Below are 108,806 nucleotides of genomic sequence, written 5' to 3' on the forward strand. Positions count from 1 at the left end.
CGGCCGCGAAGTGCCCGACGAGCTGCTTGTCGATGCCCGAGACTTCCACCGTGGTGTTGTCGGGGGTCTTCACCTCGATGCCTTCCGGCACGTCGAGGTCGACGTCGTGGCTGTAGCCAAGCTGGAGCTTGAGCTTCTTGCCCTGCGCCTGCGCACGGTAGCCGACGCCGTTGATCTCGAGGACCTTCTGGTAGCCCTCGGTGACGCCGTCGACGAGGTTCTGCACGAGGGTACGCTGCATGCCCCAGACCTGGCGGCTACGCTGCGACATGTTGTGCGGCGTGACCTTGATCTCGCCTTCCTCGATGTCGAACTTGATGAGGTCGTCCATCATCTCCATCGCAAGGGTGCCCTTGGGCCCCTTGACGGAGAGGGTCTTGCCTTCCGTGCTGGCGGTGACGCCAGCAGGCAGCGCGACCGGTTTCTTACCGATACGGCTCATTAGAACACCTCCGCCAGCACTTCGCCGCCGACATTGTTCTCGCGCGCTTCGGCGTCCGAGAGGACACCGCGCGGGGTCGACACGATGGTGATGCCAAGGCCGTTGCGCACGCGGGGCAGTTCCTGCGAACCCGAGTAGACGCGGCGGCCGGGCTTGGAGACGCGGGCCAGGTGCTTGATCGCCGGCTGGCCTTCGAAATATTTCAGTTCGATCCGCAGGCCGGCCTTGCCCGCAAGCTCTTCTTCCGAATAGCCGCGGATGAAGCCTTCACGCTGCAGCACGTCGAGAACGCGCGCACGCAGCTTGGACGCCGGCGACAGGATCGAGTCCTTGCGCGCCTGCTGGCCGTTGCGGATGCGGGTGAGCATATCACCCAGGGGGTCGGTCATCGCCATGCCAGATTCCTTACCAGCTCGACTTGGTGAAGCCCGGGATCAGGCCCTTGTTGCCCAATTCACGGATCATGATGCGCGAAAGACGGAACTTGCGGTAGTAACCGCGGCTCCGGCCGGTCAGCTCGCAGCGGTTGCGGATCCGGGTCGGATTCGCGTTGCGCGGCAGTTCGGCCATCTTCAGGCGGGCGATCAGGCGCTCGGTTTCATCGAGCGACTTGTCGTTCGCCTGTTCCTTCAACTTCGCGTACTTGGGCGCATACTGCTTGGCCAGCTTCTTGCGCTTCTCGTTCTTGTTCACGGAACTCAGTTTCGCCATGACTTAAGTTCTCTCTTTCCTGTCTGAGGGATCGAGAGACCGCGTGATTTACGCGGCCTCCTCTTCCTTCTTTTCCGCGGGGAACGGGAAGTTGAAGAGACGCAGCAGTTCGCGCGCTTCCTCGTCCGTCTTCGCGGTGGTGGTCACGATGATGTCCATGCCCCGGACCTTGTCGACATTGTCGTACGAGATTTCGGGGAAGACGATCTGTTCCTTCATGCCCATCGCATAGTTGCCGCGGCCGTCGAACGACTTGGGGTTGAGGCCCCGGAAGTCGCGCACGCGCGGCAGCGCGATGGTCACGAGACGGTCGATGAATTCGTACATGCGCTCGCGGCGGAGGGTGACCTTCGCGCCGATCGGCATGCCTTCACGCAGCTTGAACTGCGCGATCGACTTCTTCGCCTTGGTGATCACGGGCTTCTGGCCGGCGATCGCTTCCATCTCGGCAGCCGCCGTCTGGACCTTCTTCTTGTCCTGGGTGGCTTCGCCGACGCCCATGTTGATGACGACCTTCTCGAGCTTGGGAACCTCCATGTGGTTCTTGTAGCCGAACTTTTCGGTCATCGCCTTCACGATGCGCTCGTCATAGTCCTTCTTCAGGCGCGGAACGTAGTTCTCAGCCATCGATCTTCTCCCCGGAACGCGTCGCGACGCGAACCTTCTTGCCGTCGACCGTTTCGAACCGGACGCGGGTCGCCTTGCCGTCCTTGGGATCGGCGAGGGCCACCTTCGAGGCGAAAAGCGGGGCTTCGCGCTTCTCGAGACCGCCATTGGGGTCCATCTGGGTCGGCTTCTTGTGACGGGTGATGATGTTCACACCCTCGACGACGAGCTTGCCTTCCTTGGGGAGGACCTTGGTGACCGTACCGGTCTTGCCCTTGTCCTTACCCGACAGGATGACGACGCTGTCGCCCTTCTTGATCTTCGCGGCGGCCATTACAGCACCTCCGGAGCCAGGCTGATGATCTTCATGTGCTTCTTGGCGCGCAGTTCGCGCACCACCGGGCCGAAGATACGAGTGCCGATGGGCTCTTCATTCTTGTTGACGAGGACCGCGGCGTTGCCGTCGAAACGGATCACCGTCCCGTCGGGGCGGCGGATGTCCTTGGCGGTGCGGACGATGACGGCACGATGGACGTCACCCTTCTTCACCTTGCCACGGGGCGCGGCTTCCTTGACCGACACCACGATGGTGTCGCCGACGGTGGCAAACCGACGCTTGGACCCGCCCAGTACCTTAATGCACTGGACGCGCTTGGCGCCGCTGTTGTCTGCAACGTCGAGGTTCGATTGCATCTGGATCATGGTTGACCCTTCCTACCTTTCCCTAACGCTGCTCAGCCTTCGACCGGAGTGTCGAGGTCGGCCGGATTGGCCGCCGCGACGCGATCGAGAACTTTCCAGCTCTTGGTCTTCGAAATCGGCTTGCATTCCTCGATGCGCACCGTCTCGCCCATCGAGATCTCGTTGTTCTCGTCATGGGCGTGATACTTTTTCGACAGCTTGATGATCTTGCCGTACAACGGGTGCTTCACCCGACGCTCGACACGGACCACCACCGTCTTGTCTCCCTTGTCGGAGACGACCGTTCCCTGAAGGATACGTTTCGGCATTCTTCGTCTCCTACCTTACGCCTTGGCCGCTTCGGCCTGGCGCTGGTTCTGCAGCGTCATGATCTGCGCAATCGAGCGGCGCACTTCACGAACTCGGGCGGGCTTTTCCAACTGACCGGTCGCGGCCTGGAAGCGCAGGTTGAACTGCTCCTTCTTGAGCTGCGACAGCTCGTCGGCGAGCTGGTCGTCGGTCTTGGCTTTCAGATCGTCGATCTTGGCCATTACTTCTTCTCCTCGATCAGGCTCTCGCCGAGGCGGGCCACGACCTTGGTCTTGATCGGCAGCTTCTCCGCGGCACGCTCGAAAGCGGCCTTGGCGAGCGGACCCGAGACCCCGTCCAGTTCGAACAGGATGCGGCCGGGCTTGACGCGGGCGGCCCAGAATTCGGGGCTACCCTTACCTTTACCCATGCGGACTTCCGCCGGCTTCTTCGAGACCGGAAGGTCCGGGAAGATGCGGATCCACAGGCGACCCTGACGGCGCATGTGGCGGGTGATCGCACGGCGGGCGGCTTCGATCTGGCGCGCGGTGATGCGCTCCGGCTCGAGGGCCTTGAGGCCGTAAGCGCCGAAGTTCAGCTCGGTGCCACCCTTGGCGTTGCCGTGGATGCGGCCCTTGAAGGCCTTACGGAATTTGGTGCGCTTCGGTTGCAGCATCTTTTAATTCCTCTATCGACGGTCGCGCGCCGGGCGAACGCCCGAGGTCTGCGCATCCATCATCAGCTTTTCCTGCGCCAGCGGGTCGTGGCCGAGAATCTCGCCCTTGAAGACCCAGCACTTGATGCCGCACACGCCATAGGCGGTGTGGGCCTGCGCTTCGGCATAGTCGACGTTACCGCGCAGCGTATGCAGCGGGACGCGACCTTCGCGATACCATTCGGTACGGGCGATTTCGGCGCCGCCGAGACGACCCGAGCAGGTGATGCGGATGCCTTCGGCACCAAGACGCAGCGCCGACTGGACGGCACGCTTCATGGCACGACGGAACGCCACACGACGCTCGAGCTGGTCGGCCACACCCTGCGCCACGAGGCGCGCGTCGATTTCCGGCTTGCGGATCTCGACGATGTTGAGGCTGACCTCGCTGTCGGTCATCTTCTTCAGCTTCGTCTTGAGCTTCTCGATGTCCGCACCCTTCTTGCCGATGATGACACCGGGACGGGCAGCGTAGATCGAGATGCGGCACAGCTTGGCCGGACGCTCGATGACGACCTTCGAAATCGCCGCCTGCGGCAGCTCTTCCATGATGAAACGACGGATCTTGAGATCCTCGAGGAGCTGCTGGCCATAGTCCTGGCCTTCAGCGAACCAACGCGAGTCCCAGGTCCGGTTGATCTGGAGGCGCAGGCCGATGGGGGAGCTTTTGTGACCCATTAGGCTTCTTCCTGCTCGCGAACGACGACACGCAGACGGCTGAACGGCTTTTCGATACGGGTCGAACGGCCGCGCGCACGGGTCGCGAAACGCTTCATGGTGAGCGACTTGCCGACCGAGGCTTCCGCCACGATGAGGCTGTCGACGTCGAGGTTGTGGTTGTTTTCCGCATTGGCCACGGCGCTGGCGAGCACCTTGTAGGCGTCCTCGGCCATCCCCTTGTTCGAGAACTTGAGGATGTTGAGGGCTTCCTCGACCTTGCGGCCACGGATGAGGCCCGCGACGAGGTTGAGCTTGCGGCTCGACCCACGGATCATGGAGCCGACCGCGAGCGCCTCGTTATCGGCGACCTTGCGGGGGGATTTCGCTTTCGACATTAGCGCTTACCCTTCTTGTCGGCGGCGTGGCCCGGGAAGCTGCGCGTCGGCGCGAACTCGCCAAGCTTCATGCCGACCATCTCTTCCGAGACGGCGACCGGCACGAATTTCTTGCCGTTGTAGACGTTGAACGTGAGGCCCACGAACTGCGGCAGGATCGTCGAGCGGCGCGACCAGGTCTTGATCGGCTTGGCGTTCGACTGTTCCTGCGCCGCTTCCGCCTTCTTCAGAAGCGACAGTTCGACAAAGGGACCTTTCCAGATGGAACGAGCCATGTTCGTTTAGCCCTTCTTCTTGGCGTGACGCGAACGGATGATGAACTTATCCGTCTGCTTGTTCTTGCGGGTACGCGCGCCCTTGGTCGGCTTGCCCCACGGGGTGACCGGGTGACGGCCGCCCGAGGTGCGGCCTTCACCACCGCCGTGCGGGTGGTCGACCGGGTTCTTGGCGACACCGCGGGTGAGCGGACGCTTGCCCATCCAGCGGGTACGACCCGCCTTGGCCAGCGTCTGGTTCGAATTGTCCGGGTTCGAGACCGCGCCGACCGAAGCCATGCAGTCCGAGCGGATGTAACGCTGCTCGCCCGAGTTCATGCGAACGATGACCATGCCCTTGTCGCGGCCGACGACCTGGCAATAGGTGCCAGCGGCGCGCGCGATCTGACCGCCCTTGCCGGGCTTCAGCTCGATGTTGTGGACGATGGTACCGACCGGCATCTGGCCGATCTTCATCGCATTGCCCGGCTTCACGTCGACCTTCTCGCCAGCGACGACCTTGTCACCCGGCGCGAGGCGCTGCGGAGCCAGGATGTAGCTCTGCTTGCCATCGGCATAGGTGATGAGGGCGATGAACGCCGAGCGGTTGGGATCATATTCCAGACGCTCGACGGTCGCTTCGCCTTCGGTGCGACGCTTGAAGTCGATGATGCGGTACTTCTGCTTGTGACCGCCACCGATGCCGCGCGAGGTCACGTGACCCTTGTTGTTGCGACCACCGGTCTTGGTCTTGCCTTCGACCAGCGCCTTGACGGGCTTGCCCTTGTGGAGCGCCGAGCGGTCCACGAGGATGAGGCCACGGCGTGCCGGGCTCGTCGGTTTATATGCCTTGAGTGCCATTAGTCCTTACACCCCGCTCGTATAGTCGATCATCTGCCCGTCCTTGAGCGTGATGATCGCCTTCTTCTCGTCGGTGCGCTTGTAGGGCTTGCCCTTCCAGCGCTTGGTCTTGCCCTTGACGTTGATGGTGTTCACCTTGGTGACTTCCACCCCGTAAAGCGCTTCGACCGCTGCCTTGATCTGCGGCTTGGTCGCGTCGCCCGCGACCTTGAACACCACCGCATTGTGCTCGGCGGCCATGGTCGCCTTCTCGGTGATGTGCGGCGCGCGGATCACGTCATAGTGACGGTTCTCGACCGCTTTCTTTTCTGCCTTAGCCATTGAAACGGGCCTCCAGCTTTTCGATGCCGGCCTTGGTGAGGACCAGCGTGTCGTGACGCAGGATGTCGTAGACGTTGGCACCGACGGCCGGCAGCAGGTTGATGCCGGGGATGTTGGCGCTGGCGCGGGCGAAGCCCACGTTCACCGCATCGCCGTCGACAACGAGGTTGGTCTTGCCGAAGCCGAGCTTGTCGAGCTTGGCGACCAGAGCCTTGGTCTTGGCGTCACCGTTCATGTCGAGATTGTCGATCACGATCAGCTTGCCGTCCTTGGCCTTGGCCGAAAGAGCCATCTTCAGGCCGAGGGCGCGAACCTTCTTGTTGAGGCTCGAGCTGAACGTGCGGGCACGGGCACCGTGGGCCTTGCCGCCGCCGATGAAGATCGGCGCCTTGCGATCGCCGTGACGGGCGGTACCGCCGCCCTTCTGGCGACCGTACTTCTTGCCGGTGCGCGCGACATCCGAGCGCTCGCGGGTCGCACGCGCCGGGGCGCGGCGGTTGACGAGCTGCCAGGTGACGACGCGGTGCAGGATGTCTTCGCGCGGCTCGACACCGAAGATGGTGTCGTCGAGCTGCACGTCGCCGCCTGCTTTCGCATCGAGGGTCTGAACCTTGACCTTCATGGCTTAGCCTTCCTTGCTTTCGTCGGCCGCGACCGCCGCATCGGCAGTCTGGTCGGCGCCAGCTTCATTGTTCGACTTCGCGTCGCTCTTGAGCGCGGCCGGATAGGGCGCGTCCGAGTGGCGCGGAAGCTTGACCGCGTCCGAGACCATCAGCCAGCCACCCTTCGAGCCGGGCACCGAGCCCTTGACGAAGAGGAGACCGCGCTCGGCGTCGGTGCGGACGATTTCGAGATTCTGCTGCGTGCGGGTGCGGGCACCCATGTGACCGGCCATCTTCTTGTTCTTGAAGACGCGGCCCGGATCCTGGCGGTTACCCGTCGAACCGTGCGCACGGTGGCTGATCGACACACCGTGCGAGGCGCGCATACCACCGAAGCCCCAGCGCTTCATGGCGCCGGCGAAGCCCTTACCCTGGGTCACGCCCTGGATGTCGACCTTCTGGCCCGGAACGAAATGCTCGGCCGAGATCTCGGCGCCGATGTCGAGGAGCGCGTCCTCGTCGACGCGGAATTCCGCGACCTGCATCTTGGGTTCGACTTCGGCCTTGCCGAAAGCTTCGCGCTGCGGCTTGTTGACGTTCTTCGCCTTCGCCTTGCCGGCGCCGAGCGCCACAGCGGTGTAACCGTCTTTGTCTTTTTCGCGACGACCGACGACCTGGACGCCGTCGAGGTGAAGGACGGTAACCGGCACGTGCCGACCGTCCGCCTCGAACAGGCGGGTCATCCCCATCTTCTTCGCGATCACGCCAGTGCGCATGATCATATGCTCCCATCAGAGGCCCGCGCCGGTTCATTCCGACGAGGGCGTGCGACCCGTTGCTATGTGCGAAACCCCCGCTTGGGTCGTTCCTGCCGATGGGGCAGGAGGCGGGGGACGCATGACCACGGCATTGCCGTGCGGTATCCCTAGTGCCTCGAAGGCGCCGGCGGACCGGCACCTTGGAAACTCAGCAGCTTGGAGGGCTGCAAATCCTTGTTTTTGCTGGCTCCCGGCAACAACCGGGCGACTCACAAACCCTTCCCTCGGGAAGGCCTGCGCGCCCTTTAGGCCAGTTTGATCTCGACGTCCACCCCTGCGGCGAGGTCGAGCTTCATCAGCGCGTCGACCGTCTGCGGGGTCGGCTGCACGATGTCGAGGAGGCGCTTGTAGGTGCGGACCTCGAACTGCTCGCGCGACTTCTTGTCGATGTGCGGACCGCGGTTCACGGTGAACTTCTCGATGCGCGTCGGCAGCGGGATAGGACCGCGAATAAGAGCGCCCGTGCGGCGCGCCGTGTCGGCGATGTCACCAGTCGCCTGATCGAGGACCCTGTGGTCGAAGGCCTTCAGACGAATACGAATATTCTGCGTTTCCATATCCACTCACCGATGCGAAAGAGCCAGGCCCTGGTGGCAGCCGCCAGTCGGGCCAAACATTGTTCAAACCAAAAAATCGAAGACCCTGTTCTTCTAGTTGCGTTTTATAAAGCAACCAAACTGAACGGGGCCTGAAACTTGTACTCGAGCTCCGGAAAAGACCGGGGCTCAAAACAATCGCGGGGGTCGATGACGAATCACCGACCCCCGCGGCTGTGTGGGCCTATATTAGGCTTTGATCGAGCCGACAACCCCCGCGCCGACGGTACGACCGCCTTCACGGATGGCGAAGCGCAGGCCCTGGTCCATCGCGATCGGCGCGATGAGCTTGACGCCCAGCTTCACGTTGTCGCCCGGCATGACCATCTCGGTGCCTTCCGGCAGCGTGACTTCACCGGTGACGTCGGTGGTGCGGAAGTAGAACTGCGGACGGTAGTTCGCAAAGAACGGCGTGTGACGGCCGCCCTCGTCCTTCGACAGGACGTAGACTTCAGCGTCGAACTCGGTGTGCGGGGTGATCGAACCCGGCTTGGCGAGAACCTGGCCACGCTCGACTTCTTCACGACCGACACCACGGATCAGCGCGCCGATGTTGTCGCCGGCCTGGCCCTGGTCGAGCAGCTTGCGGAACATTTCGACACCGGTGACGGTGGTCTTGGTGGTGTCCTTGATGCCGACGATTTCGACTTCGTCACCAACGTTGACGATGCCGGTTTCGACACGGCCGGTCACGACGGTGCCGCGGCCCGAGATCGAGAACACGTCTTCGATCGGCATGAGGAAGTCCTTGTCGAGGGGACGTTCCGGCTCGGGGATCCACTCGTCGACGGCGGCCATGAGCTTCATGATCGCATCCTGGCCGATTTCACGGTTGCTGTCTTCGAGGGCAGCAAGCGCCGAACCGGCAATGATCGGAATGTTGTCGCCGTCGAAGTCGCGCTTCGAGAGTTCTTCGCGGATTTCGAGCTCGACGAGTTCGAGCAGCTCGGGATCGTCGACCTGGTCGACCTTGTTGAGCCACACGACCATGGTCGGAACGCCGACCTGCTTGGCGAGCAGGATGTGCTCCTTGGTCTGCGGCATGGGGCCGTCAGCGGCCGACACGACGAGGATCGCGCCGTCCATCTGGGCGGCACCGGTGATCATGTTCTTCACATAGTCGGCGTGACCCGGGCAGTCGACGTGCGCATAGTGACGGTTTTCGGTTTCATACTCGACGTGGGCGGTCGAGATGGTGATGCCGCGCTCGCGCTCTTCCGGAGCCTTGTCGATGTTCGCGAAATCGACGGCTTCCGAGGTACCCGCTTCCGCGAGCGTCTTGGTGATCGCCGCGGTGAGCGAGGTCTTGCCGTGGTCGACGTGACCGATGGTGCCGATGTTGACGTGCGGTTTGTTCCGCTCGAATTTTGCCTTCGCCATTATACGCCTCTTTTCAGTGTTCGTATGTCTTCAGATTCTGTGGGCGGGCGCCCTAAGACGCGCCGCCCATAACGACTTATTTAAGGTTACGCTAGCCCCGTTACGCGAGCTTCGCCTTGAGTTCGTCCGCGACGTTCTGCGGGACTTCGTCATAGTGCGAGAACTGCATGCTGTACTGGGCACGGCCCGAGGTGAAGCTGCGCAGCTCGTTGATGTAACCGAACATGTTGGCCAGCGGGACCATGGCTTCGACAACCTGTGCGTTGCCGCGGCTGTCGGTGCCCTGGATCTGGCCACGGCGGCTGTTCAAGTCGCCGATCACGTCGCCGAGATAGTCCTCGGGGGTGGTGACTTCAACCTTCATGACCGGTTCGAGCAGCTTGATTCCCGCCTTCTGCGCGATTTCGCGCATGGCGGCACGGCCGGCGATTTCGAACGCCAGCGCGCTCGAGTCGACGTCGTGGTACTTACCGTCGAGCAGTTCGATGTCGAAGTCGATGATCGGGAAGCCGATGAGCGAACCGGTTTCGGCGGTCTCGCGCATGCCCTTCTCGACCGAGGGGATATATTCCTTCGGAACGTTACCGCCCTTGACGTTGTCGGTGAAGGTGATGCCCGCGCCGCGCTCGCCCGGCGTGACCTGGATCTTGACCTCGGCGAACTGGCCCGAACCACCCGACTGCTTCTTATGGGTGTAGTTCAGTTCGGCCGCCTTCTTGAGCGATTCGCGATAGGCCACCTGCGGCGCACCGACGTTCGCTTCGACCTTGAACTCGCGCTTCATGCGATCGACGAGGATGTCGAGGTGAAGTTCGCCCATGCCCTTGATGATGGTCTGGCCCGATTCATGGTCGGTCGAGACGCGGAACGAGGGATCCTCGGCGGCCAGGCGGTTGAGCGCGATGCCCATCTTTTCCTGGTCGGCCTTGGTCTTGGGTTCGACCGACAGCTCGATGACGGGATCGGGGAATTCCATCCGCTCGAGGATGATCGGCGCGCGTTCGGCGCACAGCGTGTCCCCGGTGGTGGTGTCCTTGAGGCCCGCGATGGCGACGATGTCGCCGGCATAGGCCTCTTCGATGTCCTCGCGGTTGTTCGAGTGCATGAGCAGCATGCGCCCGATCTTTTCCTTCTTGTCCTTCACGGTGTTGAGCACCGAGCCCTTGGAGAGCTTGCCCGAGTAGATGCGGGCGAAGGTGAGCGAGCCGACGAACGGGTCGTTCATGATCTTGAAGGCGAGCGCGGCGAAGGGTTCTTCGTCGCTCGAGGGACGCTTGGCGGTCTCTTCGGTGTCGGGGATGACACCTTCGATGGCCGGAACGTCGATCGGGCTCGGCATATATTCGACGACGGCGTCGAGCAGGGGCTGGACGCCCTTGTTCTTGAACGCCGAGCCACACAGCACCGGCACGAAGGCGCGCGCCAGCGTGCCCTTGCGGATGAGCTGCTTGAGGGTGGCGGTATCGGGCTGTTCGCCTTCGAGATAGGCCATCATCGCATCGTCGTCCTGTTCGACGGCGAGCTCGACGAGCTTCTCGCGATACTCATTGGCCTTCTCGACCATGTCCTCGGGAATGTCGGTATATTCAAACTTGGCGCCGAGGCTTTCGTCGGCCCAGACGATACCGCGCATCTCGACGAGGTCGACGATGCCCTTGAGCTGGTCTTCCACGCCGATCGGCAGCGCGAGGACGAGCGGGGTCGCGCCGAGGCGCTCGACGATCGAGTTCACGCAATAGTAGAAGTCGGCACCGGTGCGGTCGAGCTTGTTGATGAAGCACATCCGCGGAACCTTGTACTTGTCCGCCTGGCGCCACACGGTTTCCGACTGCGGCTCGACGCCGGCAACGCCGTCGAACACGGCCACGGCACCGTCGAGCACGCGGAGCGAACGCTCGACTTCGATGGTGAAGTCGACGTGACCCGGGGTGTCGATGATGTTGATGCGGTGCTCTTCGCCGCCGTCGACCTTCCAGAAGGTGGTGGTAGCAGCCGACGTGATCGTGATCCCGCGCTCCTGCTCCTGCTCCATCCAGTCCATGGTGGCGGCGCCGTCATGGACTTCGCCGATCTTGTAGGACTTGCCGGTGTAGTAAAGGATACGCTCGGTCGTGGTCGTCTTACCGGCGTCGATGTGCGCCATGATACCGATGTTGCGGTAGCGCTCGATGGGATGGCTGCGGGCCATGGGATCAGTCTCCGAAGGTCATGGGGTGGCCGCTATCAAGCGACCCCCCGTTACAATTTAAATGCGGACTACCAGCGATAATGGCTGAAGGCGCGGTTCGCTTCCGCCATGCGGTGCGTATCCTCGCGCTTCTTGACCGCGTTACCGCGATTCTGGCTCGCGTCCATCAGCTCGCCCGACAGGCGGGCGGCCATGGTCTTCTCGGGACGCGAACGCGCGGCACCGATGAGCCAGCGGATGGCGAGCGCCTGGGCGCGGTCCGGACGGACCTCGACGGGCACCTGGTAGGTGGCACCACCGACGCGGCGCGAACGCACTTCGACGGCCGGCTTGATGTTGTTGAGGGCGTCGTGGAAGACGGCCAGCGGGTCGTTCTTCATGCGCGCTTCGACATTGTCGAGGGCACCGTAGACGATACGCTCGGCGACCGACTTCTTGCCGTCGAGCATGACCGAATTCATGAACTTCGACAGGACCAGATCACCGAACTTGGGATCGGGAAGGATGACGCGCTTCTCAGGGCGACGACGACGGGACATAGGAAATTCCTTTTCTGTTCCACCGGCCCGCGGCCCGACCCCTGTCGGACCATCGTTGCGAGCGGCGGACGATCAACCTGGTTCCGGACGGGCGATGCCGGCCGGACGCTGGAGCGCTTACTTGGGACGCTTGGCGCCGTACTTCGAACGGCTCTGACGGCGGTCCTTGACGCCCTGCGTGTCGAGCACGCCGCGCAGCACGTGGTAGCGCACGCCCGGAAGGTCGCGCACACGGCCGCCGCGGATCAGCACGACGCTGTGCTCCTGCAGGTTGTGGCCTTCACCCGGGATGTAGCTGATGACTTCGCGGCTGTTGGTCAGGCGGACCTTGGCCACTTTACGAAGCGCCGAGTTCGGCTTCTTCGGGGTCGTCGTGTAGACGCGGGTGCAGACGCCGCGCTTCTGCGGGTTCTGTTCCATCGCAGGGACCTTCGACTTGGCCTTCTGGATGGTGCGACCCTTGCGGATCAACTGGTTAATCGTGGGCATGAAGCCTTCACCTTTCAATTTGCCGGGCAGTCCCCGGCGGTTACTTTGCCCCAACAGGCATAAGCGGAGCGCCCACCCCGTCTGGCGGGGAGGCCTCCGCAACACTTGTCGAGAGCAATGTTCAGCTCTGTCCGATCGGGCCGACGACAAGAATCGCCATCCGCCCCGGACGAGCGCGCCTTTAGAGGAGCCTGTGCCCAGCGTCAATGCCGCGAGCGGTGGACCGTGTCCTCCCCGAGCGGGACCTCCGCGCCGCCTCCAAGCAGCGGGCCGGGTCCGTACGGGCGCACCGGTCCGGGTGCCAGCCCACGCCCCTTCGCGCCTCGCCCACGCCGTGCTTCGAGGTCGGCGACCAGCGCGCGCAGCCGGCGATGCACCATCTCGCCGCGACGGCCATAGCCCTCGCCCGCCGTGCGCATCAGGCCGCGGATGGCCTGCATCCGCTCGACATCCTTGGTAGAGAGCTGTCCCATCGCCTGCAGGTGGCGCATCAGGTCCAGCGCATGCTCGCACAGGGCGGCATCCGCCCTCGCGAAAACGGTCGCGATCAGCGTCTCGCGCTCGGGGTCGCCGAGAGGAGGTGACATGCCGGCAAGGTCATGGCGCGGGAACATGCCCCTTCGCTAGCATGGACGCCGGCACGCCCCGATCACTGTTCGACGAACGGGCCTATTGCTTCTGGCAGGTGGTTTCCTCGCCGCTGGTGCCGCGCCACATGGCTTCATCGCCATTGTCCCAGAAGATCTCGCCATCGGGACCGACATAGCGCGCGCCCGAGGCGGTCGCCTCGCGGGTCAACTGCTCGACTTCGGAAGTGCCGCGCCCGCGTTCCTCGACCGTCACCGAGGTGCTGCCGTCGAAATCGACGAACAGCGTCCGGCCGTTGTCGCAGATATAATAGACGCGCCCGTCGGGCGCATCGACACCGCTGTCATAGATGCCGTCGTCGCCATCGGAGGCGCAGGCGGTGATGAGGAGGGCAAGGGGAACTGCAGCCACGAACGAGATCTTCATGCATTCTCTCCCGTCAGAAATTGATGCATATCATTAGCGCCTGTTGCATCGGCGCGGCAATCGCCGCACCATCGTCAAATCGCGGTTTTCGGACGTTTCGACGCCTTTCAAGGCAGCGGCGCGGCGCGGGAACGGTGGCCAGCCGTCATGCGTCCTGCCCCGTGATGACGCTTTACCTCGTCCTCCTGCCCGACGGTGTCACGGTCGATTTCGCCGCTGATGCGCACCCGCTCGGCCCCGACATCTGGCTCGTGCGCACGGGCCGCGACCGCTCGCGCCTCTTCCACGACCTGCGCGACCAGTTCGCCCGCGGCCTCCCCCTGATGGTCGCCCCGCTAGAGGACAGCCGCGAGGGCTGGCCAAAGTTCAAGCATCTCGCCCCCGGCGCGCTGGCATGGCTGCGCGAGGAAAAGGGCTGAGCGCCCGCCTCAGTCCTTCGGCTCGAGCGCCCAGGGCACCATCCGGTCGACCGGCTCGCCGCCCTTGATGACACCCTCGACCGCCTCGAGGACGGTGACATCGACAAGCGGATCGCCCGCCACCGCAACCATGTCGGCATAGCGCCCGACGGCGATCGCGCCGACGTCATCCTCGCGCCCGAGCGCCTGTGCGGCATTCCATGTCGCCGCGCGGATCGCCTCCAGCGGGGTCATGCCATAGTCGACCATTACCGCGAACTGGCCGGGCACCCAGTTGGGCGGCATCACGCCGACATCGCTGCCGAACACCATCCCCACGCCCGCCTCGTGCGCGGCGCGGAAATTGTCGCGCTGCGCCTGCGCGATCTCGCGATCCTTGCGCAAATTCTCGGGTAGCGTGCCCGTGCTGGTGCCCATCGCCTGCGTGTAATCGGTATTGCGGATATCCATCGAGAACCAGACGGGGCGATCGCGCTCGACGGCCATGCGGATGCCCTCGGCATCGACGAGGCTGGCATGTTCGATCGTGTCGATGCCCGCCGCGATGGCGCGCTTGATGCCCTCGGCACCATGGGCGTGGGCGGCGGCCTGCAGGCCCCACTGGTGCGCCTCATCGGCGATCGCCTTGAGCTCCTCGACCGACAGCTGGGGCTGCCCCGGTTCGGTGTTGAGCGAGAAGACCCCGCCGGTGGCGCACACCTTGATGACCTCGGCGCCATATTTGCGCTGGTGCCGGACCTGGAATTTCAACTCGTCCGGCGTGTCGCCGATGCCCTCGGCCTTCTCGTCCCCGGCAAGGCTCGGCGGCAGGAAGGAGCTGTCGCAATGCCCTCCGGTGGCGCCGAGCGAATAGCCCGCGGGCACGATACGCGGGCCGATCACATAGCCATCCTCGATCGCCTGCTTGAGGCCCACCCCGATGCGGTCGCGGCTGCCGACCATGCGCACGGTGGTGAAGCCGAGCTCGAGCATCGCCTGCGCGGTCGGCACGCTGGTCACCGCCCAGAAGCTGTCGGTCTTCTGGTAGCGCCGGTAGCCGCGGATGTCGGCGGGCGCGGCGAAATGGACGTGCATGTCGATGAGGCCCGGCAGCAGCGTCTTGCCCGGATAGGTCCAGACCGTATCGCCCGCCCGCGCGGTGAGCGCCTCGCCTTCCTCGAGCCGGTCGATCGAGACGATGCGCCCGTCCTCGCCGACGCGGATCACCGGATTGTCGACATAGCGCCCCGCCTCGACATCGAGGTAGCGTTCGGCGGTGATGTAGGTGTCGGCATGAGCAGCCTGCGGCAGCACGAAGGCGGCGGCCGCGGCGAGGATGGCAAGGCGCATGGATGGTCCCCTTTCGCCACCGACCCTAGCGGCGCGCCGCGCGCCCGCAAGTCAATCCTTCAGCGGATCGTGCCCCCAGTTCATGAGGCTGTAGCGCCAGTCCGAATGCTTGACATCGCTGTCGGGCCCCTGCGCGCAGTGGCGATGCACATAGCCGATAACCTTTTCCATATGATCGTGATCGGCATCGGTGAGTTCATCGACATTCTTGCGCCTGATCTCGACAATCCGCCGCCCCGAGCGATGCCCCGTGCTCTCGCCGCTGCCATTGTCGCCGACCGATTTCGATTCCTCGGTGTCGAGCCATTCCTCGAGCTCGGACGGGCTCATGTTGACGACGTCGCGAAATTCCTTGCGGATCTCGACGCGATCCTTCTCGTCACTGTCACTCATGCACGCTCTCCTTCGCCCCTCGAACGGACGAAGGCAGGCCGGGGTTCAGGCGGACTTCCGGCCGAAGCGCATCGCCCGCTCGATCTCCGGCGCGCGCACTGCCGCGACCACCGCTGCGGGCGCCGCCACGACAGGCTCCGCCTCGCGAACGGCCTCCGCATCCTGCCGGGCCGCTGCGGCCTTTTGCCGCTCCTTCTTGTAGCGCTCGATTGCCTCGTCGGCCTCATAGTCGACGAAAGTCTTCTTCGCCTCGCCGTCGGCATCGTCGCTGAACAGCCTGGCGGTCTCGCTGCCGAGGTCGATCAGCGTCGGGAGTGCCAGCAGCAGCAGGGCGCCGCCCAACGCGGCAATGATCGCGCGCATGTTACCGACGACGCCCTCGTCGCTGCCGAGGAAGATGAGCCCGACCGCGCCAAGCATGGCGATGCCGGTCACGGTGCGAATGGGGGTAAGGCTGTTCCGGTCCATGACCCTGCGTTAAACCGCCGCCGCCCTACCGTTGGGTAACCGTGCAGCGTTAAGCGCATATTAGTCTTGTCGAGCAGCGCCCTCGTTGCCCGTGCCGGAGGCCTCCTGCGCCTCCGCCTCCGCCTTGGCCTTCGCCGCGATCGCCGCCGCCTCGGCCGCGGCCTGGCTGTTGACCGTGACGAGCTTGGGCCGCGCGCCCGTCTCGGGCACGACCAGCCACAAGGCGCCAAGGTCGAAGAAAGCGCCCTTGTCGGGGATCACCGTCATCTCCTCGAGCGCGAGGCTGCGCATCCGCTCGAGCGTGCGTTCGGTGAACACTTCCTCGAAAGCCTCCTCGAGCGCCTTTGCCTCGGTCAGTTCGCGCGTCGTGCCGTCCTCGGTGATGAACAGGAGCGGGATGCCGGCTTCGGCCAGCGTCGCCGCGCGGTCGCCGCTGGTCGCGGCATCGCGCAACGCCTTCAGCGTCTTCTCGAACTGCGAGGCGCTGGTGGCGGTGGCGCAGCTGATCGCCCCGCCCTCGGCCTCGTCATGGTCGCGATCGTAGGTGCGCTCGTCATCGCCGCCGAAATCGCCCGCCGCCTCGCGCGCTTCCCAGATGAAGAGGAGGCAGTCCTCGGCGGCCGAAGAGCCGGGGGCGACCTTCTCGCCGTCGACCTGCGCTTCATCGAGTGCCTGCATGGCGGGGCTCTCGGCCTCCTGGCAGGCGCCGAGTGACAGGAGCGCTGCGATGCACAGCCATTCAGCTCTCACGCGGATCACCATAATCGCCTTTCTCGAAAATGCGCCGCCGGCGCTCGGAGCGGTTGACCAGCCCGCCCGCCCGCTTGCCGTCGCGTGCCTTTGTATAATTCAGTTCGCGCGCCGCCGCCGCATAGTCGCGTCGCGCCAGCGCATCGTTGAGCCGCGGGCTCTTGGTCGGCGAGACATTGCCCGGCCCGACATTGTAGGTGAGGTCGACCAGCGCATCGAATTCATTCTGGCTGAGCGGGGTATCCTTCGCGATGCGCCGCACCCCCTCCTCGGCCTCCTCGAGGTCTTTCTTGAGGAAATCGCGCATCTGCGCCTCGGTGATGCGGTCACCCACCCGCAGCCCGTCCTCGGGCCGCACGAGATGCCCCGCGCCGACCGTCGGCAGGCCGGTGATGTCGCGATAGACGACCAGCACCTTGCCCTCTTCCGCCTGGATCGCGTCGATAAGCTCGTCGGACACCTCGAGTTCCTCGGCAAGGAAGCGCTCGACCTCGTCGATCACCTCCTCGATTTCCTCGTCGACATCCTCCTCCAGCTCCTGGAGATTCTCGACAGGCGTCTCGCTGGCCGCGAAGAAGGCGACGAAGGGAGCGAGCAATTGCGACCGGCCGAGAAAGGGCATGAGGTCCTGGCGTGCAGTGGGAGATGCGGGGACTACGCACCGGCGACCGCGCCCGTTCCGACCGCTACCTGGCCGTAGCGATCAGATGTGCAGCACACGCCCCTCGGCCGAGAGCACCGACTCATGCATCATCTCGCTCAGCGTCGGATGCGCGAAGACCGTATTGATGAAGTCGGTCTCCACGAGCTCAGCGGTCTTGCCGATGGTATAGCCCTGGATGAGCTCGGTCACCTCGGCGCCGATCATGTGCGCGCCGAGGAGCTCGCCCGTCTCGGCGTCGAACACGGTCTTGATGAAGCCCTGCGTCTCGCCGAGCGCGATCGCCTTGCCGTTGCCGATGAAGGGGAATTTGCCGACCTTTACCTTGTGGCCGGCTTCCTTGGCCTTGGCCTCGGTCATGCCGACGGAGGCGACCTGCGGGTGGCAATAGGTGCAGCCCGGGATGTTGCGCACGTCCATCGCATGGGGATGCACGTCCTTGTTGCCCATTTCCTTGGCGATGGCCTCGACCGCGATGATGCCCTCGTGGCTGGCCTTGTGCGCGAGCCACGGCGGCGCGGTAACGTCGCCGATCGCCCAGATGCCCTTCACGTTGGTGCGGCACATTTCGTCGGTGTCGATATGGCCCTTGGTGGTCTTCACCTTGAGCTTCTCGAGCCCGATATTCTCGGTGTTGGGGACGATGCCGATGGCGACGATGCAGTGCGAGAACTGCTTCTTCTCGGTCTTGCCCTTGTCGTCCTTGATCTCGGCGGTGACGCCATTCTTGTCGGCCTTGAGGCTGTTGACGCCCGCCTTGGGCATGATCGTCATGCCCTGCTTCTTGAGCTGCTTCAAAAGTTCGGCCGAGATATCCTCGTCCTCGACGGGCACGATGCGGTCCATCATCTCGACCACGGTCACATTGGCGCCCATGTCGTTATAGAAGCTCGCGAACTCGATGCCGATCGCGCCCGAACCGATGACCAGCAGGTCCTTGGGCATGGCGGGCGGGGTCATGGCGGTGCGATAGGTCCAGATCTTGTCGCCATCGGCGGGCGCGAAGGGCAGGTCGCGCGCGCGGGCACCGGTCGCCACGATGATATGCTTGGCGCTGAGCTGCGTCTTCTTGCCGTCCTTCTCGACGGTGAGCTTGCCGGGCGCATCGATCGAGCCATTGCCCATGTGCACGTCGATCTTGTTCTTCTTCATCAGGCCGGTGACGCCCTGGTTGAGCTGTTTGGCCACCGCGCGGCTGCGTGCCACCACCTTTTCGAGGTCCATCGAGACGCCATCGGCCTTCAGCCCGAAGCTCTCGGCATGCTTCATGTGATGGAAGATCTCTCCCGAACGCAGCAGCGCCTTCGTGGGAATGCAGCCCCAGTTCAAACAGATGCCGCCCAGATTCTCGCGCTCGACGATCGCGGTCTTGAGGCCCAGCTGCGATGCCCGGATCGCCGCGACATAGCCGCCGGGGCCGCTTCCAAGGACGATGAGGTCGTAATTGTTGGACACGGGGGCTGCTCCTTCGAAAAATGCTTGAGGTGCCGGTTAGCTGCCCAGCCGTGGAGCGACAAGTCCCCTACAGGCCAAGCACCGTCAGCCCGGCATAGAGAAGGCCGAAGAACAGGCCGGTCACGCCGAGAAAGCCGATGCTCCAGAAGAATTTGCTCCATTCGTCCATCTTCACCTTGAAGATCAGCGCCCAGATGGTCAGCAGCGCGCGCGGCACGATCAGCCAGATGGTCATGCCGACCATCCCGCCGATCGGATATTTGAGCCACGGGCTGTCGGGCAGGATGCCGGCAGCGAACCCCGTCTCGATCGGCACGAAGCCGAGCGCGAGGAAGAAGGCCATGAATGTGCCGATCATGAAGGCCCGCGCGCCATTGCCGCTGCGCCCCTGCGCCCCCAGCGCCGCGAAGGGGGTGGCCAGCAGGATCGGCTTGATGAACATGCCGATGTCGCCCGCGGGCGGGTCGGCCAGCGCGATGGCCCAGCAGGCCATGGCGGTGAGATAGCCCGACGCGCCCGTCATCATGAGCTTGGTGCAACCGTCCATCCCCCCTTCCGAATGGCGGAAGGCGAGGATCGACCAGGCGAGCCCGACCGCCGCCCCGATCGCCCAGCCCGCCAGCGGCAGCGGAATGGCCAGCAGCACCGGCAGGAAGAAGAGCGAAACGAAGGCGGCAAGCCCCGCGGGGATGCCGATAAGGATGATGGTGCCGACCAGCGCCTCGTGCACGCTGTTCATCGAGAAGGCTTTCTTCCCGACCAGCGCGCCGATCCCGTAGATGAGCATATAGGCGGCGATCACGGTTGCCAGCGCGCTGCCCGCGATCTGCGGGACGATCTCGCCCATCTCGAGGCCGCTCACGCGCGAACCAGCCCCGTCTTGCGCGCCAGCCATTCGGTACTGCGCCAGACCAGCCCCCAGATCGCGCCGAGCACGGCCCAGACGCTCATCGCCCCCCAGAACATCGAGCCATGTTGGGCAATGTTACGCGCCAGCGTCCCCAGGCTGTCGGTCCAGGCACCGATGACGAGGACGCTGATGATCGACAGGCTCGCGCCCAAAAGCGGCACGACGACATTCTTGAGCGCCGGCGCGCCCAGCCGGTCGAGCAGCATCTCGGCGGGAACGAACAGGACGAGCGCACCCACGATCGCGGGGATCGCGCCGATGAACGGAAAGATGAGGATCATCGCATCCTCGGGCGTGCTGCTGGCCGCGATATAGAGAAAGAAGGGTGCGCAGAAGATGCCGAAGCTCACCACGACCCGCGCCAGTGTCAGACCCAATACGCCACTCCCCCCATGCTCCGCCCCCCGGAGCCCCGCCATCATGGCGGGACCGGCGGGCAGGTCAAGCGCGGGGCATGCGCCTCAGCTATGCCAGGCGAACAGGCTCTTCAGCCCGAAGGCGGTGAGCGCCATCACCGGCGCGGAGAAGAGGAGGCCCGGCGAACTGGCAAGCGGCTGGATCGTGCCGATGCTCGCCACGCTTCTCATCCACACGCCCTGCGGCCCGCCGAAGAACATCGGCAGCGCGACCCCGAGGACCGCCCCGATTAAGATGCAAGTGGTTAATTTCATTACCGTCCCCTTTGTCTCCCTGCGCGGAAAAATGCGGTCGGAACGGTAAAGAAAGGATGAAGCGGGCCTCAGCCGCGCACCGGCCGCTTCCTGTTGTCGGCAGTGGTCGCGACGAAGGTGAAGGTGCCGCTGGCGACGTCGAATTCGCGCTCGCCGTCACGCTCGCGCCCCTTGGCAACGGCGCGGATGGTCATCGAGGTCGTGCCTTCCTCGAGGAGCTCGGCAAAGACCGACAGCTCGTCTCCGACCTCCATCGCCCCCGGAAAAGCGAGCTCGTTGGCGGCCACGACCACCGCCTTGCCCTTCGAATGCCGCGAGGCGAGCGAGCCCGCCGCCAGCGCCATCTGGCTCATCAGCCAGCCGCCGAAGATCCCGCCATAGGGATTGGTGTCGGCCGGCATGGCAGTGACGCGGATAAGGGGGACATCATCGGTCATTCTTCAACTTTCGATAAAAGGCATGGCGCCACATCTTCGTGCCCCAGCGCCCGGCAAGCAAGCCGAGCCAGATCGAAAAGGCGATCCGGCTCGCCGCATTCCAGTTGCCCGGGATAAGGTCGCGCGTCGGCTCCAGCCAGGGCAGCGGCATGCCGAAGGCCCAGCCTGCGGTGAGGGCGGCTGCCAGCATGCCCGACAGCCAGCCGTGCGTCCGCCTCGGCCAGCGTCGCCCCGTCCATTCGAGCAGGAGGAAGGGGATCTGGCTCAGGGGCACGATGACGAAGGCGATGCCGAACACCGCCCAGATATGGAAACCGCCGAAACCTGCCAGCGCCAAGCCCACGAAGGGCGCGATCAGCGCTTCGCGAAGATTATCGCTCAGGAGCACAAGCTCCACTATGTAGGTCGCCAGCCCCAGCACCACCCCGATGCCGAGCGACGGCAATCCGAAGGCAGTGATGAAGCGCGTGAGCCAGTTCAACGGCCCGCGCCCCTCGGCCAGCGTGTCGAGGACCCCCATCGATAAGGAGACCACACCCCGCCCTTGGGAAAGGACTTCACGATTTTATAGACCGGATCCTTGCCGACCTTGGGTACGGTGGGACGCGGCATCGGCTAACGCATCCCTGTCGGCCGATCCGCGCGGGCGGGCGCGAACTGCCGGCTCATTTCGTCACCTTGAATTCGGGCCCCTTGAGGCGCTTGCCCGTCGCTTCGCGGATATTCGCGCACAACGCATCGGCGTGCCGTCGCGTGGTCAGGTAGACGAAGTCGAAGATGCGCTCGAACGGCAACTCGACTTCGACGCGTGCGATCGTGTCGGACAGGTCCGACGGCTTTCGATAGACGAACGTGTCGAGATGGGGTTCGCCGACCACGCTGTCGCCGCGCAGGTGGAAAGAGTCGTTCCCCACGGCCGAATAGGTCCATTCAATCCAGTCGATGCCGTAGATTTCGGCACCGTCCTGCGGTGGTCCGCCTTGCTTGAACGAGCCCTTCGCCTCCTCGCCCTCCAGTCGACACTTCCCCTCGCCCGCGAGAATCGCGGCGGCAAGAAAGTCGTGCGGCAGGGCCACGCTGGTACTGCCGAAATGTACCATCTCGACGTTGCAGCCGATGCGAATATCTCGTGGGGCGGAGGCCTTGCCGTCCCTGATAGAAACTATCGTTCCAGGCACTCGATCATTGGCAATCTGGCTGAACCCGGTCGCGAGGAAGCGGAACGCTTCCCCCAGCAGCCTCGCATCGTCCCTCGCCCCCACGACATCCCCTTCATCACGCTACAAGCCGTCTCCCGCATCCTAGCCAGTCGCGGATGCGGCCGCCAGCCGCGATCAGATGCTGCCGAGGTGGGGCACGATGAAGATCACCGGGACGAGCAGGAGCAGCCCGACCGCCATTCGCCGCTTCGTCGGTCGAAACAGCAGCATGAGCCCGAGGACGACCGAGGCCACGCCGCCGCTTCCCAGCGCCCCCGTCAGCGCGAGGACGGACGGGTCCATCGCCGCGAGGTAGGACAGGAAACCGAAGGCCACGAAGCCCGCGAAATAGGCCATCGACCCGAGCAGCAGCAAAAGCCCCTGCAGCGCCCCGATCGCCCGCATGGGGCCTTACGCCACCAGCGCCATCGGATTCTCGACCAGCTTCTTGAACGCAGCCATGAACTTCGCCCCGTCCGCACCGTCGATGGCGCGGTGGTCGAAGCTGCCGGTGGCGCTCATGACGGTCGCGATCTGGACGCTGTCGTCGATGATATAGGGGCGCTTCTCGCCCGCGCCGACCGCGAGGATCATCGCCTGCGGCGGGTTGATCACCGCGTCGAACGACTTGATGCCGAACATGCCCATGTTGGAGATGGACGCCGTGCCGCCCTGATACTGGTGCGGCTGGAGCTTACCTTCCTTGGCGAGGCCCGCGAGCTCCTTCATGCCGGTCGAAATCGACGACAGCGAACGCTCGTTGGCATTCTCGATGATCGGGGTGATGAGCCCGCCGTCGATCGAAACGGCGACCGAGATGTCGGCGCGGCTGTACTTGATCAGGTTCGACCCAGCGAAGCTGACGTTGCACTCGGGCACTTCGAGCAATGCCAGCGCCTGCGCCTTGATCAGCATGTCGTTGACGCTGAGCTTGACGCCGCGATCCTCGAGGCTCTTGTTGAGCTGGCTACGCAGCTTCAGCAGCGCATCGAGCTGGATGTCGACGGTGAGGTAGATGTGCGGGATCTGCTGCTTCGCCTCGGTCAGGCGGCGCGCGATCGTCTTGCGCATGTTCGACAGCTTCTCGACCTCGTGCGGAATATCGAGCGGTTCGACCTCGGCCGGCGCGGCGGCGGGCGCGGGCGCGCTCGCGGCGGGCGCGGCGGCAGCGGCCTTGGCGCCGCCCTTGCCCGCGGCGGCATCCACGTCGGCGCGCACGATGCGGCCGTTGGGGCCCGAGCCGGTCAGCGTCGACAGATCGATGCCCTGCGCTTCGGCGAGACGACGCGCCAGCGGGCTCGCCTTGATGCGGCTGCCGTCCGACTTGGGCGCGGCAGGCGCCACGGCCTTGCTCTCGGGCGCGGGCGCGCTGTCGCGGCCATAGCCCTTGTCGGGCGTGGGCGCGGCTTCGGGGGCCGACTTGGCTTCGGGCGCAGCGCTGGAGACATCGCCCACTTCCTCGCCCTCTTCGCCGATCATCGCGATGACGGTGCCGACCGCGACCCCGTCCGTGCCTTCCTCGACGAGGATCTTGAGGAGCGTGCCTTCATCGACCGCCTCGAATTCCATCGTCGCCTTGTCGGTTTCGATCTCGGCGAGGATATCGCCCGAACTGATCGCATCACCCTCTTTCACGAGCCATTTGGCCAGCGTGCCTTCTTCCATCGTCGGCGACAGGGCGGGCATCTTCAGTTCGGTCGGCATTGGGGTCTCCTTGGGTGTTGAAGCGCTCAAAGCGAACCACCCGTTCCCCGTCAAGCCTTGCATGGCGGCTCCAATTGGGTCAGCACTCTTTTTCGGAGGGGAAAATGGACCAGCATTATCTCGTGATCGTCAACGAGAGCGACGAAGCCAAGGTCGCCCTGCGCTTTGCTGCCAAGCGTGCGCGCAACACCGATCGCGGTGTCGAGGTGCTCGCCATCGTCGAGCCGCAGGAGTTCGTCTCCTGGGGCGGCGTGCAGGCCGCGATCGAGGAAGAGGACATGCACCGCGTCGAGGCGGCCATCGCCGTCACCGTCGGCGAGATCGTCGAGGCGAGCGGCATCAAGCCCACCATCACCATCAGGCAAGGCGACCCCGTGAAGGTGATCAAGGAGATCATCGGCGAGCGCGATGACATCGCCGCGCTGGTGCTGGGTGCAGCGCCCGGCAAGAATCCCGGGCCCATCGTCAAGCATTTCACCGGCGAAGGCGCCGGCGACCTTCCCTGCCCCGTCCTCCTCGTGCCCGGCGGGATGGACGATGAACGGATCGAACTGCTCGCCTAGACGCGCCCCCCCATCCGTCATCCCAGCGAAGGCTGGGATCCATGCCAACCCGCTGCGAAAACCTGTCCTTACATGGGCCCCAGCCTTCGCTGGGGCGACGAGATGAATTGCGGTGAGGGTTAGGCGCGGATCGTGACGCTACGCCGGCTCGTTCTTCCGTCAAAGGAGAATAAGCATGACCAAGCGTACGATTCCGATGTCGCAGCTGCGCGAGCAGAAGGAACTCAACGACACCGGCGAAGGCATGCCGCTCAGCCTCGGCAGCGGCGGCTATGGCGGCACCGCCGAGACCGTCGAACCCGATGTGGAGGATGTGAACGAGGAAGAGGAGTAAGCGCCTAGAGCGCCGCTTCCAGCGCCCGCACCAGCTTCTCGCAGCCTGCCTCGTCCTCGGCGTCGAACCGCGCCGGGCTCGGGCTGTCGAGGTCGAGCACGCCGAACAGCTCGCCGTCCTTCATGATCGGCACCACCAGCTCCGAGCGGCTCGCCGCGTCGCAGGCGATATGGCCGGGAAAGGCGTGCACGTCCTCGACCCGCTGCGTCTCGCGGCTCTCGGCCGCCGCGCCGCACACGCCCTTGCCGAAGGGAATGCGGATGCAGGCCGCGCGCCCCTGGAAGGGCCCCAGCACCAGCGTGCCCTCGACGTTGCGATAGAAGCCTGCCCAATTGAGATCGCCGAGCTGCTCCATGATGAGCGCGGCGGCATTGGCCATGTTGGCGACCTGGTCGGGCTCGCCCGCGACGAGGCTTTCGAGCGCCTTGGCCAGTTCGTCATAGAAAGCGGCCTTGGTCCCCGCCTCGATCTTGAAGTCGTACATTTTCGTCCTCTTTCCCGTCATCCCGGCGGAGGCCGGGATCCATGTCCCCGAGAATCGTCTCCACGGCATGGGCCCCAGCCTGCGCTGGGGCGACGTCCTTAATAATCCACTTTCCCGCGCATCTTCTTCACCGCGCCGCGCTTGACCTTGCTGTCGGTGCGCCGCGCCTTGGCGGCGCGGCTCGGCTTGGTCTTCCTGCGCCGCTTGGGCTCGACATGGGCCTTGGCGATCATCTCGGCAAGACGGCTACGCGCCTCGCGCCGATTGTCCTCGCGGCTGCGCGAGCCCTTGGCGGTGATGACGAGGGCGGCGCGATCCTTGGTGACCTTCGATCCGGCGATGTGGCGGAGCCGGTTGAGCACCCGCCCGCTGAGGCCCAGCGCATAGAGGTCGACCCGCATCTGCACGCCCGTCTCGGTCGTATTGGCATGCTGCCCGCCGGGGCCGGAGGCGGCGAGATAGCTTTCCTCCAGCGCCTCTTCGGGGATCGATACGTCCTCGGGCTTCATCAGCTCGACACGCCCGCAAAGGCGGCCCATTCGCCGAAATGCTCGGGCAGCGGCGCTTCCAGCTTGATCGTCTTGCCCTTGGGGCGCGGCACTTCGAGGCGGTGCGCGTGGAGCAGCATCGGCCCGCCCGGGAAGCCATAGACACGGTCGCCGACGATCCCAGCGCCCAGCCCCTCGCGCGCATGCACGCGGATCTGGTGGGTGCGCCCTGTCGCGGGGACGAATTCGACCAGCGTGCGGCCGCCCTCCTCGTGCAGCTTCTTCCAGTTGGTCACCGCGGGCTTGCCCTTGGGATCGGCGACCATGCGCCAGCCCGCTTCCTCGCTCGACACTTTCGAAAGCGGCAGGTCGATGACGCCCGCATCGCCCTCGACCGGTCCGCCGAGCACGGCGACATAGCGCTTGCGCACTTCGTGGCGCTCGAAGGCGGCCTGCACCCATTTGCGCGCCGGCGGGTTGCGCGCGAGCAGCAGGCAGCCCGACGTGTCCTGGTCCAACCGGTGCATGATCGCGGGCAGGCGCTTGTAGCCCTGTTGCAGCTCGCGCAGCCGCCGCTCGACCGAATCACCCCCGCGGCGGGGGGTGTCGACGGGCAAACCGGCGGGTTTGTCGATGGCGACGACGGCAGCGTCGATAAAAATGATGCGCGATTCCAGGTCCATGGCGCCCCCGTATCGACCCGCGGCTCCCTAGGGAAGAGGCGGGCTTCCTCCATTATGAGTCTTTTTCGCCACAGGACGGATCGTAAATGGCTCGCGTTAACCTTTATGACTTTGTTAACTTTTCCGAGTCAGATACGGAATGGTTAATGGACGCTTAGACGACGTTAAGCGCCGGTTACTTTTAGGTTTGGTAAACGCCCTTAACGACGGACTAATCGGGGGAATTACTTATGCGAGTACTGCTGATCGAGGATGACGCCACCATCGCCAAGAGCATCGAGATGATGCTCTCGACGGAAGGCTTCAACACCTATGTCACCGATCTTGGCGAAGAAGGCCTCGATCTTGGCAAGCTCTATGATTACGATATCATCCTTCTCGACCTCAACCTGCCGGACATGCACGGCTATGACGTCCTGAAGAAGCTGCGCACCGCCAAGGTGCAGACCCCGGTCCTGATCCTGTCGGGCATCGGCGAGATGGACTCGAAGGTCCGTGCCCTCGGCTTCGGCGCCGACGATTATGTCACCAAGCCCTTCCACCGCGACGAGCTGGTGGCGCGCATCCACGCCATCGTCCGCCGCTCGAAGGGTCATTCGCAGTCGGTCATCCGCACCGGCAAGCTGGCGGTGAACCTCGATGCCAAGACGGTCGAAGTGGACGGCAACCGCGTCCACCTCACCGGCAAGGAATATGCGATGCTCGAGCTGCTTTCCCTCCGGAAAGGCACGACGCTCACCAAGGAAATGTTCCTCAACCACCTTTATGGCGGGATGGACGAGCCCGAGCTCAAGATCATCGACGTCTTCATCTGCAAGCTGCGCAAGAAGCTGTCGCTGGCCTGTGGCGGCGAGAATTACATCGAGACCGTCTGGGGCCGCGGCTACGTGCTGCGCGATGCCGAGGAAGACAAGGCGGCCGGCGAAGCCGCCGCGTAACAAGAGATACCATCCCGCTTTTCAGAGCGAGCGGGCAAGAGAGGGCGACGGTGCTTGGGAGGGCGCCGCCGCCCTTTTCTCGTTCCTAAAGCGTGCAGGTCATCGCGAAGCGGCGGAAGCTTTCATCGGCGATGGTCACTTCCTCCTCCGCCGTTACCGCGAACCCGCAGGCCGCAAACGCCGGCTGCGCCATCAGGCTGGCGTGCACGCTGATCTGCTCCATCCCCTGCGCGCGGCCTCTCTCGAGGATGCGCTCGAGCATCTGGCGGAACAGCCCCGTGCCCTGCGCCTTGGGGCGGATATAGGCGAAGTCGAGATAGGCGGTGTCGCGCTCGAGGCTCATGAAGCCCAGCACCTCGCCCGCCTCCTCGGCGATGACGATATCCTGCTTGGCGAGCCGTTCGCTCCATGCCGCCCCTTTGCGCGGCTCGGGCACCCAGGCGGCGCGCTGCTTTTCGGAATAGTGGCTGCGCCCGTTGCGCACCGCATCGTACATCACTTCGCCCAGCGTCTCGTCGTCTGCGGGCGTCGCCCGGCGAAAAGCGCGGCCCATGGCCCCCTCCCTCTATTGATTTCGAAAGGGCGCGCCTCTGTCCGAGCCGGTTCGACCCGTCAAGCAAGGATGCTGCGAAGCGCCTCGAAACAGTCGCCATCGACCGCCGTGCCGACCTCGCGCTCCATGATCGCCAGCGCCTCATCGGGCGCCAGCGCGGCCCGATAGGGCCGGTCGGCGGTCAACGCGTCATAGAAGTCGCAGGCCGTGATGATCCGCGTCTCCATGCCGATCTCGCTGGCACCGAGCCCGAGCGGATAGCCGCTGCCGTCGAGCCGTTCGTGATGCGCCGCGGCGATCTCCGCCATGTCGGCCATGCAGCCGACCCGCGACAGGATCGCATGGGTCTGCGCGGCATGGGCGCGCATCTCGGTCCATTCCTCCTCGCCCAGCCGGCCGGGCTTCTCCAGCACGCGGCTCGACACGCCGAGCTTGCCGACATCGTGCAAGAGCGCGGCGCGGTGCAGCCAGCGGCGCTGCGCCGGGGCCATGCCCATCGCTTCGGCCATCGTACCAGCAAAGCCCGCGACGCGCCCCGAATGGCCGCCCGTATAGGGGCTCTTGGCGTCGACCACCGCGCCGAAGGCCGCCGCGATATCGTCGAGATAATCCTCGTCGACCGCCACCGCCTCCTCGGGCGGTGCCAGTGCGGCGACCTGCACCGCGACCTGCGGGCTTTCATAATCGCGCCAGAAAGACAGTTCGCCCGCGATCATCTGGAAACAGGCGGCGAGCCGCGGGTCGAGCCAACTGCCCGCGCGCCTGGCGACTTCGGCCCGCGCTGCCTCGCGGCCGCCCCGGGCGTGGAAGACGTCGACGACCTGGCACAGGAGCGCGATCCGCGCCTCGAGCGGGATGTCGTCGCCGGAAAGCCCCTCGGGCCGCCCCGAGCCGTCCCAATGTTCATCGAGGCTGAAGATGCCCGCCGCCACGCCCTCGTCGAAGCGCAGCCGGCGCGCGATGTCGGCGCCGCGGGTGCAGCGCGTCTCGATCATCTCCTGCGCGATCGCATCGCCGTTCCTGAGGATGTTGGCGATCTTGGCGACCCGCGTGCGCAGTCCCGCTCCCGCGCCCGTCCGCGCAAAGACGAAGCGCAGCGTGGCGGGCAGCCCCTCCGGCACCGTCTTCCAGCGCGCCTTGAAGTCGCGATCGTCGGTCGCGTAGAGCTCGGCAATCCGAGCCGCATTGCTCGAACAGCCAAGATCCTTGAGCAGCACCGCATAATGGAGCCGGTGACGCTCGGCCGCCGACAGCCCCAGCGCGCGCGCTATCCACCCCGCCGCATAGGCGCAGCGCAGGCTGTGTCCCGCCGGCTGCCCCTCGGTCATGTCGAGCGCATGGCTGAACGCGCCGAGCAGCTCGGCAAGGCTGGTGGTGGCCGGCGTGCCGGCGGATAATGGGTCGTGGCGAATAGGACGCCTCCCTCGAGATCGTTACGCTGGTTAGATGATCGAGGTTAAGGTCGGCCTAACGGGCTATTTGACCGGCAGCACCTTGTCCGAGCGGTTGCGCTGCGGCAGCGGCTTGGAGCGGTCGGCATAGTCGACGGTGAGGCTTTCCTCCATCGGCCGCCAGCCATCGCGCCCCAGCCGTTCCATCGGCTTGAAGCGCGTCTTGTAGTTCATCCGGTCCGAGCCCTCGACCCAATAGCCGAGATAGACGTAGGGAAGCCCCGCCCGCTTGGCGCGGGTGATATGGTCGAGGATGATATAGGTGCCGAGCCCCTTGCGCGCCTCCGCCGAAGTATCGAAGAAGCTGTAGATCATGCTGAGGCCGTCCGACTGCTGGTCCGACAGGCAGGCACCGACAAGCTTGCCGGGGCGGCCATATTCATCGGCCGGCTCACGATATTCGATCACATAAGTGCGCACCGGCGTCTGCTCGACCATGTCGGCATAGTCCTGCTCGTCCATCTCGGCCATGCCGCCACCGGGGTGACGGTCGGCGAGATAGCGGCTGAGCAGCTCATATTGCTCGGCGGTGGTCCACGGCTTGCAGGCAGTGACGTCGAGGTCGGCATGGGCGCGCATCAGGCGGCGATGCGTCCGGCTCGGCTGGAAGTCCTCGGTGCGCACGCGCACCGACACGCAGGCCGAGCAGTCGGTGCAGCTCGGGCGATAGGCGACCGATTGCGAACGACGAAAGCCGATCCGGCCCAATGCCTCGTTCAACTCCGCGGCATTGCGGCCCGACAGTTCGGTGAACACCTTCCGCTCCACCTTGCCCGGCAGATAGGGGCAGGGCGCGGGATTGGTCACGAAAAACTTGGGAAAGCGAAATGGTGCGCTCACCCCGGGCCTCCTGTCTTTCTTCCTTACCCAAAAGCTGTGGAAGGAAGTTAACAGTTCTGCAACGAATTTGCACTCGGCTCGGTGCCCGATCCTGAGTCAATTTGTGCCGCTACGAAACGTTTCTTGGTTAACCGCCATTTTTGACGGTCCGCAACTTGGCCGCCCTAGACAATCGCCTCGCGCCGCACCTTGAACCCGCACTCGGTCAGCTTGTCGATCAGCCCGTCGATCGCGGCGGCATCGCGCGCCTCGCACTCGACCTCGATCAGCGTGTCCTTGGCGGGCAGCGCGGTGAAGACGCGGTGGTGGTTGGTCTCGATGATGTTGACCCCGCACTCGTGGAACGCCTTGGTGATCGCGGCGAGCGCGCCGGGGCGATCCTCCGCCTCGATCTTCAATCGCGCGATCCGGCCCGCGCGCACCAGCTCGCGCACCAGCACGTTGGACAGGAGATGCGGGTCGATATTGCCGCCGCACAGGACGGTGCCGACCTTCTTGCCCGCATATTTGCCGGGCTCGGCGAGGAGATGCGCGAGGCCCGCGGCGCCAGCGCCTTCCACGACCGTCTTCTCGATGCCGACGAGCAGCGCGACCGCATGTTCGATCGCCGCTTCCTCGACCAGCTCGATGCGGTCGACGAGATCGCCGATGATGGCGCGGGTAATCTTGCCCGGCTCCTTGACCGCGATGCCCTCGGCCAGCGTGTCGCCGCCCATCACGCTCTTCTTGCCCTCGATGATATTCTTCATCGCGGGGAACATGGCGGCTTCCACGCCGACGATCTCGATATCGGGATTGTGCGCCTTGGCGGCGATCGCGATGCCGCTCATCAGCCCGCCGCCGCCGATCGGCACGACCAGCACGTCGAGATCGGGCACCTTGGCGAGCATCTCGAGCCCGACCGTGCCCGCCCCCGCGATGATGTCGGCATCATCGAACGGGTGGACGAAGACATAGCCCTTCTCCTCGGCGAGCTTCTGCGCATGGGCATAGGCATCGTCGAAAACGCGCCCCTCGAGCACGACATTGGCGCCATGCCCCTCGGTATGCTCGACCTTGATGGTCGGCGTGGGTCTCGGCATCACGATGGTGACGGGAATGCCCAATCGCGCGCCATGATAGGCGACCGCCTGTGCATGGTTGCCCGCCGAGGCCGCGATCACGCCGCGCTTCTTCTCGGCGTCGTCCAGCTGGCACAGTTTGTTCAGCGCGCCGCGCTCCTTGTAGGCGGCGGTGAACTGGTAATTCTCGAACTTGAGCCAGACATCGGTCCCGATGATCTCGCTCAAGGTGCGCGACTTGGCCATCGGCGTTTTCACGACATGGCCCTCGATCCGCGCGGCAGCGGCGCGGACGTCCTCGACAGTAATTTCCCTCTCCATAGGATCGCCGCCTAGACCTTTCGCCTGCGCCAGACAATGCTATGCGGGAGGCCATGATCAACAAACGCCTTCTCGCGGCCTGCGCCGCCCTCGCCCTCGCCGCCCCCGCGGCGGCCGATACGCTCTACACCGGCATGAACGGCCTGCAGGCGAGCGAGGACGGCAGCCTCACCCGCTTCTCGGCCATGCTGGTGGGCGATGACGGCCGCATCCTGCGCATGGTCGGTGCCGACGAGATGGTCGATCTCGCGCCCGCCGCCGACAAGGTCGTCGACATGGAGGGCGCGCATGTCCTGCCCGGGCTCATCGACGGGCACGGCCATGTCATCGGCCTCGGCATGGCGGTGCTCCAGCTCGACGTCACCGGCACGGCCTCGATCGAGGAGCTGAAAGAGCGCCTCGCCACCTATGCCGCCGCCAACCCCGACCTGCCCTGGATCACCGGCCGCGGCTGGAACCAGGAGATGTTCGCCGACAAGCGCTTCCCGACCGCTGCCGATCTGGACGCGGTGGTCGCCGACCGCCCCGTCTGGCTCGGCCGCGTCGACGGCCATGCCTCGGTCGGCAACAGCGCCGCGCTCCGCATCGCCGGCATCACCGCCGCCACTGAGGCGCCCGAGGGCGGCGCGATCGAGCGCCTCGCCGACGGCAGCCCCGCAGGCGTCTTCGTCGACACGGCCGAACAGCTCGTGGCGCAGCACATCCCCGCCCCCGATGCCGCGATGCTCGACCGCGCGCTTTCCGCCGCGCAGGTCTTCATGCTGTCGAACGGCCTTACCGCGGTCGCCGACATGGGGACCAGCGGCCCCGACTGGCTCGCCATGCGCCGCGCCGGCGACAATGGCCGCCTCAACGTGCGGATCATGAGCTATTCGGGCGGCACCGAACCCGCCGCGACGATCGCGGGCACGGGTCCCACCCCGTGGCTCTACGACGACCGCCTGCGCATGGGCGGGGTGAAGCTTTATTCGGACGGCGCGCTCGGCTCGCGCGGCGCACTCCTCAAGGAGGATTATGCCGACAGCCACGGCCATCGCGGCCTGCCCGTCATGTCGGCCGCGGAGCTCCGCGAGGCCGCGCGCTGGTCCAATGACCATGGCTTCCAGCTCGCCATCCACGCCATCGGCGATGCCGCCAATGCGGAGGTCGTCTCGATCTTCGAGGAGCTCGGCAATGGCGCCGCCGCGCGCCACCGCATCGAACATGTCCAGATTCTCGATGTCGCCGACCTGCCGCGCCTTGCCGCGGGCGACATCATCGCCTCGATGCAGCCGGTGCACCAGAGCTCGGACTGGCAGATGGCCGAAAAGCGCCTCGGGCCCGGCCGCCTCGGCGGTGCCTATGCGTGGAAGAGCCTGCTCGACACCGGCACCCGCCTCGCCTTCGGCTCCGACTTTCCCGTCGAGCATCCCAACCCCTTCACGGGGCTCAAGGTCGCGGTGACGCGCGAGGACGCCAATAACGCCCCCGAGGGCGGCTGGCGCGAGGACGAAGCGCTCGAACTCGGCGAGGCGCTCGCGGGCTTCACCCGCTGGGCCGCTTATGCGGGCGAGGCCGAAGGCCGGTTCGGCGCGCTCGAGGTCGGGCAACATGCCGACTTCATCGTCGTCGACCGCGATCTCGAGCGCATCGACCCGCGCGACATCGCGGCCACGCGCATCCTCGCCACCTTCGTCGGCGGCGAGCAGGTCTGGGCGGCCGACTAGGCGGCAGGTCAGGCGACAGGCTGGGGCGCGGGATCGGGCGCGACGCCTGCCGCGCCCCCGTCCCTATTCTCCGCAAGGAAGGGCAGCGCCCGCGCGGCCTTCACCGCCAGCACGGCAAGCAGCCCGCCGACGATGCCGTCCACCGCATAATGCCAGCCCGAGGATACCGAGATCATGAAGATGATCAGCGCATAGGCCGCGGCGGCGGGCGAGCGGAACAGCATCAGCCCCCACACCACCGAGGCGATGTGCATCGAGGGCATGGCGCTGATGCCCGCGCCGAATTCCACGTCATTGGCGACATAGGCGTCCCACAGGTAATCGACGAACATCCCAGTGGTGGACGGGTCGATGCCGGCAAAGCGGTCGCCGAGCCCGAGCTTTTCATAGAAGACCGGCCCGCCCGCGGGCACGAGCCACTGCACCAGCGGCGCGAGCAGCCCCCACATGATGAACCAGCCGCCGATGAACGCGCCGTCATGGCGCGCCCGCACCAGCGCGGCGGCGATGAACAGCAGCCACGTCCAGTGGTAGATCACCGCGAGATGCGCGCCCGTCAGGAAGTCGAGATAGCGCCACGGATCGCCGAAGAAGAGGAGCGCGTCCAAGTCGGCCAGCATCTCGTCGGCACCGAAGCCGAAGCGGTTGAGCCACATCTTGACTGAGCTGTAGATCGCCATGCCGAGCCCCGCCGTCACCGCGAGGAGAAGCGTTGCGGGCACGTCCCCCAGCCCCTTGCCGCGCACCAGCTGCACCACCGCGAAGACCGCTACCGATACCCCTGCGACAATTCCCCACAGCGCCAGCGACTTGAGATGGAAATAGTCCCACCCCAGCAACAGCGAGGGCAGGAGGCAGGCCAACGCGAAGGGAAACCAGCGCGGCACCATGGCGAGGAGGCGATCCTTTTTCATCGGCTACATCGCTAGCCCAACAGGGTAAACAGCCCCTTAAGAACCTTGCGCTTCCGTCGCCGCATTCGCGCGCTGCACCAGCATCGAGGGGGTCAGGATCTGCGGCAGTTCCTCAGGGCTGCCCTCGCCCGCCGGATACCAGAGGTAGACCGGCACCGCCGCACGCCCGCGCTCCTCGAGGAAGCGGGTGATGACGTCATTGCCATCGGTCCAGTCGGCGACGAACACTGCCACGTCCGCCGCATCGAAGGCCGCGCGCACTTCCTCGCGGTCGATCGCGATCTTCTCGTTGGCCTTGCAGGTGAGGCACCAGTCGGCGGTGAAATAGACGAAGACGGGACGCCCGCCGCCCTGCGCCGCGGCGACCCGCGCGGGGCTCCAGGTCGATGCCCCCGCCACCGCTGCCTCGCGCTCGACCGGTTCGGAAGGCAGGACGGCCAGCCCCGCCACCGCCACGACCGCCGCCGTGCCGACCGCATAGCGCAACATGCCGATGCGCCGCCCGAGCAGGCCGAAGATGCCGACCAGCACGCCGACCGCGACCAACCCGCTGGTCAGCCCGATCGGCCCCGCGAGGCGCCACAGGAGCCACAGGCAGGCGACCACCGTGGCCGCCATCGGGATGGCGAGATAGCGCTTCAAGCTCTTCATCCACGGCCCCGGCCGCGGCAGCCGGTCGCGCAGCGCGGGCACGAAACCGATGGCAAGAAATGGCAGCGCCAACCCCAGCCCGAGCATCGCGAAGATGCCGAGCGCGGCGAGGCCGGGCAGGATCAGCGCGGTCCCGAGCGCGGTGCCGAGGAAGGGCCCCGCGCAGGGCGTGGCGACGAACGCGGCGAGCGCGCCCGTCGCGATCGACCCCTTGGCCTCGACCTGTCCGCCCACGACCGGCAGCTCGAACAGGCCGACGAGGTTGAGCGTGATCGCGGAGGCCAGCAGGAGGAGGAGGAAGATCGTTCGCGGGTCCTGCAGCTGGAAGGCCCAGCCGACCGCATCGCCGCCCGCGCGCAGGAGGAGGAGCGCCACCCCGAGGCTCGCCGTCCCCGCGACCGCGCCCAGCGTATACCCCAGCGCATCGCGCCGCGCCCGCGCCTCGCTCGACCCGCTATGGGCAAGGTGCAGCGCCTTCATCGTCAGCACGGGAAAGACGCAGGGCATCAGGTTGAGCAGTAGCCCGCCGACCAGCGCACCGAGCATCGCGCCGGCAATCGCCGCCATGCTGGTATCGCCGAGCGGCGTGCCCCCCGTCGGTACCGGCCCCTCGACCGCCTCGAATTCCAGCCCCTGCCCCGTGCCGAGCTTGACGATCCCGCCGATCGTGTCGGGCAGCTTCTCGGGATCGGCGCGCGGATGCAGCGCCAGTTCGGCAATCAGCTTGTCGCCCTCGCGCCGGAAGACGGGTTCGACGCTCGTGTCGATGACGCGGTTTTCGGCGATGAAGATGTCGGGCTTGCCGAGCGCGAGTCCGGCAGGCACCGGCACCGCTACCCCGAGCCGCTCGCGGCTGGCGGCATACTGCGCCTCCCCTGCCAGCGGTCGCGGCAGCGCGGCGCGCCAGCCTGCGAAATCCTCGCGCGGCGCGCCCGCCTCGTCGGCGCGGCGCACGACCGTCGCAAACTCGCCGCGCTCGGGCACGCATACCTTGTCGGTGCAGGCCAGCCAGGTCGCCGAGCCGCGAATGGTGAAGCTTTGCGGCGCGCTGTCATCGGCGCGCACCTCGGTCAGCATCGCATGCTGCCCGCGATAGACGTAACTCGTCAGCCCCGCCGCCTTGTAGCGCATCGGGGTGGGAAAGCGGATCGGCCCCATCTCGACACCGTCGGGAAGGTCCCACTCCACAGCGAGCGGCAGCCCCGCATCGCCGGGGTTTTTCCAATAGCCGTGCCAGCCGGGCTTGGCCTCGAAGACGATGGCGGCATCGATCGTGCCATCGACCACCGGCCCATCGACCTCGAGCCGCGGGGTGAGATTGGTCGTCTGCGCGCTCGCCGGAAGGGCGAGGAACAGCATGGCGAAGGCAAGGAGAAAGCGCTGGATCACGGTTCCCGCCCTAGCCTGCCGCCGCTTCCTCGTCGAGATTGGGCGACAACCGCTTTTTGGCCGTGTCCACGCCGATCCCGCAGCGGCCCGCATAATCCTCGAGCTGGTCGCGCCCCACCCGCGCCACCCCGAAATAGGCGGCATCGCGATGTCCGAAATAGAAGCCCGACACCGCGCTCGCCGGCCACATGGCATTGTTCTCCGTGAGCGTGATCCCCGCCGGATCGCCCCCGAGCAGGTCGAACAGGACCGGCTTCAACCCATGGTCGGGACAGGCGGGATAGCCGGGCGCGGGCCGGATGCCGCGATAGCGCTCGGCGATGAGGTCCTCGTTCGTGCATCGTTCGTCCGCCGCATAGCCCCATTGCCGCGTTCGCACCTGCTGGTGCAGCCGTTCGGCAAAGGCCTCGGCAAACCGGTCGGCGAGCGCCTTCAACAGGATGGCGCGATAGTCATCGCCCGCCGCCTCATAGGCCTTGGCGCGCTCCTCCGCGCCGTGGATCGCCACCGCGAAGCCGCCGACATGATCGCCGCTATCCGCGACGAAATCGGCGAGGCACATGTTGGGCCGCCCCTCGCGTTTCTTCACCTGCTGGCGCAGCATCGGCAGGCGGGTCCCGTCCGCGACGACATCATCGCCCTCGCGCCGCGCCGGCCAGACTTGCGCCACGCCCCGCGCGGTCAGCCACTTCTCCTCGACGATCTCGTCGAGCATGGCCTGCGCATCGGCGAACAGCGCGCGCGCCGCCTCGCCCACCACCTCGTCCTCGAGGATGGCGGGATAGGTGCCGTGCAATTCCCAGGCGCGGAAGAAGGGGGTCCAGTCGATCGCCTCGCGTAGGTCGGCCAAGTCCCAATCGTCCCACCGGTGCCGCTCGAGGCTGGCCGGCGGCGGCGCCACGCCATCGGGGTCGAGCACGAAGCCGTTGGCGCGTGCCTGCTCCAGTGTCGCGATGGCGCCCTTGCCCTTGCCCTCGCGCCCCGCGCGCACCTTGGCATATTCGGCAGCGACATCGGCCGCATAGCCCGCCCGCTCCTCGCCCATCAGCTTGGCCGCCACCCCGACCGCGCGGCTCGCGTCGGTGACATGGACGACCGGCCCCGAATAGGCCGGCGCGATCCTGAGCGCGCTATGCACGCGGCTCGTCGTCGCCCCGCCGATCAGCAGCGGCAGGTCCAGCCCCTCGCGCTCCATCTCGCTGGCATTGTGCACCATTTCATCGAGGCTCGGCGTGATCAGCCCCGACAGGCCGATGATGTCGACCTCGTGATGCCGTGCTGCCGCGAGGATGTCGGGCCAGCCGACCATCACGCCCAAGTCGACGATCTCGTAGCCGTTGCACTGGAGGACGACGCCGACGATATTCTTGCCGATGTCGTGGACATCGCCCTTCACCGTGGCGAGCAGGATCCGCCCCTTGGCCGCCCGCGCGCCCGCATTCTCGGCCTCGATATGGGGCAGCAGCACCGCCACCGCCTTCTTCATCACCCGTGCCGATTTCACCACCTGCGGCAGGAACATTTTGCCCGAGCCGAAGAGGTCGCCGACACGGTTCATGCCGTCCATCAGCGGGCCTTCGATGACGTCGAGGGCGCGGGGCGCCGATTGTCGCGCCTCCTCGACATCCGCCTCGATATGCGCATCGAGCCCCTTTACCAGCGCATGTTCGAGCCGCGCCTCGACGGGCAGGTCGCGCCAGCTGTCATCCTTTGCCGAGGCCTTGGCCCCCTGCCCCTGATAGCCCTGCGCGATTTCGATCAGCCGGTCGGTCGCGCCCTCGTCCCTGTCGAACAGCACGTCCTCGCACGCCTGCCGGAGTTCGGGATCGATCTCGTCATAGACATCGAGCTGCCCCGCATTGACGATCGCCATCGACAGCCCCGCGGGGATGGCGTGGTAGAGGAGGACGCTGTGCAGCGCGCGGCGCACCGGCTCGTTGCCGCGGAAGGAGAAGCTGAGGTTGGACAGTCCGCCCGACACCTGCACGCCGGGGCACCGTGCCCTGATCTCCTTGACCGCCTCGATGAAGTCGACACCATAGCGGCGATGCTCGTCGATCCCCGTCGCCACCGCGAAGATGTTGGGATCGAAGATGATGTCATGTGCAGGAAAGCCGTCGCCCACGAGCAGGTCATAGGCGCGCTTGCAGATCTCGACCTTGCGCGCCTTCGTGTCGGCCTGCCCCGTCTCGTCGAAGGCCATGACGACGACCGCCGCGCCATAGTCGCGCACCTTTCGCGCCAGTCGCAGGAATTCGTCCTCGCCTTCCTTCAAGCTGATCGAATTGACGATGGGCTTGCCGGGCACGCATTTGAGCCCCGCCTCGATCACTTCCCATTTGGAGCTGTCCACCATGACCGGCACGCGGGCGATGTCGGGCTCGGCGGCGATGCGCTTCAGGAAGGTCGCCATCGCTTCGGCCCCGTCGAGCAGCGCCTCGTCCATGTTGACGTCGACCACCATCGCGCCATTCTCGACCTGTTGGCGCGCGACCTCGACGGCGGCCTCATAGTCGCCGCCGAGGATGAGCTTCTTGAAGCGCGCCGAACCGGTGACGTTGGTGCGCTCGCCAATCATCACGAAGCGGCTGGCGATCTCGTTCATGCGCGCACCTCGAGCGTCTCGAGCCCCGCGAGGAGCATGGCATCGGGCGGCCCGGGAAGGACGCGCGGCCGCGCACCCTCCACCGCTGCCGCGATGCGGGCGATATGCGCGGGCGTCGTCCCGCAGCAGCCGCCGACGATGTTGACCAGCCCCTCGTCCAGCCAGTCGGCGACCTGCCGCGCGGTCTCGCCCGGCCCCTCGTCATATTGGCCGAGGTCGTTGGGAAGCCCCGCATTGGGATAGGCCATGACGAGGCAGTCGGCCTCGCGGCTCAGCTCCTTGAGATGCGGCCGAAGCGCCTCGGCCCCGAAGGAGCAGTTGAGGCCGATGCTCAAGGGCGCGGCATGGCGTACGCTGGCCCAGAAGGCCTCGACCGTATGCCCCGACAGGTTGCGCCCCGAAAGGTCGGTCAGCGTCATCGACAGCATGACCGGCAAGTCGCGATCCAGTTCGCGCTCGACGTTCTTCACCGCCATGATCCCCGCCTTGGCGTTCAGCGTATCGAACACCGTCTCAATCAGGATGAAATCCACCCCGCCCTCGGCGAGCGCACGCACCTGGCCTTCATAGACGGCGACCACCTCGTCGAAGCCGACTTCGCGAAAACCCGGGTCGGCGACATCGGGCGACAGCGACAGCGTCTTGTTGGTCGGCCCCACCGCGCCCGCCACGAAGCGCGGTGCCCCGGGCGTAGCGAAGCGGTCGGTCACCGCGCGCACGATCCGCGCGCCCTCGACATTGATGTCGTGGACGAGATGCGCGGCGGCATAGTCGGCCTGGCTGATCGCATTGGCGTTGAAGCTGTTGGTCGCCAGCACATGGGCGCCGGCCTCGGCATAGGCCGTGCAGATCGCCTCCACCGCCTGCGGCTGCGTGAGGTTGAGAAGGTCGTTATTGCCGCGCTGCTCGCGCTCCAGCGCGACCGCCCCGCGAAACTGCGCCTCGCCCAGCCCCAGCGCCTGGATCGCGGTGCCATAGGCGCCGTCCTTGACCAGCACTTGGCGCGCCGCGAGCGCCTTCAGCTCCCCGGCGCGGCTCATGCGATCGGCCCCGGCTGGATACCGAGCAGGCGGCAGATGGCGTAGGAGAGATTGGCGCGATTGAGCGTGTAGAAATGGAAATGCCGCACCCCGCCCGCATAGAGCTGGCCGCACAGCTCGGCGGCGATGGTCGCGGCGACCAGCTCGCGCGCCTTGGGATTGTCATCGAGCCCCTCGAAACGCGCTTCCATCCATGCGGGGATCTGCGCTCCGCACAGCCCCGCGAACTTCTTCGTCTGCGCGACATTCGACACCGGCAGGATGCCCGGCACCAGTTCCACCTCGCGCCCCCGCGCCGCCAGCGCATCGCGCAGGCGGAAGAAGGGCGCGGGGTCGAAGAAGAACTGGCTGATCGCGCGGCTCGCCCCCGCGTCGATCTTGCGGAGCAGGTGATCGAGATCGGCCTCGAAAGAGAGCGCCTCGGGATGGCATTCGGGATAGGCGGCGACCGAAATATCGAAGTCGGCCACTTGCTTCAGCCCCGCCACCAGCTCGGCGGCATTGGCATAGCCTTGCGGATGCGGCGCAAAGCGCTCGCCCTCGGGCGGGTCGCCGCGCAGCGCGACGATATGCCGCACGCCCGCCTCCCAATAGTCGCGCGCAATGTCCTGCACCTCGTCGCGGCTGGCCCCGACACAGGTGAGGTGCGCCGCCGGCGTCAGCCCCGTCTCCTCGACGATCCTCCTGACCGTCGCGTGGGTCCGCTCGCGGGTCGAACCGCCCGCGCCATAGGTCACCGACACGAAGCGCGGATGCAGCGGTTCGAGCTTCTCGATCGAGGCCCACAGCTTCTCGTTCATCCTTTCCGTCTTGGGCGGGAAGAATTCGAAGCTCACGTCGACATCGCCATCGGGCCGCGCGAACAGCGGCGGCGGGGCATCGGCGGTGGTATCGGTCACGCGGCCCTCCTCTTGCGCGGCGCCGGACGGTCGGCGCTCCACACGGTAACGGTGAGCTCGCCTCCCTCGACCCGCTGCGGCGGGCGCGGGGCCAGCCCCGCCAGTTTCAGCATCTGCTCCACCGCCCCGTCGGCAAAGCCGAGGCGCTGGTGCCCGTGAAGGCGGCGCAGTTCCTCGCGGCCGTGGGCCTCGAAATCGACCAGCACCAGCCGTCCGCCCGCCCCCAGCACCCGCGCCGCCTCGTCAATCGCGGCGCGCGGCTGGTGCGCGAAATGCAGCACCTGGTGGAGGATGACCGTATCGGCAAAAGCATCGGCAAGCGGCAGCGCGAACATGTCGCCCTGCCGCAGGCTCGCCTGCACCGCCTCGCCCGCCGCCTCGAGGCGTACGCGCGCGATGCGCAGCATGTCGGGCGAGCGGTCGATGCCGATCGCCGCATCCGACCCCGGCGCGAACAGTTCGAGCATCCGCCCCGTCCCGGTGCCGACATCGACCAGCGTGCCGAGCGGGCGGCCCGCCAGCGCGCTAGCGATCGCCGCCTCGATATCTTCCTCGGGCGCGTGGAGCTGGCGGAGCATGTCCCATTGCTGGCTACGCGCATTGAACCAGCGGCTCGCCGTCTCGGCGCGCTCGATGCGGATCGCCTCGAGCCGCTTGGCGTCGGCCGCCACCGCGCGCGCGGTCTCGCCCGACACCTTGCGCATCAGCGCGCGCACGGGACTGTCGTCGGGCAGGAGCAGCGTCACGAAGGTCCACGCCCCTTCCTTGCGCCGCGCGACGATTCCGGCCTCGTCGAGGATTCGCAAATGGCGCGACACGCGCGGCTGCGACTGCCCCAGCGCCTGCGCGATCTCGCCGACGGTGAGCTCCATTTCGCTTGCGAGGAAGCAGATGCGCAGGCGCGTCTCGTCAGACAGCGCGCCGAAAAGTGCCAGAATGTCCATGGCTTGTTTCATCGCTTAAAGACATAAAGAAACCCTTATGTCTCGCAAGTGAGAAATTCACCGGGCCCGCGGATCCCCAATTGTGAAAAGATCGTTGCACCGCTGACAACAACCATTTAAATCATCTCGCAGGCCCGCCCCTAGCGATAGGAGTGGGTCGTGCCTTGTGCGCGCGACGAGCGGGCACGCTAACAAGGAATGGAATACATTATGAAGAAGGTTGCTCTGACTGCTGCCGTCCTGGCCCTCGGCCTCGCGGCTTGCGAAGCCCAGACCGACGAAACCGTCGAAACCAACGTCGAAGAAACCGGCGAAGCCATGGAAGCGGACGCTGAAGCCGCTGGCGAAGCCACTGAAGCTGCCGTTGAAGAAATGGCTGCCGAAGCTGACGAAGCTGCGACCGAAGTCGAAGCCGAAGTCGAAGGCGAAACCGAAGCCGAAGCCGCTGCTGACTAAGCCAGCGCTTCACCTTCGGGTAAGATCAGGGTCGTCCGGTTCGCCGGGCGGCCCTTTTCTTTTGTCAGCAAGGCGGCCGGCGGCAGCGCCAGCTGCCTGCCGGACTCGCCGTCCCGCCGGCCGACGGACAGGCACAGCCTGATCCGATCGACGGGATCAGGCCGCCCTGATCCCGCTGGCTCTCAGGACTGACTTGCGGCATCATTCGGCCATGACCCGCGCCCTCCTCCCCCTCGCCCTGCTCGCCCTCGCCGCCTGCGCGAAGAAGGACGAGACCCCCGAGCGCCCCGACGAGCAGGCCAGCGCCCGCCTCGCCACCATCGAGGAGCGGCTCGACGCCGCCGAGGCCGCCGACCCCACGCTGCCTGCGGCCACGCAGGAAGGGCCGGAAGCACAGGCTCCCGACCCCTCTTCCGATGGTGGTGCCGACTAGGCGGCCTTGGCGTCGCGCAACTGGTGGACGTCGCTCGCCCCCAGCATCTTGCCGCCGATCGCCCAGTCACCCTGTTCGACCTCGACGATGCGGACCCAGGTCACGGGGCGCATGCCCTCGCCTTCGACCCGGACCATCGCCTCGGTGACTTCATGGATGAGTTGCGCCTTCTGTTCGGCGGTGAAAACGTCCTTGATGACATCGATGGTGGTAAGCGGCATTTCTCTTCTCCCTTTTATGTTCGGCCGGGCCATCCCGGCGACAGGGACAGTTTTGCCACCCTCCTTGCCCCGCGTTGAGAACGGCGATTGTAGGAGCGCGCTACAGAATCTGGAGAAAGCTGCTACAATGGCGCGATCTTCGGGAGAGCCGTCATGCAATATGGCCAATTCTGCCCCATCGCGAAGGCGACCGAGATCCTCGGCGAACGCTGGACCATCCTCGTCGTCCGCGAGTTGCTGATGGGCGCCCGCCGCTTCAACGAGTTGCAGCGCGGCCTCGGCGACATCTCGCCCACGCTCCTGACCAGCCGACTGCGCGACCTCGAAGCGCACGGCCTCGTTGCCAAGCGTCCGATCCCGGGCCAGCGCGGCAAGGAATATCACGCCACCCCCGCCTGCAAGGCGCTGCTCCCCGCCATCGTGGCGCTCGGGGAATGGGGCATGGTCTGGGCGCGCGACCAGGTGCTCGACGCCGACCTCGATATCGAGCTCCTCATGCTTTACCTCGAGCGCAGCGTTGATCCCGACCAGATGGTCGGTGACAGTCACATCCTGCGCTTCCACTTCGACGACCTGGTCGATCAACAGGACTATTGGCTGCTCATCCGCGAGGGCAAGGTCGACATGTGCCTCACCGATCCCGGTCAGGACGTCGACGTCTATTTCTACTCCACGCTGCGCGCGCTTCACGACGTGTGGATGGGCGACCGCAGCTGGCGCGAGGCGATCGCCGCCGAGGACCTGCGCCTCGAGGGAGACCCGCAGCTCACCCGCCGCATCTCCAAATGGCTCCGGCCCAGCGTCTTCGCCGAGGCTCCCCGCGCCGAGCGCACCGACCTGCCCGAGGTGCGTCCGACCCTTCAATAGCGCAAAGAAAAAGGGCCGGACACCGAAGTGCCCGACCCCAATTCAACCGACTGAACGGTGGGTGCGCAGGACTTAGAAGTCCATGCCGCCCATGCCGCCCATGCCGCCCATGCCGCCGGGCATGCCGCCGGCACCGGCCTTGTCGTCGCTCGGCAGCTCGGCCACCGTCGCTTCGGTGGTGATGAGCAGGCCGGCGACCGAGGCCGCGTCCTGGAGAGCCGTGCGCACGACCTTGGTCGGGTCGACGACACCGGCCGAGACGAGATTCTCGTAGGTGTCGTTGGCAGCGTTGAAGCCGAGCGTCTCGTCGTTGCCGTCGATCAGCTTGCCCGCGACGACGGCGCCGTCGAAGCCCGCATTGCTGGCGATCTGGCGAACCGGCGCCTGCAGCGCGCGGCGGACGATGTCGACACCGCGGGTCTGGTCGTCGTTGCCGCCTTCAAGGCCGTCGAGCGACTTGGTGGCGTAGAGCAGCGCGGTACCGCCGCCCGGGACGATGCCTTCCTCAACCGCGGCGCGGGTGGCGTGAAGCGCGTCGTCGACGCGGTCCTTGCGTTCCTTCACCTCGACTTCGGTGGCACCGCCGACCTTGATCACGGCAACACCGCCGGCGAGCTTGGCAAGGCGCTCCTGGAGCTTCTCGCGGTCATAGTCCGAGCTGGTGTTCTCGATCTGCTGGCGGATCGCACCGGTACGCGCTTCGATCGCGTCCTTGGTGCCGGCGCCGTCGACGATGGTCGTGTTGTCCTTGTCGATGGTGACGCGCTTGGCGGTGCCGAGCATGTTGAGGTTGACGTTCTCGAGCTTGATGCCGAGGTCTTCCGAGATCATCTCGCCGCCCGTCAGGATGGCGATATCCTCGAGCATCGCCTTGCGACGATCACCGAAGCCCGGCGCCTTGACGGCCGCGACCTTGAGGCCGCCGCGCAGCTTGTTGACCACGAGGGTCGCCAGCGCTTCGCCTTCGATGTCTTCCGCGATGATCAGCAGCGGACGGCCCGACTGGACGGCCGCTTCGAGGATCGGCAGCATCGCCTGGAGGTTCGACAGCTTCTTCTCGTGGATGAGGATGTAGGGGTCGTTCAGTTCGACCTGCATCTTCTCCGGATCGGTGATGAAGTAGGGCGACAGGTAGCCACGGTCGAACTGCATGCCTTCGACGACGTCGAGTTCGAACTCGAGGCCCTTGGCTTCCTCGACGGTGATCACGCCTTCCTTGCCGACCTTGTCCATGGCTTCGGCGATCTTCTCGCCGACTTCACGGTCACCGTTGGCCGAGATGATGCCGACCTGCGCGACTTCTTCCGAACCGGCGACGGGCTTCGAACGGCCCTTGAGATCCTCGACAACCTTGGTCACGGCGAGATCGATGCCACGCTTGAGGTCCATCGGGTTCATGCCCGCGGCGACCGACTTCATGCCCTCGCGAACGATGGCCTGCGCCAGCACGGTCGCGGTGGTGGTGCCGTCACCGGCCAGGTCGTTGGTCTTCGAGGCCACTTCGCGCAGCATCTGCGCGCCCATGTTCTCGAACTTGTCCTTGAGCTCGATTTCCTTGGCGACCGACACACCGTCCTTGGTGATGCGCGGCGCACCGAAGCTCTTTTCGATGACGACGTTGCGACCCTTCGGGCCGAGCGTCACCTTCACGGCGTCGGCGAGGATGTCGACACCCTTGAGAATACGTTCACGAGCATCACGCCCGAATTTCACGTCCTTGGCAGCCATGATGAATGCCTTTCTATTTCGTGGGAATTAGGAGGTTTGGGAAGCGATGGCTCAGGCGAGGATGCCGAGGATGTCGCTTTCCTTCATGATGATCAGGTCTTCGCCGTCGAGCTTGACCTCGGTGCCCGACCACTTGCCGAACAGGATCTTGTCGCCCGCCTTGACGTCGAGCGGGGTGACCTTGCCGTCTTCGGCCTTCAGGCCCGAACCGACGGCGACGACTTCGCCTTCCTGCGGCTTTTCCTTGGCGCTGTCGGGGATGATGATCCCGCCGGCGGTCTTTTCATCGGCCTCGACACGGCGGACGAGGACACGGTCGTGAAGCGGTTTGAAACCCATGGTTTCCTCTCACTTTCTTCGTTGTTGATCTTTCGCGACTGGCACTCGGACTTGGAGAGTGCCAGCGTCGAGAGCGCATTTGGGATGCGCATTCCTACTAGTCAACAGGTGAGGCCCGAGATTTTTTGCTCAGTCCGCCGCGCCGCGCGCAGGGTCCGTCAGGCCGAGCGCCTCGCGGCGCATCCAGCGCTGGAGCATCAGCACCGCCACGATCGCCAGCCCGATCGCCAGCCCCGTCCAGATGCCCTCGCCTTCCCAGCCCGCGCCAAAGGCGAGCCAGGCGCCGGCACCAAGCCCGATGACCCAATAGCCGATGAAGGTATAGACCATCGGCACGCGCGTATCGTGGAGGCCCCGAAGCACGCCCGCGCCAACCACCTGCGCGCCGTCGACGATCTGGAAGATGGCGGCGATGAGGAGGAAGCTCACGCCCAGCGCCAGCACCTCGGCATTCTCCGGTGTGTCGGCGAGGAAGACGCCGATCAGCTCGGCGGGGAAGAGGAAGAGGAATATCGCCATGAAGCTCATGAAGCCGACGCCGAGGATCCACGCGGTCCAGCCGGCGCGTGCGATGCCGTCCCTGTCGCCGCGCCCGAGCATGATGCCGACCCGCACCGTCGAGGCTTGCGCGATACCCCACGGCACCATGAAGGAGAGCGCGGCGATCTGCAGCGCGATGGCATGCGCCGCCAGCGCCTTTTCGCCGACGAGCCCCATGAGGTAGGCCGCCGCCGAGAAGATGCCGCCCTCGAAGCCCATCGCCAGCCCGATCGGCAGCCCCAGCTTCCACATCCGCGCATAGCGCGCCCAGTCGGGCCGCCAGAAACGCGAGAACAGGCTGAAGCGGCGGAACTGGCGGTCGAGCTGCACCACCGTGATCAGCGCCGCACACAGGAGCGCCCAGGTGATCGTGCTCGCCAGCCCCGCCCCGAACAGCCCCAGCTCGGGAAAACCGAACTCGCCGAAGATCAGCGCATAGTCGAGAAAGCTGTTGATCGGGATCGAGCAGGCCGAGATCATCAGCACCCAGCCCGGCCGCTCGAGCGCGGCGAGGAAATGCCTGAGCGTGTTGAACAGGAGGAACAGCAGCGTCGACCAGAGATAGCCCCAAAGGAAGACCTGCGCGTCCTGCGCCAGCCGCGGCTCCTGCCCGAGCCAGCCGATCACCGTGTCGGCGTTCATCAGCACCGCCCAGATGGGGATGGTGATGCTCACCGCCAGCCACACCGACTGGCGGAAGCTGCGGCGCACGTCCTTGACCCGTCCCTTCGCCTTGCCGAGCGCGGTCGCCATCATCGGGCTTGCCGCCGTGATGATGCCAAGCGCCACGAGGTTGAGCGCGAAAGTGAGGTTCAATGCCAGCGCCGCCGAGGCCAGTTCGCTCGTCCCGTAGCGCCCGAGGAAGAAGGTATCGATCGCCTGCACCGAGGCCATCGTCAGGTTCGACAGGATCAGCGGCCAGGCGAGCTTCAGCGTCGTCTGGAATTCGTGGCGCCAGGGATGCGCGGTCAGGCTCGCCGATCGGGACATGGCCTTGCGGCTAGCTTCCCCCCGCTTGTCCGTCCAGCGAATAAGGGTGGAGGCGCGCGCCGCCTCGTCCTAGGGTAGTTCACAAGCCCCGAAGGAGGACAATGACGTGAGTTTCGCCCGTTCGCTGTGGAAACTGCTGGTCGGCATCAAGGACCTGCTTGTCCTCATCTTCATGCTGCTCTTCTTCGGCCTCCTCTTCGCCGTGCTGCGCGGCACCCCCGACCCCGTGCTCGGCGACGGCGTCCTCGTCGTCGACTTGGACGGCGTGGTGGTCGAGGAAGCGCAGGCCCCCGATCCCTTCGCCGCGCTGGCGGGCCAGCCGGTGATGAAGGAATGGTCGCTCCCCGACCTGCTCGCCGCGCTCGATGCGGCCAAGGATGATGACCGCGTCTCGGCCGTCGCGCTCGACCTCGACGGCTTTCTCGGCGGCGGCCAGCCCGCGATGGAGGAAATCGGCGAGGCGCTCGATGCCATCCGCGCGACAGGCAAGACCGTCAGTGCCTATGCCACCGGCTATGTCGGCGACAGCTACCAGCTCGCCGCCCATGCCGACGAGATCCACCTCAACCCGCTCGGCGCGGTTGCGCTCGCCGGCCCCGGCGGTAGCCAGCTCTATTACGCCGACCTCCTCGACCGCCTCGGCGTGACCGCCAATGTCTACCGCGTCGGCACCTACAAGGCCGCGGTCGAGCCCTTCACCCGCTCCTCCATGTCCGACGAGGCGCGCGAGAATATGCGCGCGCTCGCCGAGACCATCGGCGAACAGTGGCGCGAGGACGTCACCAAGGCCCGCCCCGATGCACAGATCGCGCTCGCGCTCGACAATCCGGTCGAGGCCTTCGGCGGCTCGACCGACCTTGCCGCCCGTGCCCGCGAGCTCGGCCTCGTCGATGCCCTCACCAGCCGCCACGGCTGGCACGACCGTCTCGCCGAACTCGGCGGCGCGGATGACGACGCCACCGGCGGCTTCAAGCGTATCGAGCTGTCCGACTATATCGCGCTCGAGACCCCGCGCGAGCGCGGCGGCGAGATCGGCGTCATCACGGTGGCGGGCAATATCGTCGACGGCACTGCCGGCCCCGGAATTGCCGCGGGTGAAAGCCTCGTCGAGGCGATCGAGAAGGCTGGCAAGCGTGACCTGAAAGCGCTCGTCTTGCGCATCGACAGCCCCGGCGGCTCCGCCCTCGCCTCCGAGCGCATCCGCCTCGCGGTCGAGGAGCTGAAGGCCGAAAAGGACATTCCCGTCATCGCCAGCTTCGGCACCTATGCGGCATCGGGCGGTTACTGGGTCGCCACCGCTGCCGACGAGATCGTCGCCCCCACCTCCACCCTCACCGGCTCGATCGGCGTCTTCGCCGTGCTGCCGAGCTTCGAGGGCACGCTCGAGAAGGTCGGCGTCGGCGTCGATGGCGTGCGCACCACGCCGCTATCGGGCGAACCCGACCTGTTCGCCGGCCCCTCGGAGGCGGCCGATGCGCTCTTCCAGGCCGGCGTCGAGAGCACCTATGCCAAATTCCTCGCGCTGGTCGCAGAGGCGCGCGACATGCCGGTGGACCGTGTCGCCACCATCGCCGAAGGCCGCGTCTGGGACGGCGGCACCGCGCGCCAGCTCGGCCTCGTCGACCGCTATGGCGGCATGGAAGAGGCGGTCGCGCTCGCCGCCGAACGGGCGGGCATCGAGGGCGAGCCCACGCTACACTATATCCAGCGCGATCTCGGTTTCGCGGGCAAGTTCGCCGAACTGCTCGGCGGCGAAGCGCAGGAAGAGGCACCCGCCGATGCTTTCGCGCGCATCGCCGGGCGACCCGACGCGCTCCTCGCCCGCGCGCTCGACACCGCCGACCAGCTCATCGCCGGCCCATCGCTCCAGGCGCGTTGCCTCGAATGCGCGCCGGTGACGCCCGCGACCTCCAAGGCCGACGGACGCGCGCGCCTGCGATGGTTACAGGGGTGGTTCGGCTGACGCGGTCCGCTGCCTAGCCAGCGTCGGGAAAATATTTGGCGAACATCTGGTCGTAATAGCGGAGCATCGGGGCCCCGGGATCGACGACGCGGATCATCTCGAGACCGTCGTCGAACAGGTCCTGCCCGGTCATGAACAGCACCAGCCCGTCGCCTGTTTCCGGTTCGAACCAAACCTGCGCATGCTCGGCGACATCATTGCCGCTGTGCGTCACCATCGTCCGGCCATCGCCGCCGTACAGCGTCCAGCCCAGCCCGAAACCGAGCGGGTCGGGACAATAGTCCACTTCGCACGCGTAGCCGGTCCCCTCGGTGTCGTCGGTGGCGAGCAGGCGCGTGCGCTCGGCCTGCCAGCGCGCATCCAGCCCCTCTCCCGTGGCGATCGCGCGCAGCAGTCGCGCATAACCCGGCACGGTGGCGTAAAGGTTGTCCGCCGCGCTCGTCTCGCCGATCTCGATCACATCGCCGCCTTCGTAGCGCAGGAAGGCGGGCAGCCAGCCTCCGTCTGCATCGACCCCTTGGGCCATCGGCGCGACCCGCTCCTCGCGCGCCACTGCCACTTCCTCGATGCCCAGCGGCGCGAACAGGACGCGCTCGACGATCTCCGGATATCCGGCGCCAAGGCGCACCTCGAGATATCGTCGCAACATCTCGATCGCGGCGCCCGAATATTGGATGCCTCCGGTGCCCGGCGTGCCGGTGAAAGCGAGCTTCCCGTCCTCATAGGCGCTCGGCCAATTCTTCAGCGTCGTCTGGTGCGAGAGGATGATCCGCGGTGTCAGGAGCCGGTTGCGGGGGTCGGCGGCAAGGTCGGGATGCATATGATGATCGACAATCGCGTCATCGAGGCCGATTTCTCCCGCGGCGGCAAGGCGCAACACCGTTTCCGCCATGACCGTCTTTGCCACCGAGGCGGCGTTGAACCAGGTCGTGGAGTCGGCCGGGACGCCCGGCGCGCGCTCGCCGGCATATGCGGTCCAGGCGATCTCGCCATCCTCGAGCCGCGCCATGCCGATGGCCCCGATGTCCGGCCTCGCGACATGTTCGGCGAGCTGCGCCTCGACCGAAAGAGGCGGCGATAGCGGGGCAAGTGCGCGCGGCGCGCACGATGCCAAGAGAAGACCGGTTGCAAGGCCGATGGCGGACGGGACGATGATCGAACGCATGGGATACTCCACTGTATTAGCTGCATAGGGCACCTAGGGCATCCCCGCCGCGATGAAAAGCCCTAGCGCTTGCCCTTCTTCTTGCGGTTGGTCGCAAGCGGCAGCAGCACCAGCGCCATCAGCGTGGCCAGCACCGAGAAGGCCGCGAAGATGCGCAGCCAGTTGTTGTTGAAGTCCTCGCGCGTCTGGAGATCCATGATGTGGAGCCCCCACATGAAGTCGAAGGCGCGCCACCAGCCGGTTCGCGTCGCGGCGATGCGGCCCGTGTCGCGCTCGACATAGAAGCGCGTGCCATCGTCCATCGCCACCTGCCACGCCGGCACCTGACGCCGCCAGTCGCCCGGCGGATTGTCGGTATCGACCGCCTCGACCTTGTCGAGCGCCGCCCCGCCCTCGTAGCGCGCCATCACCTCGGCGGCGGCGTCATTGGCGCCATAGGGGTCGAGCCATTCGCCCGTCGCCGGATCGGCGATCCGCGTCGCCCCCTCGAGCGCCACGACCCAGACCGGCCCGCTCGCGCGCTGCTGGAGGCTGATCCCCTCGACCGGCGCCGCGTCGAGCCCCTCGGGCAGGATCGGCGCACTGGCGAGCGACAGCGGCGCGGCCTCTCGCAACAGATGCTCGCCGCGCACTTCCTCGATCGGCTTCAACACCATGAAGAAGCCCGAGGCCGTCCAGAACAGGATCGGCACCCCGACCAGCCAGCCGAGCCACAGGTGCCATTTGCGCAAGGTCTTGCGAACGTTCGCCATCATTCCCCCGGGAAAAGAAATCGCATCGCCTGAAACAGCAACGCCGCCCCTGCATGGCGCAGGGACGGCGTCATTGGCAACAATAGTGCAGCGTTTAGATGTGGATCGGCTTGCCCTGCACCGCCATCGCCGCTTCCTTGACCGCCTCGCTGTGCGTGGGGTGGGCGTGGCAGGTGTAGGCGATGTCCTCGGACGTGGCGCCGAATTCCATCGCCTGCGCGGCCTGCGCGATCATCGTACCCGCCACGCTGGCGATGCAATGCACGCCGATGACGCGGTCGGTCTTGGCATCGGCGATCACCTTCACGAAGCCGTCGGGCTCGTGATTGGTCTTGGCGCGGCTGTTGGCGAGCATCGGGAACTTGCCGACCTTGATGTCGCCATACTGTTCCTTGGCCTCTTCCTCGGTCAGGCCCACGCCCGCCATTTCAGGCATGGTGTAGACGACACCCGGGATGATCGCATGGTTCACGATGCCGGTCAGCCCTGCGATATTCTCGGCGCAGGCAATGCCCTCGTCCTCGGCCTTGTGCGCGAGCATCGGGCCCGGCACCACGTCGCCGATCGCCCAGACGCCGTCGACCTTGGTTGCGAAATCATGATCAGTCTCGATCTGCCCGCGCTTGTTCACCTCGAGCCCGATATTCTCGAGGCCGAGACCGTCGGTGTTGGGCTTGCGCCCGATCGACACGAGCACGCAATCCGCCTCGATCGTCTCCGCATCGCCGCCCTTGGCGGGCTCGACGGTGACGGTGGCCTTGCCGCCCTTGACCTCGACGCCGGTCACCTTGGTCGACAGCTTGAACTCGATGCCCTGCTTCTTGAAGATCTTGTTGGCTTCCTTGCGGACGTCCTTGTCCATGCCCGGCAGGATCTGGTCGAGATATTCGACGCAGGTCACCTTGGCACCGAGACGACGCCACACGCTGCCGAGCTCGAGCCCGATCACGCCGCCGCCGATGACGACCATATGCTCGGGCACCTTCTCCAGTTCGAGCGCGCCGGTCGAGGACACCACGACCTTCTCGTCGATCTCGACACCGGGCAGCGGGGTCACCGACGAACCGGTGGCGATGATGATGTTCTTGGCCGTCACGGTCTTGCCCGCGACGTCGACCGAATGCGCATCCTTGAAGGTGGCATGGCCCTTCAGCCAGTCGACCTTGTTCTTCTTGAACAGGAACTCGATGCCGCCGGTCAGCTGCTTGACCGCATCGCGGCGCTGGGCGTGCATCTTGTCGAGGTTGAGCTTCGGGCTGACTTCCACGCCCATCGCTTCCATCGCGCCATTGGCGGCGGCGTCATAATATTCGGACGCGTGCAGCATGGCCTTCGAGGGGATGCAGCCGACATTGAGGCAGGTGCCGCCGAGCGTTTCGCGGCTTTCCGCGCACGCGGTCTTGAGGCCCAGCTGGGCGGCACGGATCGCCGCCACATAACCGCCGGGACCGGCGCCAATCACCAGGACGTCATAATCATAATCAGCCATGAGAAACCTGCTTCGTGTCTAAAAAATCCGGATTGCCGCCCACATAAGGCTTTCGCCCGTGAACGCAACCGGAGGCGGCGGCCCCCGCAACGCTTTCACGCAATGTGAGCGATCTCTTAACCCTTTGAGACTATTCGGGATTTGCCGAGTCCGACCGTATAGAAGGAAAATCAAATGGATCAGCGTAACTGGTTGGTGATCGACACCAGCGCCGCAGAGGGCATTCGCTTCAGCGAGGTCGTGCCGTCGCAGCGTCCCGTGCTGGGGCCGGTCCATACGGTTTCCCCCGAGGGCAAGCCCACCTTCACCGACGTCCTCCAGACCTATGCGCGCGAGACCGGCAAGGACCTCACCAGCTTCGAGCCGCTGCTCGTCATCGCCGGCGCTGCCTCGGGCGAGATGATCAGCCTCACCCGATCCAACTGGACCATCACCCGCGCCGGCCTCACCAGCCTGTTCGGCACGAAGGTGCGCGTCATCAACGACGTCGTCGCCATGGCCTGGGCAGCGCAGGGCATGGGCGCGCGTGCGGCCACCGTGCGCGGGACGAAGCCCGCCCCCGACTTCAAGTCGCCCGGCCGCATGGCCATGCTGTTCGTCGGCGACGGCGTCGGCGCGGCAATCGTCGATGTCGACCGCGAGGGCTATCAGCGCGTCATGGAAACCGAGATCGGCCACATGGACTTCGCCCCCCAGTCGGAGCGCGAACTGGTCCTCGCCGAAGCGCGCCGCGGCGCCTTCTCGCAGACCAGCTGGGAGGCCATGCTCACCACCGGTCGCACCGACCCCTGCTGGGCCGCCTTCCCCGAGATGCGCGACATGGAACGCGACCGCATGAGCGGCGAATGGCTCGGCCGCTTCATCGCCAATCTCGTCCATGCGCAAGGCGCGTGGAACGGGGTGATGCTCGCCGGCCCGCGCGCCGGCCAGCTCACCACCGGTTCGGCCAAGATCGCCTTCGAGGGCGCCTTCACCAAGCGCCGCCAGTTCCAGCGCCTCCTCCTGCAGGTGCCGGTCTGGTCGCTCGCCCAGTCCGAACCCGTCCTCAACGGCGGCGCAGCGCTGATGGCGGTGCGCGCCAGCCAGCCCGGCGGCCGCCTCGCCGCCTGAGCCGGGGCGCGCGCCACTTGCTTTTCGACCAACGGACGACCGGCGCGGATTGACCGCGGCGGTGGTTCGCGCTCAATTGCATAAGCACTTATGCAAGGAGCTCGCCGTTGGATCACGCCCGCCCCTCCCCCGTCGACATCGGCCTCGGCACGGGGCTGCGCGCGCTCATCGCCACCCTCGATGGCGGGGTACAGTCGGTCTATGACGAGCTCGGCGTCGATTTCCGCCCGCGCTTCTACAGCGTGCTGCGCGACCTCCAGGCGCATGGCGAACTCAGCGTCACCGCGCTGACCCATTCGGCGGGCGTGACCCAGCCCGCCATGACCCAGACCCTCGCCATGATGCGCGAGCGCGATCTCGTCGAACAGACGGTCGATCCCGACGGGCGCAAGCGCGTCTTCGTCCTGACGCGCAAGGGCATCGCGCTTGCCGTGCGTACCGCGCCCGTCTTCGAGGCAACCCACCGCGCCGCGCGCGCCCTGCAGGCCGAGACCGGCCACGATCTCGAAGCCGCCATCACCGCCACCCTCGCCGCGCTCGGGACCCGCGACTTCGCCGCCCGCATCCACGCCGAGCTGGCCAAGGGCGACGCGCGATGATCGCCCTCGCCCTCCTCCTCGCCGCCGCCATGCCGGTCACCCCCGCCGACCGCGCCGAGGTCATCGCCAACAGCGCCTCGATCCTCGAGGAGCGCTATGTCGATGCACAAGAGGGCGCGCGGCTCGCCGCGGCCCTGCGCGCAGGGCCCGCCGACCTCGCCGCCCATGACGACGCCGAGGCCTTTGCCGCTGCCATGACCGCCTGGCTCCGCGCCGCCTCGGGCGACGGCCATCTCGGTCTCTCCTTCAGCCAAACCCCCATCCCCGAGACGCCCGCCGACGACACTTTCGCGGGCGAGATGGAGCAATGGTACGGCCCGCAGATCAACCACGGTTTCGAGCGCATTGTCCGCCACGAGGGCAATATCATCGAGCTGCGCCTCGACACCTTCGCCCCGCCCGACATGGCCGCCGACATGTTCATTGCCGCCGCCACCCTCACCGCCGAGGCCAGCGCGCTGATCCTCGACTTGCGGAGGAACGGCGGCGGGTCGAGCGAGGCGGCGGAGATGCTGCTCTACTACCTGACCGAACCCGGCAGCCCCCTGTCGGGCACCTATCACCGCCCCACCGACAGCCGACGCCATGCGCAGACGGCCAGCTATTTGCCCGGCCGCCGCTTCGGCAGCGACAAGCCGCTCTATGTCCTGATTTCCAAGCGCACCTTCTCGGCCGCCGAACAGGTCGCCTACGACCTACAGGCATTGGGCCGTGCGACGATCATCGGCGAGGTCAGCGGGGGCGGCGCGCATCCCTTCGAATTTCGCCGCGTCCACCCCCATTTCGCGCTCGACCTGCCCGAGGGCAAGTCGATCAACCCGATCACGGGCGGCAACTGGCAGGGGGTGGGCGTCACGCCCGATGTGGCCGTTCCGGCGAGCGAGGCGCTCGACACGGCGCTTGGTCTCGCCCGCGAGGCGACCGGCGCCGCCGACTGATCAGCCGCCGCGCCCGATCACCCGATCGACCATCTGGTCGGCGTTGAGGTCATTGTCGGCGATGCAGGCGCGCAGCATGTCCTGCACCAGCGCCTCGTCGACCGCGTCGAGGCTTTCCACCTCGAGCGCCACGTTGCGCGCGGTGCAATCGCACAGCGGCCCGACCCGCGAGGTCGGCCCGCCATCGCGCTGCGCAAGCGCCTCGCACCGCTGCGCCACTGCCGTTCGCAGCAACTCGTCGGGATTGTCATCGACAAGGTCGCACCCGCCGAGCATGAGCCCGGCAAGGCCGACCAGCAGCCATCCGTCCGTCGACACGGGGGTCCGGCCTTAAAGGTCGATCAGCAGGCGGGTCGGATCCTCGAGCGCTTCCTTGATACGCACGAGGAAGGTCACCGCTTCGCGGCCGTCGATCAGGCGGTGATCGTAGGACAGCGCGAGATACATCATCGGCTTGATGACGACCTCGCCATTCACCGCGATCGGGCGCTCCTCGATGCGGTGCATGCCGAGCACCGCCGACTGGGGCGGGTTGATGATCGGGGTCGACAGGAGCGAGCCGAAGACGCCGCCGTTCGAGATGGTGAAGGTGCCGCCCGCCATGTCTTCCATGCCGAGCGTGCCTTCCTTGGCGCGCTTGCCATAGTCGGCGATGGCCTGCTCGATCTGGGCAAAGCTCATCTTGTCGGCCGAGCGGATGACGGGGACGACGAGGCCCTTGGGCGCCGACACGGCGACCGAGACGTCGAGATAGTCGTGATAGACGATCTCGTCGCCCTCGATGCGCGCGTTGACCGCGGGCACGTCCTTGGCCGCCAGCGCGACCGCCTTCACGAAGAAGCTCATGAAGCCGAGGCGGATACCATGCTTCTTGGCGAAGTGGTCCTTGTACTTCGAGCGCGCTTCCATGACCGCCGACATGTCGACGTCGTTGAAGGTGGTGAGCAGCGCTGCCGTGTTCTGCGCATCCTTGAGGCGCTTGGCGATGGTCTGCCGCAGGCGGCTCATCTTCACGCGCTCTTCGCGGCGCTCGCCCGACACGCTCACGCTGGTCGGCGCCGAGGCCTGCCCACCGCTCGCGGCAGCCGCCTTGGTGGCGGGCTCGGCGCTCTTGTCCTTGGCGGCGGCGATCACGTCATCCTTGGTGATACGCCCGTCCTTGCCGGTGCCGGTGATCTTCGAGGGATCGACGCCATGCTCGAGCACCGCGCGGCGCACCGCGGGCGAGAGGGTGAGGTCGCTCGACAGCGCCTGCTCGCCCGCCTTGTCCTGCGCGATCACGTCATTGTTCTCGGTAACGCCGTCGGGGCCTTCGCTCGCCGCCTGCTCGGTGCGGGCGGGCTTGGGCGCATCGGCCACCGCGCCATTACCGTCGCCGACCTTGGCGATGACCTGCCCGACTTCGACCGTGTCACCGGCCGAGAAGAGATGCTCCTCGAGCACGCCGGCTACGGGGCTCGGCACGTCGACCGACACCTTGTCGGTCTCGAGGCTGACGATCGGCTCGTCCTGCTCGACCGGCTCGCCCGGCTGCTTGAGCCATTCGCCGACGGTGGCTTCGGTGATCGATTCGCCCAGCGTGGGGACGGTGACGTCGGTCGCCATGGAGTTCGTCTTTCTCTTCTCTAGCGTTGCCCGAGGCTCTTAGAGCCCCAGCGCATCCTCAATCAAGGCGGCCTGCTGCGCCGCATGGCGCTTGGCAAGGCCGGTCGCGGGCGAGGCCGAAGGCTCGCGGCCCGCATAACGGGTGGTAAGCCCCTTGCCCGCATCGGCGAGGCACTGGTCGATGATCTCGCGCACGAAGAACCAGTAGCCCTGGTTGCGCGGCTCTTCCTGGCACCAGGTGAGGCTCTCGAGGTTCGGCATCGCCAACAGCCGCTTCACGAGCGGCTCGGAGGGGAAGGGATAGAGCTGCTCGATGCGGATGATCTGCGTATCCTCGATCCCCGCCTCGTCGCGCTTGTCCATGAGGTCGAAGGCGACCTTGCCCGAACAGAGCACCACCTTCTTCACCGTCTCCGACGGGCAGCCGTCGGGATCGGAGAGAATGCGGTAGAAGTGCCCCGTCTCCTCGTTGGTGAAGGCGTCCTTCGTCGACTGCGCGCGCTTGTGGCGCAGCAGCGACTTGGGCGTCATGATGATCAGGGGTTTACGGAAATCGCGTTTCACCTGGCGGCGCAGCACGTGGAAATAATTGGCCGGCATGGTGATGTTGCAGACCTGCATATTGTCCTCGGCGCACAGCTGGAGGAAGCGCTCGGGACGCGCCGAGCTATGCTCGGGCCCCTGCCCCTCGTAGCCGTGCGGCAGCAGCATCACGAGCCCGCTCGCGCGCAGCCACTTGGCTTCACCGCTCGAGATGAACTGGTCGATCATGATCTGCGCGCCGTTCACGAAGTCGCCGAACTGCGCTTCCCACAGCGTCAGCGTCTTCGGATCGGCGAGCGAATAGCCATATTCGAAGCCGAGGACGCCATATTCGCTGAGCGGCGAATCGCGCACTTCGAAGCGCGGGCCGCCATCGGTGCGCATTTCCCTGAGCGGGATGAACTTCTCGCCCGTATCCTGGTCGACCCAGACCGCGTGGCGCTGGCTGAACGTGCCGCGCCCGCTGTCCTGCCCCGACAGGCGAACGCCATAACCCTCGAGGATGAGGCTGCCGAAGGCCAGCGCCTCGCCGGTCGCCCAGTCGATGCCCTCGCCCGTCTCGAGCGTCTTGCCCTTGGCCTTGAGGATGCGCCCCAGCGTCTTGTGGATATGCAGGTCGCCCGGGACATGGGTGAGGATGTCGGACAGCTTGTCGAACATCTCGCCGTCGATGTCGGTGTCGGTGTTGCGCCGCCCCAGCACGCCTTCCTCGGGAATGCGCAGGCCCTTCCAGCGTCCGCCGAACCAGTCGGCCTTCTTGGGCTCGTAGGCACTGCCCGCCTCGAACTCTTCCTCGAGGTGGCGGGTGAAGTCGGCGACCTTCTGGTCGATCCAGTCCTTCGAGATCACGCCTTCCTCGATCAGCCGGTCGGCATAGACCTTTGAGATCGGCGGATGCTGGCGGATTTCGGCATACATGAGCGGCTGGGTGAAGCTCGGCTCGTCGCCCTCGTTATGGCCGAAGCGGCGATAGCACCACATGTCGATGACCACGTCGCGCCCGAAAGTCTGGCGGAACTCGATCGCCACCTTGCAGGCCCAGGTCACTGCCTCGGGATCATCGCCATTCACGTGCAGGATCGGCGCCTGGATCGACTTGGCGATATCCGACGGATAGGGCGAGGAGCGCGCGAACTGCGGGCTCGTCGTGAAGCCGACCTGGTTATTGATGACGAAGTGGATGGTGCCGCCCGTGCCATAGCCGGGCAGGCCCGACATCATCAGGCATTCGGCGACCACGCCCTGCCCCGCGAAGGCGGCATCGCCGTGCAGCAGGATCGGCAGGACGGTCTTGCCATGCTTGTCGCCGCGGATAGTCATCACCGCGCGGGTCTTGCCCAGCACGACCGGATCGACCGCCTCGAGATGCGAGGGGTTGGGCATCAGCGATAGGTGCACGTCATTGCCGTCGAACGAACGGTCGCTCGAGGTGCCGAGGTGATATTTCACATCGCCCGAACCGCCGACATCCTCGGGGTTGGTCGCGCCGCCCGCGAATTCGTGGAAGATGGCGCGATAGGGCTTGCCCATGACGTTGGCGAGCACGTTCAAACGCCCGCGGTGCGCCATGCCGATGGTCATCTCGGTGACGCCCATATGGCCGCCATATTTGATGACCGCTTCCAGCGCGGGGATCATGCTCTCGCCGCCGTCGAGGCCGAAGCGCTTGGTGCCGACATATTTGCGGGCGAGGAATTTTTCCCACTGCTCGCCCTCGATCACCTTGTCGAGGATCGCGATCTTGCCCTCGGGGGTGAAATGGATCTCGGCATTCTTGCCTTCGACCCGGTCCTGGATGAAGCGGCGCTCCTCGAGGTCGTTGATGTGCATATATTCGACACCGACGGTGCCGCAATAATTGCTCTGGAGCACGCCGACGATCTGGCGGATCGTCGCCTTCTCGAAGCCCAGCGCACCGCACAGCCACACCTCTTCATCGAGGTTCCTGAAGCCGTGCCACTCGGGGGTGAGTTCCTTGGGGAAGTCGTGATGGCTGAGCCCCAGCGGGTCGAGGCGCGCGGCAAGGTGCCCGCGCACGCGATAGGTGCGGATCAGCATCATCGCGCGGTTGGACGAGTCGGCGACATCGCGCAGCGTCGCTTCGTCGGCCACGCCCGAGGCCTTGGCCGCCTCGACCGCTTTCTCGACGAAATTGGCTTCGACCGGATCGAGCCCGAGATTGGCATCGTCCAATTCGCTGATCGGCCAGTTGGGACGGGCCCAGCTCGGCCCTTCTTCGCGTTCCACGCTCATCGCGTCCATCACATCACCCTTCGCGCCCCGGCATGGGGCCCCTTACCCCCATTAACCGCTGCCCCCGCAATAAGGTTCGCGGGCGCACCATCCCGGCACGCCCGCGACATATGCCTTAGCCCTGCAGCACCTTCTTCAGCGTAGTGCCGAGTTCGCTGGGCGAGGGCGAGACGGTGATGCCCGCCGCTTCCATCGCCGCGATCTTGTCCTCGGCGCCGCCCTGGCCGCCCGAGACGATCGCGCCGGCATGGCCCATGCGACGACCCGGAGGCGCGGTGCGGCCCGCGATGAAGCCGACGGTCGGCTTCTTGCGGCCCTTCTTCGCCTCGTCGGCGAGGAACTGCGCGGCTTCTTCCTCGGCGCTGCCGCCGATCTCGCCGATCATGATGATGCTCTCGGTGGCATCGTCGGCAAGGAAGAGTTCGAGGCAGTCGATGAAGTTGGTGCCGTTGACGGGGTCGCCGCCGATGCCGACCGCGGTGGTCTGGCCGAGGCCCTCGTTGGTGGTCTGGAACACCGCTTCATAGGTGAGCGTGCCCGAGCGGCTGACGACGCCGACCGAACCCTTGGAGAAGATCTTGCCGGGCATGATGCCGATCTTGCACTCGCCGGGCGTGAGGACGCCGGGGCAGTTCGGCCCGATGAGGCGCGACTTCGAACCATCGAGCGCGCGCTTGACCTTGACCATGTCGAGCACCGGGATGCCTTCGGTGATGGCGACAATGAGCGGGATTTCCGCGTCGATCGCCTCGAGGATCGAATCCGCCGCGAAGGGGGGCGGCACGTAGATGACGCTGGCATCGGCGCCGGTCTTTTCGGCTGCCTCGCGCACGGTGTCGAACACCGGCAGGCCGAGGTGGGTCATGCCGCCCTTACCGGGGGTCACGCCGGCGACCATGTTGGTGCCGTAATCCATCGCCTGCTGGGTGTGGAAGGTGCCGGTGTCACCGGTCATCCCCTGCGTGATGACCTTGGTGTTCTTGTCGACGAGAATGCTCATGCGCGTTCGGTCCTGCGTAGTGAAAGAAGGACGGCAGCAAGTGCCGCGAGCGTGGCCCCGGCCATCACGGGCAGGGTCACGAGATAGGAGAAAAAGCCGTAGGGGTCCTCGATCACGAGGCCAGTGGTGATGATGGGGGCGACACCCCAGAGTAGGGCAAAGGGCGCTGCCTTCCAGCCATAACGGCGGAGCATCAGCAGCACCGGCACGAAGCCGATCAGCGCTGCAACCGCCATGATGGTGTAGGCGTGCACCTCGCTCCCGCCCCCTCTTACTCGGCCGCCGGCTCGGGCGCGGACGGCACGCCGTCATCGCCCGTGGCGGTCAGGGTGAAGCGAGCGAAGGGCGAGTCCTGCTCGCCCTCGGGCTGGACGGTCAGGCGGTGATCGTCGAGCTGCCAGACATAGCCATAGCCGTCCTGGCCCACCGGCATGCCGATGATGCCCGACAGTTCCTGCGCCAGCGCGCCATAGGCCGCGGTATCGGGCAGGCTCGCGGAGACGACGCAATTCTTCTCGTCGAGCTCCTCGCGCATGATGATGATCGTCGTCGGGTTGCCACGCTTCTGGTAGAGGCCGCGGATGCGCTGGGCGGAACGGCGCCCGCCCGCACGCTTCTTGGCCTGTTCGTAGCCGAGCGAGTCGAGACGATCGAGGTGAAGCCAGTCGGCATCGGTGATCAGCTGGCAGGCCGCGATCGATTCCGCGACATTCTGCGCTGTGGGATGCTCGTCCTGCGCCAGCGCCGGAGCGGCAGCGAGGGCGGCGATCCCGCCGATCAAAGCAAACGCAACCTTGTTCATCTCATGCTCTCCCGAAAAACGCCTCAGGCGAGGCTTTCGTCCATCGACTTGCACGCGCCGACCAGTTCCTCGACGGCGTCGACCGACACCTTGAGGTTCGAGGCTTCCTCGTCCGACAGTTCGATCTCGATCACATCCTCGATGCCGTCGGCACCGATCATGGCGGGCACGCCGACATAGAGGCCGTCGAGCCCGTACTTGCCCTCGACATAGGCCGCCACCGGCAGGATGCGCTTCTGGTCACCCAGATACGCCTCGGCCATCGCGATCGCGCTGGTCGCCGGGGCGTAATAAGCCGAGCCGGTCTTGAGGAGGCCGACGATCTCGCCGCCACCGCCGCGGGTGCGCTTGACGATCTCGTCGAGGCGGCCAGCGTCGACGCCCTTGATCTTGGCCATGTCGGCAACGGGGATGCCGTTGATGGTCGAATAGCTCAGCACCGGCACCATCGTGTCGCCATGGCCGCCGAGCACGAAGGCGTTGACGTCCTTCACGCTGACATCGAATTCCCAGGCGAGGAAGGTGGCGAAACGCGCGCTGTCGAGCACGCCGGCCATGCCGACGACCTTGTTGTGCGGGAGCCCCGAGAATTCGCGCAGCGCCCAGACCATCGCGTCGAGCGGGTTGGTGATGCAGATGACGAAGGCGTCGGGGGCGTAGGTCTTGATGCCCTCGCCGACCGCTTTCATGACCTTGAGGTTGATGCCGAGCAGGTCATCGCGGCTCATGCCGGGCTTGCGCGGCACGCCGGCGGTGACGATCACCACGTCGGCGCCGGCGATGTCGGCATAGTCGTTGGTGCCCGTGATCTTGGCATCGAAGCCCTCGACGGGGCCGCACTGCGACAGGTCGAGCGCCTTGCCCTGCGGCAGGCCCTCGGCGATGTCGAACAGGACGACGTCGCCCATTTCCTTCTTGGCGGCGAGATGGGCGAGCGTGCCGCCGATCATGCCGGAACCGATAAGGGCGATCTTCTTGCGAGCCATGAGGGTCCTTTCGAATATGTGCACTGGTCCCGGCAAGGCGCGCCCGACGGGACTCAAAGGGTCTTGCCCGCGCACCTAGCCCGACCGCGAGCCGCTATCAACCGTGTCAGGACCTATTTTGCAGCCGCCTGCGCCCGCCTGAGGGTGAAGGGCACATCGCGGGTCTCGCCATCGCTGCCGCGCATGGTCACCGTGGCCCGCATGACGCCGCCGTCATCGACGATCCGGAGCCCCCGGAAGGAGAGCCGCCCGGGCCCTGTTTCGTCCGCCTCGAAGGTGACCCATTCGCCCTTTTCCTCCCACGCCGTGAAGTCGGCGTTGAAATGCTTGACCAGCATCTCGAGCCCGCCATCGGCGTCGGGGCGCACGAGGAGAAGCTCGTAGAAAACGGGTGCGCCATCCTTGGAATAGGTGAAATGGCCGACCATCTGCCCGCCCAGCGGCGGCGACCAGAGTTCCTCCACCTCGCCCCCCATGCCGGTCCCGACCCAGCGCCCCTGCAACCATGCCGCATCCTCGATCGGCTCGGCCTCGGCGGCGGGATGGGCCAGCGCCATCAGCGCGGCGATGAACGGGGTGGCGATCATGGCAGTGGCTCCCTCTTGTTGCCCCCACCCTAAGCCGCCGCGAGGGCCCGCGCTAGTCGTCCCCCGCCGCGCGCACGCTGTCCGCGAGCCGCCGCGCCGCCTGCCGCTCCGAAAGGCCGTCGCGGCTGCCATAGAGCCGCGCGAGAAAGGCGAGGTCCTCCGCCGTCGCCCCCGCTTCGGCCTCCGCCGGCGGCGTCTCGAACAGCGACAGGATCGAGGCAAAGGGCATCGCCCCGCCCTTCGCCGTATCGATCGGCGCCAGCGTCGTCATCGCGGCATAATCGCCGATCTGCCCGAGCGAGCGCCCGACCAGCGCGCCCGCATCCACCACCAGCCACGCCTGGTCGGCGTCCCGCCGCACCGCCTCGGAGAGGCGCGACAGCCGCGCATTGTCGACCTTGTAGGCGCCGCGCCCCGCCCGTTTCGCCTGCGGGGTCATGCCCGGCATCTCCCATACCGCCACCGGCTGCACCCGCCCGCCGTCGGCGCGCCGGGGCACCGAGGTTCGAAAGCCCCATACCGGCCCGCCATCCGCCACCAGCCGGTCGACATCGGCATTGCTCAACAGCGAAAAATAGCCGCGCGGGTCGCGCCGCAGCCGATCGAGCGCGGCGCGCGGCTCGGCCGTCACCACGATGAAGATATCGGCCTCGCAGGGGCGCGGCGCGACCTTGCCCCCCGCCTCGAGGGCCCGAGCGCGCACCCGCTCGACCACCGCCTCGCCATAGGCCTCGGGCAGCCCCGCCACGACGGGACAGACGGGATTGCGAAAGCGCGGCAGACGGCCGTCCACATCCTGCGTCACCGCGCGGATTTGCGCCGACAGTTCGCGACGCGGCTTCTCGCCCGTCACCACGATGTCCGGCGCTGCCGCCTGCGCGGCCAGTAGCAATGCCCACAACAGCATACCGCCTCCTCGCCCCCACCATCCGCGCCCTTTCGCGCGCAATCCAGCCACTTTCGACCAATGTTTACGACGAGGCGCTTTGATCGCGCGGCGAACCGATCGAAACCCCCGAAAACCGCGCTTTTCGTCAGGATCAATTCAGCCGCCATCGCCTATGTTCACGACCATGAAGAAGATCGCACTCGCCCTTGCGGGCTCCGCCTTCCTTGCCACCCCGGCCGCGGCCCTTGCCGCGCCGCCCGCCCATGCCGGCGGCGCCAAGCACCAGATGCACGGCGCGTCCTATGCGCAGCCCGCCTGCCCGCCGGGGCTCGCCAAGAAGCGAAATGGCTGCATGCCCCCGGGGCAGGCCAAGAAGTACGAGCGCGGCCACCGCTTCGACCGCTCGTTCAGCGGCTACACCGCTTATGACCGCATCCCGTACGACCTGCGCCGTCATTACGACCTCGATCCGCGCAGCCGCTACATCTACGACAATGATTACATCTATCGCGTCGACCCGACCACGCTCGTGGTCCGCGAGGTCCTGCGCGCGATCCTTTAACCGCAAGACGGTTAACAATGACAGGCAAGGGCGCCCCTCTCGGGCGCCCTTCGTTTGACTCGGGCGCACGGATTTGGAATTCGTTCACGCCTTCGGCTTAGACTTAAGCCACTGAAATTCCGGGGAATGGGGAAAAGATAACATGGATAAGGTCATTGCCGTTGCCGGCATCATCCTTGGTGCCGCGCTGATGGGCAGCGTCGCCGCCTGGCTCATGGGCCATCCGGCGGGCCAGGAAATCGGCGCCACGGGCCGCCGCAACGCGCGCCGCTACGGGCTTGCCACCTACGTCATGGTCGGCATCGTCGCCGCCGGTTCGGTGCCGCTGTTCCTGAGCCTCGTGCGCTCGGACCTCGTCGCCAACGTCTTCAACGCCAGCTGGGGCGAGATTTACGAAAATCTCGTCATCCTCTTCGGTCTTGGCCTTGTCGCGAGCTATTCGAGCCGACTGTTCGTCGAAAGCTCCTCGCGCCGCATCATGGACGATGTCGACGGCATGCGCAGCCAGCTCAAGGAGGCGCAGGCAACCAACCGCGCGCTCGCCGAATATGTCGACGACCGCGCCGCCGAGCCGCGCGCGCAGGCCAGCGGTGCCGCCGCCAAGAAGCAGGCCGAGGCGCACAAGAAGGCCGCCAACGACCTGTCGGAAGCCCAGCAGCTGTTCGTCCAGTCGCTCGGCGCCGATGACCAGGCGATCCTGAAAGCGCTTACCGTGCGCGACTATCGCACCGCCGCGGGCATTGCCGCCGACCTCGAGATGCCGCGTTTCAAGGTCACCGAGAAGCTCGACGACATGGTCGATGCGGGCCTTGCCAAGGCGGTCGAGAGCCCCGTCACCCACGGCCTGCGCTACAAGATCCAGCCGATCGGCTGGGGTGCGCTGGCCAGCGCCCACAAGGCCGAACCGGTCGCCAGCCTCGTCTGAGGTTAGCGCCCACCGAACAAGGAAAGGGAGCCCTGCGCAAGCACGGCTCCCCTTTTTCATGAGCTACGCCTCGCGCCCCTCGGGCCGGTGCCCTTCCTCGAGATAGGCCGCCGAGCGCATCTCCTCGAGGCGGCTCACCGTGCGCTCGAACTCGAAGCTGCCATCGCCTGACGGATAGAGGTCCGCCGGCTCGGCCTCCGCCGCCACCAGCAGTCGCACGCCATGTTCGTAGAGCGCGTCGACCAGCGCCACGAAGCGCGCCGCCTCGTTGCGCATCTCGGGCCCCATCACCGGCACGCCGACGAGGATGACCGTGTGGAAGGCCTTGGCGAGCGCCAGATAGTCGGCCGCGCCCCGCGCCTCGCCGCACAATCGCTTGAAGCTGAACACCGCGACCCCGCCCAGCGCCTTGGGCACGTGCAATTCGCGCCCGCCGCCCACGTCGAGGTCCATCGACGGCACATTCTCGGCCTCGGTCTCGGCATGGCCGGTGAGGTCGAAGAAGGCGTGGCTGAGCGCGCGCGTCGCCTCGGGGCCGAGCGGGCTGTGCCACAGTCGCATGCCCTTCACCCGCCCGATGCGATAGTCGGTCGGACCGTTCAGCGGCACCACCCGCATCTGCGCCTCGATCAGCTTGATGAAGGGCAGGAAGAGTTCGCGGTTGAGCCCGTCCTTGTAAAGATCGACCGGCGGCCGGTTGGAGGTCGTCACCACCCCCACCCCGCGCTCGATCAGCGCGGTGAACAGGCGGCTCATGATCATCGCATCGGCGCTGTTCGTGACCATCATCTCGTCGAAGGCGAGGAAGCGCGCTTCATCGGCGATATCGTCGGCGACGCGCATCAGCGCATCCTCGACGCCCTCGTCGCGTTTTCGCCGCAGCCGCTGGTGCACGTCCAGCATGAAGGGCGCGAAATGCGAGCGCTTCTTGCGCTTGATCGCGATGGTCTCGAAAGCGAGGTCCATCAGCATCGACTTGCCGCGGCCCACCCCGCCCCACATGTAGACACCGCAAGGCGCGGGCGTCTCGCGCCCGAACATGCGCGACAGGAAGCCGCGCCGCGTCCTGCCGAGATCGGCGGCGAATTTGTCGAGCGCGTCGACTGCGCGTTGCTGGTCGGCATCGGGCCGGATCTCGCCCGCCTCGATCAGCGCCGCATAGGCCTTGCCGACAGGCCCCGCCTCAGCGCTCGTCATCGGCCTTCTTTCGCGGATCGCGCACCCGCTTGGCGGTCCCGTTATAGCTGTAGCAGGGGCGGCCTTCCTGGGTGACGATGCCCGACATGAAGACGATCCCGCCCGGCGTCGCCCGCTCGATCCGCACGAGGCAATCGAGCGGCTTGCCCGCCCGCGCGCGGTCCATGAAGCGCGTGTGGCAGTCGAGCGTGACATAATGCGCCCGTTCCATGCCCGCGGCGAACCCGCCCGCGAACATCGCCATGTCGATGAAGGTCATGACGCAGCCGCCATGGACCGACCCGCCGGGGTTGAGATGCCGTTCCTCGGGGAACATGCGCACCACCCCCGTGCCGGGCTCCTCGCCCTTGCGGAAGAGCATCAGCCCGACCTGCGCGGCAAAGCTGTCGGGCTGCTTCCAACCGCCCCACCAGTACCAGCCGGGATGATCGGGATGTTCGCGCACCCCGTTCTCGTCCTGCGTTTCCTTCGTCGTCATGCCGCCGCGCTAGGCCGCGCGGGACCGCAACGTCAAGCCGCGCGCTCGGCGATCAGCTTCTTCGTCTCCGCGATCGCCTTGGCGGGGTTGAGACCCTTGGGGCAGGCGTTGGCGCAGTTCATGATCGTGTGGCAGCGGTAGAGGCGATAGGGATCCTCGAGCTGGTCGAGGCGCTCGCCGGTCGCTTCGTCGCGGCTGTCGGCGATCCAGCGATAGGCCTGCAGGAGGATCGCCGGGCCGAGGAAGCGGTCCGAGTTCCACCAGTAGCTCGGGCACGAGGTCGAGCAGCAGGCGCACAGGATGCATTCGTAGAGACCATCGAGCTTGGCGCGGTCCTCGGGCGCCTGTTCGCGCTCGCGGCCCGACGGCTCGGGGGTTTCCGACTTCAGCCAGGGCTGGATCGAGCTGTACTGCGCATAGAAATGGGTGAAGTCGCCGACGAGATCCTTGACCACTTCCATGTGCGGCAGCGGGTGGATCGTCAGCGTGCCGTTGTAATCCTCGATCGCCGAGGTGCAGGCCAGCCCGTTCTTGCCGTCCATGTTCATGGCGCACGACCCGCAGATGCCTTCGCGGCACGAGCGGCGGAAGGTCAGCGTCGGGTCGATCTCGTTCTTGATCTTGATGATCGCGTCGAGGACCATCGGCCCGCACTTGTCGAGGTCGATCTCATAAGTGTCGTAGCGCGGGTTCTCGCCCGTTTCCGGGTCGTAGCGGTAGATCTTGACCGTCTTGGTATTGGCCCCTTCCTGCGCCGGGTGGGTGACACCCTTCTTCACACGGCTGTTCTTGGGAAGACGAAATTCCGCCACGAGACTTGTCCTTCAACTATCGGTTGGCGCGCATATGGCAAAAGCGCGGGAGCCTAGCAAGACGGCCCTTCGCTCAGGCTTGCTCCTAGGCTTCCTGCGCCGCCGCCAGCACCTTGTCGACATGGCCCGCGACGCGGACGTTCTTCCACGCCTCGATGATCGTGCCATCCTCGCCGATGAGGAAGGTCGAGCGGATCATGCCCATGTAGGTGCGCCCGTAATTCTTTTTCTCGCCCCAAGTCCCGAAGGCGTCGGACACGGCGCCATCCTCGTCAGCGACGAGCGGCACGGTAAGGCCGTGCTTTTGCGTGAACCGGTCATGGCTCGCCATCGGGTCCCGCGACACGCCGATCACCTTGGTGCCCGCCTTCGCGAATTCCTCGAGCGCTTCGGAAAAGCCGATCGCTTCCTTGGTGCAGCCCGGCGTATTGTCCTTGGGATAGAAGAAGACGACCAGCTTGCCCTTCGGCTGCGCCAGCTCGATCATCTCCCCCGTCCCCGTCTTGACCGTCAGTTCGGGGGCCTTGTCACCCTTGTCCAGCATCACGCACCTCTTTCCAGTAATCCGCTATCCTTTGCCGCGCCGCGTCATGCGCCGCAACCGCCGCGTCCCAATCGGCAAAGCCCAGCCGCTCCGCCACCAGCGCGCGCGTGCGCCGCGAGGGCGATGAACTGTCGGGGCTGACCAGCCGGAACAGGAGCAGCATCCGCGTCAGCAGCGCATGATCGTCGGGCAGGGTCGCCGGCGCCAGCCCTGCCTCGACCAGCAGTTGCACCGCCCGGCCAAGCCGCGGGCTCAGCCCCTCGCGGCTGACGAGCTGGGTGACGTGCACGGCGAATTCCATATCGACCAGCCCGCCCGGCCCGAGCTTGATGTCGAGCGGGCCCTTGGGCGGCTTATGCTTTTCGATGTCGGTGCGCATGATCGCCGCATCCTTGCGAACGCCCTGCGCGTCGCGGTCCATGCCGAAGATGTCGCCGAGCAATTCGGCCACGCGGTCGCGTGCCGCCTCGCGACCGTAGACCGGCCGCGCCCGTGTCAGCGCCATATGCTCCCACGTCCAGGCATCGCCCCGCTGATAGGCCTCGAAGGCGTGGAAACTCACCGCCAGCGCGCCCTCGAGTCCTTGCGGGCGCAGGCGTGTATCGACTTCGTAGAGCGGCCCCGAGGCGGTCGGCACCGATAGCGCCGAGACGATCCGGCTCGCGAGGCGGTTGTAATAGTCGGCAGGCGTGAGCGGGCGCGCCCCGTCCGACTGCGCGGCCTTCGGCGCGTCATAAAGGAAGATGAGGTCGAGATCGCTCGCATGGGTCAGCGCCTCGCCGCCGAGCCGCCCGAGCCCGAGGATCGCCAGCCCCATGCCGTCGAAGCGGCCATGCACCAGCTCGAACTCGGCCCGCGTGCGGTCGGCGAGCGCATGGATCGCGCCTTCGGCCACTTCGGCATAGCCGCGCGCCACGCCTAGCGGATCGACCTCGCCGTCGATGAGCTGCACGCCCAAGGCAAAACGCTTCTCGTTGATGATTGCCCGCGCGCGGTCGAGCGCCTGATCATAGTCGAGCGACCGCGTCGCCTCGGCGATGCGCTTGCCGAAGGCCTCCGCCGAACGTGGCGGATCGAAGGCCGACTTGTCCAAGAGCCCGTCGAGCAGCCCCGGCCGCCGCGCCAGTTGCGCCGCCAGCGCGGGCGAATAGGCCAAGAGCCGTCCGAGCAGCCGCGCCAGCTTGGGATTGGCCTCGAGCAGGCGGTAGAAATTGATCGCGCTCGGCACCCGTTCGATGATGTCGGCAAAGCGGTTGAAGGCATGCGCGGGGTCGGGCCCCGCACCGATGGCCTCGAGCATCGTCGGCAGCATCGCCTCGAAGGCCGCGCGTGCCTTGGCCGAGCGCAGCGATCTTGCCTTGCCCGCGCGCCAGCCGCCGATCAGCCGCGCCGCCGAGGCCGGATCGGCCAGCCCCATCTCGCCCAGCCGCGCCGCCAGCGCCTCGGGCTCTGATGGCAACCGCCCTCCCTCCTCGGCGACCAGCTCGTCGAAGCGGGGGCCGACCGCCTGCACATGCGGCGCCAGCGCGGCGAGCCACGCCTCCCCCGTCCCCGTCCCGTCGAGCGCCGCGACATTGTCGATCGCCGCTGCGTCCTGCGGGACCGAATGGGTCTGCTTGTCCTCGACCATCTGCAACCGGTGCTCGGCGGTGCGCAGCGCGCGATAGGCCGCGCCCAGTTCGTTGGCATCGTCGCGGCTGAAATGCCCCGCCTTCACCAGCGCCTCGAGCGCATCGAGGGTCGCGCCCTCGCGCAAGGCCGGCTCGCGCCCGCCAAAGATCATCTGGTGCGACTGGACGAAAAATTCGATCTCGCGGATGCCACCGCGCCCGCGCTTCAGGTCGTAGCCCGGCCCGAAGGCCTGCCCGCTGGCATAATGGTCGCGCACCTGTCCCGCGATGCCGCGCACCTCGTCGATCACCCCGAAATCGACCGCGCGCCGCCACACGAAGGGCTGGATCGCCTCGAGGAAGCGCTGGCCTAGCAGCCGGTCGCCCCCTGCCACCCGTGCCCTGATGAACGCCGCCCGCTCCCACGGCAGCGCGGCGCTCTCGTAATGCGAGATGGCCGCGCCAACGGGCAGCGCGATCGGCGTCGCCTCGCTAGCGGGGCGGAGGCGCAGGTCGACCCGCTGGACATAGCCCTCCGGCGTGCGCTCCTGCATCAGCGACACGAAATTGCGCGCCATCCGCACCGCCGTCTCGCCCGCCTCGCGGCGCGGCGGCAACGGCAGCCTGTCGGGGTCGTAGAGCAGGATGAGGTCGACGTCCGAACTGTAATTCAATTCGCGGCTGCCGAGCTTGCCCAGCGCGATGGCGCAGATACCCTCGAGCGGGGCGCCCGGCACGCGCTTGTCGATCGCGGCGGCCAGCGCGCGCTCGATCGCCATGTCGGCGAAATCGGACAGGCTGCGCGTCACCGCCTCCAGCCCCCATTCGCCCGACAGGTCGGCGAGCGCGACCGCCAGCGCGAGGCCCTGCCGCCGCTGCCTGAGTTCGGCCGCGATATCTCTGCCCTCGAGCATCAGCGCGGCAGCGACCGCCGCCTCGCTACCCGTCTCGAGGAATTGTTCGACCACCGCCTCGTGCCGCGCCCCCGCGGCGCGCAGGAAGGGGGCGTGCGCGCGGGCGCGTTCCCACGCATCGTGACGGTCTTGGGCGGCTCGGCTCATCGCATTCCCATGCACCATGTGGCCGCCGCATGAAACACCGTCGCGACTCGGGCGTTTACCTTGATAAGCATGTTTTACCAGAAGGCATCGAGGACTGACGTGACGGACGAGGCGGTCGAGGACCGCCGTTCCATTCGCGTTACGATTCCGACACCCGTCGACCCGGTAACGGCACATTTGCGCCGCGCGTTCGATGCGATCCGCAGCGAGCCGCTGCCCGAGGACATGCGCGCGCTTCTTGCCCGCCTCAACTAGTCGCAGCCCTTCCCCCGCCAGTAGCCCACAGGCGCGACTGTGAACGAAAAAGGCCCCCGCAGTCGCTGCGGAGGCCTTTTTTTCGGGGCCGGAAACGGACCGTCTCGGGAAACGCCCTAATTCTCGTTCGACAGCTCGTCGACCTGGCTCATGATATTCTGCAGCGCCGACAGTTCGGGATCGGTCTCGTGCTGCTGGCGCGGCGGCAGGTCCTCGGAGTTGAGGAGATTCTCGAGCGCCACGCGCCCGCGCGCCACGCGGCTCTTGATCGTGCCGACCGCGCAGCCGCAGATCTGCGCCGCTTCCTCATAGGCAAAGCCGCCTGCCCCGACGAGAATCAGTGCCTCGCGCTGCGGCTGTGGCAGCTGCATCAGCGCGCGCTGCATGTCGCCCAGCTCGACGTGGCGGTCCTGCGCTGCGGGCGCAGCAAGGATCTTGGCCGCGGTGACATCGTCCCACTCGCCCTTGAAGCGCGCGCGGCGCATCTGGCTGAGGAACAGGTTGCGCAGGATGATGAAGGTCCAGGCACGCATGTTGGTGCCGGCCTGGAAGCGCTTGCGCGCCGCCCATGCCTTCAGGAGTGTTTCCTGGACGAGATCGTCGGCGGTGTCGCGATTGCCCGAGAGCGAGCGACCGAAAGCGCGCAGGTGCGGGATGACCTGTGCGAGCTGGTCCTTGAACTCGTCGTCCGGCAGCGGCACCGGATCGGGCTTCTTCTCGCCCTCTTCTGCCTTCTGCTTACTGGTCAACGAACGTCCCCCTCGTGACGCATCGGCCCGGACCGTGCGCCCGGTGCCTTGAATATATAAGGTAGGGGCGATGCGCCCCCGAAACAACCGTCCGCGAACGCTTTGACGGTCGCGGACGGTCGATATTGGCTAAAAATGCGTCGGATCAGGCCGGCACGGTCGCCGCATCGAAGAACAGCGCCTGGCTGATCGCCGCCTTCACCGTCGAACGCTGGAAGGGTTTGGTGATCAGGAAGGTCGGTTCGGGACGCTCGCCCGTGAGCAGCCGCTCGGGGAAGGCGGTGATGAAGATCACCGGCACGCGGAAATCGGCAAGGATGTCCTTGACCGCATCGATGCCCGACGAATCGTCGGCCAGCTGGATGTCGGCGAGCACGAGGCTGGGGCGGTCGGCCTTGGCCTGCGCCACTGCCTCGTCACGGGTCACGGCAACGCCCGTCACATTGTGCCCGAGGTCGCGCACGATCGTCTCGATATCCATCGCGATGATCGGCTCGTCCTCGATGATCAGCACCTCGGCGCGGGTCTGCTTCTCGATCTCGGCGGTCGCTTCCTTGACCAGCTTGTCGACATCCTCGGGGCTGGTGTCGATCAGATAGGCCGTATCCTCGTTGGAAAAGCCCTCGAGGCTGGTCAGCAAGAGCGCCTGGCGCGACAGCGGGGTGATCTGCGACAGGCGGGCCTGCGCGATGCTTTCGGCCTCGCTGCCCTCGCGCGCGCTCGGATCGCTGTCATCCTCGAGATGCGCGGTCGACCAGATGGCGTGGAAGGTGCGGTAGAGCCCGAGGCGCGGATCGCGGTCGCGCGGAAATTCGTCGGGATTCTCGACGATCGTCTCGAGCGTGGTGCGGACGAAATTGTCGCCATGCACCTGGCTGCCTGTCAGGGCGCGTGCATAGCGCCGCAGGAAGGGCAGATGGGGGGCGAGTTCCTGGCCGAGTGACATGGGCGTGTTCAACTCCTCTATGACGCTGGGTTCCAACGTGGAACCGTTACGCATCCGTTTCAAGCCCCCGACCCGAACCGCGCCCGGGGACAGGGCGCTGGTCGGGGGAAAGTGTCTTGTTTGTTACGGTCCCCGCTTTTTCCGTTCTTGGAGGGGGAACAAAGCAGACGCCCTTTGGTTTCACCCCTCGCAACATGACCCGGACGGGGGGTCGTCTTGACGAGCACTGGAGCTTGGCTCTACCCCCCTTGCCCGAGGTCTTATCCGCCGCGGCGTCTTACCGGTCATCCGGCATGCGCCAGGCCCCGCAAAGGGAGCCGGCGGCGAAGAGGAGTTAAGATCATGGCGCGTGACAATCCGCGCGAAGGGGATGCGAGTTTGAGCGGCACCGAAAAAAGCGTGAAGACCGACAAGGAAAAGTCGTCGGACGCGGCCAAGGCCAAGTCGCGCAAGGGTCGCGACGACAGTCTCGGGCGCGCGCTCAAATCCGTCTATGACGAGACGCTGCGCGAGGATATCCCCGACGACCTGCGCGACCTGCTCGGCAAGCTCGACTAGGGCCAGCCCGCCCCGATGCGCCCGCTCGATCGCCTTTTCCGGTCGCTCTCCACCCCTACCAAGCTCGTCATCGCCATCATGCTGGCGTTGCTGCCGATCGGCGCGCTGACGGTCTACACGACCTCCGCCGAACTCAATGACACGCGACATGCCCTGCGCGGCGATGCGCAGGGCGAGATGATCGCTGCGGCGCGTGCCGTCGAGACGCTCATCGCGCGCAATACGCTGGCCTTGCGCGTGTCGGCTTATGGCGCCCTTTCCGTGCAGGACCGCGCGCCCTGCGACGTCGCGCGCGAGGCGCTGTCGGTCGCTCCCGCCGTGGGGCGCCGCTTCTCGATCACCTCGACCGACGGCACGGTCGATTGCGGCGATCTCGACATCGAGGGGCTGTCCGCGCTCGATCCTGTCGGCAACGGACGGGTCGATCTTTGGGTCGACGAGGATCGCGGAGGGCTGTTCCTGCGCGTCGGCATCCCGGGCGCCAGCGCCACCGGCATGATCACCACCGACGAGCTGTCCGAGGCGGTCACCGCGGCGAGCAGCGAGGTCGACGGCTTCACCCTGACCGATGGCGAGGAAAGTCTCGTCCTCGTCTCCAAGGACGGCCCGACCCGTGCCGACATGCGCCACGAGGAGCTCTCGATCGGCCTTGTCGACCGCAAGCTCACCGCGCTCGCGGCCGCCGATTATGTCGACATCGACCTGCGCGACCGGCTCAACATCTTCCTGCCCGTGCTGATGTGGGCGCTTGCCGCCATCCTCTCATGGGCGCTCGTCCACCTGCTCTTCATGAACCCGCTCCGCCGCCTCAACCGCGCGGTGCGCGACTATGACGTCGAGACGCATGATTTCTCGCCGCCCGAAAAGCTCGGCCCTGCGCGCGAGATCCGCGAACTGGGCGAGAGTTTCGCCGGCACCGTGCGCCGCATCGAGGAAAGCGAGAAGGATCTTATCCAGGCGATCGAGGGCCAGCGCCGTCTCGTCCGCGAGGTCCACCACCGCGTCAAGAACAACCTCCAGGTCGTCGCCAGCCTGCTCAACATCCATTCGCGCGGCGCCAGCGGCGAGGAAGCGCGCGAGGCCTATGCCGGCATCGGCCGCCGCGTCGAGGCGCTCTCGGTCGTCCACCGCAACCATTTCGCCGAGATCGAGGAAAGCCGCGGCATCCAGTTGAGGCCCCTCGTCACCGAACTGGCAGCATCGCTTCGCGCCTCGGCGCCCGGTGCCCAGCTCGCCGTCGACCTCGATCTCGATGCCGCCGCGACCACGCAGGACGCCGCCGTCTCGGCCGCCTTCTTCATTACCGAGGTGGTCGAACATGCGATCCATCGCGGCGCCGAAGAGGTCGAGATCGCACTCCGCCGGACGAGCGAACTGACCGCCCGCCTGTCGGTTGCCAGCGAGGGCCTCGTCGGCGCGGCCGCCGACGACATGCGCCATGTCCAGTTCGAACGGATCGTCGAGGGCCTGTCGCGCCAGCTGCGCTCGCCGCTCGACAAGAAACTCGGCGGATATGCCGTCGAACTGCCCGTTTTTCCCGACGAAAACGGGTCGCGCGCAGCCAGCTAAAAAAATTTATTGATTTTCGGTTTCGGGCAGGAACCCGCCCCCACAAGGGGCGTTGTGCTACATGGATAGTGACCTTTTGCCCCCCCGCTCTCGCTATCCACTCAAGTGGGCCCGGAACCGCCAACCCTCCCCCCCCCCGGTGGCGTTTCCGGGCCCTCATTTTCTTCCGAACCAGCAGCAGCCTTCGCCCGGCGCCCCACAGCGCGAGCCTGCTCGCGCGTCTTCTTCCAATGCGTCAGGCGAATGGCGACGAGCGCGAATTCGTAGAGGAGGATGAGGGGGACAGCGAGGATCACCTGGCTGACCGCATCGGGCGGGGTGAGCACCGCGGCGATGAAGAAGGCCCCGACGATCATGTAGCGCCGGCCCTTGGCCAGTTGCTCGCGCGTGACCAGTCCCGCGCGTTCGAGGATCATCAAGAGGATCGGCAGCAGGAAAGCGACGCCGAAGCCGAACAGGAACTTGGTCGAGAAGGACAAATAATTGCCGATGCCCGGCAGCGCGTCGGTCTCGACTCCGCCGATCTCGCCTTCATAGCCAAGCAGGAAATCGAGCGCGATCGGCATCGCCACGAGATAGGCGAAACTGGCGCCCAGTCCGAAAAAGACCGGCGTCATCAGGAGGAAGGGCAGGAAGGCCTTCTTCTCCCTGGCATAGAGCCCCGGCGCGACGAAGCGCCACAGCTGCACCGCCAGCATGGGGAAGGTGATCATCAGCGCGGCGAACAGCGCCACCTTCACCTCGACGAAAAAGGCCTCGAAGATATCGGTGAAGATGAGCCGCCCCTGCCCCGCATCGAGCAGCGGCTGGACGAGCACGCCGAAGATCGGCTTGGCGACATAGAAGCAGGCGATGAACGCCACGCCAAGCGTTGCCACCACCCACAGGAGCCGCTTGCGCAACTCCACGAGATGCTCGAGCAGCGGCATCTTGGTGTCGTCGAGGTCCTTCACGACCGCTCGTCCCCGCCGGATTTCGTGCCGGGCTTCCGGGCCGCATCGCCCTCGCGAGCGACCTCGTCCTCGGGCGCCATCGGCGGCTGCTCGTCGTACAGGTCGGCGGGGAAGCGCTTCATGATTTCCTCATTCTGGCGCTTCCACTGCTTTTCCATTTCCTCGAGCTCGGCCTCGCGGACGATATTGTCGATGCCTTGCGTGAAGTGGCGCGCATAGGCGCGCATCTTGCCGACGAAGCGCCCGATGATGCGCATCAGCCCCGGCAGCTCCTTGGGGCCGACCACCAACAGGGCGATCACCCCGACCACGAGGATTTCAAGACCGCCGATGCCGAACATGCGCGCTTAGGCCCCGGGCTTGTCCTGCTCGCGGTCGCGCTTCACCTCGGCCTCGATGGTCTGGTCCTCGCGCGGCAGCTGGCGCGGCTCGGCGGGACGCTTGGGTTCGTCCTCCTCGGCCATGCCCTTCTTGAAGCTCTTCAGCCCCTGCGCGACATCGCCCATCAGGCTGGAAAAACGCCCGCGCCCGAACAGGAGCAGGATGAGGAAGGCGAGGATGAGGATACCGGGAAGGCCGATATTGCCCATGGGAAGACTCCGGATAAAATTTGTTTCAGGGGCGGTTTTAGACGTCTTCGTCGTCCAGTTCCACCTCGTCATCATCTTCGGCGTCCCCGTCGCCGCCCCCAAGCGCGAGTTCGAGCGCTTCCTCGTCGAGCGGATCGAGCAGCCCGGCCGCCTTCAGGTCCTCCAGCCCCGGCAGGTCGCGGCGGCTTTCCAGCCCGAAATGGGTGAGGAAGTCCTTGGTCGTGGCATATTGCAGCGGCCGCCCCGGCACCTCGCGCCGCCCCGCCGTGCGGATCCAGCCGGCTTCCATCAACACATCGAGCGTGCCCTTCGAAATCTGCACGCCACGAATGGCCTCGATTTCCGCGCGCGTCACCGGCTCGTGATAGGCGATGATGGCGAGGCACTCGGTCCCTGCGCGGCTGAGCTTGCGCGGCTCCTCGCGCGTGCGCCGGAGGAGATGCGCCAGATCGCCCGCGGTCTGGAAATGCCAGCGCTTGCCCCGCTCCACCAGCTCGATGCCGCGCCCCTCATAATGGTCCGCCAGCGCGGCCAGCGCCGCCTTCACATCGCCCTCGCCCGCGTGGGCCGCGATGTCGTCGACGCCCAACGGCTCGTCGGACGCGAACAGCACGGCTTCCACCTTGCGCGAAAAATCCTCACTCGCGTTGTTGGTCATCGCCCGCGCTTCACCTTCACCGTCCCGAACGCCTCTTCCTGCTCCAGCTCGATCATGCCCGTGCGCGCCAGTTCGAGGCTGGCGAGGAAGGAGGAGGCAAGGCAGCTCTTCAAAAATGCCTTGTCCCCGCTCTTGGGCAGGAATTTCCGGAGATCGGTCCACTCGACCGCAAAGCCGAGCATCGACTGCAGCCGCTCCATCGCCGTCTCCAGCGTCATCACCTTGCGGTCATGCACCACATGCATCGCGGGCTGGGTGCGCGCGCGCACCTGCCCGTAGGCCGCGAAAAGATCATAGGCGCTGACCTGCCAGCGCGACTTGCGCTCGGTCCTCAGCCCCTCGGGCGCCGCCCGCAGGAAGACGTCTCGCCCGACGCGGTCGCGTCCCAGGAGCCGCGCGCCGGCCTCGCGCATCGCATCGAGGCGCATCAGCCGCTGCTGCAGCCGCCACGCCAGTTCCTCGGGACTGGGATCGACCTCGGGATCCTTGGGCAGGAGGAGGCAGCTCTTGAGATAGGCCAGCCACGCCGCCATCACGAGATAGTCCGCCGCCACCTCGAGCTGCAGCGCCTTGGCGCGCTCGATATAGGCGATGAACTGCTCGGTCAGCTCGAGGATCGAGATCTCGATGAGGTCGACCTTCTGCCCGCGGGCGAGGTCGAGCAGGAGATCGAGCGGGCCTTCCCAATGCTCGAGGTGGAGCGTCAGCCCCTCGTCCTCGACCACCGGATGCAAGACCACGTCCCCCATGGGACGAGCCTAGCGCAATTCGCCCATCACACAAGCAACCGTCGCCCCAGCGAAGGCTGGGGCCCATATCGGCGGGTTCGTGCAGGCGGGTCGACATGGATCCCAGCCTTCGCTGGGATGACGAAAGAGAATCACGCCAGCTTGAGGAGCTCGTCGCGCTTGGCGATCGCCTCGGCCATGTCGAGCGGCTCGTCATCGGCCTCGAGCGCCATCGCCTCGTCCATCCGCCGCTTGCCCGCCTCGGTCAGGTCGGGGATGACCTCGGCGACCGAGACCATCTCTTCCATCTTGCCCGAGCAATGCAGCGCCACGTCGCAGCCCGCGTAGATGACGCCGATGGCGCGCTCGGCGACCGAGCCTTCCATCGCCGCCATGTTGAGGTCATCGCTCATCAGCCAGCCGTCGAAGCCGATGCGGCCGCGCACGATATCCTGGATGACGAGGCTCGACTGGCTCGCGATATGGTCGGGGTCCCAAGCCTCGTAGACGATATGCGCGATCATCCCCATCGGCGCCCAGGCGAGCGTCTCGAAGGGGGCGAGGTCGAGATCGAGCTCGGGGCCCGTCGCGGTCACGGTCGGCCGGTCCTTGTGGCTGTCGACCAGCGCGCGGCCATGCCCCGGGATATGCTTGATGATCGAGACGATGCCCGCCGAATGCAGCCCGTCGATCACCGCACGGCCGAGCGCTGCGACCTTCATCGGCTCATCGCCGAGCGAGCGGTCGCCGACGATCTCGTCGGCGCCCTTCTGGCGCACGTCGAGCACGGGCAGCGCATCGACGCTAACACCGCACTCCTTGAGCAGGAGCCCGATCGCGCGCGCATTGACCCGCGCCGCCTCGATCGCCGAGGAGGGAGCCGTATCGTATAGCTTGGCGAACATCCCCATCGCCGGAAAGTCCGGGAAGTTCGGCGGCCGCATGCGCGCCACCCGCCCGCCTTCCTGGTCGATCAGGATCGGCAGCCGGTCGCGCCCGTGCAAGGAGCGCAGCTCGTCGGTGAGCGCGCGCACCTGTTCCACCGTCTCCACGTTGCGCCCGAACAGGATATATCCCGCCGGGTTGGCGTCCGTGAAAAAGGCCTTTTCTTCTCTCGTCAGAGTCGGGCCCGACAGCCCGTAAATCACCGCTTGCATCAGTTGAGGATCACGCAGGCCTCGCCTGCCGCGTCAAGCGCGTTACAGGCCGCCCGTGCCTGGCCTGCGTCGGCCGCCCGCGCGCGCAGGCGATAGACGGTGGCGCCATTGACGGTGGCCTGCTGGATCACCTTTTCTAGCGCCGCGACCTGGGAGAAGCGCGAGGACAATAGCGCCCAGCCCTTCTCGGCCTGCGCGCGGCTCGAATAGGCCGCCAGCTGGATGAGCGGACCGGTGCCACCGCTCGCCGCCGGCGCGGGCGTCGGCGCAGGCGACGGCTCCGCGGTGGCCGTGCGCGTCGGCGCGGGCTTGGGCGCCGGTGCCGGCTCGGGCTCCTCGACCACGATGCGCGGCACGTCCTCGTCCATTTTCGAGGTATCGAGCTTGGCATCGGGATCCTCGCCCACGCTGGTGGCATGCGCCGTCCCGCTATCTTCCGACAGGTCGAGCCCGCCGGGATTTTCGGGCCGCGTCTTGTAGGGCTCCTCGGGCGCCTCGATCAGGGTCGGCGCGCCGCCGCCGCTCTCGCGGCCCAGCATGAAGGTGGTCAGCGCGACCGCGATGAGGCCGACGAGCACAAGCCCCGCGCCCGCTGCGATCTTGGTCGCCGAGATCTGGCGCGTGTCCTGCTGGTCATCGACCGCTTCGAGCCACGGCAGGCGTTCTTCGTCCTCGACGCTCATCAGCGCATCTCCTCGGCGGCCTCGACCCCCATGATCGCAAGCCCGTTCTTCAGGACCTGCCCGATCGCGCGCGCCAGTTCCAGCCTTGCGCGCGACAGCTCGGGCTGGTCCTCGATGAGGAAGCGCTTGCCCGGATCGTCATTGCCGCGGTTCCAGCTGGCGTGGAAGGCCGCCGCGAGGTCGTAGAGATAGAAAGCGATGCGATGCGGCTCATAGGCATCGGCCGCCAGCCGCACCACGCGCGGGAATTGCGCCGCCTGTTTCACCAGCCCGCGTTCGACATCGTCGAGCAGGTCGAGGTTCGCCTCGCCCGCATCGAGCCCCGCCGCGGCGGCCTTGCGCTGGAGGCTGGAGATGCGCGCATGCGCATACTGTACGTAGAAGACGGGGTTTTCCTTCGATGCCTCGGTCACCTTGGCAAAGTCGAAGTCCAAAGGCGCATCGGCCTTGCGGGTGAGCATCATGAAGCGCACCACGTCCTTGCCGACTTCCTCGACCATCTCCGCCAGCGTGACGAAATTGCCCGAGCGCTTGGACATCTTCACCGGTTCGCCGTCGCGGAACAGGCGCACCATCTGCACCAGCTTGACGTCGAGGCCCTTCTCGCCGCCCGTGAGCGCGGTCACGGCCGACTGGACGCGCTTGACCGTGCCCGCATGGTCGGCGCCCCAGATGTTGACGAGATGGTCGGCCTTTTCGGCCTTCTGGTAATGATAGGCCGCATCGGCGCCGAAATAGGTCCAGCTGCCGTCCGACTTCTTCATCGGGCGATCCTGGTCGTCGCCGAACTCGGTCGAGCGGAACAGGGTGAGCTCCACCGGCTCCCAGTCGTCGGGCGTCTCGCCCTTGGGCGGTTCGAGCACGCCCTGGTAGACGAGCCCCTTGGACTTCAGCGTCTCCATTGCCTCGTCGACCTTGCCCGAGGCCTGCAGTTCGGCCTCCGAACTGAACAGGTCGTGATGGATGCCGAGGAGCGCCAGGTCCTTGCGGATCATGTCCATCATCTTTTCGACCACGAAGGGCTTGAAGACGGGGAGCCAATCAGCTTCGGGCGCGCCCGCAAAGGCGTCGCCATATTCCGTGGCGAGCGCCTCGCCGACCGGCACGAGGTAGTCGCCCGGGTAAAGCCCCTCGGGGATCTCGCCAATGTCCTCGCCGAGCGCCTCGCGATAGCGAAGGTGCGCCGAGCGGGCGAGCGTGTCGACCTGCGCGCCGGCATCGTTGACATAATATTCGCGCGTCACCTTGCGCCCCGCCCATTCGAGCAGGCTCGCCAGCGCATCGCCGACCACAGCGCCGCGGCTGTGCCCCATGTGCATCGGGCCCGTCGGGTTGGCGCTCACATATTCGACATTGATGGTACGCGCATTCTCGCCGGCGGGCGTGCGGCCATAGTCGCCGCCCTCCGCGATGATCGCTTCCAGTTCCTCGTTCCAGATGTCCGGATCGAGCCGCATGTTGATAAAGCCGGGCCCCGCGATCTGGGCTGCCGTCACGCCCTCGAGCTTTTCGAGCCGCGGCGCGATCTCGCCCGCCAGCGCGCGCGGATTGGTGCCCGCCGGCTTGGCCAGCACCATCGCGGCATTGGTGGCAAGGTCGCCGTGGCTCGCATCGCGCGGCGGTTCGACCGCGACGGCGCGCGTCGAAATGCCGTCGGGCAGCACGCCCTCGGTCACGAGTTCGGCGAGGATGGCCTCGAGCTTGTCCTGGAAACGGGCGTAGAGCGACATGAAGACTTCAATCCGACAGATAAGGGAAAGTTGCGCCCGCCTCTAGCGCGTCCACCCTCCGGAAAAAAGCCCGTCAGTTGCGCTTGGGCGCGAACACCAGCCGCCAGCGGGTCGGCTCGTCCTCCGACCCGACGATGGTCGCGATCGGGCGGGCCGGCCGCGCCGCCCCGTCGGCAAAGGCGAAATGCGAATGATCACCCTCGTCGAGGCTCTCGATCAGCCGGTAACCGGCGGCGCGATAGGCGGCCGCGATCTGGTGGTGGCGCACGCCCGGCGCGCGGGCGATGTCGATGGCGCGGTTGCGCAAGTGATAGCTGTTGGGGACCCCGCCGACACGGCGGTTGTGCGCGGGGCTGCGATAGGTCGAGGTGACCGTGCCCCAGCGCGCGCCCAGCGCGGCGGCCGCGCTCATGTCGAAGGCGATGGCCGCGGCCACGACCGGCTGCGGCGCGGCGGTCAGCGAGGGCGCGGCGAGCGCCGAAGCGCGCGCCCTGAGCCCCGGCGCGGTCACCACGCGAAGGCGCGGCGCGGCGGCGCTCTCCACTTCCGACGATGCCGGCGCGGCAGAGGCCGGTGCCATCATCAGCGCGGCGATGAGCAAGGTCGACATGGTGGCGAATCCCCCTGGTCCGTGAAGACCATGGTATAACAGAAGTTAACTTTTGGCGCCACGCCACCGGCCCCAAAAATGTCCCGCTTCGGGTCACGCGCCTAGGGTAATTTGGCGAATTCCTCGGCGCTCGGGATTTCCTCCCCCTCCCCCTCGGCGGCGCGCCGCGCGGCATCGCGGATGCGCCAGTCGCGCTCAAACAGCCAGAAGCAGAAACCGACCGCGGCGCCATAGACCGGCCCCGGATCGACCGCCCAGTCGCCCGCCACGCCGAAGCTGCCCCCCGCGATCACCGCCATCAGCGCGATGCGAGTCATCCAGCCCGCCAGCGCGCCCATCAGCACGGCGGCCACCCACACCCATTTCTCGCGCCACGCCTCGCCGACCGCATTTGCGGCAGGATAGCCGAAGATCACGATGGCGAAGGCCGACACCGGCACCAGCGCGGCGGTCAGGAGGAAGAGCTGCGCGATCATGCCCGCCTCGAGCCCCGATCCCAGCGCCAGTCCGATGCCCACCATCAGCAAGGTGCCGAGAAAGCTGCCGCTGATCGCGCCCATCACCACCGGCGCCTTGGGAATGAAGGGCCGCATCATGATCCCGTCTCCGTCTCCGCCGCCAGCGCCCGGATGTCGGGATTGTGATGGATCGTCACCCCTTCGCCTTCGCGCCCCGCCAGCGCGGCGATGGCGCCCGCCACCGTCGCCGCCTCGATCGAGCGCAATTTCTTCGGCACGACCATGTCGAGCAGCGGCGACAGCATGATGCCGAGCCCTTCCTTCAACCGACGTTCCTGCCGTTCGCCCTTGAGCAGCCCCGGGCGCAGGATATCGACCCGGTCAAACCCGATGCTCGCCACATCGGCCTCCATCTGCCCCTTGATCTTGAGATAGCGGTTCTTCGCACCCGCATCGGCCATCGAGGAGGACACCACGACCAGTTGCCGCGCCCCTGCAAGATGCGCCGCGCGTGCGAACTCGACCACGCCGTGGCGGTCGATGCGGTCGAAATCCTCCCAGTTGCCGACCTTCCTCCAGGTCGTCCCGATCGCCGCCACCGCGACGTCCACCTGCTCGCCTTCGAGCAGCGCAGGCCAGCGTTCCATCGGCCCTACCTTCTCGCGCCAGCCCTCGCGCCCGGGCAGCGATGCACGCCGCGCAAGGCTGAGCAACGGCCGCCCCTCGAGGTGGCGCAAGAGGTTCGAGCCGATCAGGCCGGTCGCGCCGATAAGGGCGATGCGTTGCGTGTGATTCCCCGCCATTCCCCGAATATAGGGACGCGGCGGCCCGCTACCAGTAGCGTCAGAAGCGGTCGTCGATCTCGACCGGCCCGACCCACTTGCGATGCTTCGAGATGGCGAAGGGGTCGGTCATCCCCGCGATATAGTCGGCGATGCCGCGCAGCCGGTCCTGTTCGCTGTCCCCGCGCACCCAGCCTTCGGGCAGCAGTTCGGGCCGCTCGACCAGCGCCTGCGCCAGCCCCGCCACCACCTGTTTGGCCCCGCGCCGGATCGGCTGGAGCGGCGGGCTGTCATAGAGGTTGGCGTAGAGATGTTTCTTCAGCGCGCGCTCCTCCGCCGCCATCTGCGGCGAGAAGCCCACCAGCGGCTTGCCCGCCGCGCGCACCTCATCGACCGTCTCGACGCCCGCCGCCGCGATCCGCGCGCGCGTCTCGCCCAGCACGTCACCGACCATCGTGCCGATCATGTCGCGCGTCAGCGCGGCGCGTTTGCGGTCGGGATCGAGCCCCGGGTGCCGCGCCTCGATCGCCTGCCAGTGGCGTTTGACCAGCGGCACCTCGAGCAGCGCGTCGAGGTCGAGGATCCCTGCGCGAAGGCCATCGTCGACGTCATGATTGTCATAGGCGATGTCATCGGCGATCGCCGCCAGCTGCGCCTCGAGGCTGGCGTGGCTGCCGAGTTCGAGCCCGTGCGCCGCATCCACTTCCTCGAGTGCCCAGCCCGGCGCCGTCACCGGCCCGTTATGCTTGGCCAGCCCCTCGAGCGTCTCCCACGTCAGGTTCAGTCCGTCATGCCCGGGATAGGGACATTCGAGCAGGGTGAGGATGCGAAGGCTGTGGCCATTGTGGTCGAAGCCCCCGGCGCTTGCGACCGCTTCCTCGAGGGCATCCTCGCCGGCATGACCGAAGGGCGGATGGCCGAGGTCGTGCGCGAGGCACAGCGCCTCGGTGAGATCCTCGTTCAACCCCAGCGTGCGCGCCATCGCGCGCCCGATCTGCGCCACCTCGAGGCTGTGCGTCAGGCGGACGCGATAATGGTCGCCATCGGGCGCCACGAACACCTGCGTCTTGTGCCGGAGCCGCCGGAAGGCGACCGAATGGATGATCCGGTCGCGGTCGCGCTGGAAGGCATCGCGGGGCCCTCGGGGCCCTCGATCATCCTCGTCATGCAATCGACCGCGGGACTGGTGGGGATCGCTCCTCAGGCGCGGGTCGAGCAAGACGATATTCTCCTAGAGCGGGTCGATGCGCAGCGCGGCGGGACTGCGTTGCCAGGCATAGCTGTCGACACCCTCGGCCTTGAGCCTGTTGACCAGCGCCTGCGCCTCGCTCCTGCCGTCAAACGGCCCGACAAGCAAGCGGTGGAAGTCCACGCCCTGCGTCAACAGCGGATCATGCTTCGACAGGGTCGATAGCGCCTTGCGCTTGATGCGGCGCCATTCGTAGCTCATCGCCCCGCGATTGTCCGAACCGGCGAGCTGGACGAACCAGCGGCCCTCGACGCCGATATCGGGCTTGGCCGGTGCGGGCGCGGGGGCGGCCTGCGCGGCAGGACGCGCGCGCTCGATCACCGGGCGCGGCGCGGGCGGCGGCTCGTACTTGGGGCTCGGCGCGGGCGGCGGGGTCGCCGCGGTCGTCGAGCGCGGCGCACTGCGCAGCGCGGTCGCGATCGAGGCGAGCCGTTCCTCGCTCGGCGGCTCGGCTCGCGTCTCGGGCTGCGTTGCAGGCTGGGCGACAGGTTGGCTCACGCGCAGCACCGGACGCGGTGCGGGCGGCGGCGGCGTAGGCGCGGGCTGGGGCGCGGCCTCGACGACCTCGACGCTGCCCGTATTGCCATAGCGAGCATCACGCCGCGTCATATTGTCGCGCACGCGATTATAAGTCACCGGGCCATTGGTCTCATAGCTCCCGGCCGACGCGCGGCGATCGTCCGATCGCTCCTGGGTCTCGACCACCGACCCGCGCGGGTCGACCGGGGGATTAGGGTTTGCGGTAACCGGCGCTTGCGTGCGCTGCGGCTGCGCCTGCGCGACGCGGGTCGGCGCGGGCGCGGGCTGCGCGGCACGGGCCGACTGGCCAGCGCCCGTCGGGAACAACCCGAGGTGCACCGCGGCGGCCTTCTCGCTCGCGCTGAGCTGCGGGAGGCGGCGCAGGAACGGGTCGATCGCATCGCCCGAGCCCGGCATCGCCGCCTCGATGGCGCGGCGCGCATTGTCGGTATCGCCGGTCAACGCCAGCACGAAGGCACGCGCGCGAAGCGCGGCGGGATCGCCCTGACGCACCAGCGGATTGAGGATCGCCATCGCGGCGGTGCGGTCGCCGCCCATCGCGAGGTTGAGCGCGAGGCGTCGGCGGGCGGTGTCGGCCCAGGGGCCCTGCATCGCGGCGCGATAATCGGATTCGGCTTCGCGCGTCCGGCCGAGGAGATCATGGGCAAGCCCGCGGCCCGCGCCCATCTGGACGACGCTGCCGCCACGGCCCGCGGCGGCGGCGAAGTATTGCATCGCGCGCTCGGGCTCGTTCATCTGCACCGCGACCGAGCCCTGCCCGATCAGCGCCTTGGGATCCTCGGGACGCACCTCGGCGGCACGGCCGAAGAAGGCCGCCGCGCTCGGCAGGTCGCCGATGGCAAGCGCGGCATCGCCCGCGCCGACCAGCGCGTCGAAATTGCGCGGATCGCTGTCGAGGGTGGTGAGATGCTGAGTCAGCGCGTCGACGGGGCTGGCCTGCGCCAACGCCGCGTTCGGCACCGCTGTCCCGGCGAGGAGCACCGCAAGGGTGCCGACGAGCGCGCGCCTGGCGCGCCCCGTGGGGGTGGGTTCCTGTCGCATGGCGCTAGACTTGCCCCAACAAAGATTAAAGGTCGCTGTCACAAGGACTTAAGTGCGATGGACCGTGCCGCCCCAGCGACGAGCGAAGCGGGCACGGTCCATTAATCTTACTGGTTATTCTGGCGGTTAAGGAAACCGGGAATGTCGAAGCTGCCCGAACCGAATCCCGGCTCGTCCTCGGCCTCGTCCTCGCCCGTCGCCTGCGCGCCGCGCGCGATGTTGCTCATGCGCTCGAACAGCGTGCCGCCGCCACCGGGAGGGGGCGTCGGGACGGCAGTCTTCTTGGCCGCACCCTTGGTCGCCAGCAGCGAGGGCATGCCGTCCTCCTCCTCGTCCATGTCCTCGGCGGGCGGCGCCACGGGGGGCGCGCTCACGGGACCCGCGAGGATGTCGTCGCTCTCGAGCATCAGCGGATCGTCCTGGCTGTCCGCCTCGTCGTCGAGGTCGAGCGCGTCGGTGAGGTCGAGCGCGTCGGCCTCGTCCTCGACCTTGGGCTCGGGCTTGGACGCCGCGGCGGTCGCATTGCCGATCGAGAAGCTCGCCTTGGGCGCGGCGGCGGGGATCGCCGGCGCGGCACCGCCGCGCGCGCCCGGGAAAGTGAAGACGCTCGACTGGCTGGTCGAGGTGCTCGTGGGAATGCCCTTCACATCCTCTTCGCCGTCGATGCCGGTGGCCACGACCGAAACGCGGATCTTGCCTTCGAGGTCGTCGTTGAACGCCGAGCCCCAGATGATGTTGGCGTCCTCGTCGACCAGCTCCTTGATGTGGCTGGCGGCCTCGTCGACCTCCATCAGCTTCATGTCCATGCCGCCGGTGATCGAGATGATGACGCCCTTGGCGCCCTTCATGCTGACCCCGTCGAGCAGCGGATTGCTGATGGCCTTCTCGGCGGCCTCGATGGCGCGGTTCTCGCCCTCGGCCTCGCCCGTGCCCATCATCGCCTTGCCCATCTCGCTCATCACCGAGCGCACGTCGGCGAAATCGAGGTTGATGAGGCCCGGCATGACCATGAGGTCGGTGATGCCGCGCACACCCTGCTGCAGCACCTCGTCGGCCATCTCGAAGGCCTCCTTGAAGGTGGTGTCGGGCGTGGCGAGGCGGAACAGGTTCTGGTTGGGAATGACGATCAGCGTGTCGACATGCTGCTGCAGCTCCTCGATCCCGCTGTCGGCGGCACGCCCGCGGCGCGCACCTTCGAAGGCGAAGGGCTTGGTCACGACACCGACGGTCAGGATCCCTTTCGCGCGGGCCGCCTTGGCGATGACGGGGGCCGCACCGGTGCCGGTACCGCCGCCCATGCCGGCGGCGACGAAGACCATGTGGCTACCCTCGAGGCTCTTCTCGATATCCTCGATCGTCTCTTCGGCGGCGGCACGACCGATCTCGGGACGCGAGCCGGCACCGAGGCCCTGCGTGATCTTGAGACCGAGCTGGAGGCGCGTGTCGGCGGCGCTGGCGTTCAGCGCCTGCGCGTCGGTGTTGGCGACGAGGAACTCGACCCCCTGCACGTCGGCGGCCATCATGTTGGCGATGGCATTGCCACCGGCACCACCCACGCCCACCACGCTGATGCGCGGACGCAATTCGTCTACTTCTGGGCGTTGGAAATCGATGCTCATGGTGGGTGCCTCCCTAGTCTCGCCAACCTACTGATCCGTAGTGCGGAATCTTTACACATCCCGAGTCGCAGACAAAGCGGAAAAGGGGCCCGGGACCCCAATTAGTGAAGAAATGATTCAGTATGGGACGATTAATCGACCCGCTGATTCATAAAGGGACAGGTCAGGCGCCTTTCAGCGCCGCCATCAGCCGGTCCATCAGCCCGCCGCGCCGCCGCCGCTTGGTCGGCACCGCGATATCGTCCGACCCCTCGCCGCCCTCGGCCGCGAGCAGCAGCAGCCCGACCAGCGTCGAGAAGGCCGGCCCGCGCTGCGCCTCTGGCAGTCCGCGCACCTTCTTCGGCCGCCCGATCCGCACGCGGTGGCCGAGCACGCCCTGCAGGTAGTCGTCCACATTCTTGAGTTCGGCCCCGCCGCCGGTCAGCACGACCTGCCGCTTGACCGGCCCCGCGAAGCCCAGCGCCTTCAGCGCCACGTCGATCTCGCCCGCCAGCTCTTCCAGCCGCTGGCGGATCACCGTGATGAGCTGCGCCTGGCTGATCCGCACCGGCTCGCCATCCTCGCCGATCTGCGCATCGATCATCTCGTGATTGTCCGACGGGCTGAGGTTGGCCGAGCCATAGCGGCACTTCATCCGCTCGGCATCGCGCCGCGACACGCCGAACGCCATGGCGATGTCTTCCGAGATATCGCGCGCCCCCACCGGCAGCGTCCGCATCGCCACCAGCATGCCTCCGACATGGAGGCTCACGCTCGTCATGTCGGCGCCCAGTTCGACGAGCGCCACCCCGAGGTCGCGCTCGTCCTTCGTGAGGCACGCCCGCGCGCTCGCCCGCGGCGCGGCGATGATCGCGCCGACCCCGAGATGCGCCGAGCGGATGACATAATCGAGATTCTTGAAGGGGGCGATGTCGGCGGCGATGACATGGATGTCGACGCCCAGCTTCTCGGCATGGAGCCCGCGCGGGTTTTTCACCCCCTCGACCCCGTCGAGCGTATAGAGCGCGGGCTGCGCGTGGAGCACCACCTGTCCCTCGCGCTGGAGCTTGTCGCGGCCGGCATCGAGCAGCGCGGCGACGTCGCCATCCTCGACCTGCTGGCCGCCCAGCTCGACCTCGACCTTGGCGATCTCGCTGGTCAGCCCGCCCGCGGCAAAGCCCGCCCACACCTCGTCGATCGCCAGCGCATTCTTGCGCTCGGCCTGGTCCATCGTCTCGCGCACCACCGTCTCGGCGCCGTCCATGTCGACGATCGCGCCGCGCTTGATGCCGCGGCTCTGGTGCTGGCCCGAGCCGACCACTTCCAGTTCGCCATCCTCGCCCACCCGCGCGATCAGCGTCGCCACCTTGGACGAGCCGATGTCGAGCGCGGCGATGAGGTTGTCGCTATGCTGCGCCATCAGTCGATCGCCTCCGCGTTACGCGCCGCCTTCGCGGCCTCCTCGCGCGCGCCGACGAACTCGGGACTGCGCGCCACCGCCTTGCCGGGCAGGCGCAAGTCATAGCGGTCGACCCCGATGCCGAGCAGCGCGGCCTTGGCATCCAATGCCATGAACTTTTCCAGCGCCTCGGCCGCCTGCCGTTCGCCTTCGGGCAGGACGAGGATTTCGCCCGTCGCCACATTGAGGTCCCAGCGCCGCCCGCCGACCCAGCGCGCCGAGGCAAGCTGCGGCTTCAAGGCCGGCACGCGCTCGAGCAACCGCTCGAGCTGCGCCAGTTCGCGGTTCGCGCCCGCGCCGATGAGCAGCGGCAGGTCGGGCATCTCGGCCACCGGTACGCGCTCGAGGATCACGCCCTCGGCATCGACGAGGAACAGGCGGTCCTCGCCCTGCCACAAGGCGGCGGGCTGGCGTTCGACCATGTCGATGACCAGCGTGTCGGGATAGCGCCGCGACACGCGCGCATCCTTCACATAGGAAAATTCCATGAGCTCTTCGCGCAAGCCGGCCACGTCGACGAGCGGCAACGCGCGGTCATGCTCCTCGAGCGCGATCTGGTAGACCGCGTCCGAATCCATCTGCTCGATGCCCTTGATGTCGATGCGCCCGACCTCGAGCCCCATCTTGCCCATGCCGGCGCCGATCGCCGTGCCGATCATGCCGGGAACCCCGAAAGCGAACAGGAGGGCGACCGCGCCGACCACGGCCGCCGCGATCCCGCTCATGCGCAGGAGCTTTTCGGCTCCCGGCGTGTCCTGCACCTTGGGCGCCCGCTTCTTGGGCGCGCCCTTCCGCTTCTTCGTGGTCCCCCCGCGCGCCATCAGCCAAGCGCCTCCGCGATCAGCCGTTCGCACAGCTCGCCATAATCGATCCCGCGGGCCTTCGCCTGCTCGGGCACGAGGCTCAGCGGCGTCATGCCCGGCTGCGTATTGGTCTCGAGCAAGAACAGCCCGTCCATCCCGCGTTCTTCATCCCAACGGAAATCGGAGCGCGAACAGCCCTTGCAGCCGAGCACGCGATGCGCTGCGAGCGCCAGTTCCTTCATCCGGTCGGCAATGTCTGCGGGCACTTCGGCGGGACAGACATGGACCGTCTGCCCTTCCTCATATTTGTGCGCATAATCGTACCAGCCGCTGGCGATCTTGAGCTCGGTCACCTCGAGCGCCTCGTCGCCGAGCACCGCCACGGTCAGCTCGTGGCCCGCGATGAATTCCTCGGCGAGCAGGCGGTCGAATTCCTGCCACGGCCCCGTCGTCTCCGGCGTGATCGGCCCCGTCTCCTCGGTGACGATCGCCACCCCGACCGACGAGCCCTCGTCGACGGGCTTGAGGACATAGGGACGCGGCAGCGGATCACCCTCATAGACGCTCGCGCTGGTCACGATCCGCCCCGGCGGCATCGGAATGCCATGCGGCTCGAGCACCGCCTTGGTCAGCTGCTTGTCGATGGCCACCGCCGAGGTGGTCACGCCCGAATGCGTATAGGGCACCTGCATGAGATCGAGCATGCCCTGCACCGTCCCGTCCTCGCCGGGCGAGCCGTGCAGCGCGTTGAACACCACGTCGGGGCGATGCCCCGCGATCACGGCAGCGACATTGCGGTCCATGTCGACCGGCGTGACGTTCGACCAGCCACGCTCGCGCAGCGCCTTCACGACGCCCTCGCCGCTCGACAGCGACACTTCGCGCTCGGCCGACCAGCCGCCCATCAGGACGACGACATGCAGACCCTTGTTCAACTCGCTCATCGGCGTCCTACCCGCTTGATCTCCCATTCGAGCTCGGTGCCCGAATGCTTCTTCACCCGCTCGCGCACCTCGTCGCCAAGGTCCTCGATATCGGCGGAGGTCGCATCCCCCGTGTTGATGAGGAAGTTGGTGTGCTTTTCCGAGACCTGCGCGCCGCCCTTCTTCAGCCCGCGGCATCCCGCGGCATCGACGAACTGCCACGCCGACCCGCCCTCGGGGTTCTTGAAGGTCGATCCGCCCGTCTTGGTCCGCACCGGCTGCGATGCCTCGCGCGATTCCTGGATGCGGTCCATCTCGGCCTGGATCACCTCCGGCTTTTCGGGATGCCCCTCCAGCGTCGCCGACACGACGATCGCGCCCTCGGGCAAATCGCTGTGCCGATAGGAGTAGCCGAGGTCGGCATTGCCCCACGTCTCGACGGTCCCGTCGCGCCGCACGATCACCGCCTCGGTCAGGATCTCGCAGGTCTCGCGCCCATAGGCGCCGCCGTTCATCCGCACGAAGCCGCCCAATGTCCCCGGGATCGAGCGCAGGAATTCCATCCCGCCGATCCCCGCATCGCGCGCGGTCGAGCTGATGAGCACGCCATGCGCACCCCCACCCGCCTTCAGCGTCACGTCATCGACCTGCTCGACCTTGGCAAAGGCCTTGGGCAGCTTCACGACCACCCCCTCGACCCCGCCATCGCGGATGATGAGGTTGGATCCCAACCCCAGCCCCATCACGGGCACATCTTCATCGAGCTGCGACAGGAACTGGGACAGGTCGTCGACGTCCGCCGGCTCGAACAGCCAGTCGGCATTGCCGCCCGCCTTGAACCAGACGAGCTTGGCCAGCGGCGCATCCGCCGTCAGCTTGCCGCGGACTTCAATGTCGCCCGGCGCGCTCACTTGTTCTTCCTCGCATCGGCGATGCCGTCGGCAAGCCGCGCCGCCCAGCCGGTGATATCGCCCGCGCCCATGCACAGGATGACATCGCCCTTGGCCGCCACGTCGCGCAGCGCGAGCGCGAGATCCGCCTCGTCCTCGACGGTCTTCACCATGCGCACGCCGCGCTGGCGCAGCCCCTCGGCCAGCACCTCGGACGACACGCCCTCGATCGGCTCCTCGCCCGCCGCATAGACGGGCGTCACATAGACGATGTCGGCCTCGTTGAAGGCGGTCTGGAATTCCTCCATCAGGTCGCCGAGGCGCGAATAGCGGTGCGGCTGCACCACCGCGATGACACGGCTGTCGGGGCAGGCATCTCGCGCCGCCTCGAGCACCGCGCGGATCTCCACCGGATGGTGCGCATAGTCATCGATGATCGTCGCCCCGCCGATCTCGCCGACCTTGGAGAAGCGCCGCTTGACGCCGTCGAAGCTGGCGAAGCCCTCGCGGATCTGCTCCTCGGTCACGCCCAGCTCCATCGCCGCCCCGATCGCACCCAGGGCGTTCAGCACATTGTGCTTGCCGGGGATCGGCACGTGGATGTCCTTCATGGTCGTCACATCGCCATCGCGGTCGGTGTGGACGACATCGAAACAGGTGCCGCCAAGCTCGGGCCGCACATTGTCGGCGCGAAGGTCGGCGTTGGTCGAGAAGCCATAGGTGCGGATGCGCCGGTCGGCGACCTGCCCGATGACATTCTGCACCTCGGGATGGTCGATGCACATCACGGCAAGGCCATAGAAAGGCACATTCTCGACGAACTGGGCGAAGGCGGCCTTCACTTCATCGAAGCCGCCATAATGGTCGAGATGCTCGGGATCGATATTGGTGACGATCGCGATCGTGCCGTCGAGCCGCAGGAAGCTGCCGTCAGATTCGTCCGCCTCGACCACCATCCAGTCGGACGACCCCAGCCGCGCGTTCGAGCCATAGCGGTTGATGATCCCGCCGTTGATGACGGTCGGGTCGATCCCGCCCGCATCGAGCAACGCCGCGACCATCGAGGTCGTCGTCGTCTTGCCGTGCGTGCCGGCGACCGCGACGGTCTGCTGCATCCGCATCAGCTCGGCGAGCATCTCCGAGCGCTTGACCAGCGGCAGCCGCTTCTCGGATGCCGCCTGCACTTCGGGATTGGTGCGCCGGATCGCGGTCGAGCAGACCACGACTTCGGCATCGCCCAGGTTTTCGGGCGCATGGCCGATATGCACGGGGATGCCCGCGTCGCGCAGCTTCTGCGTGACCGGCCCGTCCTTCATGTCCGAGCCCTGCACCTTGTAGCCGAGCTGGTGCATCACCTCGGCGATGCCCGACATGCCGATGCCGCCGATGCCGACGAAATGGATCGTGCCGAGGTCGCGTCCCAGAGCCTTCATTTAAACATTCGCCTTCATGCAGGTACGCCCATGCCCGACGCGCGCGGCGTCGGATTACTCGCGCCGACCAGCCCGACCGGCACCGGCGTATCTCCCGCCGCGATACGTTCGACGAGGTCGGCCAGTTCCTCCGCCGCGCGCGGACGCCCGACCGACAGGCTGCGCTGCGCCGCGGTGGCCAGCGCCTCGCCGTCGCCCGCGATCTCCTCGATCTGCCGCGCCAGCTTCTCGGGGGTAAAGTCGGGTTGCTTGATCATCGCCGCGCCGCCCGCCTTGGCCATCTCCATGGCATTGTAGGTCTGGTGGTCATCGGTCGCGATCGGCAGCGGCACGAGGATCGCCGGCCGCCCCGCCGCCGTCAGTTCCGCAATCGTCGAGGCACCCGCCCGCGCGATCACCAGATGCGCATTGCCGATCCGCCGCGGCATGTCCTCGATATAGGTCAGCGTCTCGGCCGGGATTTCCAGCTCGGCATAGCGCGCGCGTACCCGGTCGATATCCTCGGGGCGGCACTGCTGCACCACGTTGAGGCGATGCCGCAGCCCTTCCTCGAGCTGGCCGAGCGCCTCGGGCACGACCTCGCCGAGCACGCTCGCCCCCTGGCTCCCGCCGGTCACGAGGATGTGGAAGGGGCTCGTCTCATCGAGCGGCGGGAAAGGCATCTCGCCGAGCCGCGCGACTTCGACGCGCACCGGATTGCCGACCAGCACTTCCTTCGACTTGTCCTTCGAGCGCTGCACGGTCCTGTAGGCGGTCGCGACCGCCTTGGCCCGCCGCGCCAGCAGGCGGTTCACCCGCCCCAGCACCGCATTCTGTTCATGCAGCACCGTGGGCACGCCCTCGGCCTGCGCCGCCATCAGCGCGGGCAAGGCGGGATAGCCGCCGAAGCCGACCACGCAATCGGGGGTGAAATCGCGATACAGCATCCGCGCGGCCTTTCGCCCCTGCATCACGCCGAAGAAGGCCTTGATCATGCCGATGGGCCCGCCGCCGAGACGACCGGCAGGCAGCACCTCGACCGGCACGTCCTCGAAGATCGCGGGGATCTTCGCGCCGCGCGCATCGGTTACCAGCATGACGCCGTGGCCGCGGGCCTTCAACTCGTTGGCCAGCGCATGCGCGGGCACCATATGGCCACCGGTCCCACCGGCTGCCAGCGTGATATTCATGTTCCGCTCCATCGGACCACATAGGGTGATCGGTTGAGATAGGGGTTCCGGCGGCTGAAAGCGAGGAGCAATCCCATGCCGATCGACAAGGCCAGCATCGACGACCCGCCATAGGAAATGAAGGGCAGCGTCATGCCCTTCGACGGCGCGATCTGCACGTTGACCGCCATGTTGATGAAAGCCTGCAGCCCGAACTGCAGTACCAGCCCCGCGCTCGCGAGGATCGCCAGCGCATCATCCTCGTCGAGGAGCTTCACCAGCACCCGCGCCACGATCATGAAATAGAGGATGGCGATGGCAAGGCAGGCAATCAGCCCGAACTCCTCGCCGATCACGCTGAAGATATAGTCGGTATGCGGCTCGGGCAGCCCGAACTTCAACTCGCCCGCCCCCGGCCCCTTGCCGAGCAGCCCGCCCGCGGTCAGCGTCGCCATCGCGCGGTCGGTCTGGAAGCTGTCGCCCTCGCCGAACAGGAAGGCGTCGATGCGCGTGGTCGCCACGTCATAGAAGAAATAGGCCAGCACGATCCCGACCAGCCCCGCCACGCCCAGCCCTGCGACCAGCTTCATGCGCGCGCCCGCCAGCGCGAACATCGCCGCCCAGGTCGCCAGGAAGATCACGGTCGAGCCGAAGTCGGGCTGGCGCATCAGGAGGAAGGCGGTGACGAGCGCAAGCCCGCCCGAGGCGGCCGCGCGCGTCACGAAGCTCCACCGCCGCGTGAAGAGGAAGGCCAGCGTGACGACATAGACCGGCTTCAGGAATTCCGAAGGCTGCACCCGCGACACGCCGAAATCGAGCCAGCGCTTGGCCCCGTTGATCTCGCTCCCGAGCCACGGCACCAGCGCCAGCGCGACAATCCCCACCGCGGTCGCAAGCAGGCACAGCCGCGTCAGCAACAGTCGCGGCATGGCCGAGACGAGGAACATCACCGGCACCGACACGAACAGCCAGCCCAGCTGGCGCCAGAAGAAATAGAGTTCGGGCAGCGTCGCGGTGGCCGAGGAATAGCGGTCCGCCGCGGCAGGGCTCGCCGCTGCCACCGCGATCAGCCCGATGCCGATGAGCACGAACAAGAGCGCGATCAGCGTGCGGTCGACTTCCCAGAACCATTGGCTGGTGGCCGAGCGGTCCGAGCGTCCATAGCTGGCGGGCCGGATCTTGAGCATCGGCTAGAGCGCCTCCACCGCGGCGCGGAAGGCCTCCCCGCGTGCCTCGAAGTCTTTGAACTGGTCGAAGCTCGCGCAGGCCGGCGACAGGAGCACGGTATCGCCCGGCCGCGCTGCCGCTGCCGCCTCTTTCACCGCCTGCTCGATGGTCCCCGTCTTCACGAAATCCACCTTGCCGTCCAATGCCTTGGCGAACAAGTCCTGTGCATCGCCAACGAGATAGGCGCGCACGATATTTCCCATATGTGGCCCAAGCGCTGACAGGTCGCCCGACTTGGCCTGCCCGCCCGCGATCCAGTGGATGCGTTCGAAAGCGGCCAACGCGGGCGCCACGCTGTCGACATTGGTCGCCTTCGAGTCATTGACGAAGGCGACCCCGTCCTTCTCGGCGACCCGCTCCATCCGGTGCGCGAGCCCCTTGAAGCTCGCCAGCCCCTTCTCGATCTCGTCGCGGGTGAGCCCGAGTGCCGAACAGGCAATGATCGCGGCCGCCGCATTTTGCGCATTGTGCGGCCCCGCCAGCGACGGCGACCAGTCCTCGCTCCCCGCCGGCACGTCGATCTCGCGCATGTCGACGGCGACGCTATCGCCCCCCTGCATCGCGAACAATCGCTCCTTGGAGGCGACATATTTGTCGAACTCGCCATCATAGCGGTCGAGATGGTCGGGCGTGATGTTGAGCAGCACCGCCACCTCGCAATCGAGCCCCTGCGTCAAGTCGATCTGATAGCTGGACAGTTCGAGCACATAGGCCCCGCCCTCCGGCAGCGGATCGAGGCTCAGGATCGGCTCGCCGATATTGCCCGCCGCCACGCTCGGCACCTTCGCCTCGCGCAGGATATGGTCGATGAGCGCGGTGGTCGTCGACTTGCCGTTGGTGCCGGTAATCCCGACGACGACATGCCGCGGCAGGTCGCCCCGCGCCCGCGCGAATAGCTCGACATCGCCGATGATCTCGCAGCCCGCCTCGCGCGCTTTCTCGGCAATCACATGCGTGTTGATCGGCACGCCGGGCGACACGACGAGGCTGTCATATCCCGCCAGCCCCTCCGCGACGAAGTCGACGCGCTTGGCGAACGGATTGGCCCGCCCGCGTGCTTCCTCATTGTCGTCCCAGCAGGCCACCTCGCAGCCCGAGCGCACCAGCGCCGACACGGTCGCCAGCCCCGAACGCGCGAGGCCGTAGACAGCATATTTCCGACCCTGCCAGGCCTCCGATAGGATCACCGCAGTTTCAGCGTCGACAGGCCGGCCAGCGCCAGCACGAAGCTGATGATCCAGAAGCGGATCACCACCGTCGGCTCGGACCAGCCCATCTGCTCGAAATGATGGTGGATGGGGGCCATCTTGAAGATGCGCTTGCCGGTCCGCTTGAAGAAGAAGACCTGCAGGATCACCGACACCGCCTCGAGCACGAACAGCCCGCCGACGATCGCCAGCACGAATTCGTGATGGGTGGCGACGGCGACCGCGCCCAGCGCCCCGCCGAGCGCAAGACTGCCGGTATCGCCCATGAAGACGGCAGCGGGCGGTGCGTTGAACCAGAGGAACGCCAGCCCCGCGCCGACCACCGCGAGCAGCACGACGGTGAGTTCGCCCACGCCGAGCACGTGCGGGATACCGAGATAGTCGGCGAACACCGCGTTACCCACGAGATAGGCGATGAGCGTGAAGGCCACGCTGGCGATGATGACCGGCATGGTCGCGAGGCCATCCAGGCCGTCGGTAAGGTTCACCGCATTGCCGAAGGCGACGATCACAAACGCCCCGAAGGCGATGTAGAACCAGCCGATGTCCATCACCGGCCCCTGTATGAAGGGCAAATAGAGATAGGTGCCTGACAGGTCGATCATCAGCGCCGTCGCCAGCCCCGCGATGATGAACTCGAGCAGGAGCCGCACCTTGCCGGGGATCCCCGCATGATGCGCTTTCCTGACCTTGTCATAGTCGTCCATGAAGCCGATCAGCCCGAAGCCCGCCGTCACCAGCAGCACCGCCCAGACATAACGGTTCGAAAGGTCCATCCACAGGAAGACCGACAGGAACACGCTGATGAGGATGAGCAGCCCGCCCATCGTCGGCGTGCCGCGCTTGGCGAGGTGCGATTGCGGCCCGTCGGCGCGGATCGGCTGGCCCTTGCCCTGCTTCTTCCTGAGCCAGGCGATGAAGGCCGGCCCGAGAATGAGCCCGATCAGCAGCGCGGTGCCGGTGGCGGCGCCCGCGCGGAAGGTGATGTAGCGGATGAGGTTCAGCGGCCCGGGGAAACCCAGCCATTCGGCGATGATATAGAGCATTATGCCGCGTCCCCTGCCACTTTCGCGACGAGCTTGCCAAGTCCCATCGAGTTGGACGCCTTTACCAGAACCGCATCGCCGGGTCGCATCATCGATAACAGATTTGTCGTTGCACCCGCCGCATCGTTAACGTGGACGACCTCGATCGGGGTGAGGCTGAGGGCATCGGCAAGCGGCGCCATCTCCTCGCCGACGAGGATGGCGAGCGACACGCCCGCCGCCTCGACGGGCGCTGCCAGCGCGGCATGCGCCGCCGGCCCCGTGTCGCCCAGTTCCTTCATGGTGCCGAGCACCACGACCTTGCGCGCCGCCTTCTCGGCACCGAGCGACTTCAGCGTCGCCTCCATGCTCACCGGATTGGCGTTGTAGCTCTCGTCGATGAGCAGGATCTCGCCGCCCTCGATCTCGACGCGGTGGCGCGCGCCGCGCCCCTCGAGCCCGCCCATCTCGGTCAGCGCCAGCGCCGCGCGGGCGACATCGCCGCCGATCTGGCTCACCACCGTCAGCACGGTCAGCGCATTCTGCACCCAATGATCGCCGGGCTGCGAGATGGTGAAGGTCAGCGTCCGTCCCGGCAGCCGCGCGGTGACAAGGCTCCCGCCCGACCTCGCCGGTGCCGAATGCTTGACCGCCGCATCGCCTTCCGTCCCCCCGACCGTCAGGATGCGCTCGGCAAAGCCGCGCGCCGCCTTCACCAGCCGTTCGCGCTGGTCGGTCTCCTCGGGCACGATCGCCACCCCGCCGGGCTCGAGCCCCTCGAAGATCTCGCCCTTGGCATCGGCGATCGCCTCGATCGACCCGAGATTCTCGATATGCGCGGGGCCGATGGCGGTGATCACGGCGACATGGGGGCGCGTCATCCGCGTCAGTCCCGCGATCTCGCCGCTATGGTTCATCCCCATTTCCTGCACCGCGAAGAGCGCCTCGCGCGGCATGCGCGCAAGGCTCAAGGGCACGCCCGTATGGTTGTTGTAGCTCTTGACCGAGCGATGCACGCGCCCCGGCGCCAGCCGTTCGAGTGCCGCCGCGATCGCTTCCTTGGTCGAGGTCTTGCCGACGCTGCCGGTGACCCCGATCACCACCGCATCGTCGGAAAGCCGCGCCCGCGCCGCCCGCGCCATCGCCTCGAGCGCTGCCGGTACATCGTCGACCAGCACATGCGGCCCCTCGACGGGCTGCGACACCAGCGCGGCGGCCGCACCCTTTTCAAAGGCGCCCGCGACGAAGTCATGGCCGTCGTGCACCGTGCCGGGCATGGCGACGAACAGGAAGCCGTCCTCCACCTCTCGGCTGTCGAAGGCGACCCCCGAAATCTCGAAGTCACCCGTGGCCTTGCCACCGGTCGCGGCAGTGATCTCGTCGGCGGTCCAGAGCGGCTGCTTGCTCATCATCCCGCGCACTCCCGTGCCACCTCGACATCGTCGAAGGGCAGCACATGGTCGCCGACGATCTGTCCCTGCTCGTGCCCCTTGCCCGCGAGCAGGACGATATCGCCCGCGCCCGCAAGGCTGATCGCATGGGCGATGCCCGCGCGCCGGTCGGCGACCTCGATCGCGCCAAGCGCGCCTTCGAGCACCTCGGCGCGGATCCGCGCGGGGTCCTCGCTTCTCGGATTGTCGTCGGTCACGATGACCACGTCCGAATGCTCCACCGCGACCTGCCCCATCGGCGCGCGCTTGCCCTTGTCGCGGTCACCGCCCGCCCCGAACAGGGTGATGAGCTTGCCCTCGACGTGCGGGCGCAGCGCCGCGATCGCCGCCTCCAATGCGTCGGGCGTATGCGCATAATCGACATAGACGGGCGCGCCGCGGCTGCTGATCACCGCGCGCTCGAGCCGCCCGCGCACGGGCGACAGCCGTCCCATCGCCTCGAACAATTTGCCCCAGCTCGCCCCCGTCGCCAGCGCGAGCCCCGCCGAGACCATCACGTTCGCCGCCTGGTAGGCGCCGATCAGCGGCAGCTTCAACAGCCGCGTCTCGCCGTCATGGGTGACGCTGATCGCCTGCCCCAGCGGGGTGGCGCGGCGCTCGCCCATGCGGATCGTCTCGCCGCGGCTGCCGACCGTCATCAGCTTGAGGCCGCGCGACTTGGCCAGCGCGATCACCGCGTCGGAGGCCGGATCGTCGGTCCACACCACCGCCGTGCCGCCGGGGATGAGCCGTTCCTCGAACAGCTTCATCTTGGCGGAGAAATATTCCTCCATCGTGCCGTGATAATCGAGATGGTCGCGGCTGAAATTGGTGAAGGCGGCGGCTTCGACCGGGACGCCCGAGACGCGATGCTGGTCCAACCCGTGGCTCGACGCCTCGAACGCAACATGGCTGATCCCCATGCGCTTGAGGCCCGCCATATTGTGAAGGAAGGTGACGATGTCGGGACTGGTCAGCCCCGTCTTCACCTGCTCTTCCGCCGTCGTCACGCCCAAGGTGCCGATCGAGGCCGAGCGATGCCCCATCATTCGCCACAGCTGGCGCGTCATCTCGACGGTCGAGGTCTTGCCGTTGGTCCCCGTCACCGCCACGACACGGTCGGGATAGGGCGCATAGAAACGCCCCGCCACCTCGGCGAACAAGGCGCGCGGATCATCGCTGGCGATATGCTCGGCGCCCTCGACCTTGGCTTCAGGGCGCGCGATCACGCCGATCGCACCTTTCTCGATGGCGGCCGGAATGAAGTCCTCGCCGTTGACGGCCGCGCCCTGGAACGCACCGAAGATATTGCCCTTCACCACCTTGCGATGGTCGATGGCAAAGCCGGTTACCTTGGTATCGCTCGCTCTTCCGGCGAGGTCGCACAGGCGCAAATCGTCACTCCTCGTCTTCTTTCACAAAGGGCAGCACCTGCCCCATGTCGGGCTCGCGCCCCGTATCGGGCCGCACCCCCAGCATCGGCGCCACCCGCGCGATGGTCTTCGACACGGTGGGGGCGACGTTCCAGCCGGCGGTGCGGAAACCAAACGTTTCCTCTGTGCCCTTGGGTTCATCGAGCATCACCACGATCACGTAGCGCGGCTCGTCGATCGGGAACACGCCGGCGAAGCTGTTGACCACCAACCGCTTGGAATAGCGCCCGTTGACGATCTTCTCCGCGGTGCCGGTCTTGCCGCCGACGCGATAGCCCGGCGCATCGGCCTTCTTGCCCGTGCCATGAGTGACGACCAGCCGCAAGAGCGCGCGCATCTGTTCGGACACCCGCTCGGAATAGACCCGCTCGCCCCGCTCCACCGGATGGTCGGGGCCGACCTTGAGGACGGTGGGCTTGCGATAGAGGCCGCCGTTGAAGAGCGTGGCATAGCCCGAGGCAAGGTGTACCGGCGTCACCGCGATACCATGGCCATAGCCGACGGTGACGGTGGCGATCTCGCTCCATTCCTTGGGCGTCAGCGGGCGACCGCGCTCGGGCAGCTCGTAATCGAGCCTCCGGGTGAAGCCCATCTTTTCGAGATACTGCTTCTGCCTGGTGCCGCCGAGCCGCTGCGCGATCTGCGCGGTGCCGACGTTCGAGCTTTCCATCATGATCTCGGCGACCGAGCAGGGACGGTCGAAGGGGTGCGTGTCACTGATCCGGCGGCGCCCCACTTCCCAGCTGCCGGGACATTCGTACATCTGCCCCATCGAGCGGATCTGCCCTTCCTCAAGCCCCATCGCCACGGTGAAGGGCTTGAAGGTCGAACCCAGTTCGTAAACCCCGAGCGCGGCGCGGTTGAAGCGCGCCTCGGCCCCGCCCTGTCCCGCCACGTTGGGATTGAGCTGGGGCAGGCTGGCAAGCGCGATGATCTCGCTCGTATGGACGTCCATGATGACGCCCGCCGCGCCGATCGCGTCGAACTCGCTCATCGCCGCCGCGAGCTCGGCGCGCAGCGCGCCCTGCACCGGTGCCGAAATCGACAGCTGCACCGGCTCGCGGTTGGCGCTCGCATCGGCGAGGCGCTCGTCGAAGGCCGCCTCGGCGCCCGCCACGCCCTTGCCGTCGACATCGGTATAGCCGATCACATGCGCGGCCAGCGCGGTCTGCGGGTAGAGCCGGTCGGGCTCGCGGGTCAGCTGGATGCCGGGCTCGCCCAGCGCATTGACCGCCTCGACAAGCCGCGGCCCCGCGCGCCGCTGCAAGTAAGCGAACTTCCGCGTTCCCGTGAGCAGCTCGTAATAATCCGCCTCGTCCTTCTCGGGCATGAGCGCTGCCAGGTCGCGCGCGAGGTCGAGCTTGTTGCCGATGACCTTGTGCGGCTGCACCGCCACCGTCCACGCCTCGATGGTGCGCGCGAGCGGCTGGCCGTCGCGGTCGACGATATCGCCGCGCGCGGCGGCAAAGGTCGCCCCGCCGCCGCCACTGCTGGCCTCGGCACCGAAGACGGCGAGATAGCCGATCCGCCCCGACACGGTCAGGATGCCGAAGGCGAACAAGAGCATCGCGAACATCAGCCGCTGGTGCATCATCGACAGGAGCTGTCGCTTCTGGCCCTGCAATTTCAGTCGTTCGGGCGCGCTCACCAGCGCGGGGCCGACCGGGCGGTTCATGGCGCCGCCCGTTCGTCACCCGCCGGCAGCGGTGCGAGCGGATCGCGCTTGTCGTCATCGCCCGCGATGCTGATGCGAGCGCTCGCACGCGGCTTGCCTGCCGCCTTGTTAGTCGGCGACGCCGGAATGTTCATCTCTTCCGGCGCCGCCGTGGGCCCCTCGCCCTCACCCTTGGAAATCGTGTCGGTGGAAAAACTCGCCTGGTGCACCAGGCCGCCCGCGCTGGTCGCGGTGCGCGGCGTGGCCGCCTGCCCGGCAGGCGCCGAGGCAAGGATAACCGGCCCTTCATAGCCGCGCCCGCGTTCGGGTGCCGCCATCGCCGCGACCATATAGGCCGAGGCGGCGAACTGGTCGGCTTGCGGCGCCGACAGCTTGAGGAAATTGACGTTCCAGCGCTCGAGCTGCGCGAGGCGACCGCGCGTGCCGATCTCGGTCTCGAGCGTGCGGATCTCGCGGGTCGTCAGCGCGATCTGCCGCTCGACCTTCTCGAGATCGGCGCGGCTCGAGGCCACCTGCAGGCTGACGAGGTAGCAGACCAGCACGGCGGCCGCGATGCCGCTCGTCCACAGGATCGATCCGAAGCCCCTCATGCCGCCGCTCCCCATGCCGGCGCATCGGTCCGCGTCGCCGCCCGCAGCTTGGAGCTGCGCGCGCGCGGGTTCTCGAGCATCTCGGTCTCCGACGGCGCGATCGCCTTCGACACCTCTTCGAAGGTCGCGGGCGGCCCCGCCTCGACCTGCGGCAGGTGGCGCGAGCCCTGCGGGCGATTGCCCGACCGCTCGCGCAGGAATTTCTTGACGATCCGGTCCTCGAGGCTGTGGAAGCTCACCACCGCGAGCCGCCCGCCGGGCTTGAGGATTTTTTCCGCCGCGACGAGCCCCTTCTCCAGCTCCTCGAGCTCGGCGTTCAAATGGATGCGAATGCCCTGGAAGGTCCGCGTCGCCGGATCGGTCTTCATGCCCTTGTGATAGCCAAGCGTCTTGCGCACCACGTCGGCCAGTTCGCCGGTGCGCGACAGCGGGCGCGCCTTCACGATCGCGGCGGCGACACGGCGCGCGCGCGGTTCCTCGCCGTAAAGCTTGATGACCCGCGCCAGCTCGGCCTCGGGGGCCGTGTTCACGAACTCTGCCGCGCTCATCCCTTCCTGGCTCATGCGCATGTCGAGCGGCCCGTCCTGCTTGAAGGCAAAACCACGCTCGGCCTGGTCGAGCTGCATCGAGGAGACGCCAAGGTCGAGCACGACCCCGTCGACCTGCCCCTCGACCTGCTCGCCCATCTGGCTGAACGTCGCCGCAACGAGCGTCAGCCGCTCGTCGGGCACCCGCTCGCGGGCTGCGGCAATGGCATCGGGGTCGCGGTCGAAGCCGATCACTTCACCCGCGCCTGCCTCGAGGATCGCCTTGGTATAGCCGCCGGCGCCGAAAGTGCCGTCGACGATGCGGTCGCCTTCCTCGATCTTCAGTTCGCGCACGACTTCGGCGAGCAGGACGGGAAGGTGCGGGCGCCCGGGCGCGCTCACAGTTCCACCCCCCGCTCTTCCAGCCGGAAGCGCGCGATATCCTTCATGTCCTCGTGGATGCGCTCATCCTCGAGGAAGAGCTTCGGGTTCCAGATCTGGAAGGTTTCGCCCACCCCGATGAACAGCGCGAGGTCCTCGATCTTGCCCTTCCGCCGCATCATCGGCGGCAGGACGATGCGGCCCGTCTTGTCATAGGGCACTTCCTCGGTCGCGCCGAAAGCCATCATGTTGGCCATCATCGCGTCGAGCTCGGAGCCTTCCTGCGTCTCGACCTTCTCGGCCTTGCGCTCGAGCTTCTCGTGGCGACGCGCGGCAAAGGCCGGGTCATAGGCGTCGAGCGAGGGAAACAGCTTGTGCTTGGCAAGGACGATGGTCCGGGCATCACCGCGCTTCTCGATCACGCTCCGCAGGAATGCCGGCACGGAGACGCGACCCTTGGCGTCTACCGCGTTGACCGCGCTTCCCTGGAAAAGATGATCGAGTGCCATGGCCCCTTTTCGTCCCTTGGTGCGCCGCGCTCCCGCCGGCGGTCGGGGACGAAGGCCGGACCAGGGCCAAACGACCGGCGGCGGGAGCGGGCGACTTTGAGACCTTGTGTGTAACGTAGGATAGGATGGGATACAATGGGATTTGATGGATTCTGATGGTCAGCAATGGAATCTGTAGGTTTTCTGCGGGCTTTGACGACACGGGTAATTTGCCGCGAACGCCCCGCCGGCGCTCCGGACCCTGTGGATAAGTCTGTGGGAACGGCCTTCCGGCCCCGAATCACTCGCCCGCGAGTCGCCCGATCAGGCCGGTGAGCGCGGCGCGATTGTCGTCGCCCGCCTCATCCCCGCGCACCGCGAAGTCGGCGTCGGCGAGGATGATCGCATGGCCCTCGCCAATCCGGCAGTCGGCGCGAAAGCCGTCGTCGCGGATCATGCAGGCCTCGCCGCTCGCCGCCAGCCGCCCGGGCGCGGTCACGAGCAGCGCGCCCGTCTCGCCCCCCACCGCCGCCTCGCCCGGCGTCAGCGGCCCCTCGAGCGTGACGCCCCAATGCCCCAAGAGCCCCGTGTCGGCGAAATAGGGCGGCGGCCCCATGCCGGTCGGCAACTCGCCAGCGCCGGCAAAGGCGGGATCGGCGAGCAGCAGCACGCGCCCGCCCCCGCGCACCCATTCATCGAGCGCCACGAGATTCTCCGCCGTCTGCGCGCGCGGGTGCGCCATCAGCAGGAGGTCGCCCTGCGCCAGCGCCTCGGGGCTCGCGGCCTCGATCGGCACCAATGCATATTCCTGCGACAATGCCTCATGCAGCGGCGACGGTGCTGCCTCGAGCGAGAAACCGTCGGTAAAGCGCATCGGCAGGCTCGAGAGCACCATCAGCCCGGCCTTGCCCCGCGCCGGCGCGGCGTCCTCCTCGCTAATCATGACGGGCGGCCCCTCGGCCACCGGCTCGTTAACGCTGTCCCAGAGGAAGGCGACGAGCGCGAGCGTGAACAACAGTCCGCCCACGATCCGCAACGCATGGGCCGCGCGCGCGGCACCGCTCATGGCCTCGGCCTTCATTCGGCCTCCGGCGGGACGGCGATCTCGTTGACGATCAGTTCCTCGGTCGCCGGATCGATCGGGATCGGCAGCGGCTCGATCTTCTGTTCCTCGGCCTCGGGCGCCTGTCCCGGCGCCGCGCCGATCTCGGACAGGGGCTCGGCGGGGGCCGCGGGCTCTTCGGTGGGATCGGTCATGACGACGCGCTCCTCTCCCGCGTTCACACCGAGGATCGCCGTGCCGACGAGCACGAGCAGGAAGACGATCGCGAGACCGGTGATGCCGATACGGATGCGCTGCTGGTGGTGAACGGCCATGGGCGGATAGGTAGGACGCCGCCCGCGCCGATGCAATTCCCCTCGGCACGCGACGATAGACCCTTGACGATCCAACGCCAAAGAGAGAGAAGCCCGCGCGTCATGAAACAGCGCCTTATCCTCATCGCCGCAGCCGCCTGCGGCCTCGCCGCTTGTAACAGCGAACCCGAAACCTACACCTACGAGATCGACGATCCGATGGCCGAGGAACTGGCCGCCGCGGAAGCCGTCGACCCGGCCACCGTGCCGATGGGCGTGGGTTCGGACGACTATCGCTGCAAGGGCTCGAACCAGCTCCTCAAGATCGACTGGATCAAGACCGGCGAGCAGATGACCGCCCGCGTCACCCCGCAGGGCGAGCGCGGCATGCAGCTCACTCAGCAGGGCGAGGGTGGCCCCTACACCAACGAGGATGGCACCGTGACCATGACCGGTTCGCCGACCTCGAACACGGTCGTCCTCAACGGCTCCACCTGCACCGCCTGAGGCCGCGACACGACCAACCCGAAAGAGCCCCTCGCCGCACCCGCGCCGAGGGGCTTTTTTTATCCCCCACTTCCGCCTAGACGAGCCCCCATGACCGAGACCGCCATCACCCCGCAAGTCGTCGCCGAACACGGCCTCTCCGAGGACGAATACCAGATCATCCTCGACAGCCTCGGGCGCGAGCCCAATCTCGTCGAGCTCGGCATCTTCTCGGTGATGTGGTCAGAGCATTGCTCCTACAAATCCTCCAAGCTCCACCTGAAGAAGCTGCCGACCGAGGCCGAATGGGTCATCCAGGGTCCGGGCGAGAATGCCGGCGTCATCGACATCGGCGACGGCGATGCGGCGATCTTCAAGATGGAGAGCCACAACCACCCGTCCTACATCGAGCCCTACCAGGGCGCGGCGACGGGCGTCGGCGGCATCCTGCGCGACGTCTTCACCATGGGCGCGCGTCCCGTCGCCAACATGAACGCGCTGCGCTTCGGCGATCCGGTGCATCCCAAGATGCGCCACCTCATCGCGGGTGTGGTCGCGGGGATCGGCGGCTATGGCAATTGCGTCGGCGTGCCGACCGTCGGCGGCGAGACCAATTTCGACAAGGCCTATAACGGCAACATCCTCGTCAACGCGATGACCGTGGGCGTCGCCAAGACCGACAAGATCTTCTATTCGGCCGCCACCGGCATCGGCAATCCGATCGTCTATGTCGGCTCCAAGACCGGCCGCGACGGCATCCACGGCGCCACCATGGCCTCGGCCGACTTCGACGAGGGCATCGAGGAAAAGCGCCCGACCGTGCAGGTCGGCGATCCCTTCACCGAGAAGCTGCTCATCGAGGCCTGCCTCGAACTCATGGCCACCGACGCCATCGTCGCCATCCAGGACATGGGCGCCGCCGGCCTCACCAGCTCCAGCGTCGAAATGGCGACCAACGGCAATTCGGGCCTCAGGCTCGACATGGACAAGGTGCCCCAGCGCGAAGAGGGCATGACGCCTTATGAAATGATGCTGTCGGAGAGCCAGGAGCGCATGCTCATGGTGCTGAAGCCCGGCAAGGAAGCCATGGCCGAGGCCATCTTCCGCAAGTGGGAACTCGACTTCGCGGTCATCGGCGAGGTTACCGACACGGGCCGCATGGTGCTCGAATGGCAAGGCGATGTGGTCTGCGACATCCCGCTCGCCCCGCTCGCCGACAAGGCCCCCGAATATGACCGCCCGCATCTCAGCCAGGACGACTATCGCGACTGGGCCAAGATCGAGCCCTTGGGCGAGGTGCCCGAGGCAACCGACCTTGCCGGCGACCTGATCAAGCTGATGGCCTCCGAGCACCTGTCCAGCCGCCGCTGGATCTGGGAGCAGTACGACTCACAGGTCGGCGGCGACACCGTGCAGAAATCGGGCGGCGACGCCGCGCTGGTGCGCGTCCATGGCAGCGACAAGGCGCTCGCCATCACGACCGACTGCTCGCCGCGCTACTGCTACGCCGACCCTGTCACGGGCGGCAAACAAGCGATCGCCGAGGCTTATCGCAACATCTCGGCGGTCGGGGCGACCCCGCTCGCGGTCACCAACTGCCTCAACTTCGGCAACCCCGAACGCCCCGAGATCATGGCCCAGTTCGTCGGCTGTCTCGAGGGCATGGGCGAGGCCTGCCGCGCCCTCGACTTCCCGATCGTCTCGGGCAACGTCTCGCTCTACAACGAGAGCAAGGCCACTGGCGGCGGTTCGGCCATCCTGCCCACCCCCGCCATCGGCGGCGTCGGCATCATCAAGGACTGGCACAAGAGCGCGACCATCGCGCTGAAGCCCGGCCAGCAGCTCATCGCCATCGGCGACACCACCCACCCCGCCCAGCTCGGACAGTCGCGCTGGCTGGAGGTCGTGCACGAGCGCAAGGAAGGCCTGCCCCCGCGCGTCGATCTCGACGCGGAAAAAGCCGCCGCCGACCTCGTCCGCAGCCTCATCCACGACGGCCTTGTCAGCGCGGTCCATGATGTCTCCGACGGCGGCATCCTCGTCGCCATGGCCGAGATGGCATTGGCGGGCGACACCGGCTTCACGCTCGGCTGGGACACCACCGATCCCGAATTCTGGTTCGGCGAGCACCAGGGCGTCTATGTCGTCGCCGCCGACGACTTCGCCGCGGTCGCCGAAGCGGGCC

The 108,806-nt window shown here is 66.8% G+C and carries 123 protein-coding genes (2 of these 123 only partly in view); 19 read left to right on the top strand and 104 right to left on the bottom strand.

The window, feature by feature from the left end; all coding sequences use genetic code 11:
* The 23 genes from rplF to NUW81_RS04710 all read right to left on the bottom strand — a co-directional run.
* A protein-coding gene (rplF, locus tag NUW81_RS04600) for a 50S ribosomal protein L6 (RefSeq protein ID WP_245110821.1) crosses the window boundary here: on the bottom strand, positions 1-442 show its 5' portion. 95 nt of this gene lie to the left of the window's left edge; only the first 442 of its 537 coding nucleotides appear in the window; the start codon lies at positions 440-442; its stop codon lies beyond the left edge, outside the window.
* Positions 442-837, bottom strand: coding sequence for a 30S ribosomal protein S8 (gene rpsH, locus NUW81_RS04605; RefSeq protein ID WP_245110823.1), 396 nt, complete (start codon positions 835-837; stop codon positions 442-444). The genes rplF and rpsH overlap by 1 nt, the downstream gene beginning before the upstream one ends.
* A 10-nt stretch (positions 838-847) precedes the next feature.
* On the bottom strand, positions 848-1,153 hold the full coding sequence (rpsN, locus tag NUW81_RS04610) for a 30S ribosomal protein S14 (RefSeq protein ID WP_245110825.1): 306 nt from the start codon (positions 1,151-1,153) through the stop codon (positions 848-850).
* Between the two features lie 48 nt (positions 1,154-1,201).
* Positions 1,202-1,780, bottom strand: a complete 579-nt coding sequence (gene rplE / locus NUW81_RS04615) for a 50S ribosomal protein L5 (RefSeq protein WP_245110828.1) — start codon at positions 1,778-1,780, stop codon at positions 1,202-1,204.
* Positions 1,773-2,093 carry a 50S ribosomal protein L24 gene (gene rplX / locus NUW81_RS04620; RefSeq protein ID WP_245110830.1) on the bottom strand — a complete coding sequence of 107 codons (321 nt, stop codon included), beginning with the start codon at positions 2,091-2,093 and terminating at the stop codon, positions 1,773-1,775. The genes rplE and rplX overlap by 8 nt, the downstream gene beginning before the upstream one ends.
* Positions 2,093-2,461, bottom strand: a complete 369-nt coding sequence (gene rplN / locus NUW81_RS04625; RefSeq protein ID WP_245110832.1) for a 50S ribosomal protein L14 — start codon at positions 2,459-2,461, stop codon at positions 2,093-2,095. The genes rplX and rplN overlap by 1 nt, the downstream gene beginning before the upstream one ends.
* 32 nt (positions 2,462-2,493) lie before the next feature.
* On the bottom strand, positions 2,494-2,769 hold the full coding sequence (gene rpsQ, locus NUW81_RS04630) for a 30S ribosomal protein S17 (RefSeq protein WP_244382440.1): 276 nt from the start codon (positions 2,767-2,769) through the stop codon (positions 2,494-2,496).
* 15 nt (positions 2,770-2,784) lie between these two features.
* A complete protein-coding gene (gene rpmC / locus NUW81_RS04635; protein WP_245110835.1) occupies positions 2,785-2,991 on the bottom strand; it encodes a 50S ribosomal protein L29 in 207 nt (68 codons plus the stop codon).
* A complete protein-coding gene (gene rplP / locus NUW81_RS04640) occupies positions 2,991-3,425 on the bottom strand; it encodes a 50S ribosomal protein L16 (RefSeq protein ID WP_245110837.1) in 435 nt (144 codons plus the stop codon). The genes rpmC and rplP overlap by 1 nt, the downstream gene beginning before the upstream one ends.
* Before the next feature lie 12 nt (positions 3,426-3,437).
* Positions 3,438-4,142: a 30S ribosomal protein S3 gene (gene rpsC / locus NUW81_RS04645; RefSeq protein WP_245110840.1), complete on the bottom strand. Its 705-nt coding sequence runs from the start codon at positions 4,140-4,142 to the stop codon at positions 3,438-3,440.
* Complete coding sequence (gene rplV, locus NUW81_RS04650; RefSeq protein ID WP_245110843.1) at positions 4,142-4,519, bottom strand: 50S ribosomal protein L22; 378 nt, start codon at positions 4,517-4,519, stop codon at positions 4,142-4,144. Before rplV ends, rpsC begins: the two co-directional genes overlap by 1 nt.
* Positions 4,519-4,794, bottom strand: coding sequence for a 30S ribosomal protein S19 (rpsS, locus tag NUW81_RS04655; protein ID WP_244382435.1), 276 nt, complete (start codon positions 4,792-4,794; stop codon positions 4,519-4,521). The genes rplV and rpsS overlap by 1 nt, the downstream gene beginning before the upstream one ends.
* 6 nt (positions 4,795-4,800) lie before the next feature.
* Complete coding sequence (rplB, locus tag NUW81_RS04660) at positions 4,801-5,634, bottom strand: 50S ribosomal protein L2 (RefSeq protein WP_245110845.1); 834 nt, start codon at positions 5,632-5,634, stop codon at positions 4,801-4,803.
* Between the two features lie 6 nt (positions 5,635-5,640).
* Positions 5,641-5,955: a 50S ribosomal protein L23 gene (locus tag NUW81_RS04665; protein WP_245110847.1), complete on the bottom strand. Its 315-nt coding sequence runs from the start codon at positions 5,953-5,955 to the stop codon at positions 5,641-5,643.
* Positions 5,948-6,577, bottom strand: coding sequence for a 50S ribosomal protein L4 (rplD, locus tag NUW81_RS04670; protein WP_245110850.1), 630 nt, complete (start codon positions 6,575-6,577; stop codon positions 5,948-5,950). The genes NUW81_RS04665 and rplD overlap by 8 nt, the downstream gene beginning before the upstream one ends.
* A gap of 3 nt (positions 6,578-6,580) precedes the next feature.
* A complete protein-coding gene (gene rplC / locus NUW81_RS04675; protein WP_245113687.1) occupies positions 6,581-7,333 on the bottom strand; it encodes a 50S ribosomal protein L3 in 753 nt (250 codons plus the stop codon).
* A gap of 287 nt (positions 7,334-7,620) precedes the next feature.
* The gene (gene rpsJ / locus NUW81_RS04680; RefSeq protein WP_011952197.1) at positions 7,621-7,932 is read right to left on the bottom strand and encodes a 30S ribosomal protein S10; all 312 of its coding nucleotides are present in this window, start codon (positions 7,930-7,932) and stop codon (positions 7,621-7,623) included.
* Positions 7,933-8,160: 228 nt separating this feature from the next.
* Complete coding sequence (gene tuf, locus NUW81_RS04685) at positions 8,161-9,351, bottom strand: elongation factor Tu (RefSeq protein ID WP_245110852.1); 1,191 nt, start codon at positions 9,349-9,351, stop codon at positions 8,161-8,163.
* Positions 9,352-9,451: 100 nt separating this feature from the next.
* Entirely contained in the window at positions 9,452-11,539 is a 2,088-nt protein-coding gene (gene fusA / locus NUW81_RS04690; RefSeq protein WP_245110854.1) for an elongation factor G, read from the bottom strand.
* A 68-nt stretch (positions 11,540-11,607) separates the two neighbouring features.
* Entirely contained in the window at positions 11,608-12,078 is a 471-nt protein-coding gene (rpsG, locus tag NUW81_RS04695) for a 30S ribosomal protein S7 (protein ID WP_245110857.1), read from the bottom strand.
* A gap of 117 nt (positions 12,079-12,195) precedes the next feature.
* Positions 12,196-12,567, bottom strand: a complete 372-nt coding sequence (gene rpsL, locus NUW81_RS04700; protein WP_244382427.1) for a 30S ribosomal protein S12 — start codon at positions 12,565-12,567, stop codon at positions 12,196-12,198.
* A 203-nt stretch (positions 12,568-12,770) separates the two neighbouring features.
* On the bottom strand, positions 12,771-13,181 hold the full coding sequence (locus NUW81_RS04705; protein WP_245110859.1) for a hypothetical protein: 411 nt from the start codon (positions 13,179-13,181) through the stop codon (positions 12,771-12,773).
* A gap of 55 nt (positions 13,182-13,236) precedes the next feature.
* Complete coding sequence (locus NUW81_RS04710; protein WP_245110861.1) at positions 13,237-13,581, bottom strand: MliC family protein; 345 nt, start codon at positions 13,579-13,581, stop codon at positions 13,237-13,239.
* Between the two features lie 164 nt (positions 13,582-13,745).
* On the opposite strand from NUW81_RS04710, the gene NUW81_RS04715 reads away from it, so the two are divergent.
* On the top strand, positions 13,746-14,000 hold the full coding sequence (locus NUW81_RS04715) for a hypothetical protein (RefSeq protein WP_245110863.1): 255 nt from the start codon (positions 13,746-13,748) through the stop codon (positions 13,998-14,000).
* Between the two features lie 9 nt (positions 14,001-14,009).
* Here the strand turns inward: NUW81_RS04715 and NUW81_RS04720 are convergent, their stop codons facing one another.
* The 14 genes from NUW81_RS04720 to NUW81_RS04785 form a co-directional block, all read right to left on the bottom strand.
* Positions 14,010-15,329: a Xaa-Pro dipeptidase gene (locus NUW81_RS04720; RefSeq protein ID WP_245110866.1), complete on the bottom strand. Its 1,320-nt coding sequence runs from the start codon at positions 15,327-15,329 to the stop codon at positions 14,010-14,012.
* 51 nt (positions 15,330-15,380) lie between these two features.
* Positions 15,381-15,722 (bottom strand): DUF3140 domain-containing protein, encoded by a 342-nt coding sequence (locus tag NUW81_RS04725; protein WP_245110870.1) that lies wholly within the window; start codon positions 15,720-15,722, stop codon positions 15,381-15,383.
* 45 nt (positions 15,723-15,767) lie between these two features.
* Positions 15,768-16,190, bottom strand: a complete 423-nt coding sequence (locus tag NUW81_RS04730) for a hypothetical protein (protein WP_245110872.1) — start codon at positions 16,188-16,190, stop codon at positions 15,768-15,770.
* Positions 16,191-16,250: 60 nt separating this feature from the next.
* On the bottom strand, positions 16,251-16,940 hold the full coding sequence (locus NUW81_RS04735; RefSeq protein WP_245110874.1) for a hypothetical protein: 690 nt from the start codon (positions 16,938-16,940) through the stop codon (positions 16,251-16,253).
* Positions 16,930-17,562 (bottom strand): lysozyme, encoded by a 633-nt coding sequence (locus tag NUW81_RS04740; RefSeq protein ID WP_245110877.1) that lies wholly within the window; start codon positions 17,560-17,562, stop codon positions 16,930-16,932. The genes NUW81_RS04735 and NUW81_RS04740 overlap by 11 nt, the downstream gene beginning before the upstream one ends.
* Before the next feature lie 81 nt (positions 17,563-17,643).
* Positions 17,644-19,056, bottom strand: a complete 1,413-nt coding sequence (lpdA, locus tag NUW81_RS04745; protein WP_245110879.1) for a dihydrolipoyl dehydrogenase — start codon at positions 19,054-19,056, stop codon at positions 17,644-17,646.
* A 67-nt stretch (positions 19,057-19,123) separates the two neighbouring features.
* Complete coding sequence (locus tag NUW81_RS04750; RefSeq protein ID WP_245110881.1) at positions 19,124-19,918, bottom strand: hypothetical protein; 795 nt, start codon at positions 19,916-19,918, stop codon at positions 19,124-19,126.
* Entirely contained in the window at positions 19,915-20,343 is a 429-nt protein-coding gene (locus NUW81_RS04755) for a hypothetical protein (RefSeq protein ID WP_245110883.1), read from the bottom strand. Before NUW81_RS04755 ends, NUW81_RS04750 begins: the two co-directional genes overlap by 4 nt.
* 84 nt (positions 20,344-20,427) lie before the next feature.
* The gene (locus tag NUW81_RS04760; RefSeq protein ID WP_245110886.1) at positions 20,428-20,637 is read right to left on the bottom strand and encodes a hypothetical protein; all 210 of its coding nucleotides are present in this window, start codon (positions 20,635-20,637) and stop codon (positions 20,428-20,430) included.
* Positions 20,638-20,705: 68 nt separating this feature from the next.
* Entirely contained in the window at positions 20,706-21,074 is a 369-nt protein-coding gene (locus tag NUW81_RS04765; protein ID WP_245110888.1) for an acyl-CoA thioesterase, read from the bottom strand.
* A complete protein-coding gene (locus tag NUW81_RS04770) occupies positions 21,064-21,594 on the bottom strand; it encodes a hypothetical protein (RefSeq protein ID WP_245110892.1) in 531 nt (176 codons plus the stop codon). Before NUW81_RS04770 ends, NUW81_RS04765 begins: the two co-directional genes overlap by 11 nt.
* A 145-nt stretch (positions 21,595-21,739) precedes the next feature.
* The gene (locus tag NUW81_RS04775) at positions 21,740-22,336 is read right to left on the bottom strand and encodes a hypothetical protein (protein WP_245110894.1); all 597 of its coding nucleotides are present in this window, start codon (positions 22,334-22,336) and stop codon (positions 21,740-21,742) included.
* A gap of 72 nt (positions 22,337-22,408) precedes the next feature.
* A complete protein-coding gene (locus tag NUW81_RS04780; RefSeq protein WP_245110899.1) occupies positions 22,409-22,678 on the bottom strand; it encodes a hypothetical protein in 270 nt (89 codons plus the stop codon).
* 6 nt (positions 22,679-22,684) lie between these two features.
* Positions 22,685-23,977, bottom strand: a complete 1,293-nt coding sequence (locus NUW81_RS04785; RefSeq protein WP_245110903.1) for a pyruvate dehydrogenase complex dihydrolipoamide acetyltransferase — start codon at positions 23,975-23,977, stop codon at positions 22,685-22,687.
* Positions 23,978-24,081: 104 nt separating this feature from the next.
* On the opposite strand from NUW81_RS04785, the gene NUW81_RS04790 reads away from it, so the two are divergent.
* Both NUW81_RS04790 and NUW81_RS04795 read left to right on the top strand, forming a co-directional pair.
* Positions 24,082-24,540 carry a universal stress protein gene (locus NUW81_RS04790; RefSeq protein WP_245110907.1) on the top strand — a complete coding sequence of 153 codons (459 nt, stop codon included), beginning with the start codon at positions 24,082-24,084 and terminating at the stop codon, positions 24,538-24,540.
* Between the two features lie 175 nt (positions 24,541-24,715).
* Positions 24,716-24,874, top strand: a complete 159-nt coding sequence (locus NUW81_RS04795; RefSeq protein WP_245110910.1) for a hypothetical protein — start codon at positions 24,716-24,718, stop codon at positions 24,872-24,874.
* Positions 24,875-24,878: 4 nt separating this feature from the next.
* Here NUW81_RS04795 and msrC read toward each other — a convergent pair whose 3' ends face one another.
* The 3 genes from msrC to NUW81_RS04810 form a co-directional block, all read right to left on the bottom strand.
* Positions 24,879-25,358 (bottom strand): free L-methionine (R)-S-oxide reductase MsrC, encoded by a 480-nt coding sequence (gene msrC, locus NUW81_RS04800; RefSeq protein WP_245110914.1) that lies wholly within the window; start codon positions 25,356-25,358, stop codon positions 24,879-24,881.
* Between the two features lie 98 nt (positions 25,359-25,456).
* Positions 25,457-25,867 (bottom strand): alternative ribosome rescue aminoacyl-tRNA hydrolase ArfB, encoded by a 411-nt coding sequence (gene arfB / locus NUW81_RS04805; protein ID WP_245110918.1) that lies wholly within the window; start codon positions 25,865-25,867, stop codon positions 25,457-25,459.
* Entirely contained in the window at positions 25,867-26,529 is a 663-nt protein-coding gene (locus NUW81_RS04810; RefSeq protein WP_245110921.1) for an RluA family pseudouridine synthase, read from the bottom strand. The genes arfB and NUW81_RS04810 overlap by 1 nt, the downstream gene beginning before the upstream one ends.
* Before the next feature lie 230 nt (positions 26,530-26,759).
* Here NUW81_RS04810 and ctrA point away from each other — a divergent pair, with 230 nt between their 5' ends.
* Complete coding sequence (ctrA, locus tag NUW81_RS04815; protein WP_245110923.1) at positions 26,760-27,467, top strand: response regulator transcription factor CtrA; 708 nt, start codon at positions 26,760-26,762, stop codon at positions 27,465-27,467.
* Between the two features lie 85 nt (positions 27,468-27,552).
* Here ctrA and NUW81_RS04820 read toward each other — a convergent pair whose 3' ends face one another.
* From NUW81_RS04820 to NUW81_RS04835, 4 genes are all read right to left on the bottom strand, one after another.
* Entirely contained in the window at positions 27,553-28,020 is a 468-nt protein-coding gene (locus tag NUW81_RS04820; RefSeq protein ID WP_245110925.1) for a GNAT family N-acetyltransferase, read from the bottom strand.
* A 59-nt stretch (positions 28,021-28,079) separates the two neighbouring features.
* Positions 28,080-29,348, bottom strand: a complete 1,269-nt coding sequence (locus NUW81_RS04825; protein ID WP_245110927.1) for an HD-GYP domain-containing protein — start codon at positions 29,346-29,348, stop codon at positions 28,080-28,082.
* Positions 29,349-29,495: 147 nt separating this feature from the next.
* A complete protein-coding gene (locus NUW81_RS04830) occupies positions 29,496-30,311 on the bottom strand; it encodes an arginyltransferase (protein WP_245110933.1) in 816 nt (271 codons plus the stop codon).
* A 164-nt stretch (positions 30,312-30,475) separates the two neighbouring features.
* Positions 30,476-31,693 (bottom strand): threonine ammonia-lyase, encoded by a 1,218-nt coding sequence (locus NUW81_RS04835; protein WP_245110936.1) that lies wholly within the window; start codon positions 31,691-31,693, stop codon positions 30,476-30,478.
* A 53-nt stretch (positions 31,694-31,746) separates the two neighbouring features.
* Between NUW81_RS04835 and NUW81_RS04840 the strand changes: the two genes are divergently transcribed.
* The gene (locus NUW81_RS04840) at positions 31,747-33,399 is read left to right on the top strand and encodes an amidohydrolase (RefSeq protein ID WP_245110938.1); all 1,653 of its coding nucleotides are present in this window, start codon (positions 31,747-31,749) and stop codon (positions 33,397-33,399) included.
* A gap of 8 nt (positions 33,400-33,407) precedes the next feature.
* Here the strand turns inward: NUW81_RS04840 and NUW81_RS04845 are convergent, their stop codons facing one another.
* The 6 genes from NUW81_RS04845 to NUW81_RS04875 are packed head-to-tail and all read right to left on the bottom strand — an operon-like array spanning position 33,408 to position 41,853.
* Complete coding sequence (locus NUW81_RS04845) at positions 33,408-34,313, bottom strand: phosphatase PAP2 family protein (RefSeq protein ID WP_245110941.1); 906 nt, start codon at positions 34,311-34,313, stop codon at positions 33,408-33,410.
* Between the two features lie 36 nt (positions 34,314-34,349).
* Positions 34,350-36,353, bottom strand: a complete 2,004-nt coding sequence (locus NUW81_RS12015; protein ID WP_312025062.1) for a protein-disulfide reductase DsbD family protein — start codon at positions 36,351-36,353, stop codon at positions 34,350-34,352.
* Between the two features lie 10 nt (positions 36,354-36,363).
* Positions 36,364-38,958: a methionine synthase gene (gene metH / locus NUW81_RS04860; RefSeq protein ID WP_245110943.1), complete on the bottom strand. Its 2,595-nt coding sequence runs from the start codon at positions 38,956-38,958 to the stop codon at positions 36,364-36,366.
* Positions 38,955-39,998: a homocysteine S-methyltransferase family protein gene (locus NUW81_RS04865; protein ID WP_245110945.1), complete on the bottom strand. Its 1,044-nt coding sequence runs from the start codon at positions 39,996-39,998 to the stop codon at positions 38,955-38,957. Before NUW81_RS04865 ends, metH begins: the two co-directional genes overlap by 4 nt.
* Complete coding sequence (gene metF / locus NUW81_RS04870; RefSeq protein ID WP_245110950.1) at positions 39,995-40,897, bottom strand: methylenetetrahydrofolate reductase [NAD(P)H]; 903 nt, start codon at positions 40,895-40,897, stop codon at positions 39,995-39,997. Before metF ends, NUW81_RS04865 begins: the two co-directional genes overlap by 4 nt.
* The gene (locus NUW81_RS04875) at positions 40,894-41,853 is read right to left on the bottom strand and encodes an ArsR/SmtB family transcription factor (protein WP_245110952.1); all 960 of its coding nucleotides are present in this window, start codon (positions 41,851-41,853) and stop codon (positions 40,894-40,896) included. The genes metF and NUW81_RS04875 overlap by 4 nt, the downstream gene beginning before the upstream one ends.
* A 198-nt stretch (positions 41,854-42,051) precedes the next feature.
* On the opposite strand from NUW81_RS04875, the gene NUW81_RS04880 reads away from it, so the two are divergent.
* Together NUW81_RS04880 and NUW81_RS04885 are read left to right on the top strand one after the other, a co-directional pair.
* Positions 42,052-42,297 (top strand): hypothetical protein, encoded by a 246-nt coding sequence (locus tag NUW81_RS04880; protein WP_245110955.1) that lies wholly within the window; start codon positions 42,052-42,054, stop codon positions 42,295-42,297.
* A gap of 211 nt (positions 42,298-42,508) precedes the next feature.
* On the top strand, positions 42,509-42,730 hold the full coding sequence (locus tag NUW81_RS04885) for a hypothetical protein (protein WP_245110958.1): 222 nt from the start codon (positions 42,509-42,511) through the stop codon (positions 42,728-42,730).
* On the opposite strand, the gene NUW81_RS04890 is transcribed toward NUW81_RS04885, so the two are convergent.
* A complete protein-coding gene (locus NUW81_RS04890) occupies positions 42,727-42,951 on the bottom strand; it encodes a tautomerase family protein (protein ID WP_245110962.1) in 225 nt (74 codons plus the stop codon). The two genes, NUW81_RS04885 and NUW81_RS04890, sit on opposite strands and share 4 nt — an antisense overlap.
* A 153-nt stretch (positions 42,952-43,104) precedes the next feature.
* Here NUW81_RS04890 and NUW81_RS04895 point away from each other — a divergent pair, with 153 nt between their 5' ends.
* The gene (locus NUW81_RS04895) at positions 43,105-43,818 is read left to right on the top strand and encodes a winged helix-turn-helix transcriptional regulator (RefSeq protein ID WP_245110965.1); all 714 of its coding nucleotides are present in this window, start codon (positions 43,105-43,107) and stop codon (positions 43,816-43,818) included.
* Positions 43,819-43,890: 72 nt separating this feature from the next.
* Here the strand turns inward: NUW81_RS04895 and groL are convergent, their stop codons facing one another.
* The 3 genes from groL to NUW81_RS04910 all read right to left on the bottom strand — a co-directional run bounded on the left by groL (position 43,891) and on the right by NUW81_RS04910 (position 47,415).
* Positions 43,891-45,546, bottom strand: coding sequence for a chaperonin GroEL (groL, locus tag NUW81_RS04900; protein WP_245110969.1), 1,656 nt, complete (start codon positions 45,544-45,546; stop codon positions 43,891-43,893).
* Between the two features lie 51 nt (positions 45,547-45,597).
* The gene (gene groES / locus NUW81_RS04905; protein ID WP_245110971.1) at positions 45,598-45,885 is read right to left on the bottom strand and encodes a co-chaperone GroES; all 288 of its coding nucleotides are present in this window, start codon (positions 45,883-45,885) and stop codon (positions 45,598-45,600) included.
* A gap of 129 nt (positions 45,886-46,014) precedes the next feature.
* Positions 46,015-47,415 (bottom strand): MATE family efflux transporter, encoded by a 1,401-nt coding sequence (locus tag NUW81_RS04910; protein WP_245110976.1) that lies wholly within the window; start codon positions 47,413-47,415, stop codon positions 46,015-46,017.
* Between the two features lie 106 nt (positions 47,416-47,521).
* Here NUW81_RS04910 and sppA point away from each other — a divergent pair, with 106 nt between their 5' ends.
* Positions 47,522-49,378, top strand: a complete 1,857-nt coding sequence (sppA, locus tag NUW81_RS04915; RefSeq protein ID WP_245110983.1) for a signal peptide peptidase SppA — start codon at positions 47,522-47,524, stop codon at positions 49,376-49,378.
* 13 nt (positions 49,379-49,391) lie between these two features.
* Here the strand turns inward: sppA and NUW81_RS04920 are convergent, their stop codons facing one another.
* The 3 genes from NUW81_RS04920 to lpdA (NUW81_RS04930) all read right to left on the bottom strand — a co-directional run bounded on the left by NUW81_RS04920 (position 49,392) and on the right by lpdA (NUW81_RS04930) (position 52,784).
* The gene (locus NUW81_RS04920; RefSeq protein WP_245110987.1) at positions 49,392-50,543 is read right to left on the bottom strand and encodes a serine hydrolase domain-containing protein; all 1,152 of its coding nucleotides are present in this window, start codon (positions 50,541-50,543) and stop codon (positions 49,392-49,394) included.
* 62 nt (positions 50,544-50,605) lie between these two features.
* The gene (locus tag NUW81_RS04925) at positions 50,606-51,298 is read right to left on the bottom strand and encodes a PepSY domain-containing protein (RefSeq protein WP_245110991.1); all 693 of its coding nucleotides are present in this window, start codon (positions 51,296-51,298) and stop codon (positions 50,606-50,608) included.
* Between the two features lie 91 nt (positions 51,299-51,389).
* Positions 51,390-52,784 carry a dihydrolipoyl dehydrogenase gene (lpdA, locus tag NUW81_RS04930; RefSeq protein ID WP_245110994.1) on the bottom strand — a complete coding sequence of 465 codons (1,395 nt, stop codon included), beginning with the start codon at positions 52,782-52,784 and terminating at the stop codon, positions 51,390-51,392.
* A gap of 174 nt (positions 52,785-52,958) precedes the next feature.
* On the opposite strand from lpdA (NUW81_RS04930), the gene NUW81_RS04935 reads away from it, so the two are divergent.
* The 3 genes from NUW81_RS04935 (at position 52,959) to NUW81_RS04945 (ending at position 55,431) form a co-directional block, all read left to right on the top strand.
* A complete protein-coding gene (locus NUW81_RS04935; RefSeq protein WP_245110995.1) occupies positions 52,959-53,894 on the top strand; it encodes a glucokinase in 936 nt (311 codons plus the stop codon).
* A 107-nt stretch (positions 53,895-54,001) separates the two neighbouring features.
* A complete protein-coding gene (locus tag NUW81_RS04940) occupies positions 54,002-54,493 on the top strand; it encodes a MarR family winged helix-turn-helix transcriptional regulator (protein ID WP_245110998.1) in 492 nt (163 codons plus the stop codon).
* Positions 54,490-55,431: a S41 family peptidase gene (locus NUW81_RS04945; protein ID WP_245111000.1), complete on the top strand. Its 942-nt coding sequence runs from the start codon at positions 54,490-54,492 to the stop codon at positions 55,429-55,431. Before NUW81_RS04940 ends, NUW81_RS04945 begins: the two co-directional genes overlap by 4 nt.
* Here NUW81_RS04945 and NUW81_RS04950 read toward each other — a convergent pair whose 3' ends face one another.
* The 9 genes from NUW81_RS04950 to NUW81_RS04990 form a co-directional block, all read right to left on the bottom strand.
* Positions 55,432-55,749: a hypothetical protein gene (locus NUW81_RS04950; protein WP_245111003.1), complete on the bottom strand. Its 318-nt coding sequence runs from the start codon at positions 55,747-55,749 to the stop codon at positions 55,432-55,434.
* Between the two features lie 12 nt (positions 55,750-55,761).
* Entirely contained in the window at positions 55,762-57,036 is a 1,275-nt protein-coding gene (gene odhB, locus NUW81_RS04955; protein WP_245111007.1) for a 2-oxoglutarate dehydrogenase complex dihydrolipoyllysine-residue succinyltransferase, read from the bottom strand.
* Between the two features lie 39 nt (positions 57,037-57,075).
* Entirely contained in the window at positions 57,076-59,841 is a 2,766-nt protein-coding gene (locus NUW81_RS04960; protein WP_245111010.1) for a 2-oxoglutarate dehydrogenase E1 component, read from the bottom strand.
* 106 nt (positions 59,842-59,947) lie between these two features.
* Positions 59,948-60,832 (bottom strand): succinate--CoA ligase subunit alpha, encoded by an 885-nt coding sequence (gene sucD / locus NUW81_RS04965; RefSeq protein ID WP_245111013.1) that lies wholly within the window; start codon positions 60,830-60,832, stop codon positions 59,948-59,950.
* Positions 60,829-61,086 carry a hypothetical protein gene (locus tag NUW81_RS04970; RefSeq protein ID WP_245111016.1) on the bottom strand — a complete coding sequence of 86 codons (258 nt, stop codon included), beginning with the start codon at positions 61,084-61,086 and terminating at the stop codon, positions 60,829-60,831. Before NUW81_RS04970 ends, sucD begins: the two co-directional genes overlap by 4 nt.
* Positions 61,087-61,103: 17 nt before the next feature.
* Complete coding sequence (locus NUW81_RS04975) at positions 61,104-61,634, bottom strand: hypothetical protein (protein WP_245111019.1); 531 nt, start codon at positions 61,632-61,634, stop codon at positions 61,104-61,106.
* A 23-nt stretch (positions 61,635-61,657) separates the two neighbouring features.
* Positions 61,658-62,620 (bottom strand): malate dehydrogenase, encoded by a 963-nt coding sequence (mdh, locus tag NUW81_RS04980; protein ID WP_245111021.1) that lies wholly within the window; start codon positions 62,618-62,620, stop codon positions 61,658-61,660.
* Between the two features lie 113 nt (positions 62,621-62,733).
* On the bottom strand, positions 62,734-63,207 hold the full coding sequence (locus tag NUW81_RS04985; RefSeq protein ID WP_245111024.1) for a DUF6265 family protein: 474 nt from the start codon (positions 63,205-63,207) through the stop codon (positions 62,734-62,736).
* 52 nt (positions 63,208-63,259) lie between these two features.
* Positions 63,260-64,114 (bottom strand): hypothetical protein, encoded by an 855-nt coding sequence (locus NUW81_RS04990; protein ID WP_245111027.1) that lies wholly within the window; start codon positions 64,112-64,114, stop codon positions 63,260-63,262.
* 166 nt (positions 64,115-64,280) lie between these two features.
* Between NUW81_RS04990 and NUW81_RS04995 the strand changes: the two genes are divergently transcribed.
* Positions 64,281-64,658 carry a hypothetical protein gene (locus NUW81_RS04995; protein WP_245111030.1) on the top strand — a complete coding sequence of 126 codons (378 nt, stop codon included), beginning with the start codon at positions 64,281-64,283 and terminating at the stop codon, positions 64,656-64,658.
* Between the two features lie 142 nt (positions 64,659-64,800).
* Complete coding sequence (locus NUW81_RS05000; protein WP_245111033.1) at positions 64,801-65,583, top strand: YEATS-associated helix-containing protein; 783 nt, start codon at positions 64,801-64,803, stop codon at positions 65,581-65,583.
* A 63-nt stretch (positions 65,584-65,646) separates the two neighbouring features.
* Here the strand turns inward: NUW81_RS05000 and zapE are convergent, their stop codons facing one another.
* The 5 genes from zapE to glnE form a co-directional block, all read right to left on the bottom strand.
* Positions 65,647-66,780 (bottom strand): cell division protein ZapE, encoded by a 1,134-nt coding sequence (zapE, locus tag NUW81_RS05005; protein ID WP_245111035.1) that lies wholly within the window; start codon positions 66,778-66,780, stop codon positions 65,647-65,649.
* Positions 66,767-67,258 carry a PaaI family thioesterase gene (locus tag NUW81_RS05010; RefSeq protein ID WP_245111037.1) on the bottom strand — a complete coding sequence of 164 codons (492 nt, stop codon included), beginning with the start codon at positions 67,256-67,258 and terminating at the stop codon, positions 66,767-66,769. Before NUW81_RS05010 ends, zapE begins: the two co-directional genes overlap by 14 nt.
* A gap of 32 nt (positions 67,259-67,290) precedes the next feature.
* The gene (locus NUW81_RS05015; protein WP_245111040.1) at positions 67,291-68,070 is read right to left on the bottom strand and encodes a succinate dehydrogenase iron-sulfur subunit; all 780 of its coding nucleotides are present in this window, start codon (positions 68,068-68,070) and stop codon (positions 67,291-67,293) included.
* A gap of 85 nt (positions 68,071-68,155) precedes the next feature.
* Positions 68,156-68,614: a peroxiredoxin gene (locus NUW81_RS05020; protein WP_245111043.1), complete on the bottom strand. Its 459-nt coding sequence runs from the start codon at positions 68,612-68,614 to the stop codon at positions 68,156-68,158.
* On the bottom strand, positions 68,598-71,285 hold the full coding sequence (gene glnE / locus NUW81_RS05025; protein ID WP_245111045.1) for a bifunctional [glutamate--ammonia ligase]-adenylyl-L-tyrosine phosphorylase/[glutamate--ammonia-ligase] adenylyltransferase: 2,688 nt from the start codon (positions 71,283-71,285) through the stop codon (positions 68,598-68,600). Before glnE ends, NUW81_RS05020 begins: the two co-directional genes overlap by 17 nt.
* Before the next feature lie 69 nt (positions 71,286-71,354).
* Between glnE and NUW81_RS05030 the strand changes: the two genes are divergently transcribed.
* Positions 71,355-71,540, top strand: a complete 186-nt coding sequence (locus tag NUW81_RS05030; protein ID WP_245111047.1) for a hypothetical protein — start codon at positions 71,355-71,357, stop codon at positions 71,538-71,540.
* A 116-nt stretch (positions 71,541-71,656) separates the two neighbouring features.
* On the opposite strand, the gene NUW81_RS05035 is transcribed toward NUW81_RS05030, so the two are convergent.
* Together NUW81_RS05035 and NUW81_RS05040 are read right to left on the bottom strand one after the other, a co-directional pair.
* The gene (locus tag NUW81_RS05035) at positions 71,657-72,289 is read right to left on the bottom strand and encodes a sigma-70 family RNA polymerase sigma factor (RefSeq protein ID WP_376741961.1); all 633 of its coding nucleotides are present in this window, start codon (positions 72,287-72,289) and stop codon (positions 71,657-71,659) included.
* Between the two features lie 145 nt (positions 72,290-72,434).
* Positions 72,435-73,235 (bottom strand): response regulator, encoded by an 801-nt coding sequence (locus tag NUW81_RS05040; RefSeq protein ID WP_260508537.1) that lies wholly within the window; start codon positions 73,233-73,235, stop codon positions 72,435-72,437.
* 342 nt (positions 73,236-73,577) lie between these two features.
* Here NUW81_RS05040 and NUW81_RS05045 point away from each other — a divergent pair, with 342 nt between their 5' ends.
* Together NUW81_RS05045 and NUW81_RS05050 are read left to right on the top strand one after the other, a co-directional pair.
* On the top strand, positions 73,578-73,793 hold the full coding sequence (locus tag NUW81_RS05045) for a NepR family anti-sigma factor (RefSeq protein ID WP_245111049.1): 216 nt from the start codon (positions 73,578-73,580) through the stop codon (positions 73,791-73,793).
* Positions 73,794-73,808: 15 nt separating this feature from the next.
* Complete coding sequence (locus tag NUW81_RS05050) at positions 73,809-75,362, top strand: sensor histidine kinase (RefSeq protein ID WP_245111051.1); 1,554 nt, start codon at positions 73,809-73,811, stop codon at positions 75,360-75,362.
* 101 nt (positions 75,363-75,463) lie between these two features.
* Here NUW81_RS05050 and tatC read toward each other — a convergent pair whose 3' ends face one another.
* The 31 genes from tatC to NUW81_RS05205 form a co-directional block, all read right to left on the bottom strand.
* Positions 75,464-76,291, bottom strand: coding sequence for a twin-arginine translocase subunit TatC (gene tatC / locus NUW81_RS05055; protein WP_245113694.1), 828 nt, complete (start codon positions 76,289-76,291; stop codon positions 75,464-75,466).
* A gap of 20 nt (positions 76,292-76,311) precedes the next feature.
* Entirely contained in the window at positions 76,312-76,656 is a 345-nt protein-coding gene (gene tatB, locus NUW81_RS05060) for a Sec-independent protein translocase protein TatB (protein ID WP_245111053.1), read from the bottom strand.
* Positions 76,657-76,662: 6 nt separating this feature from the next.
* Positions 76,663-76,905, bottom strand: a complete 243-nt coding sequence (locus NUW81_RS05065) for a twin-arginine translocase TatA/TatE family subunit (protein WP_245111055.1) — start codon at positions 76,903-76,905, stop codon at positions 76,663-76,665.
* Between the two features lie 37 nt (positions 76,906-76,942).
* Positions 76,943-77,563, bottom strand: a complete 621-nt coding sequence (gene scpB / locus NUW81_RS05070; RefSeq protein WP_245111058.1) for an SMC-Scp complex subunit ScpB — start codon at positions 77,561-77,563, stop codon at positions 76,943-76,945.
* Positions 77,560-78,312 carry a segregation and condensation protein A gene (locus NUW81_RS05075; protein ID WP_245111060.1) on the bottom strand — a complete coding sequence of 251 codons (753 nt, stop codon included), beginning with the start codon at positions 78,310-78,312 and terminating at the stop codon, positions 77,560-77,562. Before NUW81_RS05075 ends, scpB begins: the two co-directional genes overlap by 4 nt.
* A 131-nt stretch (positions 78,313-78,443) precedes the next feature.
* Entirely contained in the window at positions 78,444-79,448 is a 1,005-nt protein-coding gene (gene nagZ / locus NUW81_RS05080; protein WP_245111062.1) for a beta-N-acetylhexosaminidase, read from the bottom strand.
* Positions 79,448-80,131: an SPOR domain-containing protein gene (locus NUW81_RS05085; RefSeq protein WP_245111064.1), complete on the bottom strand. Its 684-nt coding sequence runs from the start codon at positions 80,129-80,131 to the stop codon at positions 79,448-79,450. The genes nagZ and NUW81_RS05085 overlap by 1 nt, the downstream gene beginning before the upstream one ends.
* Entirely contained in the window at positions 80,131-81,861 is a 1,731-nt protein-coding gene (gene argS, locus NUW81_RS05090; RefSeq protein ID WP_245111066.1) for an arginine--tRNA ligase, read from the bottom strand. Before argS ends, NUW81_RS05085 begins: the two co-directional genes overlap by 1 nt.
* A gap of 73 nt (positions 81,862-81,934) precedes the next feature.
* Complete coding sequence (locus NUW81_RS05095; protein WP_245111068.1) at positions 81,935-82,471, bottom strand: D-Ala-D-Ala carboxypeptidase family metallohydrolase; 537 nt, start codon at positions 82,469-82,471, stop codon at positions 81,935-81,937.
* Between the two features lie 101 nt (positions 82,472-82,572).
* Complete coding sequence (locus tag NUW81_RS05100) at positions 82,573-83,067, bottom strand: hypothetical protein (protein WP_245111071.1); 495 nt, start codon at positions 83,065-83,067, stop codon at positions 82,573-82,575.
* Complete coding sequence (locus NUW81_RS05105; RefSeq protein WP_245111074.1) at positions 83,064-83,732, bottom strand: Rossmann-fold NAD(P)-binding domain-containing protein; 669 nt, start codon at positions 83,730-83,732, stop codon at positions 83,064-83,066. Before NUW81_RS05105 ends, NUW81_RS05100 begins: the two co-directional genes overlap by 4 nt.
* Positions 83,733-83,772: 40 nt before the next feature.
* Positions 83,773-84,930 (bottom strand): deoxyguanosinetriphosphate triphosphohydrolase, encoded by a 1,158-nt coding sequence (locus NUW81_RS05110; protein WP_245111077.1) that lies wholly within the window; start codon positions 84,928-84,930, stop codon positions 83,773-83,775.
* Positions 84,931-84,942: 12 nt separating this feature from the next.
* Positions 84,943-86,541, bottom strand: a complete 1,599-nt coding sequence (locus NUW81_RS05115) for an SPOR domain-containing protein (protein WP_245111079.1) — start codon at positions 86,539-86,541, stop codon at positions 84,943-84,945.
* Positions 86,542-86,648: 107 nt separating this feature from the next.
* Positions 86,649-88,160 carry a cell division protein FtsZ gene (gene ftsZ, locus NUW81_RS05120; RefSeq protein WP_245111082.1) on the bottom strand — a complete coding sequence of 504 codons (1,512 nt, stop codon included), beginning with the start codon at positions 88,158-88,160 and terminating at the stop codon, positions 86,649-86,651.
* Between the two features lie 163 nt (positions 88,161-88,323).
* Positions 88,324-89,559, bottom strand: coding sequence for a cell division protein FtsA (gene ftsA / locus NUW81_RS05125; RefSeq protein ID WP_245111084.1), 1,236 nt, complete (start codon positions 89,557-89,559; stop codon positions 88,324-88,326).
* Positions 89,559-90,419 carry a cell division protein FtsQ/DivIB gene (locus tag NUW81_RS05130; protein WP_245111087.1) on the bottom strand — a complete coding sequence of 287 codons (861 nt, stop codon included), beginning with the start codon at positions 90,417-90,419 and terminating at the stop codon, positions 89,559-89,561. Before NUW81_RS05130 ends, ftsA begins: the two co-directional genes overlap by 1 nt.
* Positions 90,419-91,345 (bottom strand): D-alanine--D-alanine ligase, encoded by a 927-nt coding sequence (locus NUW81_RS05135; protein ID WP_245111089.1) that lies wholly within the window; start codon positions 91,343-91,345, stop codon positions 90,419-90,421. Before NUW81_RS05135 ends, NUW81_RS05130 begins: the two co-directional genes overlap by 1 nt.
* Positions 91,342-92,235 carry a UDP-N-acetylmuramate dehydrogenase gene (gene murB / locus NUW81_RS05140; RefSeq protein WP_245111092.1) on the bottom strand — a complete coding sequence of 298 codons (894 nt, stop codon included), beginning with the start codon at positions 92,233-92,235 and terminating at the stop codon, positions 91,342-91,344. The genes NUW81_RS05135 and murB overlap by 4 nt, the downstream gene beginning before the upstream one ends.
* Positions 92,232-93,647 (bottom strand): UDP-N-acetylmuramate--L-alanine ligase, encoded by a 1,416-nt coding sequence (gene murC / locus NUW81_RS05145; protein WP_245111094.1) that lies wholly within the window; start codon positions 93,645-93,647, stop codon positions 92,232-92,234. The genes murB and murC overlap by 4 nt, the downstream gene beginning before the upstream one ends.
* A gap of 14 nt (positions 93,648-93,661) precedes the next feature.
* Positions 93,662-94,828 (bottom strand): undecaprenyldiphospho-muramoylpentapeptide beta-N-acetylglucosaminyltransferase, encoded by a 1,167-nt coding sequence (murG, locus tag NUW81_RS05150; RefSeq protein ID WP_376741962.1) that lies wholly within the window; start codon positions 94,826-94,828, stop codon positions 93,662-93,664.
* Positions 94,813-95,982 (bottom strand): FtsW/RodA/SpoVE family cell cycle protein, encoded by a 1,170-nt coding sequence (locus tag NUW81_RS05155; protein WP_245111100.1) that lies wholly within the window; start codon positions 95,980-95,982, stop codon positions 94,813-94,815. The genes murG and NUW81_RS05155 overlap by 16 nt, the downstream gene beginning before the upstream one ends.
* Before the next feature lie 3 nt (positions 95,983-95,985).
* Positions 95,986-97,209 (bottom strand): Mur ligase family protein, encoded by a 1,224-nt coding sequence (locus NUW81_RS05160; protein ID WP_245111102.1) that lies wholly within the window; start codon positions 97,207-97,209, stop codon positions 95,986-95,988.
* The gene (gene mraY / locus NUW81_RS05165) at positions 97,206-98,276 is read right to left on the bottom strand and encodes a phospho-N-acetylmuramoyl-pentapeptide-transferase (protein ID WP_245111106.1); all 1,071 of its coding nucleotides are present in this window, start codon (positions 98,274-98,276) and stop codon (positions 97,206-97,208) included. Before mraY ends, NUW81_RS05160 begins: the two co-directional genes overlap by 4 nt.
* Positions 98,276-99,667 carry a UDP-N-acetylmuramoyl-tripeptide--D-alanyl-D-alanine ligase gene (locus NUW81_RS05170; RefSeq protein WP_245111108.1) on the bottom strand — a complete coding sequence of 464 codons (1,392 nt, stop codon included), beginning with the start codon at positions 99,665-99,667 and terminating at the stop codon, positions 98,276-98,278. Before NUW81_RS05170 ends, mraY begins: the two co-directional genes overlap by 1 nt.
* Positions 99,664-101,079, bottom strand: a complete 1,416-nt coding sequence (locus NUW81_RS05175) for a UDP-N-acetylmuramoyl-L-alanyl-D-glutamate--2,6-diaminopimelate ligase (RefSeq protein WP_245111109.1) — start codon at positions 101,077-101,079, stop codon at positions 99,664-99,666. Before NUW81_RS05175 ends, NUW81_RS05170 begins: the two co-directional genes overlap by 4 nt.
* Before the next feature lie 4 nt (positions 101,080-101,083).
* Positions 101,084-102,793 (bottom strand): peptidoglycan D,D-transpeptidase FtsI family protein, encoded by a 1,710-nt coding sequence (locus NUW81_RS05180; RefSeq protein ID WP_245111111.1) that lies wholly within the window; start codon positions 102,791-102,793, stop codon positions 101,084-101,086.
* Positions 102,790-103,383 (bottom strand): hypothetical protein, encoded by a 594-nt coding sequence (locus NUW81_RS05185; protein WP_245111114.1) that lies wholly within the window; start codon positions 103,381-103,383, stop codon positions 102,790-102,792. Before NUW81_RS05185 ends, NUW81_RS05180 begins: the two co-directional genes overlap by 4 nt.
* Positions 103,380-104,312, bottom strand: coding sequence for a 16S rRNA (cytosine(1402)-N(4))-methyltransferase RsmH (rsmH, locus tag NUW81_RS05190; RefSeq protein WP_245111117.1), 933 nt, complete (start codon positions 104,310-104,312; stop codon positions 103,380-103,382). Before rsmH ends, NUW81_RS05185 begins: the two co-directional genes overlap by 4 nt.
* Positions 104,309-104,800: a division/cell wall cluster transcriptional repressor MraZ gene (locus NUW81_RS05195; protein WP_245111120.1), complete on the bottom strand. Its 492-nt coding sequence runs from the start codon at positions 104,798-104,800 to the stop codon at positions 104,309-104,311. Before NUW81_RS05195 ends, rsmH begins: the two co-directional genes overlap by 4 nt.
* Positions 104,801-105,080: 280 nt before the next feature.
* Entirely contained in the window at positions 105,081-105,860 is a 780-nt protein-coding gene (locus NUW81_RS05200; protein ID WP_245111123.1) for a motility-associated ABC transporter substrate-binding family protein, read from the bottom strand.
* Positions 105,857-106,156, bottom strand: a complete 300-nt coding sequence (locus NUW81_RS05205) for a hypothetical protein (protein WP_245111126.1) — start codon at positions 106,154-106,156, stop codon at positions 105,857-105,859. The genes NUW81_RS05200 and NUW81_RS05205 overlap by 4 nt, the downstream gene beginning before the upstream one ends.
* 102 nt (positions 106,157-106,258) lie before the next feature.
* On the opposite strand from NUW81_RS05205, the gene NUW81_RS05210 reads away from it, so the two are divergent.
* Together NUW81_RS05210 and purL are read left to right on the top strand one after the other, a co-directional pair.
* The gene (locus tag NUW81_RS05210) at positions 106,259-106,642 is read left to right on the top strand and encodes a hypothetical protein (protein ID WP_245111128.1); all 384 of its coding nucleotides are present in this window, start codon (positions 106,259-106,261) and stop codon (positions 106,640-106,642) included.
* 90 nt (positions 106,643-106,732) lie between these two features.
* Positions 106,733-108,806 carry the 5' portion of a phosphoribosylformylglycinamidine synthase subunit PurL gene (purL, locus tag NUW81_RS05215; RefSeq protein ID WP_245111131.1) on the top strand. Its footprint extends 140 nt past the window's final position, so 2,074 of the gene's 2,214 nt are visible here — the first part of the coding sequence; its start codon is at positions 106,733-106,735; the stop codon falls past the right edge of the window.

Source organism: Sphingomicrobium aestuariivivum (assembly GCF_024721585.1).
In the GTDB taxonomy this organism is placed as follows: Bacteria; Pseudomonadota; Alphaproteobacteria; order Sphingomonadales; family Sphingomonadaceae; genus Sphingomicrobium; species Sphingomicrobium aestuariivivum.

What these genes read in the sequence shown, in the direction of transcription:
- rpsH (WP_245110823.1), bottom strand. Translation starts at nt 837, where the DNA reads ATGGCGATGACCGACCCCCTGGGTGATATGCTCACCCGCATCCGCAAC.
- rpsN (WP_245110825.1), bottom strand. Translation starts at nt 1,153, where the DNA reads ATGGCGAAACTGAGTTCCGTGAACAAGAACGAGAAGCGCAAGAAGCTG.
- rplE (WP_245110828.1), bottom strand. Translation starts at nt 1,780, where the DNA reads ATGGCTGAGAACTACGTTCCGCGCCTGAAGAAGGACTATGACGAGCGC.
- rplX (WP_245110830.1), bottom strand. Translation starts at nt 2,093, where the DNA reads ATGGCCGCCGCGAAGATCAAGAAGGGCGACAGCGTCGTCATCCTGTCG.
- rplN (WP_245110832.1), bottom strand. Translation starts at nt 2,461, where the DNA reads ATGATCCAGATGCAATCGAACCTCGACGTTGCAGACAACAGCGGCGCC.
- rpsQ (WP_244382440.1), bottom strand. Translation starts at nt 2,769, where the DNA reads ATGCCGAAACGTATCCTTCAGGGAACGGTCGTCTCCGACAAGGGAGAC.
- rpmC (WP_245110835.1), bottom strand. Translation starts at nt 2,991, where the DNA reads ATGGCCAAGATCGACGATCTGAAAGCCAAGACCGACGACCAGCTCGCC.
- rplP (WP_245110837.1), bottom strand. Translation starts at nt 3,425, where the DNA reads ATGCTGCAACCGAAGCGCACCAAATTCCGTAAGGCCTTCAAGGGCCGC.
- rpsC (WP_245110840.1), bottom strand. Translation starts at nt 4,142, where the DNA reads ATGGGTCACAAAAGCTCCCCCATCGGCCTGCGCCTCCAGATCAACCGG.
- rplV (WP_245110843.1), bottom strand. Translation starts at nt 4,519, where the DNA reads ATGTCGAAAGCGAAATCCCCCCGCAAGGTCGCCGATAACGAGGCGCTC.
- rpsS (WP_244382435.1), bottom strand. Translation starts at nt 4,794, where the DNA reads ATGGCTCGTTCCATCTGGAAAGGTCCCTTTGTCGAACTGTCGCTTCTG.
- rplB (WP_245110845.1), bottom strand. Translation starts at nt 5,634, where the DNA reads ATGGCACTCAAGGCATATAAACCGACGAGCCCGGCACGCCGTGGCCTC.
- NUW81_RS04665 (WP_245110847.1), bottom strand. Translation starts at nt 5,955, where the DNA reads ATGGCTAAGGCAGAAAAGAAAGCGGTCGAGAACCGTCACTATGACGTG.
- rplD (WP_245110850.1), bottom strand. Translation starts at nt 6,577, where the DNA reads ATGAAGGTCAAGGTTCAGACCCTCGATGCGAAAGCAGGCGGCGACGTG.
- rplC (WP_245113687.1), bottom strand. Translation starts at nt 7,333, where the DNA reads ATGCGCACTGGCGTGATCGCGAAGAAGATGGGGATGACCCGCCTGTTC.
- rpsJ (WP_011952197.1), bottom strand. Translation starts at nt 7,932, where the DNA reads ATGGAAACGCAGAATATTCGTATTCGTCTGAAGGCCTTCGACCACAGG.
- tuf (WP_245110852.1), bottom strand. Translation starts at nt 9,351, where the DNA reads ATGGCGAAGGCAAAATTCGAGCGGAACAAACCGCACGTCAACATCGGC.
- fusA (WP_245110854.1), bottom strand. Translation starts at nt 11,539, where the DNA reads ATGGCCCGCAGCCATCCCATCGAGCGCTACCGCAACATCGGTATCATG.
- rpsG (WP_245110857.1), bottom strand. Translation starts at nt 12,078, where the DNA reads ATGTCCCGTCGTCGTCGCCCTGAGAAGCGCGTCATCCTTCCCGATCCC.
- rpsL (WP_244382427.1), bottom strand. Translation starts at nt 12,567, where the DNA reads ATGCCCACGATTAACCAGTTGATCCGCAAGGGTCGCACCATCCAGAAG.
- NUW81_RS04705 (WP_245110859.1), bottom strand. Translation starts at nt 13,181, where the DNA reads ATGTTCCCGCGCCATGACCTTGCCGGCATGTCACCTCCTCTCGGCGAC.
- NUW81_RS04710 (WP_245110861.1), bottom strand. Translation starts at nt 13,581, where the DNA reads ATGAAGATCTCGTTCGTGGCTGCAGTTCCCCTTGCCCTCCTCATCACC.
- NUW81_RS04715 (WP_245110863.1), top strand. Translation starts at nt 13,746, where the DNA reads ATGACGCTTTACCTCGTCCTCCTGCCCGACGGTGTCACGGTCGATTTC.
- NUW81_RS04720 (WP_245110866.1), bottom strand. Translation starts at nt 15,329, where the DNA reads ATGCGCCTTGCCATCCTCGCCGCGGCCGCCGCCTTCGTGCTGCCGCAG.
- NUW81_RS04725 (WP_245110870.1), bottom strand. Translation starts at nt 15,722, where the DNA reads ATGAGTGACAGTGACGAGAAGGATCGCGTCGAGATCCGCAAGGAATTT.
- NUW81_RS04730 (WP_245110872.1), bottom strand. Translation starts at nt 16,190, where the DNA reads ATGGACCGGAACAGCCTTACCCCCATTCGCACCGTGACCGGCATCGCC.
- NUW81_RS04740 (WP_245110877.1), bottom strand. Translation starts at nt 17,562, where the DNA reads ATGCCCTTTCTCGGCCGGTCGCAATTGCTCGCTCCCTTCGTCGCCTTC.
- NUW81_RS04760 (WP_245110886.1), bottom strand. Translation starts at nt 20,637, where the DNA reads ATGAAATTAACCACTTGCATCTTAATCGGGGCGGTCCTCGGGGTCGCG.
- NUW81_RS04765 (WP_245110888.1), bottom strand. Translation starts at nt 21,074, where the DNA reads ATGACCGATGATGTCCCCCTTATCCGCGTCACTGCCATGCCGGCCGAC.
- NUW81_RS04770 (WP_245110892.1), bottom strand. Translation starts at nt 21,594, where the DNA reads ATGGGGGTCCTCGACACGCTGGCCGAGGGGCGCGGGCCGTTGAACTGG.
- NUW81_RS04780 (WP_245110899.1), bottom strand. Translation starts at nt 22,678, where the DNA reads ATGCGGGCGATCGGGGCGCTGCAGGGGCTTTTGCTGCTGCTCGGGTCG.
- NUW81_RS04785 (WP_245110903.1), bottom strand. Translation starts at nt 23,977, where the DNA reads ATGCCGACCGAACTGAAGATGCCCGCCCTGTCGCCGACGATGGAAGAA.
- NUW81_RS04790 (WP_245110907.1), top strand. Translation starts at nt 24,082, where the DNA reads ATGGACCAGCATTATCTCGTGATCGTCAACGAGAGCGACGAAGCCAAG.
- NUW81_RS04795 (WP_245110910.1), top strand. Translation starts at nt 24,716, where the DNA reads ATGACCAAGCGTACGATTCCGATGTCGCAGCTGCGCGAGCAGAAGGAA.
- msrC (WP_245110914.1), bottom strand. Translation starts at nt 25,358, where the DNA reads ATGTACGACTTCAAGATCGAGGCGGGGACCAAGGCCGCTTTCTATGAC.
- arfB (WP_245110918.1), bottom strand. Translation starts at nt 25,867, where the DNA reads ATGAAGCCCGAGGACGTATCGATCCCCGAAGAGGCGCTGGAGGAAAGC.
- NUW81_RS04810 (WP_245110921.1), bottom strand. Translation starts at nt 26,529, where the DNA reads ATGGACCTGGAATCGCGCATCATTTTTATCGACGCTGCCGTCGTCGCC.
- ctrA (WP_245110923.1), top strand. Translation starts at nt 26,760, where the DNA reads ATGCGAGTACTGCTGATCGAGGATGACGCCACCATCGCCAAGAGCATC.
- NUW81_RS04820 (WP_245110925.1), bottom strand. Translation starts at nt 28,020, where the DNA reads ATGGGCCGCGCTTTTCGCCGGGCGACGCCCGCAGACGACGAGACGCTG.
- NUW81_RS04825 (WP_245110927.1), bottom strand. Translation starts at nt 29,348, where the DNA reads ATGACCGAGGGGCAGCCGGCGGGACACAGCCTGCGCTGCGCCTATGCG.
- NUW81_RS04835 (WP_245110936.1), bottom strand. Translation starts at nt 31,693, where the DNA reads ATGGAGAGGGAAATTACTGTCGAGGACGTCCGCGCCGCTGCCGCGCGG.
- NUW81_RS04840 (WP_245110938.1), top strand. Translation starts at nt 31,747, where the DNA reads ATGATCAACAAACGCCTTCTCGCGGCCTGCGCCGCCCTCGCCCTCGCC.
- NUW81_RS04845 (WP_245110941.1), bottom strand. Translation starts at nt 34,313, where the DNA reads ATGAAAAAGGATCGCCTCCTCGCCATGGTGCCGCGCTGGTTTCCCTTC.
- metH (WP_245110943.1), bottom strand. Translation starts at nt 38,958, where the DNA reads ATGAACGAGATCGCCAGCCGCTTCGTGATGATTGGCGAGCGCACCAAC.
- NUW81_RS04865 (WP_245110945.1), bottom strand. Translation starts at nt 39,998, where the DNA reads ATGAGCCGCGCCGGGGAGCTGAAGGCGCTCGCGGCGCGCCAAGTGCTG.
- NUW81_RS04875 (WP_245110952.1), bottom strand. Translation starts at nt 41,853, where the DNA reads ATGAAACAAGCCATGGACATTCTGGCACTTTTCGGCGCGCTGTCTGAC.
- NUW81_RS04880 (WP_245110955.1), top strand. Translation starts at nt 42,052, where the DNA reads ATGAAGAAGGTTGCTCTGACTGCTGCCGTCCTGGCCCTCGGCCTCGCG.
- NUW81_RS04885 (WP_245110958.1), top strand. Translation starts at nt 42,509, where the DNA reads ATGACCCGCGCCCTCCTCCCCCTCGCCCTGCTCGCCCTCGCCGCCTGC.
- NUW81_RS04890 (WP_245110962.1), bottom strand. Translation starts at nt 42,951, where the DNA reads ATGCCGCTTACCACCATCGATGTCATCAAGGACGTTTTCACCGCCGAA.
- NUW81_RS04895 (WP_245110965.1), top strand. Translation starts at nt 43,105, where the DNA reads ATGCAATATGGCCAATTCTGCCCCATCGCGAAGGCGACCGAGATCCTC.
- groL (WP_245110969.1), bottom strand. Translation starts at nt 45,546, where the DNA reads ATGGCTGCCAAGGACGTGAAATTCGGGCGTGATGCTCGTGAACGTATT.
- groES (WP_245110971.1), bottom strand. Translation starts at nt 45,885, where the DNA reads ATGGGTTTCAAACCGCTTCACGACCGTGTCCTCGTCCGCCGTGTCGAG.
- NUW81_RS04910 (WP_245110976.1), bottom strand. Translation starts at nt 47,415, where the DNA reads ATGTCCCGATCGGCGAGCCTGACCGCGCATCCCTGGCGCCACGAATTC.
- NUW81_RS04920 (WP_245110987.1), bottom strand. Translation starts at nt 50,543, where the DNA reads ATGCGTTCGATCATCGTCCCGTCCGCCATCGGCCTTGCAACCGGTCTT.
- NUW81_RS04925 (WP_245110991.1), bottom strand. Translation starts at nt 51,298, where the DNA reads ATGATGGCGAACGTTCGCAAGACCTTGCGCAAATGGCACCTGTGGCTC.
- lpdA (WP_245110994.1), bottom strand. Translation starts at nt 52,784, where the DNA reads ATGGCTGATTATGATTATGACGTCCTGGTGATTGGCGCCGGTCCCGGC.
- NUW81_RS04935 (WP_245110995.1), top strand. Translation starts at nt 52,959, where the DNA reads ATGGATCAGCGTAACTGGTTGGTGATCGACACCAGCGCCGCAGAGGGC.
- NUW81_RS04945 (WP_245111000.1), top strand. Translation starts at nt 54,490, where the DNA reads ATGATCGCCCTCGCCCTCCTCCTCGCCGCCGCCATGCCGGTCACCCCC.
- odhB (WP_245111007.1), bottom strand. Translation starts at nt 57,036, where the DNA reads ATGGCGACCGACGTCACCGTCCCCACGCTGGGCGAATCGATCACCGAA.
- NUW81_RS04960 (WP_245111010.1), bottom strand. Translation starts at nt 59,841, where the DNA reads ATGGACGCGATGAGCGTGGAACGCGAAGAAGGGCCGAGCTGGGCCCGT.
- sucD (WP_245111013.1), bottom strand. Translation starts at nt 60,832, where the DNA reads ATGAGCATTCTCGTCGACAAGAACACCAAGGTCATCACGCAGGGGATG.
- NUW81_RS04975 (WP_245111019.1), bottom strand. Translation starts at nt 61,634, where the DNA reads ATGAACAAGGTTGCGTTTGCTTTGATCGGCGGGATCGCCGCCCTCGCT.
- mdh (WP_245111021.1), bottom strand. Translation starts at nt 62,620, where the DNA reads ATGGCTCGCAAGAAGATCGCCCTTATCGGTTCCGGCATGATCGGCGGC.
- NUW81_RS04985 (WP_245111024.1), bottom strand. Translation starts at nt 63,207, where the DNA reads ATGATCGCCACCCCGTTCATCGCCGCGCTGATGGCGCTGGCCCATCCC.
- NUW81_RS04990 (WP_245111027.1), bottom strand. Translation starts at nt 64,114, where the DNA reads ATGCTGTTGTGGGCATTGCTACTGGCCGCGCAGGCGGCAGCGCCGGAC.
- NUW81_RS04995 (WP_245111030.1), top strand. Translation starts at nt 64,281, where the DNA reads ATGAAGAAGATCGCACTCGCCCTTGCGGGCTCCGCCTTCCTTGCCACC.
- NUW81_RS05000 (WP_245111033.1), top strand. Translation starts at nt 64,801, where the DNA reads ATGGATAAGGTCATTGCCGTTGCCGGCATCATCCTTGGTGCCGCGCTG.
- zapE (WP_245111035.1), bottom strand. Translation starts at nt 66,780, where the DNA reads ATGACGAGCGCTGAGGCGGGGCCTGTCGGCAAGGCCTATGCGGCGCTG.
- NUW81_RS05010 (WP_245111037.1), bottom strand. Translation starts at nt 67,258, where the DNA reads ATGACGACGAAGGAAACGCAGGACGAGAACGGGGTGCGCGAACATCCC.
- NUW81_RS05020 (WP_245111043.1), bottom strand. Translation starts at nt 68,614, where the DNA reads ATGCTGGACAAGGGTGACAAGGCCCCCGAACTGACGGTCAAGACGGGG.
- glnE (WP_245111045.1), bottom strand. Translation starts at nt 71,285, where the DNA reads ATGAGCCGAGCCGCCCAAGACCGTCACGATGCGTGGGAACGCGCCCGC.
- NUW81_RS05030 (WP_245111047.1), top strand. Translation starts at nt 71,355, where the DNA reads ATGTTTTACCAGAAGGCATCGAGGACTGACGTGACGGACGAGGCGGTC.
- NUW81_RS05040 (WP_260508537.1), bottom strand. Translation starts at nt 73,235, where the DNA reads ATGTCACTCGGCCAGGAACTCGCCCCCCATCTGCCCTTCCTGCGGCGC.
- NUW81_RS05045 (WP_245111049.1), top strand. Translation starts at nt 73,578, where the DNA reads ATGGCGCGTGACAATCCGCGCGAAGGGGATGCGAGTTTGAGCGGCACC.
- NUW81_RS05050 (WP_245111051.1), top strand. Translation starts at nt 73,809, where the DNA reads ATGCGCCCGCTCGATCGCCTTTTCCGGTCGCTCTCCACCCCTACCAAG.
- tatC (WP_245113694.1), bottom strand. Translation starts at nt 76,291, where the DNA reads ATGCCGCTGCTCGAGCATCTCGTGGAGTTGCGCAAGCGGCTCCTGTGG.
- tatB (WP_245111053.1), bottom strand. Translation starts at nt 76,656, where the DNA reads ATGTTCGGCATCGGCGGTCTTGAAATCCTCGTGGTCGGGGTGATCGCC.
- NUW81_RS05065 (WP_245111055.1), bottom strand. Translation starts at nt 76,905, where the DNA reads ATGGGCAATATCGGCCTTCCCGGTATCCTCATCCTCGCCTTCCTCATC.
- scpB (WP_245111058.1), bottom strand. Translation starts at nt 77,563, where the DNA reads ATGACCAACAACGCGAGTGAGGATTTTTCGCGCAAGGTGGAAGCCGTG.
- NUW81_RS05075 (WP_245111060.1), bottom strand. Translation starts at nt 78,312, where the DNA reads ATGGGGGACGTGGTCTTGCATCCGGTGGTCGAGGACGAGGGGCTGACG.
- nagZ (WP_245111062.1), bottom strand. Translation starts at nt 79,448, where the DNA reads ATGCAAGCGGTGATTTACGGGCTGTCGGGCCCGACTCTGACGAGAGAA.
- NUW81_RS05085 (WP_245111064.1), bottom strand. Translation starts at nt 80,131, where the DNA reads ATGAGCGTCGAGGACGAAGAACGCCTGCCGTGGCTCGAAGCGGTCGAT.
- argS (WP_245111066.1), bottom strand. Translation starts at nt 81,861, where the DNA reads ATGTCGCTCTACGCCCGTTTCCAGGACAAGCTCGAGGCCATCCTCGCC.
- NUW81_RS05095 (WP_245111068.1), bottom strand. Translation starts at nt 82,471, where the DNA reads ATGTCGACCTTGCTCATCGCCGCGCTGATGATGGCACCGGCCTCTGCC.
- NUW81_RS05100 (WP_245111071.1), bottom strand. Translation starts at nt 83,067, where the DNA reads ATGATGCGGCCCTTCATTCCCAAGGCGCCGGTGGTGATGGGCGCGATC.
- NUW81_RS05105 (WP_245111074.1), bottom strand. Translation starts at nt 83,732, where the DNA reads ATGGCGGGGAATCACACGCAACGCATCGCCCTTATCGGCGCGACCGGC.
- NUW81_RS05115 (WP_245111079.1), bottom strand. Translation starts at nt 86,541, where the DNA reads ATGCGACAGGAACCCACCCCCACGGGGCGCGCCAGGCGCGCGCTCGTC.
- ftsZ (WP_245111082.1), bottom strand. Translation starts at nt 88,160, where the DNA reads ATGAGCATCGATTTCCAACGCCCAGAAGTAGACGAATTGCGTCCGCGC.
- ftsA (WP_245111084.1), bottom strand. Translation starts at nt 89,559, where the DNA reads ATGGCGCAGCATAGCGACAACCTCATCGCCGCGCTCGACATCGGCTCG.
- NUW81_RS05130 (WP_245111087.1), bottom strand. Translation starts at nt 90,419, where the DNA reads ATGGCGCGCGGGGGGACCACGAAGAAGCGGAAGGGCGCGCCCAAGAAG.
- NUW81_RS05135 (WP_245111089.1), bottom strand. Translation starts at nt 91,345, where the DNA reads ATGAGCGAGTTGAACAAGGGTCTGCATGTCGTCGTCCTGATGGGCGGC.
- murC (WP_245111094.1), bottom strand. Translation starts at nt 93,647, where the DNA reads ATGAAGGCTCTGGGACGCGACCTCGGCACGATCCATTTCGTCGGCATC.
- murG (WP_376741962.1), bottom strand. Translation starts at nt 94,828, where the DNA reads ATGGAGCGGAACATGAATATCACGCTGGCAGCCGGTGGGACCGGTGGC.
- NUW81_RS05155 (WP_245111100.1), bottom strand. Translation starts at nt 95,982, where the DNA reads ATGCTCAAGATCCGGCCCGCCAGCTATGGACGCTCGGACCGCTCGGCC.
- mraY (WP_245111106.1), bottom strand. Translation starts at nt 98,276, where the DNA reads ATGCTCTATATCATCGCCGAATGGCTGGGTTTCCCCGGGCCGCTGAAC.
- NUW81_RS05170 (WP_245111108.1), bottom strand. Translation starts at nt 99,667, where the DNA reads ATGATGAGCAAGCAGCCGCTCTGGACCGCCGACGAGATCACTGCCGCG.
- NUW81_RS05180 (WP_245111111.1), bottom strand. Translation starts at nt 102,793, where the DNA reads ATGAACCGCCCGGTCGGCCCCGCGCTGGTGAGCGCGCCCGAACGACTG.
- NUW81_RS05185 (WP_245111114.1), bottom strand. Translation starts at nt 103,383, where the DNA reads ATGAGGGGCTTCGGATCGATCCTGTGGACGAGCGGCATCGCGGCCGCC.
- NUW81_RS05195 (WP_245111120.1), bottom strand. Translation starts at nt 104,800, where the DNA reads ATGGCACTCGATCATCTTTTCCAGGGAAGCGCGGTCAACGCGGTAGAC.
- NUW81_RS05200 (WP_245111123.1), bottom strand. Translation starts at nt 105,860, where the DNA reads ATGAAGGCCGAGGCCATGAGCGGTGCCGCGCGCGCGGCCCATGCGTTG.
- NUW81_RS05205 (WP_245111126.1), bottom strand. Translation starts at nt 106,156, where the DNA reads ATGGCCGTTCACCACCAGCAGCGCATCCGTATCGGCATCACCGGTCTC.
- NUW81_RS05210 (WP_245111128.1), top strand. Translation starts at nt 106,259, where the DNA reads ATGAAACAGCGCCTTATCCTCATCGCCGCAGCCGCCTGCGGCCTCGCC.